The organism is Rhizobium leguminosarum bv. viciae, from assembly GCF_012276115.1.
Taxonomy (GTDB): Bacteria; Pseudomonadota; Alphaproteobacteria; order Rhizobiales; family Rhizobiaceae; genus Rhizobium; species Rhizobium leguminosarum_T.
Genome location: NZ_WIEU01000005.1, coordinates 56474 through 166731 on the forward strand (window position 1 = coordinate 56474; position 110258 = coordinate 166731).

General features: G+C 61.3%; 113 protein-coding genes, 1 tRNA gene and 1 pseudogene (2 of these 115 running past the window's edge). 42 read left to right on the plus strand and 73 right to left on the minus strand.

Annotation, left to right across the window (positions count from 1 at the left end):
* Positions 1–47 carry the beginning of a hypothetical protein gene (locus GFM02_RS11265; protein WP_003546879.1) on the minus strand. Its footprint begins 355 nt before the window's first position, so only the first 47 of its 402 coding nucleotides appear in the window; the start codon lies at positions 45–47; its stop codon lies beyond the left edge, outside the window.
* Positions 48–267: 220 nt separating this feature from the next.
* On the minus strand, positions 268–702 hold the full coding sequence (locus tag GFM02_RS11270; protein ID WP_246792208.1) for a DUF2177 family protein: 435 nt from the start codon (positions 700–702) through the stop codon (positions 268–270).
* Positions 703–828: 126 nt separating this feature from the next.
* Here GFM02_RS11270 and GFM02_RS11275 point away from each other — a divergent pair, with 126 nt between their 5' ends.
* Positions 829–1275, plus strand: a complete 447-nt coding sequence (locus GFM02_RS11275) for a host attachment protein (RefSeq protein ID WP_026265109.1) — start codon at positions 829–831, stop codon at positions 1273–1275.
* A 210-nt stretch (positions 1276–1485) separates the two neighbouring features.
* Here GFM02_RS11275 and GFM02_RS11280 read toward each other — a convergent pair whose 3' ends face one another.
* Positions 1486–2352, minus strand: coding sequence for a LysR family transcriptional regulator (locus tag GFM02_RS11280; protein WP_168305151.1), 867 nt, complete (start codon positions 2350–2352; stop codon positions 1486–1488).
* Between the two features lie 92 nt (positions 2353–2444).
* On the opposite strand from GFM02_RS11280, the gene GFM02_RS35080 reads away from it, so the two are divergent.
* Positions 2445–2696, plus strand: coding sequence for a hypothetical protein (locus tag GFM02_RS35080; RefSeq protein ID WP_168321723.1), 252 nt, complete (start codon positions 2445–2447; stop codon positions 2694–2696).
* Here GFM02_RS35080 and GFM02_RS11290 read toward each other — a convergent pair.
* Complete coding sequence (locus tag GFM02_RS11290; RefSeq protein WP_003558042.1) at positions 2647–2979, minus strand: hypothetical protein; 333 nt, start codon at positions 2977–2979, stop codon at positions 2647–2649. The two genes, GFM02_RS35080 and GFM02_RS11290, sit on opposite strands and share 50 nt — an antisense overlap.
* A 353-nt stretch (positions 2980–3332) precedes the next feature.
* Here GFM02_RS11290 and GFM02_RS11295 point away from each other — a divergent pair, with 353 nt between their 5' ends.
* Both GFM02_RS11295 and GFM02_RS11300 read left to right on the plus strand, forming a co-directional pair.
* Positions 3333–3773: a glyoxalase superfamily protein gene (locus tag GFM02_RS11295; RefSeq protein WP_131665982.1), complete on the plus strand. Its 441-nt coding sequence runs from the start codon at positions 3333–3335 to the stop codon at positions 3771–3773.
* Between the two features lie 84 nt (positions 3774–3857).
* A complete protein-coding gene (locus tag GFM02_RS11300) occupies positions 3858–5225 on the plus strand; it encodes an MATE family efflux transporter (RefSeq protein WP_168321724.1) in 1368 nt (455 codons plus the stop codon).
* Positions 5226–5268: 43 nt separating this feature from the next.
* Here the strand turns inward: GFM02_RS11300 and GFM02_RS11305 are convergent, their stop codons facing one another.
* From GFM02_RS11305 to GFM02_RS11340, 8 genes and pseudogenes are all read right to left on the minus strand, one after another.
* Positions 5269–5430, minus strand: a complete 162-nt coding sequence (locus GFM02_RS11305) for a hypothetical protein (protein ID WP_168269994.1) — start codon at positions 5428–5430, stop codon at positions 5269–5271.
* Between the two features lie 101 nt (positions 5431–5531).
* A pseudogene (locus tag GFM02_RS11310) lies at positions 5532–6367 on the minus strand (helix-turn-helix transcriptional regulator).
* Between the two features lie 66 nt (positions 6368–6433).
* A complete protein-coding gene (locus tag GFM02_RS11315; protein ID WP_105005537.1) occupies positions 6434–6643 on the minus strand; it encodes a DUF1127 domain-containing protein in 210 nt (69 codons plus the stop codon).
* Positions 6644–6732: 89 nt separating this feature from the next.
* On the minus strand, positions 6733–7530 hold the full coding sequence (gene iolB, locus GFM02_RS11320) for a 5-deoxy-glucuronate isomerase (RefSeq protein ID WP_168321725.1): 798 nt from the start codon (positions 7528–7530) through the stop codon (positions 6733–6735).
* A gap of 213 nt (positions 7531–7743) precedes the next feature.
* The gene (iolE, locus tag GFM02_RS11325; protein WP_168321726.1) at positions 7744–8664 is read right to left on the minus strand and encodes a myo-inosose-2 dehydratase; all 921 of its coding nucleotides are present in this window, start codon (positions 8662–8664) and stop codon (positions 7744–7746) included.
* A gap of 66 nt (positions 8665–8730) precedes the next feature.
* On the minus strand, positions 8731–10581 hold the full coding sequence (gene iolD, locus GFM02_RS11330) for a 3D-(3,5/4)-trihydroxycyclohexane-1,2-dione acylhydrolase (decyclizing) (RefSeq protein WP_168321727.1): 1851 nt from the start codon (positions 10579–10581) through the stop codon (positions 8731–8733).
* Between the two features lie 200 nt (positions 10582–10781).
* On the minus strand, positions 10782–12716 hold the full coding sequence (locus GFM02_RS11335) for a bifunctional 5-dehydro-2-deoxygluconokinase/5-dehydro-2-deoxyphosphogluconate aldolase (protein ID WP_168321728.1): 1935 nt from the start codon (positions 12714–12716) through the stop codon (positions 10782–10784).
* 92 nt (positions 12717–12808) lie between these two features.
* Entirely contained in the window at positions 12809–13684 is an 876-nt protein-coding gene (locus tag GFM02_RS11340; RefSeq protein WP_168321729.1) for a MurR/RpiR family transcriptional regulator, read from the minus strand.
* A gap of 207 nt (positions 13685–13891) precedes the next feature.
* On the opposite strand from GFM02_RS11340, the gene GFM02_RS11345 reads away from it, so the two are divergent.
* From GFM02_RS11345 to GFM02_RS11360, 4 genes are all read left to right on the plus strand, one after another.
* Entirely contained in the window at positions 13892–15007 is a 1116-nt protein-coding gene (locus tag GFM02_RS11345; RefSeq protein WP_168321730.1) for a Gfo/Idh/MocA family protein, read from the plus strand.
* 87 nt (positions 15008–15094) lie between these two features.
* On the plus strand, positions 15095–16312 hold the full coding sequence (locus tag GFM02_RS11350) for an FAD-dependent oxidoreductase (RefSeq protein ID WP_168321731.1): 1218 nt from the start codon (positions 15095–15097) through the stop codon (positions 16310–16312).
* A 169-nt stretch (positions 16313–16481) separates the two neighbouring features.
* A tRNA-Ser gene (locus GFM02_RS11355) sits at positions 16482–16572 on the plus strand.
* 559 nt (positions 16573–17131) lie between these two features.
* Entirely contained in the window at positions 17132–18193 is a 1062-nt protein-coding gene (locus GFM02_RS11360) for a porin (RefSeq protein WP_168270218.1), read from the plus strand.
* Between the two features lie 249 nt (positions 18194–18442).
* On the opposite strand, the gene GFM02_RS11365 is transcribed toward GFM02_RS11360, so the two are convergent.
* Positions 18443–19339 (minus strand): alpha/beta fold hydrolase, encoded by an 897-nt coding sequence (locus GFM02_RS11365; protein WP_168321732.1) that lies wholly within the window; start codon positions 19337–19339, stop codon positions 18443–18445.
* Positions 19340–19404: 65 nt separating this feature from the next.
* Entirely contained in the window at positions 19405–21480 is a 2076-nt protein-coding gene (locus tag GFM02_RS11370) for a lytic transglycosylase domain-containing protein (protein WP_168321733.1), read from the minus strand.
* 214 nt (positions 21481–21694) lie between these two features.
* Here GFM02_RS11370 and dapA point away from each other — a divergent pair, with 214 nt between their 5' ends.
* Complete coding sequence (gene dapA, locus GFM02_RS11375) at positions 21695–22579, plus strand: 4-hydroxy-tetrahydrodipicolinate synthase (protein ID WP_168321734.1); 885 nt, start codon at positions 21695–21697, stop codon at positions 22577–22579.
* Between the two features lie 100 nt (positions 22580–22679).
* Complete coding sequence (smpB, locus tag GFM02_RS11380) at positions 22680–23159, plus strand: SsrA-binding protein SmpB (RefSeq protein WP_003546925.1); 480 nt, start codon at positions 22680–22682, stop codon at positions 23157–23159.
* Between the two features lie 120 nt (positions 23160–23279).
* Here smpB and GFM02_RS11385 read toward each other — a convergent pair whose 3' ends face one another.
* A complete protein-coding gene (locus GFM02_RS11385; protein ID WP_003546927.1) occupies positions 23280–23861 on the minus strand; it encodes an NYN domain-containing protein in 582 nt (193 codons plus the stop codon).
* A 297-nt stretch (positions 23862–24158) separates the two neighbouring features.
* Here GFM02_RS11385 and rpoZ point away from each other — a divergent pair, with 297 nt between their 5' ends.
* The 12 genes from rpoZ (at position 24159) to GFM02_RS11445 (ending at position 34756) form a co-directional block, all read left to right on the plus strand.
* Positions 24159–24563, plus strand: coding sequence for a DNA-directed RNA polymerase subunit omega (rpoZ, locus tag GFM02_RS11390; RefSeq protein ID WP_017959757.1), 405 nt, complete (start codon positions 24159–24161; stop codon positions 24561–24563).
* Between the two features lie 183 nt (positions 24564–24746).
* Positions 24747–26981, plus strand: a complete 2235-nt coding sequence (locus tag GFM02_RS11395; protein WP_168306457.1) for a RelA/SpoT family protein — start codon at positions 24747–24749, stop codon at positions 26979–26981.
* 184 nt (positions 26982–27165) lie between these two features.
* Positions 27166–27315: a DUF3563 family protein gene (locus tag GFM02_RS11400; RefSeq protein WP_003558084.1), complete on the plus strand. Its 150-nt coding sequence runs from the start codon at positions 27166–27168 to the stop codon at positions 27313–27315.
* Between the two features lie 160 nt (positions 27316–27475).
* Positions 27476–28066, plus strand: a complete 591-nt coding sequence (locus tag GFM02_RS11405) for a DUF2062 domain-containing protein (protein ID WP_020049305.1) — start codon at positions 27476–27478, stop codon at positions 28064–28066.
* A 38-nt stretch (positions 28067–28104) separates the two neighbouring features.
* Complete coding sequence (acpS, locus tag GFM02_RS11410; protein WP_020049306.1) at positions 28105–28509, plus strand: holo-ACP synthase; 405 nt, start codon at positions 28105–28107, stop codon at positions 28507–28509.
* A gap of 294 nt (positions 28510–28803) precedes the next feature.
* On the plus strand, positions 28804–29547 hold the full coding sequence (lepB, locus tag GFM02_RS11415) for a signal peptidase I (RefSeq protein ID WP_017959761.1): 744 nt from the start codon (positions 28804–28806) through the stop codon (positions 29545–29547).
* Positions 29544–30263, plus strand: coding sequence for a ribonuclease III (gene rnc, locus GFM02_RS11420; RefSeq protein WP_168284154.1), 720 nt, complete (start codon positions 29544–29546; stop codon positions 30261–30263). Before lepB ends, rnc begins: the two co-directional genes overlap by 4 nt.
* 7 nt (positions 30264–30270) lie before the next feature.
* Positions 30271–31212: a GTPase Era gene (gene era, locus GFM02_RS11425; RefSeq protein ID WP_020049309.1), complete on the plus strand. Its 942-nt coding sequence runs from the start codon at positions 30271–30273 to the stop codon at positions 31210–31212.
* Between the two features lie 152 nt (positions 31213–31364).
* Complete coding sequence (locus tag GFM02_RS11430) at positions 31365–32117, plus strand: Crp/Fnr family transcriptional regulator (protein WP_168284152.1); 753 nt, start codon at positions 31365–31367, stop codon at positions 32115–32117.
* Positions 32118–32290: 173 nt separating this feature from the next.
* Complete coding sequence (locus tag GFM02_RS11435) at positions 32291–32776, plus strand: hypothetical protein (RefSeq protein ID WP_168321735.1); 486 nt, start codon at positions 32291–32293, stop codon at positions 32774–32776.
* Between the two features lie 114 nt (positions 32777–32890).
* Positions 32891–33658 (plus strand): DNA repair protein RecO, encoded by a 768-nt coding sequence (gene recO, locus GFM02_RS11440; RefSeq protein ID WP_168321736.1) that lies wholly within the window; start codon positions 32891–32893, stop codon positions 33656–33658.
* Between the two features lie 102 nt (positions 33659–33760).
* Entirely contained in the window at positions 33761–34756 is a 996-nt protein-coding gene (locus GFM02_RS11445) for an aldo/keto reductase (RefSeq protein ID WP_168321737.1), read from the plus strand.
* A gap of 68 nt (positions 34757–34824) precedes the next feature.
* Here the strand turns inward: GFM02_RS11445 and GFM02_RS11450 are convergent, their stop codons facing one another.
* The 3 genes from GFM02_RS11450 to GFM02_RS11460 all read right to left on the minus strand — a co-directional run bounded on the left by GFM02_RS11450 (position 34825) and on the right by GFM02_RS11460 (position 38500).
* The gene (locus tag GFM02_RS11450; RefSeq protein WP_168321738.1) at positions 34825–35682 is read right to left on the minus strand and encodes an MOSC domain-containing protein; all 858 of its coding nucleotides are present in this window, start codon (positions 35680–35682) and stop codon (positions 34825–34827) included.
* A gap of 9 nt (positions 35683–35691) precedes the next feature.
* Positions 35692–36336 (minus strand): HD domain-containing protein, encoded by a 645-nt coding sequence (locus GFM02_RS11455; protein ID WP_168270241.1) that lies wholly within the window; start codon positions 36334–36336, stop codon positions 35692–35694.
* Between the two features lie 265 nt (positions 36337–36601).
* Complete coding sequence (locus GFM02_RS11460) at positions 36602–38500, minus strand: putative bifunctional diguanylate cyclase/phosphodiesterase (protein ID WP_168321739.1); 1899 nt, start codon at positions 38498–38500, stop codon at positions 36602–36604.
* A 432-nt stretch (positions 38501–38932) separates the two neighbouring features.
* Between GFM02_RS11460 and GFM02_RS11465 the strand changes: the two genes are divergently transcribed.
* Together GFM02_RS11465 and GFM02_RS11470 are read left to right on the plus strand one after the other, a co-directional pair.
* A complete protein-coding gene (locus GFM02_RS11465) occupies positions 38933–39286 on the plus strand; it encodes a hypothetical protein (protein WP_205930276.1) in 354 nt (117 codons plus the stop codon).
* A gap of 131 nt (positions 39287–39417) precedes the next feature.
* On the plus strand, positions 39418–39933 hold the full coding sequence (locus GFM02_RS11470; RefSeq protein ID WP_131665961.1) for a superoxide dismutase family protein: 516 nt from the start codon (positions 39418–39420) through the stop codon (positions 39931–39933).
* A gap of 107 nt (positions 39934–40040) precedes the next feature.
* Here GFM02_RS11470 and GFM02_RS11475 read toward each other — a convergent pair whose 3' ends face one another.
* The 8 genes from GFM02_RS11475 to GFM02_RS11510 all read right to left on the minus strand — a co-directional run bounded on the left by GFM02_RS11475 (position 40041) and on the right by GFM02_RS11510 (position 45149).
* A complete protein-coding gene (locus GFM02_RS11475; protein WP_168270245.1) occupies positions 40041–40925 on the minus strand; it encodes a mechanosensitive ion channel family protein in 885 nt (294 codons plus the stop codon).
* Positions 40926–40983: 58 nt separating this feature from the next.
* Complete coding sequence (locus GFM02_RS11480; protein ID WP_168321740.1) at positions 40984–41514, minus strand: tyrosine phosphatase family protein; 531 nt, start codon at positions 41512–41514, stop codon at positions 40984–40986.
* Positions 41511–42119: a YfbR-like 5'-deoxynucleotidase gene (locus tag GFM02_RS11485; RefSeq protein WP_020049321.1), complete on the minus strand. Its 609-nt coding sequence runs from the start codon at positions 42117–42119 to the stop codon at positions 41511–41513. The genes GFM02_RS11480 and GFM02_RS11485 overlap by 4 nt, the downstream gene beginning before the upstream one ends.
* Entirely contained in the window at positions 42116–43024 is a 909-nt protein-coding gene (locus tag GFM02_RS11490; protein WP_168321741.1) for a YgfZ/GcvT domain-containing protein, read from the minus strand. Before GFM02_RS11490 ends, GFM02_RS11485 begins: the two co-directional genes overlap by 4 nt.
* A 98-nt stretch (positions 43025–43122) precedes the next feature.
* The gene (locus tag GFM02_RS11495) at positions 43123–43875 is read right to left on the minus strand and encodes a hypothetical protein (protein WP_168321742.1); all 753 of its coding nucleotides are present in this window, start codon (positions 43873–43875) and stop codon (positions 43123–43125) included.
* A gap of 18 nt (positions 43876–43893) precedes the next feature.
* A complete protein-coding gene (locus tag GFM02_RS11500; RefSeq protein ID WP_003546972.1) occupies positions 43894–44151 on the minus strand; it encodes a hypothetical protein in 258 nt (85 codons plus the stop codon).
* A gap of 103 nt (positions 44152–44254) precedes the next feature.
* Complete coding sequence (locus GFM02_RS11505) at positions 44255–44698, minus strand: TIGR02301 family protein (RefSeq protein ID WP_168321743.1); 444 nt, start codon at positions 44696–44698, stop codon at positions 44255–44257.
* 34 nt (positions 44699–44732) lie between these two features.
* Positions 44733–45149, minus strand: coding sequence for an NUDIX hydrolase (locus tag GFM02_RS11510; RefSeq protein WP_168321744.1), 417 nt, complete (start codon positions 45147–45149; stop codon positions 44733–44735).
* A 72-nt stretch (positions 45150–45221) separates the two neighbouring features.
* On the opposite strand from GFM02_RS11510, the gene GFM02_RS11515 reads away from it, so the two are divergent.
* Positions 45222–45542: a YnfA family protein gene (locus tag GFM02_RS11515; protein ID WP_065279458.1), complete on the plus strand. Its 321-nt coding sequence runs from the start codon at positions 45222–45224 to the stop codon at positions 45540–45542.
* A gap of 41 nt (positions 45543–45583) precedes the next feature.
* Complete coding sequence (locus tag GFM02_RS11520) at positions 45584–46348, plus strand: SOS response-associated peptidase (RefSeq protein ID WP_168321745.1); 765 nt, start codon at positions 45584–45586, stop codon at positions 46346–46348.
* Between the two features lie 224 nt (positions 46349–46572).
* Here GFM02_RS11520 and GFM02_RS11525 read toward each other — a convergent pair whose 3' ends face one another.
* The 5 genes from GFM02_RS11525 to GFM02_RS11545 form a co-directional block, all read right to left on the minus strand.
* Positions 46573–46719: a hypothetical protein gene (locus GFM02_RS11525; protein ID WP_017959783.1), complete on the minus strand. Its 147-nt coding sequence runs from the start codon at positions 46717–46719 to the stop codon at positions 46573–46575.
* Between the two features lie 428 nt (positions 46720–47147).
* On the minus strand, positions 47148–47993 hold the full coding sequence (gene pssA, locus GFM02_RS11530) for a CDP-diacylglycerol--serine O-phosphatidyltransferase (RefSeq protein ID WP_168284141.1): 846 nt from the start codon (positions 47991–47993) through the stop codon (positions 47148–47150).
* A gap of 74 nt (positions 47994–48067) precedes the next feature.
* Entirely contained in the window at positions 48068–49003 is a 936-nt protein-coding gene (locus tag GFM02_RS11535) for a phosphatidylserine decarboxylase (protein ID WP_348643962.1), read from the minus strand.
* Complete coding sequence (locus GFM02_RS11540; protein WP_168321746.1) at positions 48901–50778, minus strand: ABCB family ABC transporter ATP-binding protein/permease; 1878 nt, start codon at positions 50776–50778, stop codon at positions 48901–48903. Before GFM02_RS11540 ends, GFM02_RS11535 begins: the two co-directional genes overlap by 103 nt.
* A 212-nt stretch (positions 50779–50990) precedes the next feature.
* Positions 50991–53027: a LysM peptidoglycan-binding domain-containing protein gene (locus GFM02_RS11545; protein ID WP_168321747.1), complete on the minus strand. Its 2037-nt coding sequence runs from the start codon at positions 53025–53027 to the stop codon at positions 50991–50993.
* Between the two features lie 154 nt (positions 53028–53181).
* On the opposite strand from GFM02_RS11545, the gene GFM02_RS11550 reads away from it, so the two are divergent.
* Entirely contained in the window at positions 53182–53805 is a 624-nt protein-coding gene (locus tag GFM02_RS11550) for a TIGR00730 family Rossman fold protein (protein WP_020049334.1), read from the plus strand.
* Positions 53806–53816: 11 nt separating this feature from the next.
* Here GFM02_RS11550 and rarD read toward each other — a convergent pair whose 3' ends face one another.
* The 9 genes from rarD to GFM02_RS11595 all read right to left on the minus strand — a co-directional run bounded on the left by rarD (position 53817) and on the right by GFM02_RS11595 (position 61641).
* On the minus strand, positions 53817–54728 hold the full coding sequence (gene rarD / locus GFM02_RS11555) for an EamA family transporter RarD (protein ID WP_026265122.1): 912 nt from the start codon (positions 54726–54728) through the stop codon (positions 53817–53819).
* 211 nt (positions 54729–54939) lie between these two features.
* Complete coding sequence (gene cimA, locus GFM02_RS11560) at positions 54940–56553, minus strand: citramalate synthase (RefSeq protein WP_168321748.1); 1614 nt, start codon at positions 56551–56553, stop codon at positions 54940–54942.
* Positions 56554–56735: 182 nt separating this feature from the next.
* Positions 56736–57698, minus strand: a complete 963-nt coding sequence (gene pip, locus GFM02_RS11565; protein ID WP_168321749.1) for a prolyl aminopeptidase — start codon at positions 57696–57698, stop codon at positions 56736–56738.
* Complete coding sequence (locus GFM02_RS11570; RefSeq protein ID WP_020049338.1) at positions 57695–58171, minus strand: GFA family protein; 477 nt, start codon at positions 58169–58171, stop codon at positions 57695–57697. Before GFM02_RS11570 ends, pip begins: the two co-directional genes overlap by 4 nt.
* A complete protein-coding gene (locus GFM02_RS11575) occupies positions 58168–58656 on the minus strand; it encodes a GFA family protein (protein WP_168321750.1) in 489 nt (162 codons plus the stop codon). Before GFM02_RS11575 ends, GFM02_RS11570 begins: the two co-directional genes overlap by 4 nt.
* Entirely contained in the window at positions 58653–59129 is a 477-nt protein-coding gene (locus tag GFM02_RS11580; RefSeq protein WP_168321751.1) for a GFA family protein, read from the minus strand. Before GFM02_RS11580 ends, GFM02_RS11575 begins: the two co-directional genes overlap by 4 nt.
* Complete coding sequence (locus tag GFM02_RS11585) at positions 59126–59494, minus strand: endonuclease domain-containing protein (RefSeq protein WP_168321752.1); 369 nt, start codon at positions 59492–59494, stop codon at positions 59126–59128. The genes GFM02_RS11580 and GFM02_RS11585 overlap by 4 nt, the downstream gene beginning before the upstream one ends.
* A gap of 247 nt (positions 59495–59741) precedes the next feature.
* A complete protein-coding gene (gene cysS, locus GFM02_RS11590; RefSeq protein WP_168321753.1) occupies positions 59742–61190 on the minus strand; it encodes a cysteine--tRNA ligase in 1449 nt (482 codons plus the stop codon).
* A 67-nt stretch (positions 61191–61257) separates the two neighbouring features.
* Entirely contained in the window at positions 61258–61641 is a 384-nt protein-coding gene (locus tag GFM02_RS11595) for a hypothetical protein (protein WP_168321692.1), read from the minus strand.
* Here GFM02_RS11595 and GFM02_RS11600 point away from each other — a divergent pair.
* Positions 61544–62293: a glycoside hydrolase family 25 protein gene (locus GFM02_RS11600; RefSeq protein WP_168321754.1), complete on the plus strand. Its 750-nt coding sequence runs from the start codon at positions 61544–61546 to the stop codon at positions 62291–62293. The genes GFM02_RS11595 and GFM02_RS11600 overlap by 98 nt on opposite strands.
* Before the next feature lie 27 nt (positions 62294–62320).
* Here GFM02_RS11600 and GFM02_RS11605 read toward each other — a convergent pair whose 3' ends face one another.
* From GFM02_RS11605 to radA, 4 genes are all read right to left on the minus strand, one after another.
* Positions 62321–63061 (minus strand): SDR family NAD(P)-dependent oxidoreductase, encoded by a 741-nt coding sequence (locus tag GFM02_RS11605; protein ID WP_168321755.1) that lies wholly within the window; start codon positions 63059–63061, stop codon positions 62321–62323.
* A gap of 80 nt (positions 63062–63141) precedes the next feature.
* On the minus strand, positions 63142–64632 hold the full coding sequence (purF, locus tag GFM02_RS11610) for an amidophosphoribosyltransferase (RefSeq protein ID WP_017993519.1): 1491 nt from the start codon (positions 64630–64632) through the stop codon (positions 63142–63144).
* Between the two features lie 148 nt (positions 64633–64780).
* A complete protein-coding gene (locus GFM02_RS11615) occupies positions 64781–65407 on the minus strand; it encodes a CvpA family protein (protein ID WP_168282787.1) in 627 nt (208 codons plus the stop codon).
* Between the two features lie 89 nt (positions 65408–65496).
* Entirely contained in the window at positions 65497–66897 is a 1401-nt protein-coding gene (gene radA / locus GFM02_RS11620; protein ID WP_025393959.1) for a DNA repair protein RadA, read from the minus strand.
* A gap of 159 nt (positions 66898–67056) precedes the next feature.
* On the opposite strand from radA, the gene GFM02_RS11625 reads away from it, so the two are divergent.
* Positions 67057–67692, plus strand: coding sequence for a LysE family translocator (locus tag GFM02_RS11625; RefSeq protein ID WP_168321756.1), 636 nt, complete (start codon positions 67057–67059; stop codon positions 67690–67692).
* Between the two features lie 11 nt (positions 67693–67703).
* On the opposite strand, the gene alr is transcribed toward GFM02_RS11625, so the two are convergent.
* The 7 genes from alr to GFM02_RS11660 all read right to left on the minus strand — a co-directional run bounded on the left by alr (position 67704) and on the right by GFM02_RS11660 (position 74669).
* Positions 67704–68873 carry an alanine racemase gene (gene alr / locus GFM02_RS11630; RefSeq protein WP_205930278.1) on the minus strand — a complete coding sequence of 390 codons (1170 nt, stop codon included), beginning with the start codon at positions 68871–68873 and terminating at the stop codon, positions 67704–67706.
* Positions 68874–68961: 88 nt separating this feature from the next.
* Positions 68962–70458, minus strand: a complete 1497-nt coding sequence (locus GFM02_RS11635; RefSeq protein WP_003547022.1) for a replicative DNA helicase — start codon at positions 70456–70458, stop codon at positions 68962–68964.
* A 374-nt stretch (positions 70459–70832) separates the two neighbouring features.
* Entirely contained in the window at positions 70833–71411 is a 579-nt protein-coding gene (gene rplI, locus GFM02_RS11640; protein ID WP_011651241.1) for a 50S ribosomal protein L9, read from the minus strand.
* Between the two features lie 22 nt (positions 71412–71433).
* Positions 71434–72420 (minus strand): DUF2232 domain-containing protein, encoded by a 987-nt coding sequence (locus tag GFM02_RS11645; RefSeq protein WP_168321758.1) that lies wholly within the window; start codon positions 72418–72420, stop codon positions 71434–71436.
* A 159-nt stretch (positions 72421–72579) separates the two neighbouring features.
* Positions 72580–72828 (minus strand): 30S ribosomal protein S18, encoded by a 249-nt coding sequence (rpsR, locus tag GFM02_RS11650; protein ID WP_003547038.1) that lies wholly within the window; start codon positions 72826–72828, stop codon positions 72580–72582.
* Positions 72829–72842: 14 nt separating this feature from the next.
* The gene (gene rpsF / locus GFM02_RS11655) at positions 72843–73310 is read right to left on the minus strand and encodes a 30S ribosomal protein S6 (RefSeq protein WP_003547040.1); all 468 of its coding nucleotides are present in this window, start codon (positions 73308–73310) and stop codon (positions 72843–72845) included.
* A 315-nt stretch (positions 73311–73625) separates the two neighbouring features.
* The gene (locus GFM02_RS11660) at positions 73626–74669 is read right to left on the minus strand and encodes an aldo/keto reductase (RefSeq protein ID WP_168321759.1); all 1044 of its coding nucleotides are present in this window, start codon (positions 74667–74669) and stop codon (positions 73626–73628) included.
* Positions 74670–74870: 201 nt separating this feature from the next.
* Between GFM02_RS11660 and fabD the strand changes: the two genes are divergently transcribed.
* From fabD to gmk, 7 genes are all read left to right on the plus strand, one after another.
* Positions 74871–75815, plus strand: coding sequence for an ACP S-malonyltransferase (gene fabD, locus GFM02_RS11665; protein ID WP_168321760.1), 945 nt, complete (start codon positions 74871–74873; stop codon positions 75813–75815).
* A gap of 51 nt (positions 75816–75866) precedes the next feature.
* On the plus strand, positions 75867–76604 hold the full coding sequence (gene fabG, locus GFM02_RS11670) for a 3-oxoacyl-[acyl-carrier-protein] reductase (protein ID WP_077976145.1): 738 nt from the start codon (positions 75867–75869) through the stop codon (positions 76602–76604).
* Between the two features lie 286 nt (positions 76605–76890).
* Entirely contained in the window at positions 76891–77127 is a 237-nt protein-coding gene (locus tag GFM02_RS11675; protein ID WP_132610620.1) for an acyl carrier protein, read from the plus strand.
* A 93-nt stretch (positions 77128–77220) separates the two neighbouring features.
* Positions 77221–78483, plus strand: a complete 1263-nt coding sequence (gene fabF / locus GFM02_RS11680; RefSeq protein WP_020049355.1) for a beta-ketoacyl-ACP synthase II — start codon at positions 77221–77223, stop codon at positions 78481–78483.
* Between the two features lie 182 nt (positions 78484–78665).
* Positions 78666–79883: an endolytic transglycosylase MltG gene (mltG, locus tag GFM02_RS11685; RefSeq protein ID WP_168270288.1), complete on the plus strand. Its 1218-nt coding sequence runs from the start codon at positions 78666–78668 to the stop codon at positions 79881–79883.
* A gap of 18 nt (positions 79884–79901) precedes the next feature.
* Positions 79902–80789, plus strand: coding sequence for a YicC/YloC family endoribonuclease (locus GFM02_RS11690; RefSeq protein ID WP_168270290.1), 888 nt, complete (start codon positions 79902–79904; stop codon positions 80787–80789).
* 3 nt (positions 80790–80792) lie between these two features.
* Positions 80793–81455 carry a guanylate kinase gene (gene gmk, locus GFM02_RS11695; protein ID WP_020049358.1) on the plus strand — a complete coding sequence of 221 codons (663 nt, stop codon included), beginning with the start codon at positions 80793–80795 and terminating at the stop codon, positions 81453–81455.
* 67 nt (positions 81456–81522) lie between these two features.
* On the opposite strand, the gene rsmA is transcribed toward gmk, so the two are convergent.
* The 7 genes from rsmA to GFM02_RS11730 all read right to left on the minus strand — a co-directional run bounded on the left by rsmA (position 81523) and on the right by GFM02_RS11730 (position 89981).
* A complete protein-coding gene (rsmA, locus tag GFM02_RS11700) occupies positions 81523–82350 on the minus strand; it encodes a 16S rRNA (adenine(1518)-N(6)/adenine(1519)-N(6))-dimethyltransferase RsmA (RefSeq protein WP_168270294.1) in 828 nt (275 codons plus the stop codon).
* Positions 82350–83378: a 4-hydroxythreonine-4-phosphate dehydrogenase PdxA gene (pdxA, locus tag GFM02_RS11705; RefSeq protein ID WP_168270297.1), complete on the minus strand. Its 1029-nt coding sequence runs from the start codon at positions 83376–83378 to the stop codon at positions 82350–82352. The genes rsmA and pdxA overlap by 1 nt, the downstream gene beginning before the upstream one ends.
* Positions 83379–83384: 6 nt before the next feature.
* Positions 83385–84329, minus strand: a complete 945-nt coding sequence (locus GFM02_RS11710) for a peptidylprolyl isomerase (RefSeq protein WP_020049361.1) — start codon at positions 84327–84329, stop codon at positions 83385–83387.
* 184 nt (positions 84330–84513) lie between these two features.
* Complete coding sequence (locus GFM02_RS11715) at positions 84514–86841, minus strand: LPS-assembly protein LptD (protein ID WP_168270299.1); 2328 nt, start codon at positions 86839–86841, stop codon at positions 84514–84516.
* Positions 86841–87929, minus strand: a complete 1089-nt coding sequence (gene lptG / locus GFM02_RS11720) for an LPS export ABC transporter permease LptG (RefSeq protein WP_168270301.1) — start codon at positions 87927–87929, stop codon at positions 86841–86843. Before lptG ends, GFM02_RS11715 begins: the two co-directional genes overlap by 1 nt.
* On the minus strand, positions 87926–89107 hold the full coding sequence (lptF, locus tag GFM02_RS11725) for an LPS export ABC transporter permease LptF (RefSeq protein WP_168321761.1): 1182 nt from the start codon (positions 89105–89107) through the stop codon (positions 87926–87928). The genes lptG and lptF overlap by 4 nt, the downstream gene beginning before the upstream one ends.
* A gap of 100 nt (positions 89108–89207) precedes the next feature.
* A complete protein-coding gene (locus tag GFM02_RS11730; protein WP_168321762.1) occupies positions 89208–89981 on the minus strand; it encodes a phosphatase PAP2 family protein in 774 nt (257 codons plus the stop codon).
* 144 nt (positions 89982–90125) lie between these two features.
* Between GFM02_RS11730 and GFM02_RS11735 the strand changes: the two genes are divergently transcribed.
* Both GFM02_RS11735 and GFM02_RS11740 read left to right on the plus strand, forming a co-directional pair.
* On the plus strand, positions 90126–91613 hold the full coding sequence (locus GFM02_RS11735) for a leucyl aminopeptidase (protein WP_168321763.1): 1488 nt from the start codon (positions 90126–90128) through the stop codon (positions 91611–91613).
* Positions 91613–92062, plus strand: a complete 450-nt coding sequence (locus GFM02_RS11740; RefSeq protein WP_168321764.1) for a DNA polymerase III subunit chi — start codon at positions 91613–91615, stop codon at positions 92060–92062. Before GFM02_RS11735 ends, GFM02_RS11740 begins: the two co-directional genes overlap by 1 nt.
* A gap of 118 nt (positions 92063–92180) precedes the next feature.
* On the opposite strand, the gene GFM02_RS11745 is transcribed toward GFM02_RS11740, so the two are convergent.
* The 6 genes from GFM02_RS11745 to GFM02_RS11770 all read right to left on the minus strand — a co-directional run bounded on the left by GFM02_RS11745 (position 92181) and on the right by GFM02_RS11770 (position 99704).
* Positions 92181–92684 (minus strand): hypothetical protein, encoded by a 504-nt coding sequence (locus GFM02_RS11745; RefSeq protein WP_168321765.1) that lies wholly within the window; start codon positions 92682–92684, stop codon positions 92181–92183.
* A gap of 72 nt (positions 92685–92756) precedes the next feature.
* On the minus strand, positions 92757–93683 hold the full coding sequence (locus tag GFM02_RS11750) for a Gfo/Idh/MocA family protein (RefSeq protein WP_168321766.1): 927 nt from the start codon (positions 93681–93683) through the stop codon (positions 92757–92759).
* 89 nt (positions 93684–93772) lie between these two features.
* Positions 93773–95815 carry a prolyl oligopeptidase family serine peptidase gene (locus GFM02_RS11755; RefSeq protein ID WP_168321767.1) on the minus strand — a complete coding sequence of 681 codons (2043 nt, stop codon included), beginning with the start codon at positions 95813–95815 and terminating at the stop codon, positions 93773–93775.
* Between the two features lie 149 nt (positions 95816–95964).
* Positions 95965–97848, minus strand: coding sequence for an ABC-F family ATP-binding cassette domain-containing protein (locus GFM02_RS11760; RefSeq protein WP_168321768.1), 1884 nt, complete (start codon positions 97846–97848; stop codon positions 95965–95967).
* A 155-nt stretch (positions 97849–98003) separates the two neighbouring features.
* Positions 98004–99053: a GGDEF domain-containing protein gene (locus tag GFM02_RS11765; RefSeq protein ID WP_168321769.1), complete on the minus strand. Its 1050-nt coding sequence runs from the start codon at positions 99051–99053 to the stop codon at positions 98004–98006.
* A gap of 141 nt (positions 99054–99194) precedes the next feature.
* The gene (locus GFM02_RS11770) at positions 99195–99704 is read right to left on the minus strand and encodes a DinB family protein (RefSeq protein WP_168321770.1); all 510 of its coding nucleotides are present in this window, start codon (positions 99702–99704) and stop codon (positions 99195–99197) included.
* 139 nt (positions 99705–99843) lie between these two features.
* Between GFM02_RS11770 and GFM02_RS11775 the strand changes: the two genes are divergently transcribed.
* The gene (locus tag GFM02_RS11775; RefSeq protein WP_168321771.1) at positions 99844–100533 is read left to right on the plus strand and encodes a glutathione S-transferase family protein; all 690 of its coding nucleotides are present in this window, start codon (positions 99844–99846) and stop codon (positions 100531–100533) included.
* An 81-nt stretch (positions 100534–100614) separates the two neighbouring features.
* Positions 100615–101037: a nucleoside-diphosphate kinase gene (ndk, locus tag GFM02_RS11780; RefSeq protein ID WP_004680549.1), complete on the plus strand. Its 423-nt coding sequence runs from the start codon at positions 100615–100617 to the stop codon at positions 101035–101037.
* A gap of 84 nt (positions 101038–101121) precedes the next feature.
* On the opposite strand, the gene GFM02_RS11785 is transcribed toward ndk, so the two are convergent.
* Positions 101122–101625, minus strand: coding sequence for a hypothetical protein (locus tag GFM02_RS11785; protein WP_168321772.1), 504 nt, complete (start codon positions 101623–101625; stop codon positions 101122–101124).
* Positions 101622–102167, minus strand: coding sequence for a CGNR zinc finger domain-containing protein (locus GFM02_RS11790; RefSeq protein WP_168321773.1), 546 nt, complete (start codon positions 102165–102167; stop codon positions 101622–101624). The genes GFM02_RS11785 and GFM02_RS11790 overlap by 4 nt, the downstream gene beginning before the upstream one ends.
* Before the next feature lie 65 nt (positions 102168–102232).
* Here GFM02_RS11790 and GFM02_RS11795 point away from each other — a divergent pair, with 65 nt between their 5' ends.
* Positions 102233–103129, plus strand: coding sequence for a branched-chain amino acid ABC transporter permease (locus tag GFM02_RS11795; protein WP_168321774.1), 897 nt, complete (start codon positions 102233–102235; stop codon positions 103127–103129).
* Position 103130: 1 nt separating this feature from the next.
* Here GFM02_RS11795 and GFM02_RS11800 read toward each other — a convergent pair whose 3' ends face one another.
* From GFM02_RS11800 to GFM02_RS11820, 5 genes are all read right to left on the minus strand, one after another.
* Positions 103131–103592: a molybdenum cofactor biosynthesis protein MoaE gene (locus tag GFM02_RS11800; protein ID WP_168270329.1), complete on the minus strand. Its 462-nt coding sequence runs from the start codon at positions 103590–103592 to the stop codon at positions 103131–103133.
* A 261-nt stretch (positions 103593–103853) separates the two neighbouring features.
* Positions 103854–104108, minus strand: coding sequence for a molybdopterin converting factor subunit 1 (moaD, locus tag GFM02_RS11805; RefSeq protein WP_017959832.1), 255 nt, complete (start codon positions 104106–104108; stop codon positions 103854–103856).
* The gene (pgsA, locus tag GFM02_RS11810) at positions 104105–104695 is read right to left on the minus strand and encodes a CDP-diacylglycerol--glycerol-3-phosphate 3-phosphatidyltransferase (RefSeq protein WP_003547103.1); all 591 of its coding nucleotides are present in this window, start codon (positions 104693–104695) and stop codon (positions 104105–104107) included. Before pgsA ends, moaD begins: the two co-directional genes overlap by 4 nt.
* A gap of 192 nt (positions 104696–104887) precedes the next feature.
* Positions 104888–106930 (minus strand): excinuclease ABC subunit UvrC, encoded by a 2043-nt coding sequence (gene uvrC / locus GFM02_RS11815; RefSeq protein ID WP_020049379.1) that lies wholly within the window; start codon positions 106928–106930, stop codon positions 104888–104890.
* Positions 106927–107694 carry an SDR family oxidoreductase gene (locus GFM02_RS11820; RefSeq protein ID WP_020049380.1) on the minus strand — a complete coding sequence of 256 codons (768 nt, stop codon included), beginning with the start codon at positions 107692–107694 and terminating at the stop codon, positions 106927–106929. Before GFM02_RS11820 ends, uvrC begins: the two co-directional genes overlap by 4 nt.
* A 365-nt stretch (positions 107695–108059) precedes the next feature.
* Between GFM02_RS11820 and GFM02_RS11825 the strand changes: the two genes are divergently transcribed.
* Entirely contained in the window at positions 108060–108695 is a 636-nt protein-coding gene (locus GFM02_RS11825) for an outer membrane protein (RefSeq protein ID WP_020049381.1), read from the plus strand.
* A gap of 84 nt (positions 108696–108779) precedes the next feature.
* Here GFM02_RS11825 and GFM02_RS11830 read toward each other — a convergent pair whose 3' ends face one another.
* On the minus strand, positions 108780–109376 hold the full coding sequence (locus GFM02_RS11830) for a glutathione S-transferase (RefSeq protein WP_168321775.1): 597 nt from the start codon (positions 109374–109376) through the stop codon (positions 108780–108782).
* A 62-nt stretch (positions 109377–109438) separates the two neighbouring features.
* Positions 109439–110258 carry the 3' portion of a 23S rRNA (adenine(2030)-N(6))-methyltransferase RlmJ gene (locus GFM02_RS11835; protein WP_020049383.1) on the minus strand. It continues 50 nt past the right edge of the window, so 820 of the gene's 870 nt are visible here — the last part of the coding sequence; the start codon falls outside the window, past its right edge; the stop codon is at positions 109439–109441.

Consider the following 110258-nt stretch of genomic DNA (forward strand, 5'->3'; position numbering starts at 1 on the left):
ACGGCGGATTTGACCGTAGCAAGGTGTGTAGCGCGGAGCATAGTCATTCACATTCTCCGTCAGACAGTGCACATTTGGGGTCTTGATCACGAGCAAGCTGGTCTTGATCTCATTCAAGCCGGGGTCTTGCTCCAACCAAGGTCACATGAATGTTTTGCACATTCGTCAAATATAAAATTACAATTTTAACGAGTTTAAACTTTGTTCCCAAGCGGGACGCCCGATGTCCATTTTCGGGACGCGGGCTTTCATCTCCAGGCTCCCGTTTCAGCCAAAAAATCTGACAGCGAAATATCTACCGGCGGCAGTCAGCACCGTCAGAGCCGTGCCCCAGGCCATGTCGACCAGGCTCATGGCGAGCGGCCGGTTGCGAAGCGTGGCGAGATTGGTGATGTCATAAGTGCCATAGGCCGCCAGTCCCAGAATGGCACCGTGGAGAACGCCGTGGCGATAGAGCCCGCCGACAGCGCTGGCAGCACGGCAACACACCACTGCGGCGGCGAAGAACAGGTAGAACAGTGCGCCGACCGCCAGATTGGGCGAGGGCAGCATCAGCACTCCCAACTGGTCGCGGTAGAAGTTGCGGGCGATGAGGCCGAGCCATATCCCGTCGCAGATGAGAAGAGTGAGAAAGGTGCCGGCATAGGCAAACAGCGCTGTCTTCGTCGTCAATTTACCGAGCTTGGCCTTTCTGCGCAGCAAGGGTCGGCCGGATCGCCGCCCCGTTCGATTTCGGCGCAATTTTCCCGAACTCTTTCAATGGCCGAGCGTTGTGCCTTGATCGATGAAGCACGGCGCGCTTCGAATGACGACAGCGAGGAGTTGAAGATGACCGACGTCAAAATCCCTTGGAAATCATGGGTCGTGGTCTGCAACGGAGCCAAGGCTCTGATCATGCAGAATGCCGGCGATGCCCAGCTGATGAAGCTGAAGGTGCTGGAAACTCTAACGCAGCCGAGCGAGCCAGACCGCGAGATCGGCACCGACAAGCCTGGCCGCAGCCATGCCGCCGATGGCTTCAGCCGCAGTGCTGTCGAGGAGACCAACTGGCAGGATCAGGCCGAAGCCCAATTCTTGAAACAGGTCGCGGAAAGGCTGGATGAGCTGGCGCAGGAAAAGGATGTCCGCCGCATCGTCCTCGTTGCGCCGCCGAAAGCACTCGGCACGCTGCGGCCGGCGCTCAGCGCCGATACGCAAGCAGCGATCTCCGTGGAATTGGCGAAGGACTATACCAATATGCCTGTCGATGAGATCGAGCGGCATCTCGCTGCCTGAACCGTTAGAGCAATTCCAGGAAAAGTGTGAAGCGGTTTTCCGTCCGGAATTGCGAAGAACCAGTAGAGCAATTCCAGGAAAAGTGTGAAGCGGTTTTCTGTCCGGAATTGCGTAAAAACAGAAGGCTAGAGCGGTTATGCGCTTCCCGTGAAGCTGAACCGCTCTAGCCCAATCTGAGGGAACGCGGGTCGAAAGGCCCGCGTTTTCGCGTCATGCGGACGGTTTCTGCCCGGCAAACAGATCTTCATGATCGGCAAAGAGCGCCGCCAGGCGGTCGATGACGATCCTGACTTCCGGCCGTTGCCGCTCGTCGTCATGCGCAACGATCCACATGTCGTAGGTCAGTTCGTCGATGACAGGCCCGGCGCGGACGAGCCTGCGCTCCTGATCGCCGATGAAACAGGGGAGCACGCCGCGGCCGGCACCGCCGCGGATGAGGTAGAAGAGCATATGCGGCGTGTTCGTCCAGCTGGTGATCCAGGAATCCGGCTGTTCGAACGTCCATTTATCCGCCGGCGTGATGGCGGTATCTGTGCCGAGCGAGATCCAGTTGCAGTTTTTGTCGTCATAGCCGGCCGCCTGATAAGCCGCATGCGCCACCTTGACCGAACGGCGGATCGCGACGTTGCCGCTCTCCGGCCGGCTGTGGCGAATGGCGATATGCGCCTCGCGATAGGTGAAATCGACGCTCGCATCGCAGGTCTTGTAGCACATGCGGAAACTGTCCTTCGGCGTCCAGACGCTTGCCAGATGGTCGGCGACGAAGCGCGAGGTCCAGCTGTCGGCGGCCGTCGAGACGATCGGCAGTGTCAGCACCTCGCCGCGCCAGTCGGAGATCGCACGCGCCGCATCCTGCATCAGCCGGACGCGATCGAGCAGCTCCTGCCCGTCCTTGGCGAGCAGATAACCGGTGGGGCCGCGGCTGAAGAGCGAGCGGCCGGTCACCCGTTCGAGCGCCAGCATGCGCCGGCCGATCGTCGGTGCGCTGAGCCCCGTGCGCGTCGCCGCCGCCGAAAGCCCGCCGCCGGTCGCAACATAAAAGAAAAGCTGCAGGTCGTCCCAGCTCGCATCTTTCATGGATGAAAACCCCCTTTCCCCAGCGCCTCTACATCGGAAGGCCGCGAAAGCTTAGCTCAAATGCCTGAGCCAAATAGATGGAGAATGCAGCAATGGATCTCAACTGGGTTGTTCTCTTTAGGGAAATCGAAATCGGCAATCGCCGGATCTGCCATGATCCCTTGGCCGATCCACTCGAGCGTCCGGAATGGCGCGGATTTCTCTGGGCCGTTTCGATCATCGCGCGTCTTGTCGCAAGACGGGGTGCAGAAACAAGGGTGCCGTGCCGCGATGAATCGCGGATCGGGAAAAGCCTCAGGTTTCGAAGTTCAATCGCAACACGTGGTGCAGGAATTCCGGATTGATCAGCATGTTGAAGCTGATCGTCACCAATTCGCCTTCACGCTTGACCACGGTCGCACCGATCTCGTCATGGATGCCGAGGATTTCGAGGAAGAAATGGCTCGGCATTTCCAGGTTCGGGCTGACTTCGAGCAATGCGCCGGCAAGCGTGATCGTGCGGATCAGGCAGCGCACCTGCGTTCCGGTGCTGAGGTGATGGCCGACGAAGATGATGTTGCCGGGCCTGTCGAGGTTGAATTCCCTGTAAGCACGTTCCGGCTTGGGGTGTTCTGTGTCGAGGTGCATCTGAAAGGCCCTTTTAGCCTCCGCTTGTAATACGACAGGATATTAGCCGAAGAATGCTGACATTTGCTGAAGAACACCGTTAAGATTGAATGCTTATGTGAAAGCCGCGGGAAAATCGCACCGATTTCGTGCAGATTTGCTCCAAAGCTGCGCATTCCTGAAGCAGATGCGCCATTCTTGACATGTCGGTGGCGTTCGCGCATACAAAGGCCGGTTCGAGGCACCGGCCGCTCGCGGATGAAAATCCATGGTGAAGTCCTCGCGATCATGGTCACGGCCCTTTGTGCATGCTGACTGGCGGCAATGCGAGCTCCCATCCGCATCGAAGAGCATGCCTTGCGAAGGCTCACGCCATGACGACGACCTATCCTGCCATTGATGAATTGAAGGCTCAGGCCAAGCGCCTGCGTCAGGCTATGAACGATCGCGGTACCACGCTGACCCACAGTGCGGCGTTAGAAATGATTGCCCGCCAGCACGGCGCGCGCGATTGGAACACGCTCGCGGCCCTTGCGGCAAAGCCCAATGCTGCTCCCAAGACGCCGCTCTTCGTCGGCGCGCATATTCGCGGCCGCTATCTCAATCAGCCGTTCACCGGCGAAGTCCTGGCGCTTTCGGCCCTGCCCGGCGGCGACCTCCACAGGATCACCATCCATTTCGACGAGCCGGTGGACGTCGTCACCTTCGAGAGCTTTTCCGCCTTTCGCCAGCGTGTGAACGCGCAGATCGATGCCGACGGCGTCTCGCCGCGGAAGACCTCGAACGGCGTGCCGCATCTGGTGCTCGATCTCTAGATTGCTTTTGTCCTTTTGAGACCGTCCGGATCCGGATGACTTTTAAGCCGGATCGGGCCCTGCCTCATATCGCACGGATTTTCCATGACCGATCTTTCTCAAGGCAATGCCTTTCTTACCGGCTGGCTGCCGGGCGTCTTCATCAAAACGGCGGCGCCGATCGTCGCGATCACCACCATCAACGGCCTGTTCACCGTCGTCGACGCCTATTTTCTCGGCGCCTATGTCGGCCCGGACGCGCTCTCTGCCGTCAGCCTGATTTTCCCCGGGCTGATGCTGCTGATCGCCCTGCAATCGCTGGTCTCGAACGGCATGGCGAGCATCCTCGCCCGCCGGCTCGGCGCCGGCGATCGTCAAGGCGCGCGTCGGGTGTTTGCCGGCGCGCATGCGCTGACGTTCGCCGTTACCCTCATTTTCAATCTGGTCTATTGGACTGTCGGCCGGCAGATCATCGATGCCGGTGCTGCCGGTAATGCTGCCGTGGCCGATGGCGCCATGCTGTTCATGGGCGCGATGATCGCCTGTGCGCCAGTCGGCTTCTTCCTGTCGCTGCATCTCGACGGATTGCGCTGCGAAGGCAAGATCAGTTTCATGACGCTGGTGACGCTGTCGGCCTCGCTGCTCAACATCTTCGGCAACTGGCTGTTCATGGCGGTCATGCATTGGGGCGTGCTCGGTTCGGCAGTCGGCTCCATCGCATCGCAATTCGTCTGTCTCGCGGCTGTGCTCGCCTATCGCTGGCGCCGGCCGGCGGCACTGAGGCCTTTCCGAGGGTTGGCTCTTGCCGAATGGCGCGGCATCGTCGCCTTCGGCGCGCCGATGAGCCTCGGCTTCATCGGCATATCGCTGGCCTCAGCCGCCATTCTGATCAACGTTTCGCTCTGGAGCGCGCATGACTATGCCGCGACGGTGGCTGCCTATGGCATCATCACCCGGATCATGACCTTCACCTATCTGCCGCTGCTTGGCCTCAGCATTGCGCTGCAGACGGTCGCCGGCAACAATCACGGCGCCGGCCTCGGGCTCCGCGTCGGCCGCAGCCTGCAGATCGCCATGCTCGCAGCGCTCGTCTATTGCACCATGGTGGAAATCACCGTCGAATTGCTGGCCGGCCGCCTCGGCGCCGTCTTCGTTGCGGATCCGGCGATCATCGCCGAGGTCAGGCGCATTCTGCCCTGGACGATCGGCGCCTATTTTCTCTTCGGGCAGATGCTGATCCTGTCATCCTATTTCCAATCGATCGGCGATGCGCCGCGCGCGGCGATCTTCGGCCTGTCGCGGCCCTATCTGCTCACCCTGCCGCTCACCTTCCTGCTGCCCTTCGTCTTCGGCGAGCAGGGGATCTGGATGGTGCCGGTCTTTGCCGAGGCAGGCATGTTCATCCTTGCTTTCCTGGTCCTGTCGCAAAACGCCAAACGCCGCGGCTGGCGCTACGGGATTCTGCCCGCCTGAGACGGAAAAGCCGCGCACCCCGGCACGGCTTTTGTCTGTTGGCTTATTCTTTGCCGCTCGAAGCGGCCGTTGTCGCGGCTTCCGCCTCGTTCAGCGCCTCGGCGCATTCCTGGCAGCAGACCTCGACAGTCTTGCCGCCGAGCTTGACGGTGATGGTATCCGCGCCGAGTTCGCAGTCGCAGGCGGCGCATGTGGTCTTCTTCATCTGGTGATCCTCCGTTGATCGCCCCAGGATCGGGACAGGCTCATAAGATCATCGAAGAGGGCATCGGCGCTGTCGAAATCTTTAGCGATCGACCTGGGCTCTTACTTCCGCCGCAGCTGTGCCGAGCGCTGGAATTGGCCGGAGTCTGGCCGAAGGACTGCTTGAAGGAAGCGCTGAAATGGCTGTGGCTGGAAAAGCCGAGGTCGAGACCGAGCGCCGTCAGATCCTCGTATTGGCCAAGCAGATCGAGCGCGCGGGCAAGCCGCAGCCGAAGCTGGTAGCGATAGAGTGGCGTCGCCTCGACCTGTTGGAAGACCTGGGTGAGATAAACGGGCGAGACGCCCACTTCGGTGGCGATTTCCGATAGCGTCCAGCGCCGCGCGAGATCGGAGGAAAGCACCAGCTTTGCCCGGTCGACGAGCTTCTGCCGGCCGGCGCTGGCGCCCGCCGCATGCGATGTGCGCTCGCCGAGTGAGCGGCGCACCAGCGTCAGCGCCAATATTTCCGCTTCCAGCGTTTCGGCGACGTTGCGGCTGAGACCATGACGCAGGAGCGCAACCAGCGCCTGCGCGCGCGGATCGATCCGCCGGCGCTGGCGGCGAAAGGAAAAGGGCGGGCCGGGCTGCGCCTGCTCCTTCGGCGTAAGCTCTTCAAGCATGGATTCGTCGATCGCCAGATCGATGCAGGCGTCGCCACCCTCGATAGGGTGGCTGATTCGATATCCCTGGCCGGCATTGAAGAACAAGACTTGATTGGCTTCGGCTACCGTATCGTTGCGGCCGACATGCCGCATGAAGACGCCGCGATAGGGATAGACGAGGCTCGTTTTGTGAGCGCATTCCTCGTCGCTCTTGTGGCGGCATTCGCCATTGCAGACGATGTCACGAATGGTGACCGTCTTCGTTTTCAGGAGCGGCGCTGTTGAAAACTGCGACATTGCATCTTCCGGGTCAGACAGGCCGCCCGATGAGGCGACCTAGCGGCACAATATCACGCTTAAGTTTCAGTAGCGACTGTAGACATGGACGTCGCTTTCGGTCTGCCCCCTGGAAAGGCCGATATCCTTCAACTGCTCGTCGGACAGCTCCATCAGAGCATTGCAGTTGCGCCGTTCGTTCATTTTGCGCGCCAGCCACTGTGCTGCGGTGACTATAGCAAGGAACAGGCCGGGCCGCATATTGCGGGCCGAGATTGTGGAATTCGAGCTATGCATTGTGATCCTCCATCCGTGATTGGATGGAGGCAGTGAACCATCAGCGGCGGTTCCGCGCTGTCAGATTATTTAGCGATCGAACGCGACGCTTACGCTTTCAGCAGCCACTCGTGCTCGGTGGCATTATGGAATTTCCAGATCCGCTGCGGTCCAGCCATGACGTTGAGGTAATACAGATCGTAACCATGGCAGGCGGCGCAGGGGTGATAGCCTTTCGGCACCAGCGTCACATCGCCGTCCTCGAGCGCCATCGCTTCGTCGAGCGAGCGATCGTCGGTGTAGACGCGCTGGAAAGCGAAGCCCTGCGGCGGGTTGAGGCGATGATAATAGGTCTCTTCCAGGAAGCTCTCGTTCGGCAGGTCGTCCTGGTCGTGTTTGTGCGGCGGATAGGAGGAGGTGTGGCCGCCTGGCGTAATCACCTCGACGACGAGCAGTGAATGCGCCGAGCTGTCGTCTTCCGGCATGATATTGTTGACATAGCGCACATTCGTGCCCTTGCCGCGCGTCACCTGCGGATGCGTGCCTGGCGGGATTTCTTTCGCCTGATAGGTGCCGCCGCCGGGTGCGGAGCAGACGGCGAGCTCCAGATCGGTCTCCGCCGTCACCGACCACGTCGATTCCATCGGGATGTAAAGCGCATGCGGGGCGCCTTCGAACGGGTTCATCCGGCCGCCGAGCGTGCCGAAATCCTTGGTGCCGGCAGACGCCTTGCCCTTGCCGGTCACCCAGACGAGGCAGACTTCGCGATCGCCCGTCTCTCCCGAGACGGTTTCGCCCGGCTTCATCCGATGCAGATCGAAGCCGACATAGGTCCAGCCGGCATTTTCCGGGGTGACATGCGTGACGCGGCCATGCGTGCCTGATGGTTTCACCTTGAGATTTGGCATTGGTGTTTTCCTTGTAAATTGGCGTGTGCGGCCCCCTTGCTCATCCGGCTGCCGCCACCTTCTCCCCGAGGGGAGAAGGGACATGCCGCGCCGTTCCATTCCCCCTTCTCCCCACGGGGAGAAGGTGCCCGAAGGGCGGATGAGGGGGCTACTTGCTCCAGCAGTCCGGAAAGACCAACTCCTTGTGGGAGGAATCTCCGGGCAAACAGTTCTCTACGATCCCTTAGGAAAGCCTTCCGTTTCCACGGTATAGCCCGCAGCCGTCATGACGCGCATCAACTCGGCGTGGCCGATCTCGGCCATTTTCTGTGGCGGGGCCTTGCGCGGATCCTGTTCGGCCTCGACGACGAACCAGCCTTCATAACCGTGATCGGCCAGCCGCTGGACGATGGCGGCGAAATCGAGCGAGCCGTCGCCCGGCACCGTGAAGGCGCCAAGTGCCACCGCATCGAGGAAGGACTGTCGGCTGCGGTCCAGCCCATCCACGACAGGCTTGCGGATATCCTTGACGTGAACATGGTTGATGCGGGCGTGATGATTTCCGATGGCGCGGAGCACGTCGCCGCCGGCAAAGGCCAAATGCCCGGCATCGAGCAGCAGCGGGATGCCTTCGCCCGAGTGGCGCATGAAGGCATCGAGTTCCGGCTCGGTTTCGACCACGGCGGCCATGTGATGGTGGTAGGAGAGCGGCATGCCCTGCTCGGCGCACCATTCCCCGAACTGGGTGACGCGGCGCCCATAGGCCTTCATCTCGTCATCGGAAAGGCGCGGCTTGGTCGCGAGCGGCTTCGAGCGGTCGCCCTGGATCGAGCGGCCCACTTCGCCATAGACGATGCAGGGCGCAGCGACGGCCTTGAACAGTTCGATCATCGGAGCGATGCGGTCCTTATTGACGGCTAGCTCCTCGTCAACAAGCGTGCCCGAGAACCAACCGCCGCACAGCGTGACGTCGGCTGCACGGAGAATCGGCAGCATCACCTCGGGATCGTCGGGGAAGCGGCGGCCCTTTTCCATGCCGGTAAAGCCGGCACTGCGTGATTGCCGCAGGCATTCCTCGAGTGACACATCGTCGCTGAGCTCAGGAAGATCGTCGTTCCACCACGCGATGGGCGACATGCCGAGTTTGGCCTTCATCAACATTCTCCTTAAAAGCATTACGGAGGAGCGGTGCCGCTCCTCCAGAAAAATGACAGCAATCGATCAGCCGACGCGCTGGGCAGCGCGTGCTTTGACATAGGCCTCATGCGCCTTGTTGACCTCACCGCGCGAGCTGACCTCAGGCACCGCGACATCCCACCAGTGGCCGCCGGCTTCCGTGGTGATCAGCGGATCGGTGTCGATGACGAAGACCGAGGTGCGGTCGTTCTTCCTGGAATCGGCGATTGCCTGCTCGAGTTCCGCGATCGAGGCGACCTTGACGGCGATGGCGCCCATGCTTTCGGCATGCGCGCGGAAATCGATCTCCGGCATCACCTCGTGATAGGAGTCCTTCAGCAGATTGTTGAAGTTGGCGCCGCCGGTGCCCATCTGCAACCGGTTGATGCAGCCGTAACCGCGATTGTCGAGCACGACGATGTTGAGCTTGAGGCCGAGCATGACCGAGGTGGCAAGCTCGGAATTCATCATCATGTAGGAACCGTCGCCGACCATGACGACGACATCCCGTTCGGGACGCGCCATCTTGGCGCCCAGCCCGCCGGCAATCTCGTAGCCCATGCAGGAAAAGCCGTATTCCATGTGATAGCTGCCCGGCGCCGTCGCCGGCCAGAGCTTGTGCAATTCACCGGGAAGGCCGCCCGCAGCGCAAAGAACCGTCGTATTCTCGCCGCCGATCGTGCGCGCCACCGCGCCGATCACCTGCGCATCGGAGGGCAGGGCGGCATTGGTCGTCGCCATCGCCCTGGCCGCAGCCTCCATCCAGATCTTTTTCTCCGCCGCTGCCTTCTCGGCGAGTGCTGCCGGCGCCTTCCAGCCCGAAAGTCCGGCCGAAAGCGCCTTCAGCCCCTCGCGGGCGTCAGTCACCAGCGGATGGCTGTCGTGTTTCACCGCGTCATAGGCGGCGATATTGAGGCCGATCATCTTCAGGCTGTCGTTCTTGAACAGCGCCCAGGAGCCGGTGGTGAAATCCTGGCAGCGGGTGCCGACGGCGATGACGAGGTCCGTCTCTTCGGCGATCGCATTCGCCGCCGAGGTACCGGTGACGCCGACCGAACCAAGCGCTAGCGGATGGGTTTCGTTGATCGACGATTTGCCCGCCTGGCTGACGACGACGGGAATGCCGTGGGCCTCGGCAAAGGCGGCAAGCTCCTTCGTCGCCTGCGAATAAAGCACGCCGCCGCCGGCAACGATCACCGGCTTCTGCGATGCCTTGATCAGCGCGATGGCATTTGCCAGCTCGTCTGCATCCGGCTGCGGCCGGCGGGTCGTCCAGACTTTTTCCTCGAACAGGCTTTCCGGATAATCATAGGCTTCCGCCTGAACGTCCTGGCAGAGCGACAATGTCACCGGGCCGCAATCGAGTGGGTCGGTCAGGACCTGCATGGCGCGCTTCAGCGCCGTGATGATCTGCTCGGGCCGGGTGATGCGGTCGAAATAGCGCGAAACCGGACGGAAGGCGTCATTGGCCGAAACCGTGCCGTCCCCGAAATCCTCGATCTGCTGCAGCACCGGATCCGGCGCGCGGTTGGCGAAGACGTCGCCCGGCAGGAAGAGAACGGGGATACGATTGACATGCGCGACGCCCGCCGCTGTCACCATGTTCAGCGCGCCCGGACCGATCGAGCTCGTGCAGGCCATGAAGCGCGTGCGGAAATTCGCCTTGGCATAGGCGATCGCGGCATGCGCCATGCCCTGTTCGTTGTGGGCGCGATAGGTCGTCAATTCCGCGCGCACCTGATAGAGCGCTTCGCCGATGCCGGCGACGTTGCCGTGACCGAAGATCGCCCAGACGCCGCCGAAGATCGGCACTTTCTTGCCGTCGACGATCGTCATCTGTACTTTCAGGAAATGCGCGACGGCCTGCGCCATCGTCAACCGTATCGTCTTGCCCATCGAGGCCTCCCGCAATCTTTTCGCATTTTTCCCTCCCCAACTCCTCCCCACAAGGGGGAGGGGCTAACCTGCCGGGCTCTCTACATTCTCGCCGCAATGTCTCCTCCGAAGGGAGCTTGCTGATGGCGTGAGGCGGTGTGCTCCGGGTTAAGTCCCTCCCCCTTGTGGGGAGGGGTTGGGGAGGGGTTTTAATTCTAAGTCTACTGATGTCCGCGCGTCTTCAGCCACGCCTCTGTCAGTTGCCGGAAGCGGCCGGCCATATTGGCGATTGCTTCCTCGTCGTTCATTTCACCTGAAAGCCAGGCGCGCGCCGGATCGGAAAAGATCGTCCGGCCGACGGCGAAACCCTTCACGGAGGGAGCTGCCAGCGTCGCCTCGAAGCAGGAGATCAGCTCGTCGGCGGGCGCCTCGAGCCCCAGGAGCACGATACCGCGGCACCATGGATCATTTTTGGCGATCACCGCATCGATCTTCTTCCAGGCTTCACGGGATGCCTGCGGCTCCAGCTTCCACCAGTCCGGCTTGATGCCGAGCGCATAGAGCTCCTCCAGCGCGGTTGCGATCGTGTCGTCGGTGAGCGGCCCGTTCTTGCCGGCGATGATCTCCACCAGCAGCTCGCGGCCGACCTTGCGGGCGGCCTCGAACAGCGTCCGCAGCTTCTCCTGCTGTTCCGTCTTCAATTCAGCCGGATCATCAGGATGATAGAAGCACAGGCATTTGATGCAATGACCGAGCGGCCATTCGACGAGCTGCGAGCCGATATCCTGGCTGAATTCGAAGCGCAGCGGCTTCGAGCCCGGCAATTCCACCGGCCGGCCGATCCAGGAGAAACTCTTCGTCGCCGCATCGAAGAAAGCGTCGCGGCCGAAGCGTTCGTCGATCAGCATGCCGTAGCCGTCGCGGCCGTTCGAAACCCGCGCCGCTGCCGCCACCGCCAGCCGCTTGAAGGCGACGATCTTCTCATGGCCGACGCCGAGCTCATCGGCGACGCTGACGAGCTGCGAACGGTGGTCGATCGCCAGCGCCATCAAAAGCGGGATTTCGCCGCGCCGGGTCGATGCCCAATGGATATGGTTGAGCGCCTCGTCCTTGCGCAGTGCCCGGTGCTTGCTGCCTGTCGTCAGGAAGAAGTCGAGTTCCGCCCAGGTCGGATATTCCGGCGAGCAGAGCAGGCGGGAGACGGCGAAGGCGCCGCAGGCATTGGCCCAGGTGGCGCAGGTCTTCAGCGGCTCGTCGCGCAGGAAACCGCGCAGGAAGCCGGACATGAAGGCATCGCCGGCACCCAGCACGTTGAAGACCTCGATCGGGAAACCCTGGCCGATGATGCCGGCTTCGAGATCGTCGGCGATCGGCCCGTCATAGACGATGCAGCCCATGGCGCCGCGCTTGAGCACGATCGTCGCCGGCGACAGCCGACGGATCTCCTTCAGCGCGCCGAGCACGTCGTCGGCGCCGGAAGCGATCAGGATTTCCTCTTCGGTGCCGACGATGAGGTCGCAATCCGGCAGCGTCTCCTTCATCTTCGAGGAGACCCGGTCGGATTTCACGTAGCGTTCGAAGCCTTCCGCATGGCCGGCAAGGCCCCAGAGGTTCGGCCGGTAATCGATGTCGAAGATCACCTTGCGGCCGTTCGCCTTGGCGATGCGGATAGCTTTGCGCTGTGCGGCCTCGGTATTCGGCCGCGAGAAATGCGTGCCGGAAACGAGAACGGCGCGCGAGGATCTGATGAAATCTTCGTCGATATCGCCTTCATCGAGCGCCATGTCGGCGCAGTCCGACCGATAGAAGATCATCGGCGACACGCCCTCGGCCTCGACCGCCAGCAGCACCAGCGCCGTCAGCCGCTCCTTGTCGGTGACGATGCCGTCTGTCGCGACACCTTCGCGCGCCGACTGCTCGCGGATGAAACGTCCCATCTGCTCGTCGCCGACGCGAGTGATGAGGCCGGATTTGAGGCCGAGCCGCGCCGTGCCGATGGCGATATTGGCCGGGCAGCCACCGACGGACTTGGCGAAGGAGCCGATATCCTCCAGCCGCGAACCGATCTGCTGGCCGTAAAGATCGACCGAGGAACGGCCGATGGTGATCACATCAAGCGCCGGCTCCGGCTGTGAACCCGGATTCGATTGTACCATGATGTCCTCCCGCTAGATTTTGCGCGGCTTCCAGTGCCTGCGAATTTTCAATAATGAAACATCGGTTCCGATATTTTGTCAATTCGGAATGTTTATTCCATTTTGCCTTTTGCAGTTTTTGACTGCTGACTCTTGCGTCGCCGTTCGGCGATTGCAACCGGTAGTGCCATGGTGAGCGCCATCGAGGCCGAAAGCGAGCGGAAGCCGGCGAAATCGGCTTCCGCCACTTCGAACCAGTGCGTGGCGCAGGCGGCAAGCGGCGAGAAGGCCGAATCGGTGATCGCGATGACGGGGACGCCGCGGTCGGCAAGCTCCTGGCTCTGGCTGAGGCTGTCGGCGGCATAGGGCGAGAAGCTTGCCGCGATCGCTGCGTCTTTCGGTGTTGCGAACTGCACCATTTCAGGGTCGACGCCGTTTGGCGAGGCGACGATCTGGTGGCGGATATTGAGCTTGGAAAAAGCATAGGTCATATGCGCCGTCAGCGGGTAGGAGCGCCGTTTGGCGATCAGATAGATCGTCTCGGCGCTGGCAAGGATATTCACTGCTTTGGTGAAGGTATCGCTCTGCACCGTCGCCGCCAGCCGGTTGACGGACTGGTTTGCCGCGGCGATGAAGCCGGAGAGCAGATTGGCGTCCTCATCGTCGCCGCTCGATTGCTCGAGCGTGACCAGGCGCTCTTCGTAGCTTAGCGTCCGGTCCCGCAATCTTTCGCGAAAGATGCTCTGCAGGTCGGAAAACCCTCCGTAACCTAGATGATGCGCCAGGCGCACCAGCGTCGACGGCTGGACATCGGAGGCGGCCGCGATGCTCGCCGTCGTGCCGAAGGCGATCTCGTCGGGATTGCCGAGCGCGAAGGCGGCGACCTGCGCCAGCCGCTTCGGCATGCTCGCCTTGCGCTCGATGATGGTGCTGCGCAGGCTTTCGAAATCGCGCGGCACGCGCGCGTGCCTCTGAGGATCGTTATCCATGCTTGCGGCTCACGAGATGAAACAAATATTCCATATTCTCGAGCATAAACGATTTCAAACGACACCGCTAATTGTTTTTAATCCACTGTAATTGAAGGCTTTTGAACAGTCTCTTCGGGAAATATGCAGAAATGCTTGCGACTGAGTCCCTTGTCAAAATGATCCAAATATTCCAAAAATCCGCGCGCAGCTCTGGAGGAGACGGAAATGAAGCCACTCGGCATCGGTTTGATCGGCACCGGTTATATGGGCAAATGCCATGCATTGGCGTGGAATGCGGTAAAGGCGGTGTTCGGCGATGTCGAGCGTCCGCGTCTCGTGCATCTGGCCGAAGCCAATGCCGGGCTTGCTACGGCGCGTGCCGGTGAATTCGGTTTCGAGAAGGCGACGGCCGACTGGCGGGCGCTGATTGCCGACCCCGAGGTCGACGTCGTCTCCGTCACCACGCCCAATCAGTTCCACGCCGAGATGGCGATTGCAGCCCTCGATGCCGGCAAGCATGTCTGGTGCGAAAAACCGATGGCGCCGGCCTATGCCGATGCCGAGCGCATGCTGGAAACGGCGAAGAAATCAGGCAAGGTTGCCGCCCTCGGCTACAATTACATCCAGAATCCCGTCATGCGGCATATCAGGACGCTGATCGGCGAGGGCGCTATCGGCACGGTCAACCACATCCGCGTCGAGATGGACGAGGATTTCATGGCCGATCCCGATGTCTTCTTTTATTGGAAGAGCGAGCTTTCCGCTGGCTACGGCGCGCTCGACGATTTCGCCGTGCACCCGCTGTCGCTGCTCTGGTATCTCTTCGGTCATGTCGAGGCCGTCATAACGGATATGGTCAAACCCTATGCCGACCGCCCGCTGAGCGAGGGCGGTCGCCGTGCCGTCGAAAACCACGATGGCGCCAACGTGCTGATGCGGCTTGGCGGTGGCATCTCCGCCGTGTTGATGGCGAATCGCGCCGCCTGGGGTCGCAAGGGCCGCATCGCCCTGCAGATTTTCGGCTCGACAGGCTCGATCGTCTACGACCAGGAGCGGATGAACGAATTCGAACTCTATCAGGCCGACGGCCGTGGCTCCGAGCAGGGCTTCCGCAAGATACTGGCGGCCCCCGCCCATCAGCCTTATGATCGGTTTATCCCGGCACCAGGCCACGGCCTCGGCTTCAACGATCTGAAGATCATCGAATGCCGTGAGCTGATCCGGGCAATATCAGGCGAGCCGTCGTCGATCGTGACATTCGAAGACGGTCTCAGGATAGAGAAGTCGGTGCATGCCATGGCACAGTCCTTCCACGAGCGCCGCTGGATCGAGATCGGCTGAATGTAAGAGGCCGCTTTCCGTTGACGGGGCGTGGGGTAGGGAATAGGCCTTGGCGTGGGCGTCGGGCGCAGCTTCAGGAGTGAGATCGTGACGGATAGACTGGTGATCATCGGCGCGGGACAGGCCGGTTTCGCATTGGCAGCCAAGCTGCGTGCGTTGAAGGATACGCGCCCGATCACCCTCATCGGCGCAGAGGACGTCGCTCCCTATCAGCGCCCGCCGCTTTCGAAGAAATACCTGCTCGGCGAAATGTCTTTCGACCGCCTGCTGTTCCGCGCCGAGCACTGGTATGCGGACAATGACGTCGATCTTCGCCTTTCGACCTGGGCCGAGCAGATCAAGCCGGACAGCAAGCAGGTTCTGCTGCAGGACGGCTCCGTTCTTGATTACGGTACGCTGGCGCTCGCCACCGGCTCGACGCCGCGCCGGCTGCCGGCCGCAATCGGCGGCGATCTCGAAGGCGTCTATGTCGCCCGCGACAAGCGCGATGCCGATCTGCTTGCTGACGAGATGCGCCCCGGTCGCCGCGTCCTCATCATCGGTGGCGGTTATATCGGTCTCGAGGCGGCGGCCGTTGCCCGCCATCGCGGGCTGGAAGTCACCGTCATCGAGATGGCAGACCGCATCCTGCAGCGCGTCGCGGCGAAGGAGACCGCCGACATCATGCGCGTGATCCACGAGGCCCATGACGTGGTGATCCGCGAGAAGACAGGGCTCAAGAATCTGATCGGCAAGGATGGCCGCGTCACCGGCGCCGCACTTTCCGACGGATCGGTTATCGACATCGATTTCGCCGTCGTCGGCATCGGCGTCGCCCCGAACGATCAGCTTGCCAAGGAAGCTGGCCTCGAAGTCACCAACGGCATTGTCGTCGACGAATTCGCCCGCACCTCCGATCCGGCGATCTTTGCGGCTGGCGATTGCGCCGCACTTCCCTGGCAGGGCGGACGCATCAGGCTCGAATCGGTGCAGAACGCCGTCGACCAGGCGGAAGCGGCGGCAGCCGTCATCGCCGGCGGCAGCGAGCCCTATGATCCGAAGCCGTGGTTCTGGTCCGACCAGTACGACGTCAAGCTGCAGATCGCCGGCTTCAATCTTGGTTATGACGAGACGCTGCTGCGCCCCGGCGCCCGCGAAGGCGCCCATTCGGTCTGGTACTTCAGGGAGGGCCGGCTGATTGCCGTCGATGCGATCAACGACGCGAAGGCCTATGTGACCGGCAAAAAACTGCTGGAATCCGGGACCAATCCCGATAAATCGATTCTCACCGACCCTTCTGCTGACCTCAAGAGCCTGCTCGGCTGAGTTCGGCTTCTTCATCGAAGAGAACGAAGCGCGATCAAATTCAGCGGATTTCACCAGGAAATGCGTTTGTTTGCGCAACCGGCTGAATTGCCAGCTCGCTGCATTTCTTCTGGTGAAAACTCAAAAAACCCTTGCATTCACAGACCGGTCACCATAGTTAGGCCGCACCGGAGAGGTGGCCGAGTGGTCGAAGGCGCTCCCCTGCTAAGGGAGTATACGTCAAAAGCGTATCGTGGGTTCGAATCCCATCTTCTCCGCCATTCCCGATTTCCTGAGCGCGCGTCGATCGTTAGTTTCTGGCTGGGAACCATGTTCGCTTAGTCGGCTAGGCTAGGCGGCGAAAAAATCTCTCTACCTCAAGTGAGAGAATCGCCTGCGGGAATCACCTCCCGCGCTCAAGCCACCGACAGGTGGCAAAAGCGGATCGGTGCACGTCCGGTTACGCTTCCGGCAATCATGAATCCCTCGCAAGAGCCGCATTTTGTCAAAAAAGCGTCACGAATGTGTCGCAAAGCGCATGTCCAATTCTTTGTTGACCGGACCTAAGCCTCCGCAAAATCAGGGTTTCTTAACAAAACATAAAGGAAATCGAGGCTGGCTACCCGACTTGTGTCCTTTCAGCAACAGAATGTCGGGAAGGCTCCCTCAAATCCCCCATCCGAGCAAGTTGGTGATTGCGTGACGGCTTCCGTCTTGTATTTTCAACCTCGGAAGCAAGGGCGACTGATCGTCCACTTCTTGAAACACGGGGATGGGGCAGGGAACGCTGCTCAGCGAAAGATCCCAAACCCGATCGAAACTTTGAATTGGAGGTCATTTATGAACATCAAGAGCCTTCTTCTCGGCTCCGCTGCTGCTCTCGCAGTAGTTTCCGGTGCTCAGGCTGCTGACGCTATCGTTGCTGCCGAACCGGAACCGGTTGAATATGTTCGCGTCTGCGACGCTTACGGCACCGGCTACTTCTACATCCCGGGCACCGAAACCTGCCTCAAGATCAACGGCTACATCCGTTTCCAGGTCAACGTTGGCGACAACCCAGGTGGTGACAACGACTCTGATTGGGATGCAGTGACCCGCGGTCAGGTTCAGTTCACGGCCAAGAGCGACACCGAGTATGGTCCGCTGACCGGCGTCATCGTCATGCAGTTCAATGCTGACAATGCCACCGATCAGGCTTCCAAGCTCGACTCCGCTTACCTCGACATCGCCGGCTTCCGCGCTGGTCTGTTCTACAGCTGGTGGGACGATGGTCTCTCGGGCGAAACTGACGACATCGGTTCGGTCGTAACGCTGCATAACTCGATCCGTTATCAGTACGAAACCGACACTTTCTACGCTGGCCTCAGCGTCGACGAACTGGAAGACGGCGTTTATCAGGGTACCGTGGACCCCGTCACCGGCGACTTTACTGCGGACGATGGTCCGAACAATGTCGGCGTTGCCTTCGGTCTTGGCGGTAAGGCTGGTGCGTTCAGCTACCAGGTTACCGGCGGCTGGGACGTGGACAACGAAGACGGTGCTATCCGCGCAATGGGTACGGTTGAAATCGGTCCCGGCACGTTCGGCCTCGCCGGCGTATACTCTTCCGGCCCGAACTCGTACTACTCCTCGGCTGAATGGGCTGTCGCTGCCGAATACGCCATCAAGGCAACCGACAAGCTCAAGATCACCCCGGGCGTTCAGTACTACGGCAACTACTTCGGCGGTGGCAAGGAAGTTCCGGAAGACTTCGACGGTCTCGGCGATGCCTGGAAGGTCGGTCTGACGGTTGATTACCAGATCGTCGAAAACTTCTACGCCAAGGCTTCGGTTCAGTACCTCGATCCGCAAGATGGCGAAGACTCCACGTCGGGCTACTTCCGTCTGCAGCGTGCGTTCTAATCTGATCTGACTTCGGTCAGTCAGGAAAGCCCGGCTCTTGAGCCGGGCTTTTTGTATTGTGCGCCAGGCATGGCGCGTGGTGTGAGAACACCGTTTGGCCGGGTTGGTATCCGGCCGATGACTTGGAGGTGAGAGTCCTCTGCAGGCCCCGTTGATGGGAACCGTTAGCCGAACAGCAAGGGCGTCGTCGCGAGGCGGGGTCTGAAGGCAGCTGTAAGCAAAGTGCCGGCTCTGACCAATTTCGTGAGCTTATCGGCAGGCGTCGAGAAAAGCTCGAATTGTCATGGGGATATTGCCGAGATGCAGGAGTGGGGCGTGTCCTTGTCTTTCGGCAGCATGAAGGATCAGCCGCGAATGCCGCCGTGCCATTTCGCCGGCGGTTTCCTGTGAAAGCAGCGACGTGTTTTCACCGCGGATCAGCATGAGCGGCAACCGGCTCAGGCTTTCGAATTGCCCCCAGAGATCAGGCAACGGCTGGCTGAAATCGATCGATTTCAGTGCCTCCGCGATCGCCGGGTCGAAGTCGGCGACCGGCCGTCCACCGATATCGCGATAAAGGGCAAGCGCCATCTCGCGCCAATCTTCCTCTGCAAGCGCGGCAAACGACGCGCCATGATTTTCCTTCAATATATCGGCCGCCTCGTTCCAGTCCGCCGGCTTCCTGCCGCTGTTGAGGTAGTCGCGGATCCGCGCCAGCCCCTCAGCCTCGAGCACGGGCCCGATATCGTTGAGGATGACGGCTTCGAGAAGATCCGGCCGTGTCGCGGCGATCAGATGCAGGATCAGCCCGCCCCGCGACGTGCCGACGAAGATCGCCCGCTCGATGCCGAACGCCGTGCAGGCGGCAAGGACGTCGCCGGCCTCGATGGCGAGATTGTAGTTCGCCTTGTTCTCATCCCATGCCGAGTTTCCTCGTCCGCGCGAATCGAGCGCAATCACTCTGCGTGGCGCTGTTGTGTCCCGGGAGAGAAGCAACGCAAGCGGATGAAAATCCCGCGTATTGCGGGTCAGGCCGGGCAGGCAGATCACCGGCAGCCGTCCGGTTGTTGCCGCCTGGTCGGGTCGGTAGTCGCGGGCATAAAGCCTCAACCCATCAGAAGACGTGTAAAATCGTTCCTGGAAACCGCCTGCATCCGTATCCGGCATCGCATCCCTCGATATCTGTTTGATCCCGAAGATGTAGCTTGCTTTTCAAGCCGCGCCAAACGGCTTCAGGAGGCGCTGCGTCCGCCGATCAGGTCGCGCTCGATATCGGTGGGTTGGCCGAGACGGGCTTTATAAACTTCGTAATTCTCCATCACCCGCTGCACGTAGTTGCGCGTTTCGGGGAAGGGGATGCGCTCGATCCAGTCGACGATCTCGTCGATCGGCCTGCCGCGCGGATCGCCGTAGCGGCCGATCCATTCCGGCACCCGCTTCGGCCCGGCATTATAGGCAATGAAGGTGAGGATATAGGAGCCGCCGAAGGCGTCGATCTGCTCGCCGAGATAATGGGCGCCGAGTGTCGCGTTATAGCCGGCATCGGCCGTCAGCTTGTCCTTGGAAAAGGCGATGTTGTGGCGCTTGGCCACCGCCTGGGCTGTTCCCGGCAGAAGCTGCAGCAGGCCGCGCGCGTTCGCCGCCGATACGGCGGCCGGGTTGAAGGCGCTTTCCTGCCGGGCAATAGCATAGGCAAGCGCCTTGCCGGAGCCGGTTATATTGGCGTTCGCCGGGATCACGCCGACCGGAAAGGCAAGCGCTGCGACATCGATGCCGCGTCCATAGGCGATCTTGCCGATCTGCAGCGAGAGATGATGATCGCCGGATTGCTCGGCCCGTGCCGCAAGAACAGCCAATTCACCGGGGCTTTGCAGTTGATCGGCGAGCGCGAGATAGAGAATGGCGGCCCGCCATCCATGGCCGGCGGCCTCCAGCCGGCCGATCGCCTGCACGGCTTCGCGTGCCTGGAAGCGCTGCCGGTCGGCCGTGCTCGGTGCGGGATAGGTGACGTTAAGCGTCTTTCGCCCCAGTCTTTCGGCCGCGAGCTGTCCATAGAAGGTGCCCGGAAAATTCGCGGCCTTCGCATAGAATTCGCTGGATTTGCCGGGTCCTCCGGCCTCCGCTGCTCGTCCCAGCCAATACCAGGCGCGTGAAACCGAGATCGGTCCGTTTGATGTCTGGAGAATCTTGCGGAAATGTCTTTCCGCCGTTGCCGGGTCCTGCAGGCCGCGAAGCGCGTACCATCCGGCATGGAATTCAGCCTCGACGATATCCGTCGGGCTCGTTGCGGCGTAGTTTGCGACGATGCGATAGGCAGGCTTGAACTGTCCCTGGTCGACGAGACCACGGCTGACGATGCGCTGCTCGTTCCACCATTCGCCGGAATTGACGAGTTCGCTACGCTCGGGTGGCATCTGCTCCAGAAGCACAGCCGCTTCGGCATATTTGTCTTGCTTGCGCAGATATTCGATCCGCGCAAACAGCAGGCCGGCATCGCCGCGCCATTTCGCATCGACGGCGTTGAGCAGCGCGCCGGCATAGCCGGCTTTGGCGTCGACGGCAGCCCAGGCCGTGTAGAGCGACTGCGCCTGGCCCATGTCTCCGAAGCGCTTGGCCTGCGCCACCCGGCCGCGATACATCAGATAGTCCATCCGCGCCTTATGGTCGGCGGGCGTCAACAGCGCGGAAAACTCGATGAGGATCTTGTCCTCGGTCGCCTTGTCGAGAGCCTCTCCGCGCCAGACCTTGCGGATATATTTTGCCGCCTGCGCCTGTTTGCCTGACGCAACCAGCGCCCGGCCGAGGATGACGGCGCCCTGCGTCGTCTCGGGCGCGGTATCGCCGAAGGCGGCGAGCACGGCGGAAGGGGCGGGATTTTCATCATAGATCGCGCGTTCGGAATAGGCGCGCAACCGCGAAAGACCCGGCCAGCCCTTGAGCTCTTGCGCGGCGCTGGCGATTTCAAAAGAAGGAACACCCTTCAATCCGGAAACGGCGATCGCCCAGGTGAGGATATGGCGGTCGAGCGTCCCGTCGCGCATGCTGTCACGGATCGAAAGTGCCAACTGCGGGTCCTTGTCGGAAAGCGCATCGAGGCCGGCTTTCAGGTCGCCGTTGACAGGCGCGATTGCAGGGTTGCGCGGAATGGCGCCCGTTGTGATCGATTCCGGTATGGCTGTCTCGGGAATGAAGCCGAGCGGCTTGACCTCAGGCATGGAAGTGCTCTCGCCGGGAAGCGGCGACGCAACGCTGCCCCACGCAGCGGCAATGAAGCCGAAGGCGGACAGAATCAGGACAGCTTTCTTCATCCGGGATCTCGCAATGAAAACACGCCCTGCCATTAGGCTAGAGGCATCTTAACGAAACCTTACCGTACCAGGTAAAATTCATTCACATCTGCTATCGGAATTTGCCCTAAACCGAACTCTACGCGCTTGTCGCGATGATTTCGGCGCTCTATGGTGCGCAACTCTTATTCATGGAATGCGGCCGAAGCAAGGATTTGGTCGTGAGGAGCTTTGCATGTTCAATGGGTCCATTCCCGCCCTCGTCACCCCCTTCACCGATGCCGGACTGATCGACGAAGACAGCTTCGCCGCTCATGTCGACTGGCAGATCAAGGAAGGCAGCGGCGGTCTCGTTCCGGTCGGCACGACGGGCGAATCCCCGACGCTGTCGCATGCCGAACACAAGCGGGTGGTGGAACTCTGCATCGAAGTTGCCGCAAAACGCGTTCCCGTCATGGCCGGTGCCGGCTCGAACAATACGCGTGAGGCGATCGAGCTTGCCCAGCATGCCGAAAAGGTCGGTGCGAACGCCGTGCTGGTCGTCACGCCCTATTACAACAAGCCGACGCAGAAGGGTTTGATCGCGCATTTTTCGGCGATCGCCGAGGCCGTCGATCTGCCGATCTATATCTACAATATCCCCGGTCGCTCGGTGGTGGACATGACGCCCGAAACGATGGGTGCGCTCGCCAAGGCGCATAGGAATATCGTCGGCGTCAAGGATGCGACGGGCAAGATCGAGCGCGTCTCCGAACAGCGCATCAGCTGCGGCGCGGATTTCAGGCAATTGTCAGGCGAGGATGCGACGGCGCTCGGCTTCAACGCCCATGGCGGTGTCGGCTGTATTTCGGTGACGGCGAATGTCGCCCCGCGCCTTTGCGCCGACTTCCAGGCGGCGACGCTGGCCGGCGACTATGCCCGCGCTTTGGAATATCAGGACCGGCTGATGCCGCTGCACAAGGCGATCTTCCTCGAGCCTGGTCTTTGCGCCGCCAAATACGGGCTTTCCAGACTTGGCCGGATGAGCCGCAACGTCCGCTCGCCGCTGCTTTCGACGCTGGAGCCGGCAACGGAATCGGCGATCGACGCCGCGATGCGTCATGCGGGCCTGTTGAACTGACGAGGCCGGCCGTCTTCACAAGGCTGGGTCTCTCCCTTACATAAGGGCAAGGAATAAGGGCGCGGCTTTTCGCGCCCTAAAAAATAATTGGAATATCGTCATGGCCCCCAAAGGCAGCCAGCGTGTGGTGAACAAGGTCGTGGCCGAAAACCGCAAGGCCCGCTTCAACTACGAGATCATCGATACTTACGAGGCCGGCATCGTGCTGATGGGCACGGAGGTCAAGTCGCTGCGCGAAGGCAAGGCCAATATCGCCGAATCCTACGCCTCGGATGAGGGCGGAGAGATCTGGCTGATCAATTCCTACCTGCCGGAATATCTGCAAGCCAACCGCTTCAACCACGAGCCGCGCCGGCGCCGCAAGCTCCTGCTGTCGGGCCGTGAAATCCATCGCCTGCGCTCTGCCATCAACCGCGAAGGCATGACCCTGATTCCGCTGAAGATCTATTTCAACGATCGCGGTCGGGCGAAGATGGAACTGGCGCTCGCCAAGGGTAAGAAATTGCACGACAAGCGCGAATCCGAGAAGGAGCGCGATTGGAACCGGCAGAAGAGCCGCCTGCTGAAGGCTCATGGTTGACCGCGCTGGGTCCGATCACGCTGCAATCGGTCGCTGTCGCGTATCGTCCATGTAAAGGCGTGGCCACGCGAGGAGCTGGCCGCCGCGCCCCTGCATAATTCAAAGTGTTACAGCGAAAGATCAGTCCTCGAAATCGCTGGCCGGGGCGACTTCGGCCGGGCGTGGCGCCCGCTCGGAAGGATCGCGACCGATTTCGGCCTTCAGAGACAAGAGATCGATGAAATGATCGGCCTGACGGCGCAGGTCGTCGGCAATCATTGGTGGCTGGGTCGCCATGGTTGATATCACCGAGACCTTGCGGCCTCTGCGCTGCAATGCCTCGACCAGGTTCGTGAAATCGCCGTCGCCCGAGAAGATGACGAGATGATCGACCGTTTCGGACTGTTCCATGGCATCGATCGCAAGCTCGATGTCCATGTTGCCTTTGATCTTTCGGCGCCCCATGGAATCCGTGAATTCCTTGGCGGGCTTGGTGACGACTTTGTAGCCGTTGTAGTCGAGCCAGTCGATCAGCGGCCGGATCGACGAATATTCCTGATCTTCGATCAGAGCGGTATAATAATACGCGCGCAGCAGATATCCGCGTTTCTGGAATGCTTTCAGGAGCTTGCGGTAATCAATGTCAAAGCCGAGGCTCTTGGATGCAGCGTACAGATTGGCGCCGTCAATGAAGAGTGCAATTTTTTCGCGTGGGTCAAACATCGCTTACCAATCCAATGAGAGCAATCGAAATCCGTATGGGCCAAACTTCAATAAAAACAATAGCTTGTGTTTCGATTTCGATCTGATCCTTACTTTATGAATTATTCATATATGAAAGATTTAGGGCACGATTCGACATATTCCAAGCAACCTTCGGTGGAATTATGACATTCTCCATGGAAATCTAGCTCAGCCGCGGATAAAGACGAGGGGAGCCGGAATGAAAAACTTGTATTTGCCCGGTTTTAATTGTATCGGGCGTGTTAATCCCGAAATGACGACCGTAAAGGACAGGCAATGGCCCGTGTCACAGTTGAAGATTGCATCGACAAGGTGGAGAACCGCTTCGAGCTGGTTCTGCTCGCCAGCCACCGCGCCCGGCTGATTTCTCAGGGTGCCTCGATCACCATCGATCGCGACAACGACAAGAATCCTGTCGTGGCCCTGCGCGAAATTGCCGACGAGACGCTTTCGCCCGACGACCTCAAGGAAGATCTGATTCATTCGCTGCAGAAGCATGTCGAAGTCGATGAGCCCGAGCCCGATCCGGCAAGCATGATCGCCGCCGGCGGTGCCACTGCGGCCGACAGCGAAGAGCAGGACGACGTGCCGGAGACGATCACTTTCGACCAGATGTCGGAAGAAGAGCTGCTCGCCGGCATCGAAGGCCTCGTTCCGCCGGAAAAGAGCGACGACTACTAAGCGCGCAGGCGGGATCTCCGGTCGCATCGGTTAGATGCAGCCCGGAAAAAAGCTGCATGCGACGCAAAAGAGCGACGATTACCAATCGTCAATCTTGCACCTTTATTGCTTAGGCATATTATTGCCCATGTGTGCGCCAATCGTTGATTGGCGCGCTTTTATTTTTATCGGAGTGGCTTTGGAATGATGCGGCAGTACGAGCTCGTGGAGCGGGTTCAGCAATACAAGCCCGATGCCAATGAAGCACTGCTGAACAAAGCCTATGTTTACGCCATGCAGAAGCATGGCCAGCAAAAGCGCGCGAGCGGCGATCCCTATATTTCCCATCCGCTCGAGGTCGCCGCCATCCTCACCGACATGCACCTTGATGAATCGACGATCGCGGTCGCCCTTCTGCATGATACGATCGAGGATACGACGGCAACGCGCGCCGAGATCGACGAACTCTTCGGCGAGGATATCGGCCGCCTGGTCGAGGGTCTGACCAAGATCAAGAAGCTCGATCTCGTCACCAAGAAGGCCAAGCAGGCGGAAAACCTGCGCAAGCTGCTGCTCGCCATTTCCGACGATGTGCGCGTGCTGCTCGTCAAGCTTGCCGATCGCCTGCACAATATGCGCACACTCGATCACATGTCGGCCGACAAGCGTGCCCGCATTTCCGAGGAGACGATGGAAATCTATGCGCCGCTCGCCGGCCGCATGGGCATGCAGGACATGCGCGAGGAACTCGAGGAACTCTCCTTCCGCCATATGAACCCGGAAGCCTACGAGACCGTCACCAAAAGGCTGGAAGAGCTTTCGAAGCGCAACGAAGGCATCGTCAAGAAGATCGAGGCCGAACTGCGCGACCTTCTGGTCGCAAGCGGCCTGACGAGCGCCTATGTCAAGGGCCGGCAGAAGAAGCCCTATTCGGTCTTCCGCAAGATGCAATCGAAGTCGCTTTCCTTCGAACAGCTTTCCGATGTCTACGGCTTCCGCCTGATCGTCGAGGACATCCCGTCCTGTTACCGGGCGCTCGGCATCGTCCACACGCGCTGGCGCGTCGTGCCCGGCCGCTTCAAGGACTATATCTCGACGCCGAAGCAGAACGATTACCGTTCGCTGCACACCACCATCGTCGGTCCCTCGAGCCAGCGTATCGAACTGCAGATCCGCACCAAGCGCATGCACGAAATCGCCGAATTCGGCATCGCCGCCCACACGCTCTATAAGGACGGCGCCACCAATGCCGATGGCGACATCCTTTCTCGCGAATCCAATGCTTATTCCTGGCTGCGTCATACGATCGAGGCCCTGGCCGAAGGCGACAGCCCGGAAGAGTTCCTCGAGCACACCAAGCTCGAGCTCTTCCAGGACCAGGTCTTCTGCTTCACGCCGAAGGGCAAGCTGATTGCCCTGCCGCGTGGCGCCACCCCGATCGATTTCGCCTATGCGGTGCACACCAATATCGGCGATACCACGGTGGGCGCCAAGATCAACGGCCGGATCATGCCGCTGGTGACGCGGCTTGCAAATGGCGACGAGGTCGAGATCATCCGCTCCGGCGTGCAGGTTCCGCCCGCCGCCTGGGAGGAGATCGTCGTGACCGGCAAGGCGCGCGCCGCCATCCGCCGCGCCACCCGCATGGCGATCCGCAAGCAATATGCCGGCCTCGGCCACCGCATTCTTGAGCGCACCTTCAACAGGGCCGGCAAGATCTTTTCGCGCGAGGCGATGAAGCCGGCGCTGCACCGTCTCGGCCAGAAGGATGTCGAGGATGCGATCGCCGCCGTCGGCCGCGGCGAGATGTCCTCGCTCGACGTGCTGCGCGCCGTCTATCCCGATCATCAAGATGAGCGCGTCACCGTGAAGCCCTCCGGCGATGACGGCTGGTTCAACGTTCGCAGCGCCGCCGGCATGATCTTCAAGATCCCTGGCAAGACCAAGACAGGGCACGACGGCAGCCATTCGGAAATCGACGCCGATGCCGATATCGGGCCGATCCGCGGCCTGTCCGGCAATGTCGACGTCAAGTTCGCGCCGACCGGCGCCGTGCCCGGCGATCGCATCGTCGGCATCATGGACCAGGGCAACGGCATCACCATCTATCCGATCCAGTCGCCGAGCCTGCAGCGCTTCGACGATCAGCCCGACCGATGGATCGACGTGCGCTGGGACCTCGACGAAGCCAACAAGTCACGTTTCATGGCGCGCATCATGGTGAATGGGTTGAATGAGCCCGGCACGCTTGCCAAGGTCGCCCAGACGGTGGCAGGCCTCGACGTCAATATCCGCTTGCTGAATACGGTGCGGGTCGCGGCCGATTTCACCGAAATGATGCTCGAGGTCGAGGTCTGGGACCTGCGTCAGCTCAACCAACTGCTCGCCCAGATGAAGGAACTGGATTGCATCGCCACGGTCCGGCGCCTCTACGAGTAAGCTTTTGTTAAGCCGCCCCAGAGGGTTGGCCAAAAAATTGCACATTTTATAATCGGAGCGGAGCATCAAAGGAGCAAGCGATGCGTTGAGCGCATGGCTGTGTCCATGTTGCGGCGGTGGTAATTAACCTTTTTCGGGCCTATCTTCTGGTCATCGAAACGTAAACAGAAGATGAGACAAGATAATGTTTGACCCTATCAAGAAATTCGCTCGCGCCTTCCGCGCTCCGACCACGCAGGAACGTGAAATGGCCTATCTGAACGGCTCGCTCGATCGTATCGATCTCGAGTTTCGCCAGCGCCAGGTCGATCGCGGTCTGTTCCGCAACCGTTGATACTGGACTTATACTTGAGGCGAGTGAGGGACGTTATGCATAACGGACGCCCCTCGGCATGAAGAAGCTCCTCTTCGCAGCGAGAACCGAGGGGCGGTTTTTCGAGCGGTATCATTTGCCGCTCTTGTCATGGTGGTGTGCGCTGCACTAAATACCGGCCATGTTGTTTCGCCGTCGCAAGCCTGCGGGATTCAAGGAAAAGATGCGGGAGCTTTTATGGCCTCGCAAAGGTTTCCTTCGCCCGATCCGTTACCTGACAATGCGCGTCCTGCGCCTGAGTGCTTCGCCGCATGCGGTTGCCGCTGGCGTCGCTGCGGGTGTCTTCGTCTCGTGGACGCCGTTCATCGGCGTGCATTTCGTCATGGCTTTCGTCATCACCTATTTCCTCTCCGGCAGCATGGTGGCCGCGGCCCTCGGCTGCGCCGCCTTCGGCAATCCGCTGACCTATCCCTTCATCTGGGGCATCACCTGGGAAATCGGGCATCTGCTGTTGAGCCGCGAGGATCAACTGGCCGGTCAGACGGTGGATCTCGCCGACCTTTTCCACAAGCTGAACTTCACCGAATTATGGAAGCCGGTGCTGGAGCCGATGCTGGTCGGCGCTATCCCGCCGGCGATCGCCACTTCCGTTGCGCTCTATGCGCTGACATTCTACACCGTGAAGGGTTTTCAGACGCGCCGCCATATACGGCTGATGGAGCGGGCGCGCCTGCGTCTTGCCGTTCCAGCCGGCGACATGCCGAGCATATGAACCCGATCAAGAATTCTTAAGCGACGGAAGGGGCCGGCATGATCATCGGCATTGGCAGTGATTTGATCGACATTCGCCGTGTCGAGAAATCCATCGAGCGCTTCGGCGAGCGCTTCACCCATCGCTGCTTCACCGAGATCGAGCGCGCGCGTTCCGACAGGCGGGCAAACCGTGCGGCATCCTATGCCAAGCGTTTTGCCGCCAAGGAGGCCTGTTCCAAGGCGCTCGGCACCGGCATGGCACAGGGCGTCTTCTGGAAGGACATGGGCGTCGTCAACCTGCCGAGCGGCAAGCCGACCATGCTTTTATCGGGCGGCGCCGCCCTGATCCTCGAATCGCTGCTGCCCGCCGGCCACAGGCCCGCCATTCATTTGACAATAACCGATGATTATCCCTTGGCGCAGGCCTTCGTCATTATCGAGGCGTTGCCCGAGAGCCTCTGATCGCGCGACCTCGGGCGCTGTTGATCGCGACCTCGGGCGCTGTTGATCGCGACCTCGGGAGCTGTTGATCGCGACCTCTCGTCGCTTTTGATGTTGTCGCCATTGCCGCAACCGGCCGAAGCCGGTAGAACAGGATGATTTCAGGCCGACCGGCCTAAAATCTGAATCCTGTTCTAGATTAAAGAATTAGAGCATGATGTCGTCCGAAAACCGCTCACACTTTTCGGCATCATGCTCTAGAGAGAACGACAGAAAGAATTGCGCCGCCGCGGCGTCTTGAAGGAATAAGACTGCGTGTCCGAAAAAGTCGAAGCCAAGCCGAACGCCCTCTGGGAAAATATCAAAGTCATCATCCAGGCGCTGATTTTGGCGATGGTGATCCGAACGGTGCTGTTTCAGCCCTTTACCATTCCATCCGGTTCGATGATGCCGACCCTGCTTGTCGGCGACTACATCTTCGTCAACAAGTTCGCTTACGGCTATTCGAAATATTCGCTGCCCTTCTCGCCTGATGTCTTCAGCGGCCGCCTGTTCGGCGCCGATCCGAAGCGTGGCGACATTGTCGTCTTCCGTTTCCCGCCGAACCCCGACATCGATTACATCAAGCGCTGCATCGGCCTGCCGGGCGACCGTATCCAGGTTACCGATGGCGTGCTCTACGTCAACGGCAAGCCGGTTCCGAAGGTGGCGGACGGTGCGTTCACTTCCGATTATAAGCTCGATCCGGGCGAGGACGTGCCGGTGTTCCGCGAAACGCTCGACGACGGCAAGTCCTACGACACGCTCGATCAGTCTCCGGTGTCGCGTGGCGACAACACCCGCGAATTCATCGTGCCGGAAGGCCATTATTTCATGATGGGCGATAATCGCGACAACTCGCTCGACAGCCGCTTCGACGTCGGCTTCGTGCCTGCCGAAAATCTTGTCGGCCGTGCCAGCGTCATCTTCTTCTCGCTCGGCAACGACACCTCCTTCCGCGAAATCTGGAAGTGGCCGACGAACATGCGTTGGGACCGCCTCTTCAAGGTTGTTGAATGAGTAAGACGCAGACGCTTTCTGCGGCGGACCGCGCAAAGCTTGAAGGCCTGATCGGTCATGACTTCGCTGAAAAGGAGCGCCTGGATCGCGCGCTGACCCATGCCAGCGCCCGCACCGAAAAGGGCGGCAATTACGAACGGCTGGAATTCCTCGGCGACAGGGTCCTCGGGCTCTGTATCGCCGAGCTTCTGTTCCGCACCTTCGGCACGGCAGGAGAAGGCGAGCTCTCGGTTCGCCTCAACCAACTCGTCAGCGCCGAAACCTGTGCTGCGGTCGCCGACGAACTCAATCTTCACCTCTATATCCGCACCGGCGCCGATGTGAAGAAACTGACCGGCAAGCGCATGATGAATGTGCGCGCCGACGTCGTCGAAAGCCTGATCGCCGCGATCTATCTCGACGGCGGCCTGGAAGTCGCCCGCCGGTTCATTCTGCGTTACTGGCAGGGCAGGGCGGTGCGGGCCGATGGCGCCAAGCGCGACGCCAAGACCGAGCTGCAGGAATGGTCGCACGCGAAATTCGGCGTCACACCGATCTACCGGGTTGATGAACGCAGCGGACCGGATCATGATCCCCGCTTCAAGGTGACGGTGGAAGTTGCTGGCATTAAGCCCGAAACCGGCGTAGAGCGGTCGAAGCGTGCCGCCGAACAGGTGGCGGCAACGAAGATGCTCGAGCGCGAAGGCATTTGGCAGCAATCGCCTGCCGGGAACTGACGGGACAATGACACAAGAAGAAGAGATCGCGGCCGAAGCTGCCGCAGAAACCAATGGTCCGACGCATTCGGGCTTCGTCGCGCTGATCGGGCCGACCAATGCCGGCAAGTCGACGCTGGTGAACCGCCTCGTCGGCGCCAAGGTCTCGATCGTCAGCCATAAGGTGCAGACGACACGGGCCATCGTCCGCGGCATCGCGATCCACGACAATGCCCAGATCGTCTTCATGGATACGCCTGGTATCTTCAAGCCGCGCCGCCGGCTTGACCGCGCCATGGTGACCTCGGCGTGGGGCGGTGCGAGGGATGCCGATCTGATCGTGCTGCTGATCGACAGCGAGCGCGGCCTGCGCGGCGATGCCGAAGCCATCCTCGAAGGCCTCAAGGAAGTCCGGCAGCCGAAGATCCTGCTGCTCAACAAGATCGACCGCGTCAACCGGGAAGATCTGCTGGCGCTGGCCGCTGCCGCCAACGAGAAGATCGCTTTCGATCGCACCTTCATGATCTCCGCCGAAAACGGCTCCGGCTGCGACGACCTCATGGACTATCTGGCGAAAACGCTCCCGGAGGGGCCGTGGTACTATCCGGAAGACCAGATCTCCGATCTGCCGATGCGCCAACTCGCCGCCGAGATCACCCGCGAGAAACTGTTTCTGCGCCTGCACCAGGAGCTTCCTTACGCCTCGCATGTCGAAACGGAGAAGTGGGAAGAGCGCAAGGACGGCTCGGTGCGGATCGAGCAGGTGATCTATCTCGAGCGCGACAGCCAGAAGAAGATCGCGCTCGGCAAGGGTGGTGAAACCATCAAGGCGATCTCGACTGCTTCCCGCAAGGAATTGTCGGAGATCCTCGAACAGCCGGTCCATCTCTTCCTGTTCGTCAAGGTTCGCGAGAATTGGGGTGATGATCCCGAGCGGTTCCGCGAAATGGGTCTCGATTTCCCGAAATAAGCATGGCAAGGATTTCGTCGGGCTGGTGCCAGCCCTTTGTTTCCGCATAAAAAATCCGCCTCGCTCATGGAACATATCCGTGCCTTGCGCATTCCCTTCATGAACGGCGCGCCCAATGTTGGCGCGCCGATTTTGCGACGGCAAGGGCAAGTATGGCGACGTCGAGACCCATCAATTCTTTCAAGACCCCTTGCGAGCAATGTCCCTTGCGGCCTCTGCCGCATTTCAGGGAGTTCAGCCGTGACGAGCTGGAATTCGTCTCGAGCTTCAAGAGGGGTGAGCTTGCCGTCGATGCCGGCTCCACCATCCTCATCGAGGGCGCCCATAGCGCTCACCTCTTCACGGTGCTCGCCGGCTGGGGCTTCCGCTACAAGATGCTGGAGGACGGACGCCGCCAGATTTTGAATTATATCATGCCGGGCGACCTGATCGGCCTGCAGGGAACGATCGCCGGTGAGATGCAGCATTCCGTCGAAGCGCTTTCGCCAGTTTCCCTCTGTGTCTTCGAGCGTGACAGGCTGATGACGCTCTACAACAAGCACGCCTCGCTCGCCTTCGACATCACCTGGATCGCCGCGCGCGAGGAGCGCATCCTGGATGAGCATCTCCTGAGCATCGGCCGCCGCACGGCGCTGGAACGAGCAGCCTATCTGATCGCTTTCCTGTTCGAGCGCGGTCGGAAGCTCAATATCTTCAACGGTCGCAAATTCATCCCCATCACCCAGCAGCACATTGCCGACACGCTCGGACTTTCCATCGTCCACACCAACAAGACCTTGAAAAAGCTCAGCGAACGTGGGTTGATCCGCTGGCAGGAGCGCGGCTGCGAGGTGCTGAACGGCGAGGAATTGATGGCGATCGCCGGATGGGAAGGGCTTGGAGAGGGCAAACGCCCGTTCATCTAAAGCGCGTCGCGATCTTTCAGATTCGCTCCTCGCGCCTTAGGTCTTTGTTTTGCGGGACATGCTTTGGTCAAGCAGCCTGGTTATGTCTTTTTTAAATGCAGATTAGCAGCAAGGAAAATAAGGTCGGCCGTCATCTTTCCTCCGATTTTGATTCTTATCGACCGGGCAGAAAAATGGTTTATTCAGAAAAGGTGGCGGAATTCACCGATAGCGTGCCATGCGGGGCACCGGAGGGCAATGATGTTGGCGAAACGGCCGGGGCGCAGCGACAGGCGCCCGACGAGGGGCATCGAATCATGAGCGCAATCCGTGTTCTGGTTCTTGAAGACAGTCTGATCATCGCGATGGAGGCGGAGGATATTTTACGCCTGGCCGGCGTCGAGAGCATTGACATCGTCGGCAGCGTCGAACAGGCGAGGGCTGCCATTGCTGCGGAGAAATATGATTTCGCCCTTCTCGACGTCAATCTCGGCGAGGGCATGAGCTTCGGTTTTGCCCGCCATCTTCTCGATATCGGCATCCCCTTCGGCTTCGTCAGCGGCTATTCCGATACCGGCGATTTCCCGCCCGACCTGCAGCACATACCGCTTCTGGTGAAGCCTTTCGACGAAATGGCGATGCGGGAATTCCTGAAGAGGCTTTTCCCGGATGTCGCCTGACGCGGTCCATGACGGAAGCCAGGCCTTGATCGCGTCTTTTCAGACGCGCAAAGGACGCTGTAACGCGTTGAATTATGCAGTAGGATGATTCGGCAGCCGTAAGGACTTCTTTCGATGCAGTGGCAGGACCATGCGATCATCCTGGGCGTCAAGCGCCACGGCGAGACGAGCGTCATCGCCGAGGTAATGACGCGTGATCGCGGCCGCCATCTCGGCCTGGTGCGCTCCGGCCGCTCGCGCGCCATGCAGCCGGTGCTGCAGGCGGGCAATGCAGTGGAGGTTGTCTGGCGCGCCCGGCTTGACGAACATCTGGGCGAATTCCGCGTCGAGCCGGTGACGCTGCGCGCTGCCCGACTGATGGAAACGGCAACCGCCGTTTACGGTGTCCAGGCGATGGGCGCGCTGCTGCGGCTGCTGCCGGAGCGTGACCCGCATCCGCACCTCTTCGATGCGCTGGAGGTCATCCTCGATCACCTGCACAACCCGGCCGATGCCGGAGAACTCTTCGTGCGCTTCGAGCTTGCGGTGCTGAATGACCTCGGCTTCGGCCTCGATCTTGCCGAATGCGCCGCGACCGGCGCCCGTTCCGATCTCGCCTATGTCTCGCCGAAATCCGGCCGCGCCGTCAGCCGCGCCGCTGGTGCCCCCTGGGCGGACAAGATGCTGCTCCTGCCGCCGTTCCTCAGCATCGAAGGCAATCATGCGGCCGACTTCGATAGTCTCTCGGCCGCGTTTCGTCTGACAGGGTTCTTTCTGCATCGCCATGTCTACGAGCCGCGCGGCATCGAGGCCGTGGCGGCCCGCGACGGCTTCGTTCAGGCGGCACTCAAGGCGCTTAATCCAGCCTTGCGGACGCAGGGTGCGAATGGTGTTTCCACCTGACCTCCGTTTTTTACGGGTGCAAAACATCCTCCAGATTTGGCGGTTTACCCACTCGTGAGCGCCTCCTATGTCTTCACAGGACAGCCAATCAAGGAGGATCTCATGCTGACCAAGCCCGCATCATCGACAACGATCACGCTCTGGAACGGCCGCGAAATTCCACGCCTCGGCATGGGATGCTGGGCGATCGGCGGTCCTTTCTTCGCCGGCGACACGCCGCTCGGCTGGGGTGATGTCGACGACGATGAATCCGTGGAAGCGATCAACCGCGCCATCGAACTCGGCATCCGCTTCTTCGACACGGCCTCGAACTATGGCGCCGGCCACTCGGAGGAGGTGCTCGGCCGGGCGATCGGCAATCGCGACGATATCGTCATCGCCACCAAGTTCGGCTTCGCCACCGATCCGGAAACCAAGCAGGCAACCGGCGCCTTCGCCGATGAGGCCTTCATCCGCCGTTCGGTCGAGACCTCGCTGCGTCGCCTCAAGCGTGATCGCCTCGATCTCCTGCAGTTCCACCTCAATGATTTTCCGCTTGAACAGTCGGATGCCGTCTTCGATACGCTGGAGGCGCTGCGCGCCGAAGGCAAGATCGATGCGTTCGGCTGGAGCACCGATTTTCCCGATCGTGCCGCCCGTCATGTCGGCCGCCAGGGCTACGTCTCGATCCAGCATACGATGAACGTTTTCGAACCGGTGCCGGAGATGATCGCGGTGATCGAGGGGACGGGTCTGATGTCAATCAATCGCGGTCCGCTGGCGATGGGGCTGCTGACCGGCAAGTTCACCACCGACAAGGCGGTAGGCGCCAAGGATGTCCGTGGGGCGGCCCTTGACTGGATGGTCTATTTCAAGGACGGGCGCATGGCCCCGGAATTCGCCGCAAGGCTCGATGCCGTCCGCGATCTCCTGACATCAGGCGGCCGTACGCTGACGCAGGGCGCGCTTGCCTGGCTCTGGGCACGCTCGCCGCGTACCCTTCCCATTCCGGGTTTCCGTACTGTTGCCCAGGTGGAGGAAAATGCCGGCGCGCTGGAAAAGGGACCACTGCCGGCCGATGTCATGGCAGGCATCGATGCCGCACTCGCGCGCGCGTGACGTTTCTAACTCTTTGTTTTTACGCAATTCCGGACGGAAAACCGCTTCGCACTTTTCCTGAAATTGTTTTATGCTGCGGCGCGACGCTTGAGCGCCCAGCCTTCCGGCCTCTCTTCAACGATGCGGACGGTGTCACCGATCGTGATCCTGCCGCTGCCGCGCGGCGTGACGTTCCAACCGAAGAGCGGGCCCGGCACGCTCCGGTCTGCCGACATACGGATGCGGCCCATGGCCGGCATCGGGTTTGGTCCCTCGCGGGACCCGGTCAACTGGTCCTGCGTCGTCATGATGCAGCGGGAGCAGGGTTTGACGAGATCGAAGCGGATGCCGGCGATCTCGATCGCCGCCCAGCGGTCCTCCGCCCAGGCCTCGTCGGTATCGATGACGATGTTCGGACGGAAGCGTTCCATGCCGACACTGCCTTCGCCATGGGCGCGGAGATCGGCATTCAATGCCCTCAGCGAGCCGGTCGTCGTCACCAGGATCTGGTAGCCGTCGGTAAAGGTGACGGGCGTGGCTTCGCCGGCCCATTCGGCATTTGCCGTCCGCCGTGCCTTTCCGTCGAAGAAGACGAGGCGCACCTCGCGGCCAAGCCATTCCGAAAGCTGCCGGTTGCTCTCGGGATCGGCGACGGCGGCGTTGACGGCAGATTTCCACACGATCACATCCATGCGGGCTTCAGGCTGAGGCGGCTCTACCGATATGTCCGTTTTCCCCTGCATCAGCAGCCGAAAGGCACTCGCTTCCGGTCGTACCTCGATGCGTGCGAGGTCCGGCAACTCGCGCTGGGTGATGAAGTGCCCTTGCGCATCGGTGATCATCGCCCGACGATCGCCGGGAAGCCCATGGGCGTCGATGTCGGCGGCCGGCAGCGCAATGCCACGGGCGCTCTTGAGCGGATAGATGAAGAGGTCGCTGACAAGCATGCCGTTCTCCTAGATTTCGTCCATGAATTCCGAGAGAAAATCGCGCAAGCTCTTGTCACGCGCGGCCGCCAGCCTGCGGCCGGTCTCAGTCTGGAATCCTTCCGCCAGTTTGAACAGCTTCGTCTGGAAATGGTCAATGGCATAACGCTTGTCATCGAGCGGGCGGTCTGCAGCCGCCGGGTCGAACGGATCGTAGAGCCCGGATCCCAGTCGCCCGGCGATATAGAAACAGCGGGCGACGCCGATCATGCCGATCGCGTCCAGCCGGTCGGCATCCTGCAGGATCTTCGCCTCCAGCGTCTGCGGCGCCACCCCGGCCGAGAAACTATGCGCGGTGATTGCGTGGGCTGCGGCCTCGATATCTGCGCCGCTCCAGCCGAGTTTCGCCAGGATCGCCGATGCCTTCTCGGCCGCCAAAGCCGATGCTTTTGCTCGCAGCGGCGAATTCTTCTCGACGGCGACGCAGTCGTGCAGCAGCACGGACGCGGCAAGAACCCGCCCGTCGCCGCCTTCTCCCGCATGGATGCGCATGGCATTTCTGAAGACACGCAGGATATGGGCAAGGTCGTGCGAGCCGTCGTCGCCGTCGGCCGCATGCGCAATCAGCGCCGCGGCAAGCGTTTCGTGTGGGGAGAAGGCTTCAGCCGCGAACATTGCGCCACCTGTCATGAGGAAGATCGTTTCCGCCGATAGGGCATCGGCGCGGAAGTGGATGCGGGCGGGTAAAAGGACGCGACAACGAAGATCTCAGGAATCGCAGCCGATTTTCTAGAGCATGATGCCGAAAAGTGTGAGCGGTTTTCGGGCGACATCATGCTCTAACTATATATTGTAGAACAGGATTCAGATTTTAGGCCGGCCCGGCCTGAAATCGTCCTGTTCTAACGGCTTGCCGTGCGAGTCGCAATCGAGGGTGATCTCACCGCTTGGCTTTGGGAAGACGCGTCACGCCGCCGCTTTTCGGCGGCAGGGAGAGAAGATGAGGCACCTCACGCGCCGGTCTCGGCGGGCTGATGTGATAACCCTGGATCTCGTCGCATTCCTCGCACTCGAGCAACGCCAGTTGCTCGGCCGTCTCGACACCCTCGACGGTGACCCGCATGCCGAGCGCATCGCCGAGCAGGATGATCGCGTGCATGATCGCATGCGCTTCCTTGTTGTCGACGATGTCGTTGACGAAGGATTTGTCGATCTTGATCTTGTCGAAGGGGAAGCTCGAGAGGTAGCTCAGTGAGGAATAGCCGGTTCCGAAATCGTCCATCGAGATGCGGATGCCGCGCTCCTTCAGCGCATGCAGGATCGGCAAGACTTCGCTTAGATTTTCCATCAGCACGCTCTCGGTGATTTCGAGTTCGAGCCGCGACGGCGACAGCGCGGCGGCGGCAAGCGCCTCGCTGACATCGCGCGTCAGGTTGCTGCTGCTGAACTGGATTGCCGAAACGTTGACGGCGACCTTGATGCCTTCAGGCCATAACGCTGCATCGTTGCAGGCCCGGCGCAAAACCCAACGGCCGATATCGACTACGAGGCCGACCTCTTCGGCAAGCGGAATGAAATCCATCGGCGGAACGCGGCCTCGAACCGGGTGGTTCCAGCGGATCAAAGCTTCGAAGCCGCAGATGCGCCGCTGCGAGAGGTCATAAAGCGGTTGGTAATGCAGCTCGAATTCCTCGTTCTCAACGGCTGCTTTGAGGTCCGCCTCCAGCGCGTGGCGCAGCTGCATCTGCGCTTCCATCTCACTGGCGAAGAAGCGCTCGCGTTTGCGCCCGTCCGCCTTGGCATGCGACAGCGCCACGCCGGCATTTTTCAGCAGGATATCGGTTTCCTCGCCATCCTCAGGGGCGATTGCGATGCCCATGGAGACGCTGAGCTCCACCTGTTTCTCGCCGTGGAAGAATGGCTCGGAAAGCTCCCGGCGGATCTGCTCGGCAAGCGCCGTTACGTTCCACGGCTGCTGCTTGCCCGTCTGGAGGATGGCGAATTCGTCCGAGCCGAGGCGCGCCAGGGTGTTTTCCGAACCGGCCGAGGCTCGGACGCGCTCCGCGACCTGCTGCAGGATCTTGTCGCCGGCCGAAACGCCCATCGTGTTGTTGATCGATTTGAACCGGTCGAGATTGAGGTGAACGAGGGCGATCTGCTCATCCGGCTTGCGTTCCGCAAGCGTTGCATCGACCTGCTCGCGAAAGTGGATGCGGTTCGGAAGGCCGGTCAGCGGGTCGTGGTGGGCGAGATAGGTGATGCGCTCGGCCGCCCTTCGATCCTCGGTGATATCGGCATGAATGGAAATGTTGCTGCCGTCGGAAAGAATAGTCACCATGCTCTGGATGATGCGGCCATCATCCATCAACCATTCGCGCCGACGGAGACTACTGCTTCTTGCGGTTGCAGCGGAATGTCGCCCGGTCCGCCGGCCGGGTTTGGTGCTCTCCGTACCACGCATTTTGGCCGTGAGATCGGCGATTGTCGCGCCGGCAGAGAGATCTTTTTGCGTCAGGCCGAAGAGCTGACGGAAGCGGGTGTTGGAAAGCGTCAGTCGCTGGTCGGCGTCGAAGACGCTGAGACCGAGCGGCAGGTTGTTGAGAATGATTTCGAAGAGTTTTTTCTGTCCGTCGAATGCCTGGCTGAGCGCTGACATATTGCCTCTCAGCACATGGTTTTCCCTCAGCAGCGTTTCCACGCTTCTCTCGATTTCGTCATAGTTGCTTTCATGGACGCGATAGGTCGCGATCACGAGATCCATCAGACGCTGCGCATCGATCGATCCATCGTCCGTAACGGCCTGAGTGCATTGCTGCCAGAAAAGCGCTTCAGCTTTCATGTGGATGCGTCTTGCGCAGCTGTTGCCCCGGCCTCGGGGAAGGTGCCTTCGATTGACGTACGTGCATCATTACGCCGGACATGAAAACCTTTCTCAAATGAACACAGAAATTGCTTTTATAGTCGGACTGTCTGGTGGCAATGCGTGACGGCCATTTTCTATGGGCCGAATTAATATTCGGTTGCAGTGCAACAGCGACGGGCACTTGGTCAGACAATTGTTTGTATGTGAAAAATCGCTGAAATATGGGGGAAATCGGCCGGCTGGCGCAGGCGGCAGGTGACTTCGCGGCGTTCCGTTAACTCTTGTCAATCATCGTTAATGAGAAGTTAACAACTTATTGACGCACTGCGCAAATCAGTTTAACCACCGAGTCAGCACTGATTTTCCACGTTCGTATTGCGTACAAACACCACCGGCAAAAGGCGGTGAATGGAGGTTTGTATGACCAGCACCACATCCGTTTCAGACACCTCATATGCATATCTGGCGACGCTTTCGCGTCTCGATGCCAATGGCGATGGCGTCCTCAGCCGCGGCGAACGTGCCGCCGATGAGAAGCCCGGCATCATCAAGGAACTTCTGGAGGACGATACGAGCGGCGACACGCAGCCGAAATTCTCCGGCAGCCTGATCGCGCTGATGATGGACACGCGCGACAGTGGCACGGCAAGCAGCATCGCCGTTTCCTATCCGCTGCAGCAGACCGCGCCGGCGACCGGCGATCAGTCCGACGATCTTTACCGTAACACCTACGGCCAGTTCGACTTCAACGCTGTCGCCTGACGACCGGCGTCTCAATTCGGGCGATCTGCAAGCCGGCCGTTTGGCCGGCTTTTCCCGTTCGATCATCTCTAATCAGGAACACCTTCCAGGCTGATACGTTCAGAAAGACAACCGGACGGAAGGAGATCTCCATGAAAGCCATGCGCATTATCGCCGCCCTGAGCCTGCTTGCGGTTGCATTGCCGGCGGGCGCTCAGGACAAGCAGACGGCGGTCGCCAATTTCGTCGGCAAGGACGGCAAGGAAGACGGTCGCGCACAGCTGACAGCCGCCGCCAACGGCGGCGTCCTGATCGAAGTCGAGATATCGGGACTGCCGGCGAACAAATGGGTGGCCTTCCATGTTCATGAGACCGGTCGCTGCGACGCCGCAACCCATCATGAGTCGGCGGGCGGTCATTTCAATCCTGAGAAGGCGGAGCATGGCATTCTTGCCGCCAAAGGCCCGCACGCTGGCGACATGCCCAATCAATATGTCGGGCAGGATGGCGTGTTGCGGGCACAGATCTTCGACAGCATGGTCACGCTCGACGGTAAGACCGATCGTATTCGTGGGCGCGCATTGATGGTGCACGCCAATTCGGATGATTATCGCAGCCAGCCTTCGGGTGATGCCGGGGAAAGACTTGCCTGCGGCGTCATTCAATAGCTACGGCACAACTCCTTAAATCGGAATCGATTGAGGGACGAAGCCATGCAGCAATTCAAAGTGCGCACAGCGCCGCTGGTCTTAAAGATCCGCGGCGCTGCAATGTCTTACTGCCGCGTCTGCGTCGGCTTTTCGGCGGTTGCCTCGCCGTTGGACTTTTTTGACGGCGCGGCATCTGAAGCATCCGCCTCAGCGGCAGGATTCTTGTCGAAAGCGAGTTTCACGCGCTTCACCATGTCACGGGTGACCAGCCACCAATCGCCGGTCTTTGCCCAATAGCGCAGCGTTACAGAGATCGCACTGTCACCGAGGCTGTCGATGAAGACGCTGGGTGCCGGTGACTTCAGCACTCTGGAATCGGCTTTGGCAAGGCCCATCAGCCTCTCCATCGCCAGATCGATGTCATCGTCATGGGGGACGCTGATTTTCAACTCTTCCCGCCGCGTGGGCTCGCGGCTGAAATTGGTAATCGGCGTGTTCCAGAGCGTCGAATTCGGCGCCAACCGGTAGAGCCCGTCGCCGGTCCTGAGTTCGGTCGCAAACAATCCGATTTCGCGCACCGTGCCGGCCACGCTGCTGGTCTCGATATATTCGCCGACGCGGAACGGCCTGAGGATCAGCAGCATGATGCCGGCAGCGATATTCTGCAGCGTCCCTTGCAGCGCCAGTCCGATCGCCAGGCCTGCCGCGCCGAGGGCGGCGATGATCGAGGCGGTCTGGACGCCGAATTGACCGAGCACGGTGATGAACACCAGGATGAGCAGCGCATAGCGCAGCACATTGGTGAAGAATCGCGCCAGCGTCTCGTCGATACCATGAACGCGCGACAGGCCTTCATAAGCCCAGCGGCTGGCAAAACCGGCCAGCGTCCAGCCAAGGACGAGCAGGATCACCGCTCCGAGGACGGAGAAGGAATACTGCACGGCAAGTGCGCTTGCCTGGCTGAGTGCCGTTCGCGTGGCGAGGAGGACATCGGCTGCCTGTTGTTCCATGATCTGGCCCTGTCGGTTGTGCGTGGTCGGGGGCTAGATGGAGCGGCTGGCGGCAGCGTCAACCGCAGGCGGCGTCTCGGATGGTAAGCACGAAGGGCGCATTGCCGTCGGCATCGGCACCGCGTCCGATTGCCCGCACCGCCGCGACCAGCCGGCCGCTGCGGCCGAGCAGCGCGTCACCGATCTCGATCAGCCGGGCATTCGGCGTCGCGAAGGGCGAGGCGGCCCGCAGCCGGCGGGCAAGCGTTTCCTCGCTCTGGTCGGGTGCCAGCGACAGCGCGGCAATGAGCGCTGCGGCCGGCGATCGCGACACGCCCATCCAGCAATGGATGAGCAGCGGCGTCTCCTGCCGCCACGAAGCGGCAAAGTCGATAATCCCGCGCACATGCGTCTCGTCAGGCGCCACGAGATCGCCGGTGCCCTTGAAGACGATATCGTTCATAGCAAGCGTCAGATGGCGCTCGGCCGCGATCACGCCCGGCCGGTGAAAGGCCTGCTCCTTGGCGATCAGGCTGATCATGTCGCGCGCCTTGTGGCGCACCGCCATTTCCGCGATGCGCGACAGCGGCGAGACGACGATGAAGGTCACGATACCATCTCCCGCTCGACCTCGATCGCCGCGAAGCGCTCGCAGAACAACCGCTGCGCTTCGATCGCCGGCAGGGGCTCGATCATCAGCATGTCCTTGCTGATGCCGCGCGGCTGGCCGAAGAATTTCTGCGCCTCGGCGGGTGTGAAACCGGCCAGCACGGTCGCTTCGAAATAGGCGGCGATCGTGTCGGCTTTTTTAATCCGCTCCTTGAGATCGCGCGAGGGATGCGGCGGCAGGCCGAAGCGCAGGTGCACGGCGGCCTCCAGTCGCTTTTCCACCGTTTTATAGCCGCCGCCGACCACCGATTTGAACGGCGAGATCATGTCGCCGATGACATATTCGGGTGCATCGTGCAGCAGCGCCATCAGACACTCCTGCGGCCGCGCATCGTTGAAGCGGCGGAAGATATCCTCGACAACGAGACTGTGCTGGGCCACCGAAAAAGCATGATCGCCGGAGGTCTGGCCGTTCCAGCGGGCCACGCGCGCAAGCCCGTGAGCGATGTCGATGAGTTCGACGTCGAGCGGCGAGGGGTCGAGCAGGTCGAGCCTGCGCCCGGACAGCATGCGTTGCCAGGCACGCGGAGCTTTCGTCGTTGTCACGCGCTGGCCTCGTCGGCGCTGGCGGGAAAGACGAGACCGGACCATGCCGGTAGGACGAGGGAAACAGGCGTGTCGCCGGCGAGCAGCGGCGTGCCTGCTGCCATCGCGGCGCCGGCGCGGTCGATGCGCACGATCGCAAGTCCATTGCCGCCGTCAACCGAACCGAGGGTTCCCACAGGCTTGCCGGCGGCGGTAATCTCCGTCCCGGTTCCCGGCAGATCCGTTGCGGCGGACACCGTCACGACGCGCCGGCGCGCAGTGCCGCGATGCTGCATGCGTGAGACGACCTCCTGGCCGACATAGCAGCCTTTCCTGAAGGAGAGGCCGCCGTTGAAATCCATTAGCACATCATGCGGGAAAGCGTCCTGCAGGGCGAAGTCAGATCCTGATGTGACGATGCCGTGGCGGATGCGCAGCGCGTCGTAGAGCGCTTCTGCACCATCGCCCTGTCTTCCTGCCCGGCGGGTCAGCGTGACGCCCGCCTTGGCGAAGCGGCTGTCTCGGGCGCCCTGGCTGCCCCGGGCGCCCTGGCTGCCCCGGGCGCCTTGGCTGCCCCGGGCGCCTTGGCTGCCCCGGGCGCCCTCGGCATCTTCGCCCCAGGAAACCGTGACGCCTTCTTCGGTGCTTGGCGCAAGTGTGACGGCGGCGCGCAGCTTGTACATCGTCAGCCGTTTCAGCAGCCCATCGCGCTGGCCGGCATCGGTCTCGATCGTGTAACCGTCGCGGTCCTGCCAGATCATGAAGTCGAACAGGATCTTGCCCTGCGGCGTCAGCAATGCCCCGGGCCGCGCCTCGTCGGCGCCGAGCGCGGCGATATCGGTGGTGATCAGGTTCTGCAGGAAGGATTGGGCTTCCGCGCCGCTGACGAAGAGCAATGAGCGGTCTTTCAGGAATACGGCTGGCATGGCGGAACCTGTCGCGTTGGTCATCGCTCAGAGGTATGTCTTCATGAGGTGGATCGCAAGCGCCATGCGAAACGTGAAAAGTGCAGGCGAGACGGGCATCAATCGCCCGCTGTGAAGAATTTCCATTTACCCTCAGGCGTAATGCCGAGGCGATAGAAATTATATCCGCCGAATTCCTGCATGTCGGAGAGATCGCCGGCCGTGACGATGCGCAGCAGTTCGACGCGCTCCGGCGGTGTCAGCGACTTCAGGTCCTTCTCGGCAAAATAGGGCCAGACATACATGTCGTCGGGCGTGCCCTGGCCGAGATGCACGAAGCCGGTCGAGATGATGTCGAGCATGATGGCAAGGATCTCGTCGCCGTCAGGGTCGCCCGACAGATCCTTCAGCGTGCCGATCGGATCGTCGGTCGGTTCGCCCACAGTCACCTGCGTCTGGTCGGCGCCGGTGCCCATCAGCGGCCGCAGCCGCTCGAGATCGCCGGAGGCGGCCGCCTCGACGATCTGCTCGCGCATCTTGCGAACCGGCTCTGGCACCTTGCTGATGTCGTAGATCACCTCGGTGGACTCGGACTTGTCCTGAGCGCCCGGCGTCTTGTCGACGCCCTGATTGTTCTGGCTGTTGACCAGTGGATCGGCCATGGGAACACCGGGAGTGGCCCCGCCCTGCGGCTGGCTCTGTCCCTGAGCGCTCCCCTGTGCGGGCGTCTCGTTGGCCGCCTGGCCGGGGATCTTGTGCAGTTCGGAAAGCGCGTAGGCTGCCGGCGCAAGGACACTGCCGGCGGCGAGGCTGAACGCAAGCAGCACCGGCGCGAGCGAAATTCGCGAAACTTTCTCTTTACCGGTGTGCATCAAACTCTCTGATAACAATTATTGCAGGGTGCGGTTCGCCGAGAATTCGCCGGCAAGCATGCGCTCACGCAGCGAATCCAGCAGGGCTTCGGCGCTCTTTTCCCCATGCAATCTGATCGTCTCGCGCAGCGCATGTGCAATGGCAGCATCAGCGATGATTTCAGGCTCGATCCCGTCGGCCATGCCGTCGGCCCAAGCCTCGTTCTGGTACTCCAGAGCTGCCTGCATCTTTTCGTGGACGATCATGTCGTCGATGTCGTTGAGGCTTGCTTCCATTGTCTTTTCCTCAGAACTTCTCATGTCTTACTGCACAGTTAACAACACTAACAGCCTTTTCCCAAAACGACACGTCCGCTTGCGAAAACAGGTTAATTAAACGTCAATTTCCAAAGCGCGAGGTAATTTCTGTGGCAAGTGTTGCACCTTCGTTACGGTAGCGCTCTTCTGCCACGATGGCCGCCGGGGTGCAATCCGTATAGACCGAGGCGAAGGCGCGATAGCCGCGATTGAAAGCTGCTGTCAGCTTTTCCTTGCGCTGCGGCTCGTTGCCGGTCTCCGAATCGAGCAGCTGCTGCATGCCGTTTCGCCAATCGTCGCCGCCCGCCGCCTTGCAGAGCGTTCTCAGATAATGCACCGAGCCCAGCACCTCGGCGAACCGCGCCAGCTTGTCGTCATAGGGCACGCTCACGATCGGCGGTGCAATCTCCTCCTCCTGTGGAGGCGGCGTATTCTTGCCCTGCGCCATCGTGGGGCCGGCAAGAACGAGCAGGGACAGAAAAACGCGTCGAACGGGAATCATGCTCGCAGTTGATACGCTCAGCATGACGGCAACAAGGCGTGGTTCAAAGTTTCCACGTCTATTCGCCGCCCGCCAGCCGCTCCGCGCATTCGAGCACGCTCTGCGGCACGGGCAATTGCCGGATTTCCTCCACCGTGTACCAGCCGAGGGCTGCCGCATCGTCGGCGGCTTCCGCCACGGCATCCCGATCCGCATCGACGCGAAAGACCGACAGCAGGAAATGGCTCTTGACGCTGCCGTCGGCCGCATGCGTCTTCAGGTCGTGGGTCGAAAACAGCCGCGGATTACGTGCCGAAATGCCGGTCTCTTCATGGAGTTCGCGCAATGCCGTTTGCTCCGGCGTTTCGCCGAGCTCGGCCCGCCCGCCGGGAAAGGCATACATGTCAGCGGAAGGCGGATTGCGCCGCAACACGAGGAGGAATCGTCCGTCGCGTTCGAGAATGGCGGAGGAGGCGGCTTTGGCGGTGGAGATCATCCGAGGCTACTCTTGCTGTGATGACCCATCTTATCGGAGGAATAGTGCGACGGGGATTCGAAAGGTGCTTCCGTGACCTACATCATCTACGCCTTTGCCGCAGTCTTCGAGATCGCCGGCTGCTTCGCCTTCTGGGCATGGCTGAAGCTCGAAAAATCCATCTGGTGGCTGGCGCCGGGCATGATCTCCCTGGCGCTTTTCGCCTGGCTTCTGACGTTGGTGCCGAGCGAGGCCGCCGGCCGCACCTTCGCAGCCTATGGCGGCATCTACATCCTCGCTTCGCTGCTCTGGCTGTGGCTGGTCGAAGCCCGCGTGCCGGATCGTTACGATATCGGCGGTGCGCTGATCTGCCTTGTCGGCGCCAGCCTCATCCTCTTCGCGCCGAGAGGCTGAGGCGTCTTGACCGGATACGAGCCGGGTGTAAAGACAGGCCGATGTGTGGACGTTTCGCCCTGACAGTCTCCAGCGTCGACCTGAGCGACGTCTTCTCCGGTCTCGATCTCGACGATTTTCCGGCGCGCTACAACATCGCGCCGACGCAGCCGATCCTCGTCGTCATATCAGGCGAGGGCAGGGAGCAGGGCAGCAACTTGGCCGACCGGCGCGCCGTGCTCGTGCGCTGGGGCCTCACGCCGGGCTGGGTCAAGGATCCGAGAGATTTCCCGCTGCTGATCAACGCGCGCTCCGAAACCGCAATCGGCAAGGCCTCTTTTCGCGCCGCCATGCGTCATCGCCGCGTGCTCATTCCGGCCTCCGGTTTCTATGAATGGCATCGCCCGTCGAAAGAAAGCGGTGAGCGGCCGCAGGCCTACTGGATCAGGCCGCGCCAAGGCGGGGTCATTGCCTTTGCCGGGCTGATGGAGACATGGTCTTCTGCCGACGGTTCCGAGGTCGATACCGGCGCGATCCTGACAACATCGGCCAATTCAGCCATATCGGCGATCCACGATCGCATGCCCGTCGTCATCAAACCCGAGGATTTCACGCGCTGGCTCGATTGCAAGACGCAGGAACCGCGCGAGGTGGTCGACCTGATGCAGCCGGTTCAGGATGATTTCTTCGAAGCCGTACCGGTCTCCGACAAGGTCAACAAGGTTGCCAATATGGGTCCCGACCTGCAGGAGCCGGTCGTCATCGAAAAGCCGTTGAAGGCGCCGGAGAAGCAAAAGCCTGACGACGGCCAACTCAGCTTCTTCTGAACACCATCCGCCGCACCAGCAGGGCCGTCGGCGATCTATCAGCGCCGACGTGTCACATAGACGGCGGCGATGCATCGCTTCGTCCATCAGGTTTTTCGGGTTGTGCTTGTGCCGCCAGAGCGTTGTCAGGAGATTCCGGCGATCGCCTCGTCATTCACTTCGTCAGCGGTGCCTGACGGATGTAACCCGAGAGCATGCATGGCTCCAATTTGAAGCCTTCCGCTTCAAGCGGACTTTTTGACGCTGGTCGGCTTATGCTTCGCCATCAGCGATGCTGCGGCAACAGCCTTCAGGCCTACGGGGCGATAGTTGGCGGCGAGGTCTGGCTTGGCCGCTTGCTGTTCGCCGGTACTGCTCGTCTTCGAAGTCACGATACTCTCCCTACGTGGTTCTTCCCTGGGCATTTTATAGTCCGATGTTTCGTCACGAATAGCGACAAAATGGGGGCGTCGCTCATCAGGATTTGTAAACGCGCACCATAATTCGCGAGGCTTAACTGAAGCCTACGTTGGTTAATACTTACTGAAGAGAGCCGTTCCAATAAAAGTGCGAAAGCGGTCTTCTCGGGAAAATGCGGAACAGCCGGATAAGCGCACGCTTTTTCTCCGGGGAAAACGTATGCTTTTCCCGAGATCCCTCAGAACGAAGGGAGAGAAGCATTTCCGTCATTTAAAGCATGTCGCGCAAAAGTGTGCAGCAGTTTTGCGAAAACGACATGCGTAAAAACAAAGAGCTAAAGCGCGAGGGCGAATCTGAAAGATCGCGACGCGCTTTGGAGAAATCCGGAAATGCTCGGTGATCAGATGTGCCGGCCGATATCGTCATCGCCGACGCCCGGTTCCTCGATCGTCAGCGTCCCGTATTTCCGCCGCCATTTCCGCGCGCCGAAGGGAAGCGATATGAGGTAGGCGGCAACGGTGAAGACCATCACCTCCCATGTGTAGCTCATCAGCAGAGCCACATAGAGCACGACACCGAGCATCATCGGCAGCACGAGATCGCGCCGCAAGCGGTTGCCTTCCGATTTGCCCGACCAGACCGGCAGCCGGCTGATCAGCAGGAAGGCGATGAGCACGGTGTAGATCGACGAGAGATAGGCGAAGGTGCGGTCCGTCGCCAGCCCGAGGAAGCCGAGATAGACCGGCAGCAGCACCAGCATGGCGCCGGCCGGCGCCGGCACGCCGACGAAATATTCCGATTGCCAGCTCGCCTTGTTCTCGCGTTCGGCCATGACATTGAACCGGGCAAGGCGAAGCCCGGCGGCGATCGCATAGATCAGGGCGGCGATCCAGCCGAGCGAACGCGCCTGGTCGAGCGCGAAGACATAAACGACGAGGGCGGGTGCGACGCCGAAATTGACGATGTCGGCAAGCGAATCCATCTGCGCACCGAACTTCGAGGTCGCCTTCATCAGCCGCGCCACGCGCCCGTCGATACCGTCGAGGAAGGCGGCGAGCAGCACCATGGCGACGGCGAGCTCGTAACGATTCTCGAAAGCCAGCCGGATGCCGGTCAGCCCGGCGCAGATTGCCAGAATGGTGATGAGGTTCGGAAAGACGAGCCGGAGCGGGATTTCGCGCAGACGTGGGCCGCGGGCGGAATCATCCGGCCCATTGGGCTCGAAAGGCGGAAAAGGCGTTTCCATATCGCGTTCCAATCGTTCCTAAAGCAATTCCAGCAAAACTGCGCAGCGGTCACTTCCGCGAAAGCTGAACCGCTTTAACTGCGGCGGCTGATGACGGGACCCTTGGCGGAGGCGAATTCGGCGATGACGGTTTCTCCCGCAACCGCCGTCTGGCCGAGCGAGACGCGTGGCGCAGCACCGGCAGGCAGGAACACGTCGAGCCGCGAGCCGAAACGGATCAGTCCGAAGCGCTCGCCGGCATCCACCGGCTCGTTGGGGTTTGCCCAGCAGAGGATGCGCCGTGCGACGAGGCCGGCGATCTGCACGACGCCGATCTGGCCGTGGCCGGTTTCGATCACCAGCCCGTTGCGCTCATTGTCTTCGCTCGCCTTGTCGAGCTCGGCGTTGACGAAGCTGCCCGAGCGGTAGTTGATGCTGACGATGCGCCCGCGCATCGGCGCCCGGTTCACATGGCAATTGAAGACGTTCATGAAGACGGAGATGCGCAGCATCGGCTCGGAGCCAAGGTTGAGCTCGGCCGGCGGGGTCACCATCTGGATCGCCGAGACCTTGCCATCGGCGGGAGAGATCACCAGGTCGTCGTCCTGCGGGGTCACGCGCTCCGGATCACGGAAGAAATAAGCGCACCAGAGCGTGAAGATCATGCCGATCCAGAAGAGCGGCTTGAATATCCAGCCCAGGACCAGCGACGCGACGAAGAAGGCGGCAACGAAGGGATAACCCTCCTTGTGCACGGGGACGATCGTGTTGCGAACCGTGTTGAACAGGCTCATGGCTGCCGGTCTCCTTGCGTTTTCATTTTTGCTGGTTAGCGAAAAACCGTCTCTGGGGCAATGCTGTGGCCTCGGCCCTGGTTCCCGCGCCGCGGTTCTAAACAACAAAAGCCGGCCGGCGTCGGTTTCCCTTGTCAGCTTGCCGGAGCAAGCCGCGTAATCACGCCGAGGTCGTCGCTTTCGCGCACCTGCTTCAGATGTTCCTCCGCCTGTGTCGCCTCGCGCTGGCGGTTCCACATCGAAGCATAAAGGCCGTTCCTTTCGAGGAGGGCGGCATGTGTTCCGCGCTCGGCGATCTCGCCGCTTTTGAGCACGATGATTTCATCGGCGCTGATGACAGTCGAAAGCCGGTGGGCGATAACAAGCGTCGTGCGGTTCTTCGAAACCAGGTCGAGTGCCTCCTGGATTTCCCGCTCCGTTGTCGTGTCGAGCGCCGATGTCGCCTCGTCGAGGATCAGGATCGGTGGCGCCTTGAGGATGGTGCGGGCGATCGCCACCCGCTGCTTCTCGCCGCCCGAAAGCTTTAGCCCGCGCTCGCCGACCTTGGTTTCGAAGCCCTCGGGCAGCGTTTCGATGAAATGCGCGATCTGCGCCACCTCGGCGGCGGCAAAGACCTCGCCGTCGCTGGCCGATGTGCGGCCATAGCGGATGTTGTAGGCGACCGTGTCGTTGAAGAGCACGGTATCCTGCGGCACCATGCCGATCACCGAGCGCAGGCTCTTCTGCGTCACCGTGCGGATATCCTGACCGTCGACGGTGATTGCGCCGCTCTGGATATCGTAGAAACGATAGAGCAGGCGCGACAGCGTCGATTTGCCCGCACCCGACGGGCCGACGACGGCGACCGTCTTACCGGCCGGCACCTCGAAGGAAATACCCTTCAGGATCGGACGGGCCGCATCATAGGCGAAGTGAACGTCCTTGAAGGAGATCGCGCCGTGGCCGATCCGAAGTTCGGTCGCATCAGGCGCGTCTTTGACTTCGGTCTGCACCTCAAGCAAATCGAACATCTGCTCGATATCGGTCAGCCCCTGGCGGATTTCGCGGTAGACGAAGCCGATGAAGTTGAGCGGTACGGAAAGCTGCAGCAGCATCGAATTGACGAAGACGAAATCGCCGACCGTCTGCTCGCCGCGCTGCACGGCCAGCGCCGACAGCACCAGCATGATAGTCGTGCCGATGCCGAAGATGACGCCCTGGCCGAAGTTCAGCCAGCCGAGCGAGGTCCAGACATCGGTTGCCGCCTTCTCGTAGCGTTCCATCGATTTGTCGAAACGCTTTGCCTCCATCTCCTCATTGCCAAAATACTTGACGGTCTCGAAATTGAGGAGAGAGTCGATCGCTTTCGTGTTGGCGTCGGTATCGCTGTCGTTCATCGACCGGCGGATGGCGATGCGCCAGTCGGATGCGCGGATCGTGAACCAGATATAGGCCCAGACGGTAAAGGCGGTAACGGCGAGATAGGAGAAGCCGTAGCCCCACCAGAAGATCACCGCCGTCAGCACGAATTCGATGACGGTCGGGACCGAATTGAGGATCGTGAAGCGCACGATCGTCTCGATACCCTTGGTACCGCGCTCGATGATGCGCGACAGCCCGCCGGTCTTGCGCTCGAGATGGAAGCGCAGCGACAGCTCGTGCATGTGCACGAAGGTCCTGTAGGCGAGCTGGCGCACCGCATGTTGTCCGACGCTGGCAAAGAGCGCGTCGCGCAGCTGGTTGAGGCCGAGCTGGATCAGCCGGGTGATGTTATAGGCAATCACCAGCGCGATGGCGCCGGCCAGCAGCGGTGGCACTGAGCCGGCAAGATCCATCCTGCCGTTCAGCGCATCGGTCGACCATTTGAAGAAATAGGGAACGAGCAGCAGTACGAATTTGGAGATCAGCAGGTAGACCGAAGCCCAGACGACGCGCATTTTCAGGTCGGGCCGGCCGGCCGGCCACATATAGGGCCAAAGGTTGAGAAGCGTCTGCGGCAGGTTGGATTCCGAGACTGTCTTGCCGTTTGCCATGCTTGTCTCCAGCCCGGATGAGCTTGCCGCGATTGCGGCGATTCGATGGCGGCAGGAGCGCGGAACCGGGACCTACCTGAAAGCGCTTCCCATATCCCGCAGCCGCCACCGCCAGATAGGGTGCCGGGCGGACGAATACAACAATTGCTGGCGTAAGGAAACGACGAGGCCGGGCGCTTATCCCGCCCGGCCGCGTCGCGTTGTTTTGCAGCTTAGAGATGCTGGCCGGACATGCGCTTGCGGTGCAGCTCTTCGGCATTCGGCAGGACATCCTTCGGCAGGCCGAAAATCTGGCCAGGGCGGATGCGATCGGGATTGATGATCTTGTCCTCGTTGGCGATGTAGATCGTCGTGTAACGAACGCCGAGGCCATAGGTGCGGCGCGAGATCTGCCACAGCGTGTCGCCGCGGCGAATGATGACCGCCGCATTGTTTGCCGTCAGCGGCGCCTGTTCGATCGTCTTCGGCTGGTTGCTTCCGACATCGTTTGCAGATGGCGTTGCCGGCGCGGGTGCAGCGGTGAGTTCGGCGATCATCCCGCCCAGTTTTTCGAGTGCGGCGCCGACGGACTTCGCATCCCCAGGCAGGCCCTGCAGCAGCTTCAGCGCATTGCTGGCGACCTGCGACGCCGAGCCGGACGTTAGCCTGAAGGCATCGGGCGCATCGGCCGCCGGGCGGAAGTCGGCGACCGAGCGCAGCGCGAATTCCGTTGCCGAGCGCGCCGCCGCAAGCTGTTCGGCGCCGGGCAGCTTGCCATCGGCAAACAGCCCCTTCAGCAGGCCGAAGGCCTTGCCAACTTCGGCTTTGAGTTTGCCGAGTTCGCCTTCGTCGAGCGGCACCATCGAGGAAGCGCCGTTGGTGTCGGCGGGGACCGATTGCGCGGCGACCCTCACCTGATCGCCGGCCGGGCGATTGAAATTCACCGCCGCGCGCACGATGACCTTGCCTGTGGGATCAACGACATCGACGCGGATCTTATGGTCGCCGACCGAGAGCGCCACCACACCGTCGATGACGAAATGGCCGTCGGAGCCGGCTGTGTCCTGGCCGACGAGGCTGTCGTCGGCATAACCGATGACCTTGGCATTGGCGCGTGTCGTGCCGGCAATGAAGATCTTGTTGCCTTCGATCTCGACGGCGTTGACCATCACGTCGGGCACATTCGTCTTATCCGGTGCTGCGGTGCCGGGAATGGCCGGTGCCGTATCAGCGCTACCGGAGGGGGTATCGGTGAGGTTCGGCGTCTGCAGCGCCAGCTCGCCGGTTGGTGCAGGCGTAGCCGAGCTTTCGCCGGTTGCCGGCTTGTCCGCAGGCGGCGCCATCGGATTGGAGGCATCGGCAACTTCGGTTCCGGCCTTCGGCGCGGTGATGATGCGGCTCGCCGCGCCGGGTTTGGAAACCATGGCGAGCAGATTGGCACCATTGCCGTCCTTCGGCACGGAAATGGTCGCGACTTCTTCGGAAAGCGTGCTCTTGCCGTCCTTGCCCGTGAACTTGAGCACGAGCTGGTGGTCGCCGGCCGGAAGCGGATCGTCGAGAACGGCAGCAAAATCGCCGCTCGCATCGACATTGGCCGTCGTCACCACCTTCTCGCCGTCGAGCACCTCGAGCTTGCCGTTCGGTTCGGCGGAACCGGCAATCACCGTCGATCCGTCGGGCTCGACGCGCAATACGTCGAAGGCCGGAAGCTTCGGGCCGGTATTTTCCGCTGCCGTATTCGCCCCAGGGGCGGTCTCCGGCGCACCGGTCAGCGCAACCTCGGCCTTGGCGATCGCGGCAAGCGCATCGGCGATGTTCTCGGGCAGCGACCGGACGATGGCGAGTGCGTTCGCGCCACCGACCTTGGCCTTGGCGGCAAAGGTCTGGGTCGCGGGATCGAGGCCCTCGGGAATGGTGAAATCGGCAAGCGCGGTCAGCGCGTTCACGGCCTTGGTCTTGGCGGCAGTGAAGACATCGATGGCCGGACCTTTGCCGTCGGCAAACAGCGCCTTGAGCTCGCTGAGCGATACGCCGGCATCGGCCGAAAGGCGACCGACCTGGTCGGCGACCGCTGCCGCGTCGCCCACGGCGGAGCGCGATGTCTTTGCCGCCTCGTTAACCGTGTTCTTGACCTCCGTGCTCGCCTGGTTGATGGCATCGCCGACCTTGGTTGCATCGCCGCCGATGCGCGGCATGACGACAAACACCATCAGTAGGATTGCGATTGCGAGGACTGCAAGAGCCAGCAAGCCGGCACGGTTCTTCATCATTATGTCTCCCAGAGCGGCAATTTGCCGTAGTAACCAAAATTGCTAGCGATTCCCGTTGCTTTTCACAAGCATTCAAAGCAATTCGGCAAGCTAGGCACGCTGCTTTTCAGTCAATTTTCTTGACTGCATTGAAATGGAATAGTTGTTTGCCTCTATGACCGAACAATCTGTATCGATTCGATCCATCTGCGTTTACTGCGGCTCCAGGCCGGGAGGCGATCCTTCCCACATGGCGGCCGGGCGTGCTCTCGGAAGAGAGATCGCCGAATACGGCCTGCGCCTCGTCTATGGCGGGGGGACCAAAGGCATCATGGGCGCGGTTGCCAGCGGCGTGCTTTCAGGCGGCGGTCAGGTCACGGGCATTATCCCCGAATTCCTGATCGATATGGAAGCGACTCGCCACTCGCTCGGTCAGCTCAACGAACTCATTGTAACCCCTGACATGCATGCGCGCAAACACACCATGTTCGAGCGCTCCGATGCCTTCGTCGCGCTGCCCGGCGGCATCGGTACGCTGGAGGAGATCGTCGAGATCATGACCTGGGCGCAGCTCGGCCGCCACGAGAAGCCGATGGTCTTTGCCAACGTCAACGGTTTCTGGGATCCGATGATGGAACTGATGCGCCATATGACCGAAGAAGGCTTCCTGCACACCGCGCACCGGGTGCAACCACTCGTCGTCGACGAGATCTCCGGCATCATTCCGGCGATCATGGCCCAGGCAGCCCAGCTCGCCGCCGACCGTGACGGCGAGGACGAGGTGATTTCGAAGATGTAGGTCTGTTGCCTTTAGCGCCCCCGGCTTCCCTTCAGCATCGACCAGCTATAGAGGAACAGCCCCGCCCAGATCAGCGGGAAGGCGATCATGCGCGCCGTGCCGAATGGCTCGTGGAAGACGAAGACCGCGATCAGGAAGATCATCGTCGGCGCGATATACTGCATGATGCCGATCGTTGAGAGTTTCAAGAGCTTGGCGCCGTTTGCATAGATCATCAGCGGCACGGCGGTGATGACGCCGCAACCGAGCAGCAGGGTCGTATCTGCAAGACCGGTGCGGTAGAGGTGACCCTGGCCGCCGAATTCGAGATAGAGGATGTAGAGGAGGGCCGGCCCGCTGAGGATCAGCACTTCGAGGAAGAATCCCTGGTTCGGCCCGAGCGGCAGCGTCTTGCGCAACAGGGCGTAAAAACCCCAGCTGACCGCCAGCGTCAGCGCCACCCACGGGATGCCGCCGCTGTCCAGTGCGAGAATGGCGACGGCAAGCGCCGCAAGCGCGATCGCCGCGATCTGCAGCGGCTGCAGCTTTTCCTTCAGGAACACCGCGCCGAGGAAGATGCTGAACAGCGGATTGATGAAATAACCGAGTGCTGCATCGAGCGAATGGCCGGCGCCGATCGCCCAGACATAGGTGCCCCAGTTGACGGTGATCAGCGACGCGGTCAGCGCCGCCATCGCCAGCATGCGCGGCGACCTGAGTGCTGCGCGGATGTCCTGCGTGCGCCCGAGCACGATTAGCACGATTCCCGCCAGCGGCAGCGACCAGACGATGCGATGGGCGATCACCTCGGCCGGCGAGATATGCGCCACCGCCTTCATATAGATCGGGAGGAAGCCCCAGAGCAGATAGGCCGTCAGCGCGAAGGCGAACCCGCGCGGACTGTCTTCGTTCTTGGCCAACGGAACGGATGCATCGGTCGACATCGGTGTTTCCATCTTTGTTCTTCTTCTGATCCGGCCTAGCTTAAGCGCCGTGAATAGGCCAATTCATTTCGTTGAATGAAGGGTGAGAGGATTTGAAGCGGGAGACGACGCGATGATCCGGCTCCCTGCGCTGGAAGCCGGAGTCCGAAGGAAGCGAATAATATTCGGGCGAGGGCTGGGACCGACCCCGTCGCCGAGCCGCGGAACAGGTTTATTCCGCCGCGATCTTGCCCGCCAGCTGCCGGTTCTTCATCAGCTTGTAGATGACCGAATCCATCAGCGCCTGGAACGAAGCGTCGATGATGTTCTCCGAGACGCCGACCGTCCACCAGCGTACACCGTCGCTGTCGGTGGATTCGATCAGCACGCGGGTGATTGCCTCCGTGCCGCCATTGAGGATACGGACCTTGAAATCGGCGAGCACCAGATCGTCGATCTCGTGCTGGTACTTGCCGAAATCCTTGCGCAGCGCGAGGTCGAGTGCGTTGACCGGGCCTTCGGCATCGGCAACCGACATCAGCGTCTGGCCGTCGATGGTGATCTTGACCACCGCCTCCGAGACGATCTTCACACGGCCAAGACTGTCGAAGCGGCGCTCTATCATCACGCGGAAGCCTTCGATGGTGAAGAATTCCGGGATCGTGCCGAGCGTGCGGCGCGCCAGCAGCTCGAAGCTCGCATCCGCGCCCTCATAAGCATAGCCGATGGATTCACGTTCCTTGACGATCGAGATCAGCAGGTCGAGCTTCGGATCGTCCTTGGCGACCTCGATGCCGCGCCGTTTCAGCGCATTGATGAAGTTCGCCTTGCCGCCCTGGTCGGAGACCATGACCTTGCGGAAGTTGCCGACGGTTTCCGGCGGCACGTGTTCATAGGTCCGCGGATCCTTGAGCAGCGCCGATGCATGAATGCCGGCCTTGGTGGCAAAGGCGGAAGCGCCGACATAGGGCATCTGGTGGTCGGGCGAGCGGTTGAGCAGCTCGTCGAAGGCATGCGAGAGCCGGGTGAGGTTGAGCAGCCGCTCCTCGTCGATCGTCGTTTCGAAACGTGTGTTGTAGGCGTTCTTCAGCGCCAGCGTCGGGATCAGTGTCACCAGATTGGCATTGCCGCAGCGCTCGCCGATACCGTTGAGCGTGCCCTGGATCTGCCGGACGCCGGCGTCGACCGCGGCAAGCGAATTGGCGACCGCCTGGCCGGTGTCGTTATGCGCATGGATGCCAAGACAGTGGCCGGGAACGCCTGAGGCGATCACCGCCTCGACGATGGCGCGCACCTCGGGCGGCTGCGTGCCGCCATTGGTGTCGCAGAGCACGACCCAGCGGGCGCCGCTCTCATAGGCCGTCTTGGCGCAGGCGAGCGCATAGGCCGGATTGGCCTTGAAGCCGTCGAAGAAATGCTCGCAATCGACGATCGCCTCCTTGCCCGCGCCAACCGCCGCCTTGACGCTTTCGGCGATGCATTCGAGGTTTTCCTCGTTGGTGCAGCCGAGCGCCACCGCGACGTGATAATCCCAGCTCTTGGCGACGAAACAGATGGCGTCGGATTTTGCCTGCAGCAGCCCGGCAATGCCGGGATCGTTGGAGACCGAAACGCCCGCCCGCTTCGTCATCCCAAAGGCGACGAAACTGGCCTGGCTGGTGCGCTTCTCGCTGAAAAAAGCGGTATCCGTCGGGTTGGCGCCGGGATATCCGCCCTCGACGTAATCGATGCCGAATTCGTCCAGCATGGCGGCGATCGCAATCTTGTCCTCGACGGAAAAATCGATGCCGGGCGTCTGCTGCCCGTCCCGGAGCGTCGTGTCGAAGAGATAGATGCGTTCTTTCATGTCGTTTCCTCCCGCTAGGCGGGTTGTTATGAAGTGCGGATGCTGCCCCTCATCCGGCTGCCGCCACCTTCTCCCCGTTATGACGGGGAGAAGGAACATGCCGCACCGTATCGCGGAGCACGTCCCCTCTCCCCGCAGGCGGGGAGAGGGTTAGCGTGAGGGGCTGCCCCCAATGCCAACGATCAGTCTTGCTTCCCGGCAAACTTATCCGTCGCCCGGATCAGCTGATCGAGAATCCCCGGCTCGGAATAGGCATGGCCCGCGCCCTCTATCAGGTGGAACTCTGCCTTCGGCCAGGCCTTGTGCAGCAGCCAGGCATATTTGGCCGGGCAGGGCATGTCGTAGCGTCCATGTACGATGACGCCCGGAATATCCCTGAGCCTGCCGGCATCGCGGATCAACTGTCCCTCGTCCATCCAGCCGGCATGGACGAAGAAATGGTTTTCGATGCGCGCAAATGCATAAGCGAATTCCGGCTCCTCGAACTTGCCGCTCGTCGACGGTTCCGGCAGCAGCGTAATCGTTTCGCCTTCCCAGATGCTCCAGGCCTGCGCGGCCGCGAGGCGCACGTTCCTGTCCTCATGCGTCAGGCGACGATGATAGGCATGCATCATCTCATGCCGCTCTTCCCTAGGAATGGGAGCGATGAACCGCTCCCACTTGTCAGGGAACATTTCCGAGACGCCGAATTGGTAGTACCAGTCGAGCTCGGCCTTGGTCAGCGTATAGATGCCGCGCAGGATAAGCTCGGACACGTGCTCCGGATGCGTCTCGGCATAGGCGAGCGCCAGCGTCGAGCCCCAGGAGCCGCCGAACACCTGCCAGCTGTCGACGCCAACCATCTTGCGCAGCCGCTCGATATCGGCGACGAGGTGCCAGGTCGTGTTGGCATGGAGTTCGGCATGCGGCGTCGATCTGCCGCAACCGCGCTGGTCGAACAGCATGACGTCGTAGAGAGTGGGATCGAAAAGCCGGCGGTGGGCGGGCGAGATGCCGCCGCCCGGACCGCCATGCAGGAAGACGGCAGGCTTGGCGCCGGGCGTTCCAGAGCGCTCCCAATAGATCACATGGCCGTCGCCGACATCGAGATGGCCGGAAGCGTAGGGTTCGATTTCGGGATAGAGGGTGCGCAACATCTCGGTCATATCTTCACGCCTTTTGCGGGCCACACTTCGGTGTCGTGGTCGGGATGCTGGAAGGAGATGATCGCCTCCTGCCGTGCGTAGAAATCCTGATCCTTCAGCACCGGCGCCTCGAAAATCGTCTCCACCCAGGGCAGGCGGGCCTCGTAATTGACCTGGATCAGCGGAGCGAGATCGCTGCGGTCGTCGAAAGTGCCAATCGCAAGTTCCAGCCCGCCGGGATGACGATAGGTCATCGGCGTGCCGCAATTGCTGCAGAAGCCGCGTTCGATATTGACCGAGGACTGAAAATAGCTCGGCTCGCCGCGCGTCCATTCCATTCCTTCCTCAGGCGCGGTAACGAGCGCCGAGAAGAAACCGCCGAACTGCTTCTGACACATGCGGCAATGGCAGATCGAGGGTCGCCCCAATCTGCCTGATATGCGGAAGCGCACAGCGCCGCACTGGCATCCGCCTGTTTTTATCGTGTCCGTCATGAGCTTTCTCCGAAGGGCCAGCTTTTCGTGTCGTGGTCGGGGTGCTGATGGTTGCTTGCCGCGATCGCATTCTCGCGGTCGGATGTTTCAGGTTCTGGTTCCTGCGGCAGGCCGTCAAGCGCGTGAAACCAGGACATCCTGCGGCCGGTGTTCGATTGCATCACCGGCTTGACCGCATCGGGATCGTCGAGCGAGCCGAGCGTGAGGTTGATCGAGTCCGCTTCGGGAATGTCGTAGAACAGCGGCGTGCCGCAATCGCCGCAGAAACCGCGCCGCACCAGATCCGAGGACTGAAACCATTTCGGGGCGCCGCGAGTGAAGGTAAAATCGCTGCGCATCACGCCTGCAAGCGGCATGAAATAATTGCCCGCCGCCTTCTGGCACATGCGGCAATGGCAAAGATGGGGATAGCCGAGTTCGCCTTTGGCGTGGTAACGCACCGCCCCGCACTGGCACCCGCCGCTTCTGTCTGATTCCGCCGTCATCCGAGCTCCTTCGGTGGCCATGCCTGCGTCTCATGATCGGGATGCTGGTAGGAGACGAGCTCGAGCAGGAAGGGGGCAGCCTGCGCGTCCTCCTCCGTCCGGTGCCCCGGCAATTCGTGCAGATGATCGACGAAACCGATCTTGCCTTCGATACCGAATTGCACCACCGGCGGAAACGCCGAAGGATCGTCAAACGCGCCCGCGGCAATCGCCATTCCATCCGGCGCCTCATAGGTGAGCGGCGTGCCGCAATCGCCGCAGAAGCCGCGCTCGACGAAATTGGAAGAGCGGAATTTTTTTCGCTTGCCGCGTGTCCATTCGAAATCGGCGCCGCGCACCGAGACCAGCGGCGCATAATAAGCACCGAACGCCTTCTGGCACATACGGCAATGACAGATCGACGAATCCTTGATGTCGCCGCTGACCCGGAAACGGATCGCTCCGCATTGGCAGCCGCCGGTATAGGTGGTCATGGCAGGTCCTTTCCGATGATGCGGATGATGTGGCTGCACACGTTGTCGATATCTCGGAGGATATCATCGTTCCAGAAGCGCAGAACGGTCCAGCCGTCCGCGTGGAGACGTTGAGTCCTGAAGTCATCGTAGGAGACGTTCGGGGCCAGGGCCTGCTGCGAGCCGTCTATCTCGACGATAAGGCGATGGGTGGGGCATGCGAAATCAACGATATAACCGGCGATCGGCATTTGTCGGCGGAAGCTCAGGCCCATCAGGCGATGGGCGCGGAGCTCGTTCCAAAGTTTCAATTCCGCATCGGTCAGAGCTTTGCGCATGCGCCGGGCGTTCGCTCGCCGTTGGGGCGGAACTGGTGTATGCGGCATGGCTTGCCTCTCGCTATGACGTGACGGGGCTGCGGCGGCACCCCCCTCTGCCCTGCCGGGCATCTCCCCCACAAGGGGGGAGATCGGATGGGAGCGGCCTCTCGCCCAAGTCAAACACCTCAGATGGCCGAAGCCAATTAGCGCGCGGTCGATATCTTGGGAAGCCGGCGCGTCTTGCCGATCTCCCCCCTTGTGGGGGAGATGCCCGGCAGGGCAGAGGGGGGTATCTCTTGCCGCCCAACCCATCCTACCGCTTCAGCTCCCACGTCGTTAACCGTTCGCCGGTTTCCGGATCCTTTCCGTCCTTCAGCTGAATGCCTTCGGCCAGCAGCGTATCGCGGATCTTGTCTGCTTCGGCAAATTTCTTCGCCTTTAACAATTCCAGTCGCGCCTTCACTCGCACATCGATCTCGATTGCAACGGCTTCGTCAACTTCATCGGCCTGTACCTTTAAACCCAAGAGACGCAGCGACTGTCGAAATTGCGCGAGTCTTTCATTATGGCTGGGCTCTTGTTGTCTCGATCTGTCGGAGAGGATTGCAACCTGTTCGTGGAGTGAACTTATTGCCCGATGGGTATTAAGATCGTCCAGAAGTGCTTCCAGGATATCTGGGTGCGGTGCGAATCGGTCGTAGTCAGGTTGGAAGCCGACTTCGTCAGCAGCAAACGCCCATCTTGAAAACTTAATTAACGAGTGTCTAGCTTCCAAAAGTTTGTCCACGGTGAAGTCGATCGGCTGCCGATAGTGCGTCATCAGCATGGCAAGGCGCAGCACCTGGCCCGGCCAGCTGCGGCCGCCGAAGATGTCCGTGTGCAGCAACTCGTGGATGGTGACGAAATTGCCTTCGGATTTCGACATCTTGCGCCCTTCGACCTGCAGGAAGCCGTTGTGCATCCAGACGTTCGCCATCACCTCCGTGCCGTGGGCGCAGCGCGACTGGGCGATCTCGTTTTCATGATGCGGGAAGATCAGGTCCAGCCCGCCGCCATGAATGTCGAAGACGTCGCCGAGATAACGCTTGCTCATCGCCGAGCATTCGATGTGCCAACCGGGCCGGCCGCGGCCCCATGGGCTCTCCCAGCCGGGTTCGTTGTGGCTCGACAGCTTCCAGAGCACGAAATCACCCGGGTTCTTCTTGTGCGCGTCGACGGCAATGCGGGCGCCGGCCTGCTGCTCGTCGAGCGGGCGCTTCGAAAGCTGACCGTAATCCGCCATGGATTTGGTGTCGAACAGCACTTCCCCTGATGCGACATAGGCGTGACCGTTGCCGATCAGCTTCTCGATGATCTCTGTCATCTCAACGATATTGTCGGTGGCGCGCGGCTCGAAGCTCGGCTCCAGGCAGCCGAGTTCGGCGACATCGGCGTGATATTGCATCTCTGTCTTTTCGGTGACCGCGCGGATCGCCTCATTGAGCGGCAGGCCCGGATGGTCTCGAAGCGCCCGCGCATTGATCTTGTCGTCGACGTCGGTGATGTTGCGGGCATAAGTGACGTGGTCTTCGCCATAGACATGGCGCAGCAGCCGGAACAGCATATCGAAGACGATGGCTGGCCGGGCATTGCCGATATGAGCGAAGTCATAGACGGTCGGGCCGCAGACATACATGCGGACATTGTTGGGATCGATCGGCGAAAAGACCGATTTTTCCCGTGTCAGCGTGTTGTACAGCTTCAGTTCCGGCGTCGCGTCCATTTCACTCTCCCAAATGCACGATCAGAAAAATATCACGACCGGCGGACCGGGGCGTTTCGCATCTTGACTATTTGGGAGACGAAAACGGCCGGGCCAGCGCTCGCGCTAGCGAATAATCTTCCGGCAGATAATGCAGATAACCGTTTTCATGGCGGGTTTTATGGCCCGGTTCGCGCTTCCGGTCAAGGGGGCGAAGAGCGATCCAGCGGCAACGGGATCCATCTATCTGGTGAATCGATTGCAGCAACCAACGTCTTTGAAACCCATTAGCACGCTCTTCAAATTCGTCCGCCATTTTCGGAGCACAAATCTCGCATAGCCAGTTGAGAAGCTGTTGAAAATAAGGGGAAGGGATGCGGAGACTTGCGCGATCGACGATCGGAGCGACTGCGGTTCTGGTGGTCGCATTCGCTGCATATTTCGCATACGATTTCGGGATGCTTCGCTTCAACAATCCCTCTCTCAGCAACTATCCAATCCAAGGCATCGATGTCAGCCATCACCAGGGCGATATCGATTGGAAGGTCGTTGCCGCGCAGCCGAATGTCCGTTTCGCCTTCATGAAGGCGACCGAAGGCGGAGACCATCGGGATTCCAAGTTCGCCGACAACTGGCAGCGCGCCGGAGATGCGGGAATGGTCAGGGGCGCTTATCATTTCTTCACCTTCTGTCGCCCGGGCAAGGATCAGGCGCAGAATGTCCTGGCGACCGTGCCGAAGGAGCAGGGAACTCTGCCGATCGCCGTCGATCTGGAGTTTGTCGGCAATTGCAACAAGATCCCGACGCTCGAGGAAATAGCTGCCGAAGTGAACGCCTTTTTCACCGAGCTGAACGACACTTTTCCGGAGAAGCCTATTTTCTACGTCACGCAGGAGTTCTTCGATCAATATCTGAAAGGCAATGAATCACGCTTCCCCGACCACTATCTGTGGCTGCGCAGCGTGTTCAGAGAGCCGAGGCAGGAAGAGTGCAGCCGTTGGTCGATCTGGCAATTTGCCGATAACGGCACCTTGGACGGCATCCAGGGTCCGGTTGACCTGAATGCGCTATGCCCGTCGGAAGCAGGCCTGGCGCATCTGTTCCCCGCCGTTGCAGCGAATTGAAACGTCCGGCCAATCTGAAACGCCGGCCTATTCGGGCAGCCGGTAATCGACGAGCTTGTTCTCCCGTACCACGAACAGCTTGCCCGTCTCCGTCACACCAGGCCCGAGCAACGGCAGGATCGCCTTTGCGACCTCGGAGGGATGCGGCAGCGTCTGCGGATCTTCGCCGGGCACCGCCTGCGCCCGCATCGCCGTGCGTGTCGCCCCCGGATCGACGCTGGTGACCCGCAGCGGGGTGCTTTGGCTCTCGCCGGCCCATGTGCGCGCCAGCGCTTCGACCGCAGCCTTGGAAGCGGAATAGGCGCCCCAGAAGGGGCGGCACTTGTGGGCAGCACCCGATGACAGGATCACCGCGCGGCCGGCATCCGAGCGGGCAAGCAGCGGGTCGACCGAGCGGATCAGCCGCCATGTCGCGGTGACGTTGATGGTCATCACCTTCTCGAACACTTTCGCTTCGATATGGCCGATCGGCGAAATGACGCCGAGCACGCCGGCATTGGCGACGAGGATGTCGAGCTTGCCCCAGCGCTCGAAGATCGAGCCGCCGAGCGCATCGATCGCATTCATGTCGGCGAGGTCGAAAGGCACGAGTGTTGCCGTGCCGCCTACGGCCTTGATCGCATCGTCGAGATCCTCAAGCCCGCCGACCGTGCGTGCGCAGGCAATCACATGGGCGCCGGCTTTGGCAAGCTCCAGCGCCGTGAAATAGCCGATGCCACGCGACGCACCGGTGACGAGTGCGATCTTGCCGTCAAGATTGATATTCATGATGTCGTGTTCCCTCACGAAGGGAGAGGGGTGCGATTGAACCCCTCGGGATGGGACAATGGAAAAGCCGGCGCGCCGTGTCAGCCGTTGCTGGCAAGCATGGAAATCTTGTTGCCCATGGACTCGCCGTTCTTGTCGAGCAGGCGGGTCGGATAGTCGCCGGTAAAATAGTGGTCGGTGAACTGCGGCCGGGCCGGGTTGCGATCCTCACCGCCGACAGCGCGATAGAGGCCGTTGATCGACAGGAAGGCGAGCGAATCCGCGCCGATATATTTGGCCATGGCTTCGACATCGGCATACTGGTTTGCCAGCAGCTTTTCGGCATCGGGCGTGTCGATGCCGTAGAAATCCGGGAAGAAGATCATCGGGCTTGCGACGCGGACATGGACTTCGCGCGCCCCGGCTTCACGGATCATCTGGACGATCTTGAGAGACGTCGTACCGCGCACGATGGAATCATCGACCAGCACCACGCGCTTGCCTTCGATCATCGCCCGGTTGGCCGAATGCTTCAGCTTTACGCCGAAGGCGCGGATCTGCTGCGTCGGCTCGATGAAGGTGCGCCCGACATAGTGGTTGCGGATGATGCCGTATTCGAAGGGAATGCCGCTCTGCTGCGCATAGCCGAGCGCTGCCGGCGTGCCGCCGTCCGGCACCGGCACGATGACGTCGCCATCGACGGGCGATTCCTTGGCGAGGTTCATGCCCATGCTCTTGCGCGTCGTATAGACGTTGCGGCCACCGACCACCGAGTCCGGGCGAGCGAAATAGACATATTCGAACAGGCAGAGGCGTTCCGGCTGCGGCTTGCTGGGCTTGCGCGCATCGATGCTGATCGAGCCGTCGGGCTGGATTTCACAGATGATAACCTCGCCGTTCTCAACGTCACGGATGAACTTGGCGCCGATAATGTCGAGCGCGCAGGTCTCCGAGCAGAAGATCGGCTTGCCGTCGAATTCTCCCATGACGAGTGGGCGGATGCCGGTCGGGTCGCGCGCGGCAATCAGCTTGGTGCGCGTCATGGCGAGCATCGAATAGCCGCCTTCCATCTGGCGAATGGCGTCGATGAAGCGGTCGGACGTGGAAGCATGGCGGGAACGGGCGATGAGGTGGAGGACGACCTCGGTGTCGGAGGTCGACTGACAGATGGCGCCGGTCGCGATGATCTGGCGGCGCAGAGTCAGGCCGTTGGTGAAATTGCCGTTATGGGCAATGGCGATGCCGCCTTCTTCCAGTTCGGCAAAGAGCGGCTGCACGTTGCGCATAGCCACTTCGCCGGTTGTCGAGTAGCGGGTATGACCGATGGTAATGCTGCCGGGCAGGCGGGCAAGCGTCATCGGATTGGTATAGTGGTCGCCGACAAGGCCCATGTGGCGCTCTTGATAGAAGCGCTTGCCGTCGAAGGAGACGATGCCGGCCGCTTCCTGTCCGCGATGTTGAAGCGCATGCAGGCCGAGAGCCGTGAGCGCGGCGGCATCGGGATGTCCCAAAATACCGAAAACCCCGCATTCTTCATGCAGCGTATCTCCGTCGAGCGGATCGTCGGTCGGGAAGGAATGGGACTGGTTCATTTCTGCGGGCCTCTGCTCTCACAAGAATGGATCGGCATTTCCAGAAATAGCTGAGCCCGGCGGAGCTGGAATGCTCGGCCGGACCCTCATTTCACATCCCGCTCAAATGGCGATTGCCGGATCGCGGGTCAAGCTCTTGAACACTGTGTCAATTCGCCGGCTGCTGTGCGCCGTCTGCAGGCGCGGTCGGTGCGTCTTCCGCCGGAGCCTGGTCGCCCGTCGGCGGAGTGGTGCCTCCCGCGCCCTGTGCCGGCGGCTGCAGCTTATCACGGATGCTTTCCGGTATCATCTGGGCAAATTGCTCCGGCAGAACCGATTTCAGCTTCACGACCATCGAATCCAGGAAGGGCTTCGACTTCGCTTCGTTGACCCAGGCCGGACGGTGGTCGGCATCGACGAGCCAGTTCCAGAAGGCGACGGCGACGACCAGCAGCAGCACGCCGCGCGCCGCCCCGAACAGGAAGCCGAGCGTGCGGTCGAGCGCGCCGACACGGCTGTCGATGATGAAATCGGCGATCTTCATCGTGATGAAGGAGATGACGATGAGCGCGATCAGGAAGACGACCGCTGCCGAACCGACGATCGCGATACGGTCGTCATCGGTATATTTCTTCGCATAGGGCAGCAGGTACGGATAGAGATAATAGGCAGCCGCGGCCGAACCGCCCCAGCTCGCGATCGAAAGAATCTCGCGCGAAAAGCCGCGGACCATCGCCAGCACGGCGGAGAAGAGCACGACGCCGATGACAATACCGTCGAAAATCGTAATGGGCATGTAAATTCAACTCCAGGACTGCCGCTTGGCGGCCGTGTCGTGCCTTATCGTGTGCTCCTATATCATCACCACTCTTGGCAATGAAAGGATCAAACCTCGTCTTCCACACGCAGCGCTCCCTTCGATCCGGCGATGCGCGCGACCAGATCCGGCAGGCTTGCGACTTCGCTCCAGCGCCCGCCGGAGCCTTTCGGCAATTCGGCGGAGGCGGACGGAAGCAGCGCTGCGGAAAAGCCCAGCTTCTCGGCTTCCTTGAGGCGCTGGGCGGTGTGCGCAACCGGCCGGATGGCACCCGACAGGCTGACTTCGCCGAAATAGACGCAATCGGCAGGAAGGGCAATACCGGCAAGCGAGGAAACGAGCGCCGAGGCGACGGCAAGATCGGCCGCCGGTTCGGAGATGCGGTAACCGCCGGCGACGTTGAGATAGACGTCGTGCTGGCCGAGCCTGACGCCGCAATGGGCTTCCAGCACCGCAAGGATCATCGACAGCCGCGCCGAATCCCAGCCGACCACGGCGCGCCGCGGCGTGCCGAGCGAGGTTGGGGCCACCAGCGCCTGCACTTCGACGAGAATGGGGCGGGTGCCCTCCATGCCGGCAAAGACGGCAGCACCCGGCGATTTTTCGTTGCGCTCACCAAGGAAGAGCTCGGAAGGATTGGCGACTTCGCGCAAGCCTCTGTCGGACATTTCGAAGACGCCGATCTCGTCGGTCGGGCCGAAGCGGTTCTTGACTGTGCGCAGGATACGGTAGTGATGGCCGCGGTCGCCTTCGAAATAGAGCACGGCGTCGACCATGTGCTCGACGACGCGCGGCCCGGCAATCTGCCCGTCCTTGGTTACGTGGCCGACGAGCACCATGGCGGCCCCCGTCTGCTTGGCGAAACGGATCATTGCCTGCACCCCGGTGCGCACCTGAGTCACCGTTCCCGGAGCGGATTCGGCAAGTTCGCTCCACAGCGTCTGGATGGAATCGATGATGACGAGGTCCGGCCGCTTGCCCTCGGCGAGCGTCGCCAGAATATCCTCGACATTGGTTTCGGCCGCCAGCATCACGTCGGTATCGGCCGCCGCAAGGCGTTGCGCCCGCAGCCGCACCTGCGCCACGGCTTCTTCGCCGGAGACGTAGATGATCTTGTGGCCGCGCCGTGCAAGGGCGGCGGCGGCCTGCATCAGCAGGGTCGATTTGCCGATGCCGGGATCGCCGCCGATCAGCACCGCCGAACCGCGCACGAAACCGCCGCCGAGCGCCCGGTCGAGCTCCGACATGGCGGTATGGATGCGTGGCGCCTCCTCGATCTCGCCGGAGAGTGCCGTCAGCGCCACCGGTCGGCCCTTCTTCGGCGTCTTGCCCGGACCGGAGCCGATCCCGCCCATCGGGTCTTCCTCGACGATGGTGTTCCACTCGCCGCAGTTCTCGCATTTGCCGGCCCAGCGGTTATGAACCGTGCCGCAACTCTGGCAGATGAATTGTGTCCTGGCCTTCGCCATCCATTACTCTTTCAGTCCGGGTTCCCGAGCGAAGCGACGCGCCGCTTCGCCGAATCATTGTCGTGCTTGAGATAATGGCTATCGCGACGGATCAAAACTAATGATTTCCCCATCAGCGCACCCATGCCTATCCTCAGCGCCTCATCGGAATGGTGGAAGATGTTCGATTATTCGTTTGCGCACTGGCTTGCATTTCTGTCGACGGCGGTTCTGCTCAATCTCTCGCCTGGACCCGATATCGCCTTCATCCTCGGTCACACGATGAGAAGCGGAAAACGTGCCGGTTTTTCCGCGCTGTTCGGCGTCTGGTCCGGCGCCTGCCTGCATGTGCTGATGGCAGCACTCGGCCTCTCAACCATACTCGCCGCTTCCGCCGTCGCCTTCTCCACGGTCAAATGGATCGGCGCCGCCTATCTCGTCTGGCTCGGCATTCAGGCTTTGCGCTCCGGCGGCGGCAACGGCCTGATAAAGGCCGCCGGTGAAAGTTTGCCGGTCGCAAGAATCTACCGGCAGGGGATTCTGGTGTCGCTGCTCAATCCGAAAGTGGCGATATTCTTCCTGGCCTTCCTGCCGCAATTCGTCGTCGAAGGGGCAGGGCCGGCATGGGCGCAGCTCATGCTGCATGGCGGGCTCATCATCGTCGTCGCCGCCTTCATCGAACCGCCGCTCGTTCTTCTCGGCGGGCGCCTTGCGGATGCAGTCAGGCATAATCAAAAAGTCGGCCTCTGGCTCGATCGCGGCCTCGGTGCGCTTTTCCTCGCGCTTGGTGTCCGTCTCGCCCTCAGCAGCCGCTGAATAAAAAGCCGCTATTCCTCGGCCACGTAGCGCCGCTCGTGGCGCAGCCCCATGCCGGTCAGGATCTCGTATCCGATCGTGCCGGATGCCCGCGCCACATCGTCCACCGGCATGTTCTTTCCGAACAGCTCGACATAATCCCCAGCGCGCACGGCGTTGTCAGGCAGGTCGGTGATATCGAAGATCGTCAGGTCCATGGTGATCCGGCCGGCAACCGGGACCTTGCATCCGGCGATGAAGCCATGCCCGCCTTGCGGCACTACCTGGCGCAACGGCACACCGCCGCTCGACTGGCTGCGCATGTAGCCGTCGGCATAGCCGGCCGAGGCGACCGCCAACCGGCTTTCACGGCGAAGCTGCAGCGCCCGCCCATAGCTGACGGTCTCGCCGGCTTCGACGCTGCGCACCTGGATGATGCGCGCTTCCGCCGTCGCGACCGGCCGCATCGGGTTCGCCATGCCGCTGACCGCTTCGCCGCCATAGAGCGCGATGCCGGGGCGGGTCAGGTCGAAGTGATAATCCTCACCGAGAAAGATGCCGGCCGAGGCGGCAAGGCTTGAATCGATGCCTTCATAAGCGGCGCTAACCCTGTGGAATGATTCGAGCTGCTGCCGGTTCATCGCATGGGTGGGATCGTCGGCGCAGGCGAGGTGGCTCATGACAAGCACGGGCGCGAAGCTCGCCGGCCGTGAGACGTCGTCGGCGAGCGCGATCGCATCGTCGATATGCAGTCCGAGCCGATTGAAGCCGGTATCGACATGCAGCGCGCAGGGGTAGTCGCCGTAATCGGCAAGCACCGCCATCCAGAAGGCGAGCTGTTCGTCGGAGGAAATCACCGGCACCAGATCGTTTTCGAAGAAGCGCCGCTCGGTGCCCGGCCAGATGCCTGAGAGCACGAAGATGCGTGCCTCGGGCGCATAGAGGCGAAGCGTCACGCCCTCGTCGACGGTCGCGACGAAGAAGTCGCGCGCGCCGGCCATATACAGCGCTTCGCCGGCATCCTCGATGCCCATGCCGTAGGCATCCGCCTTGACGACCGCCGAGGCGCGCGCCGCCCCCGAGCGCCGCGCCATGTCGCGCCAGTTCTCCGTCAGAGCGGTCAGGTCGACGGTCAGCCGCAGGCCCGCCGAGGCAAAATTATCATCTTCGGGGGCGTCGAAAATTTCGCTCATGATCCACATCGAAAAGAGGCCGGAGAAGATTCCCCGGCCAGTTTAAAGGTCAACTATGTCAAGGAAAAGCCCGGCCCTGCATGCAGCATCCGCGCGATCAGTGCTCTTCATATTGGGTGAAGGAGGGATCGGCGAGATCGGCAAAGCGCGTGAATTCCGACTGGAAGGCGAGCTTCACCGTGCCGGTCGGCCCGTGGCGCTGCTTGGCGATGATGACGTCGGCCGTGCCCTTCACCTTGTCGAACAGCGCTTCCCATTCCGGATATTTGGGATCGTGGATGTCGCGCGGCTCAGAATTCTTGACGTAATATTCCTCGCGGAACACGAAGAGCACGACGTCGGCGTCCTGCTCGATCGAGCCGGATTCGCGAAGGTCGGACAGCTGCGGCCGCTTGTCGTCTCGGCTTTCGACCTGACGCGAGAGCTGCGACAGCGCGATGATCGGAACGTTGAGTTCCTTGCCGAGCGCCTTCAGGCCGGTGGTGATCTGGGTGATTTCCTGCACGCGGTTGTCGCTGGATTTGCCCGAGCCGGTCATCAGCTGAATGTAGTCGACCACCAGCACGTCGAGGCCGCGCTGACGCTTGAGACGGCGCGCGCGTGCCGAAAGCTGGGCGATCGAAATGCCGCCGGTCTGGTCGATAAAGAGCGGCACCTTCTGCATCATCATCGAGCAGGCGACGAGCTTTTCGAAATCGGCATCGTTGATGTCGCCGCGGCGGATCTTCGAGGAGGAGACTTCGGTCTGCTCGGAGATGATACGGGTGGCGAGCTGTTCCGACGACATTTCGAGCGAATAGAAGCCGACGACGCCGCCGTTCTTTGCCTTCATGCTGCCGTCCGACTGGACTTCGCCTTCGTAGGCGGCGGCGATATTGTAGGCGATGTTGGTGGCAAGCGAGGTCTTGCCCATGCCGGGGCGTCCGGCAAGCACGATCAAGTCCGACCGCTGCAGGCCGCCCATCTTGGAATCGAGCGAATGGATGCCGGTGGAAATGCCGGAAAGCCCGCCGTCACGCTCCTTGGCCACGGCCGCCATGTCGATCGCCAGCGCAACCGCATCGTTGAAGGCCTGGAAGCCGCCGTCGTAGCGGCCGTTTTCCGCAAGTTCGAAGAGGCGGCGTTCGGTATCCTCGATCTGCGACTGCGGCGGCATGTCGAGCGGAGCGTCATAGGCGATGTTGACGACGTCCTCGCCGATGGTGATCAGCGCCCGGCGCAGCGCCAGGTCGTAGATCGCCCGGCCGTAATCCTCGGCATTGATGACGGTGACGGCATTGCTGACGAGGCTCGCCAGATATTGCGAAACCGTCATGTCGCCGACCTTCTCGTCGGCTTTCAGGAAGGTCTTGATCGTCACCGGATTGGCGATCTTGCCCATGCGGATGATATCGCCGGCAACCTCGAAGATCTTCCGGTGCAGCGGTTCATAGAGATGGATCGGCTTCAGGAAGTCCGACACCCGGTAATAGGCGTCGTTGTTCATCAGGATCGCACCCAGAAGCGCTTGCTCGGCTTCGATATTGTTGGGTGCTTCGCGATAATGCTGCTCCGACGGGGCAACAGCTGCAATCTTTCGAGCGGCGTCGTTCATCATCATCCGTTCTGTCTTTTTCCAGCTCCGGATTTGCAATTCCGGACGCGAAAATCAAGAGGCTACGAAAGGAGCGGGGCTCGCTTCGCCTAAATCCTGAACGCTGTGCACGTTGTTCGACTTCTCCACAGTCTCGGGCGGCAGAAAGGAGAAATACTGGCAGTGTCACCCGCACGACACGGTATGGCGGCGACTCAGCCTATCCGTTTCGGAGAATGTTATTTTAGCGTGATGCGATAAGGCACGCAGCAAAAACATCCGGAAAATCCCCTAAAAAAAGCGAACCGATCGGCAGCTCACATCGAAGGGGTGGCAACGAAAAAAGCCCGGCGCGGTGGCCGGGCTTTCCCTCACGCGGATCGCTCCGACGAGAATTATGCTTCGTCTTCGTCGACGCCGTCAGCTTCCGGATCGAAGAAGTCTTCCGGACGCAGCGCGTCTTCGTCGACGCCGTAGATCGCGTCGACCGAGGTGAGTTCTTCGCCCTTCGACTGACGCTCTGCCTCTTCGGCAGAACGGGCAACGTTCAGCTCGACGTGGATTTCGACTTCGGCATGCAGCTGCAGCTCGACCTTGTGCAGGCCAATCGACTTGATCGGCGTGTTGAGGTGAACCTGGTTGCGGCCGATGTTGAAGCCTTCGGCGCCGAGAATATCGACGACGTCACGGGCAGCAACCGAACCGTAGAGCTGGCCGGTTTCGCCGGCGGAGCGCACGACGATGAAGGACTTGCCGTCGAGAACGTCGGCGACCGTCTGGGCTTCCGACTTGCGCTCGAGGTTGCGGGCTTCGAGCGTCGCGCGCTCGGCTTCGAAGCGGGTCTTGTTGGCGGCGTTGGCGCGCAGCGCCTTGCCGAGCGGCAGCAGGTAGTTGCGGGCAAAGCCGTCGCGAACCTTTACGGTTTCGCCCATCTGGCCGAGCTTGGAGATGCGTTCGAGAAGGATGACTTGCATTTTCTTTTTCCTTTCTTGTGTCTCAGATTTTCGTATCGGATTGTTTGGGGGCATCGGCATCTTTCGTCGGGGTCAGTGCGATCGCCTTGCGCGTATCGCTGAGACCGAGGACGAGGATGAGGAGAGCTGGCAGCAGCATGAGCGTCGAGGCCAGATAGCAGAGGATGAGGGCCGGTATGCGCCAGTCCTTGCCGCGCGTGCGGAAATGCAGCGAGGCGAAACCGGAAAGCATGAAACCAGCGCCGAAGCTGCCGATCACGGTCGCACCGACCAGTGCCGGAACGCCGCCGAAAAAGCAGGCGGCAAGCCCGGCCAGGAAGATGAAGATCGAGTTGCGGTTCATCCGCAGCGACGAGGGAATATCCTCGCGCGGACGAAGGCCGCGGCCGGAGGCTGCAACGATGCGCACGGCAAAATAATAGGCGGCAAACAGCATGCTGACCCACATGCCGCCCTGCAAAGCCGGAAGCATCAGCAGGATCAGCGACTTGGTCTGAGCGGTCGCTGCCGGATCGGGCATGAATTCCGGCTGCTGTTGCTTGAGCGAGGTGATCAGCAGATCGACGATCGGATCGGTAATCTCAGGCCCGTAGCCGATGATCACACCGATGACGATGACGGCGAGCGTCACCAGACCGCAGAGATGCAACAGGATATCGGAGAGCGGGTACCAGGCAAGCAGATGGTCGGGTCCGCCGAGTTCGGCGGCGGGGCGCGCCAGATTAGCGAGATGGCTCAGCCAACCGGCCGGCAGCAGCGTCACCATCGTCATGATCAGCGCGAAGGAAGGCGAGATCAAGATCGCGCCGAGTGCCGCGGCGCTGACGACGGCCGAGATCGCGGCGGTATTGCCCCAGCCGAGCCCGACGATGAGGATCGGCAGAGCCGAGGCCGTGTAGAGAAGCGCGCTGAAAAACGACGGCTGCATGCTCGCGCCCAGCACCAGCAGGGCGGCGGTCAATCCGGCGAGTGCGCCGATCAGCAGCGTTTTAATGTTCGGTCGTTTCAAGGTCGCTGTCCTGCTTCATCAAGCAGTTAGAGGATGTTGCTGAATCAGATTCAGAAACGTCTCAACATGGGTTTTAAGAGTTCCGATCCGCGCCCATCGCGGAAGGGAGAAGGGAAGGCACGAATGCCTTCCCTCAAGGGTGTGTCCGTCGGCCGATGATCAGGCGACGACGTAGGGCAGCAGGCCGAGGAAACGGGCGCGCTTGATCGCCTGGGCGAGTTCGCGCTGCTTCTTCTGGGAAACGGCCGTGATGCGGGACGGAACGATCTTGCCGCGCTCGGAAATGTAGCGCTGCAGCAGGCGTACGTCCTTGTAGTCGATCCGCGGCGCATTGGCGCCGGAGAACGGGCAGGTCTTGCGGCGGCGATGGAACGGGCGGCGGACCGGAGCGGAGGAAGTTTCAGACATATCTCAGATCTCCCTTATACACGGTCTTCGCGCGGACGGCGCGGACGGTCGTCGCGGTCGCCGAAGCCACCTTCACGCGGCGGACGCGGGCCGCGGTCGCGATCGCCGAAGCCGCCTTCACGCGGGCCACGGCCGCCTTCGCGCGGACGGTCGTCACGGTCGCGCTTCTGCATCATGGCAGACGGGCCTTCTTCATGCTTCTCGACGGCAATCGTCATGTAGCGAAGAACGTCTTCGCTGATGCGCATCTGACGTTCCATTTCCTGGACGGCAGCAGCCGGTGCATCGATGTCCATCAGGGCGTAGTGCGCCTTGCGGTTCTTCTTGATGCGGTAGGTGAGGGACTTGAGGCCCCAGTTCTCGATACGCCCGACCTTACCGCCATTCGCTTCGATCACACCCTTGTACTGTTCTACGAGGGCATCGACCTGCTGAGCGGAAATATCCTGCCGGGCAAGGAATACATGTTCATAAAGAGCCATGACAGCTTTGCCTTTCTTGCGTTTGGTTCAACCCGATATTCGGCGGCTAAGCCTCAACGACTGCTCCTGATTGGGCGGACCCAGGCAAGAAAGCGTTTCCGAGACGGTCGAGAGCGGAGACACGGGAGGCTGGAACGCTTCCGTTCCGAACGATTTCCAAGAGGAAACCGGCCCTCCGTTCAGCCACCAGCCAGAAGACCGGGTTAACGAACACGGCGGCTTATACGGATTTTTTGGACAAAGGCAAGCGCAATCGGATACCCGAACCCGACGCCGGCCAATGGTCGGCATCGGGCAGGCGCCAAACAAATAGGATCAAAGCGTCAGCGGATACTGCCGGTGCACCTTGGCGATTTCCGCCAGGATCTCGTTCGAAAGCGTAATATCTGTCGCGCCGATATCGATTTTCAACTGCTCCATCGACGTCGCGCCGATGATGACCGAGGCCATGAAGGGACGTGACAGGCAAAAGGCGAGCGCCATCGCTGCCGGGTCGAGGCCATATGTTGCGGCGATCGCCAGATAGGCTCTGGTCGCCGGCTCCTGCAGCGGCTGCAGCCGGCCGCCGATATCGGGGTTGATCGAACCGCGGGAACCTTTCGGCCTGCCGCCGTCGATATATTTGCCGGACAGGATACCGCCGGCGAGCGGCGAATAGGCGAGCAGCCCGACATCCTCGTGATGCGAGAGTTCGGCGAGATCGAGATCGAAATGGCGGTAGAGCAGGTTGTATTCGTTCTGGACGCTGGCGACGCGCGGCAGGCTCTTCTGTTCGGCGAGCGTCAGGTATTTCTGTATGCCCCAGGTGGTTTCGTTGGAAAGGCCGATCGCGCGGATCTTGCCCTCCTTCACCAGCGCACCGAGCGTTTCCAGGATGTCGAGCATATTGGCGACCGCCTTGTCGCGATCCTGGGTGAACGGATTGTAGCTCCAGTTCTGGCGGAAATGGAAATGGCCGCGGTTCGGCCAGTGGATCTGGTAGAGGTCGACGTAATCGGTCTTCAGCCGCATCAGGCTGGCCTCGAGCGCCATGCGGATATTCTTTGCATCGGCACCTTCGCCGCCGCGCAGATAATCGCGGCCACGGCCGGCGACCTTGGTGGCGAGCACGATATCTCCGCGCTTGCCGGTCTTCTCGAACCAGCTGCCGATGTAATTTTCCGTCCAGCCCTGCGTCGCCGCCGAAACCGGGGTGGTCGGATAAAGCTCGGCCGTATCGAAGAAATTGACGCCCTTTTCGACGGCGTAATCCATCTGCGCATGCGCATCGGCTTCGCTGTTCTGCGAGCCCCAGGTCATGGTGCCAAGGCAAATCTCTGAAACGGAAATATCGGTGCGGCCTAGTGAATTGTACTTCATGGAAAAACCTTGGGAGAGAGGTGAAAGCCTTGGGAAGGTCCGGGCAAATCTAGGCTGGATTTGGCGGAGCGCAAGAGCAAAGGCCGGGCTTTTGCGCGCGCGCGAAAGGCTTTGCGGACAATGAGCCGCCACTTGACTCTGCCGGAAAGAATGTCAATTGGAGGCAAAACAGCCTCAAGGGGCTCAATCAGGGACATGAAAATGACCATTGCTTTCACTTTTCCCGGTCAGGGCAGCCAGGCCGTCGGCATGGGCAAGGATCTCGCCGAGAATTTCGCGGAAGCCCGCGCCGTTTTCGAAGAGGTCGATGAGGCACTCGGTGAAAAGCTTTCGGACGTCATGTTCAACGGTCCCGAGGATACGCTGACCTTGACGGCGAACGCCCAGCCGGCGCTGATGGCCGTCTCGATCGCCGTTGTCCGCGTTCTCGAAGCCAAGGGGCTGGATCTGAAGTCCAAGGTCGCCTACGTCGCCGGCCACTCGCTCGGCGAATATTCGGCACTTTGCGCCGCCGGCAGCTTTTCGCTCGCCGACACTGCTCGGCTGTTGCGCATCCGCGGCAATGCCATGCAGGCCGCCGTCCCCGTCGGCGTCGGCGCCATGGCCGCGATCATCGGCCTCGAACATGCCGACGTCGTTGCCGTCTGTGAGGCAGCGGCCGCTATCGGCGCCTGCCAGATCGCCAACGACAATGGCGGCGGCCAGATCGTCATCTCGGGCGAGAAGGCAGCCGTCGAAGAGGCGGCCGCCCTTGCGACCGACAAGGGCGCCAAGCGCGCCATCCTGCTGCCGGTCTCTGCTCCGTTCCATTCGACGCTGATGGCGCCCGCCGCCGACGCCATGCGCGAAGCGCTGGCAAAAGTCGCCAAGTCCGACCCCGTCGTGCCCGTCATCGCCAATGTCCGTGCCGCCCCGGTGACCGGCGCCGACGAGATCGCCGGCCTGCTGGTCGAGCAGGTGACCGGTCAGGTCCGCTGGCGCGAGACGGTGGAATGGTTCGCCGGAAATGGCGTGACGACGCTTTATGAACTCGGTTCCGGCAAAGTGCTGACCGGCCTTGCCCGCCGCATCGACAAGACGATCAACGGCATCTCCGTCAACGGTCCGGCGGATATCGACGCGGCAGTCGCCGCCCTCATGGCCTGATTGGTATTTCCGGACACCGGATTTGGTGTCCCTGTTATAAGGAACGTTTCCATGCTCGATCTTTCCGGCCGCAAGGCTCTCGTCACAGGCGCATCGGGTGGTATCGGCGAGGAAATCGCCCGCCTTCTTCATAAGCAGGGCGCCATCGTCGGCCTGCATGGCACCCGCGTCGAGAAGCTGGAAGCGCTGGCCGCCGATCTCGGCGAGCGCGTCAAGATCTTCCCGGCGAACCTCTCCGACCGCGATGAGGTCAAGGCGCTCGGCCAGAAAGCCGAGGCCGACCTTGAAGGCGTCGACATCCTCGTCAACAATGCCGGCATCACCCGCGACGGCCTGTTCGTGCGCATGAGCGACGAGGACTGGGACAGCGTCCTCGAAGTGAACCTGACGGCGACCTTCCGCCTGACGCGCGAATTGACGCATCCGATGATGCGCCGCCGCTATGGCCGCATCATCAACATCACCTCCATCGTCGGCGTCACCGGCAATCCGGGCCAGGCCAATTACTGCGCCTCCAAGGCCGGCATGATCGGCTTCACCAAGTCCCTGGCGCAGGAAATTGCCACCCGCAACGTGACGGTCAACTGCGTCGCACCGGGTTTCATCGAAAGCGCCATGACCGGCAAGCTGAACGACAAGCAGAAGGAAGCGATCATGGGGGCGATCCCGATGAAGCGCATGGGCACGGGCGGTGAGGTCGCTTCGGCGGTCGCTTACCTTGCGTCCTCCGAGGCTGCCTATATGACGGGCCAGACGCTGCACGTAAACGGCGGCATGGCGATGATCTGAAACGACAAACCGCTGGCATGGGAATAATTCCGCCAATAGCATGTTGAGCAATCACGAACCGTTGATTTTCTGGCTTTGCGGCAGACATAAAGCATGTTAAGCGGGCCATGACTGTGAACAGTCGTCCCGAGAAAGCAGACGGACCGGCGGGCTTTTTGCAAGCCTGGGACATCTCTGAAGCCGGGTAAACGAGTTTGCCGAGGATGTCTGAAAACATCGCAGGCTGAAACAGGGTAGGGGTGCCGCGATGGCATTCCGATCAGGACATAAGGTCGAGGAAACCGACATGAGCGATATCGCAGACCGCGTAAAGAAAATTGTTATTGATCATCTTGGCGTTGATGCCGACAAGGTTGTCGAGAGCGCCAGCTTTATCGACGATCTGGGCGCTGACTCGCTCGACACGGTCGAACTTGTCATGGCTTTCGAAGAAGAATTCGGCGTTGAAATTCCTGACGACGCTGCCGACTCGATCCTGACGGTCGGCGATGCAGTGAAGTTTATTGAGAAGGCCCAGGCCTGATCCTGTGAATTTGAGAAAGGGCGGGCCTGGAGTCCGCCCTTTTCTTTTCGGCATATTTCTCCATAGAACATAAGAGACGGGGGAAAGCACGCGATGAGACGTGTCGTCATCACCGGTACCGGCATGGTATCACCCTTGGGATGCGGAACCGAGGTGACGTGGTCCCGGCTGCTTGCCGGTCAGAACGGCGCCCGCCTCGTCACCGAATTCGAGGTCGATGATCTTCCCGCCAAGATCGCCTGCCGTATTCCTATCGGTGACGGCACCGACGGCACCTTCAATGTCGATCAGTGGATGGAGCCGAAGGAGCAGCGCAAGGTCGATCCCTTCATCATCTACGGCATGGCCGCCGCCGACATGGCGCTTGCCGATGCCGGTTGGCATCCTGAAACCGATGAGGACCAGATCGCCACCGGCGTGCTGATCGGCTCCGGCATCGGCGGCATCGAAGGCATTGTCGAGGCGGGTTACACCCTGCGCGACAAGGGCCCGCGCCGCATCTCCCCCTTCTTCATTCCCGGCCGCCTGATCAACCTCGTCTCCGGCCAGGTGTCGATCCGCCACAAGCTGCGCGGACCCAATCATTCGGTCGTCACCGCCTGCTCGACGGGCGCGCATGCGATCGGCGATGCCGCGCGGCTGATCGCGCTTGGTGATGCCGACGTCATGGTCGCTGGCGGCACGGAATCCCCCGTCAGCCGCATTTCGCTTGCAGGCTTTGCCGCCTGCAAGGCGCTGTCGACCCAGCACAACGACGATCCGCAGAAGGCGTCGCGTCCCTATGATCGCGACCGCGACGGCTTCGTCATGGGCGAAGGTGCCGGCATCGTCGTGCTTGAGGAACTGGAACACGCCAAGGCGCGCGGCGCCAAGATCCACGCCGAAATCGTCGGCTACGGCCTGTCGGGCGACGCCTATCACATCACCGCGCCGTCCGAAGACGGCGAGGGCGCCGGCCGCTGCATGGCGATGGCGCTGAAACGCGCCGGGCTGACGCCGGCCGATATCGACTACATCAATGCCCACGGTACCTCGACCATGGCCGACACGATCGAACTCGGCGCCGTCGAGCGGCTGGTCGGCAATGCGGCGTCGAAGATCTCCATGTCCTCGACCAAGTCGGCGACAGGACACCTTCTCGGTGCTGCCGGTGCCATCGAGGCGATCTTCGCCACGCTCGCCATTCGCGACAATATCGCGCCGCCGACACTCAATCTCGACAATCCCGAACGGGAGACGGCGATCGATCTTGTTCCGCACAAGGCGCGTGAGCGAGACATCAATGTGGCGCTGTCCAACTCGTTCGGATTCGGCGGCACGAACGCGTCGCTCGTACTGCGCCGTTACGCGCAATAAGAGTCTTGCAAGCGGTGTGACGGGTCTCCCTTGCACCGCAAACCGGCCGTCCTCTACGTTGCGTAAGGGGCGTGCGAAAGCATAACAACCGGCAGCGGCGTCGTTGAACGGCGGCAGAACCTGCTTTTGCCGCATTGCTTCGCGAAATAGCGAAGTGAGGGTCAAGTTTTAGAGGATTGCCGGTGAGCGATACGACGAACCAGAGCAACGATAGCCAGGCGCAAAAGGGACCGATTATCCCGAAATCGCCCAGCGAAGCCCTGCGTCCGGAGCGCGTTCCGGAGCCGCCGAAGCGGTCCAAGAAAGCCCGCGGCCAGGTCGTTCTTTTCCTGAACTTCATCATGACGATGGCGGTTCTGGTCTGTGTCGTCGCCGTCATCGGCTTCTACTACGCCACATCGACCTATCGGAACCCGGGTCCGCTGCAGACCAACACCAATTTCATCGTCCGCAACGGCGCTGGTCTGACCGAAATCGCCTCGAACCTCGAGCGCAACGCGATCATCAGCGATGCCCGCATCTTCCGCTATCTCACGGCAACGCATCTTTCTGCCGGTGAGAGCCTGAAGGCGGGTGAGTACGAGATCAAGGCGAGGGCCTCCATGAGGGATATCATGGAGCTGCTGAAATCGGGCAAGTCCATTCTTTATTCCGTTTCCTTCCCCGAGGGCCTGACGGTCCGCCAGATGTTCGACCGCATGCTGCAGGATACGGTGCTGGAAGGCGACTTGCCGGCGGCACTGCCGACCGAGGGCAGCCTGCGTCCGGATACCTACAAATTCTCGCGCGGCACGAAGCGCTCGGAAATCATCGAACAGATGGCGGCTGCGCAGCAGAAGCTCGTCGATCAGATCTGGGACAAGCGTGACTCGTCGCTGCCGCTGCGATCCAAGGAGGAGTTCGTGACACTCGCCTCGATCGTCGAAAAGGAAACCGGCGTTCCCGACGAGCGTGCTCATGTCGCCTCCGTTTTCCTGAACCGGCTCGGCAAGGGCATGCGCCTGCAGTCCGACCCGACGATCATCTACGGCCTCTTCGGCGGCGAGGGTAAACCGGCCGACCGGCCGATCTACCAGTCGGACCTGAAGCGGGACACACCTTACAACACCTATGTCATCAAGGGTCTGCCGCCGACGCCGATCGCCAATCCCGGCAAGGATGCTCTGGAAGCCGTCGCCAATCCCTGGAAAACGCAGGATCTCTATTTCGTCGCTGACGGCTCCGGTGGCCATGTTTTCTCTGCGACGCTCGAGGAGCACAATGCCAACGTCAAGCGCTGGCGCAAGCTCGAAGCCGACAAGGGTTCGGACCCGAACATCGCAGTCGACGGCCAGCCGGAAGAGCAGCCGGCAGATAATGGCGCGACCGTCGCGCCGCCGAAGAAAAAGAAGATCAACTGAGACTTTCGGGAGGCTCGCATGGCTTTGCAGTCGATGACCGGTTTTGCGCGGCGCGAGGGAACGAGCGGCCGCTGGCGCTGGGCATGGGAACTGCGCTCGGTCAACGGCAAGGGCCTCGACCTGCGCCTGCGTCTGCCGCCCGGTCTCGAACGCATGGAGGCAGAGGTCCGCCGCCTCGCCGGAGAAAGCTTCAGCCGCGGTAACCTGCAGGCATCGCTATCCGTCACCGCCGACGAGAACCGTTTCGAGGCGGTGCTGAACAGGCAAGCGCTTGCCGCCGTGCTGGCCATGCGCGAGCATCTGGACGGCGTCATCGATCCGGCGCCGCTGAAGCTCGATACGCTGCTTCTGGTGCGCGGCATCGTCGAATTCCGCGAAAGCGAGGATGGCGAGGAGGCTCTTGCTGCCCGTGACGCCGATATCGTTGCCGGCCTGCTGGCCACGCTTGCCGATCTGAGAGCGATGCGCGAACAGGAAGGGGCGGCGCTGGCCCGCATTCTTCACGATCACGTCACGACGATCGAAGGCCTGACGCGGACGATCGAGGCCGATCCATCGCGCTCCCCGCAGGAGATCGCTGCGCGGCTTGCCGCGCAGGTCGCCTTGTTGATGGACGGCATGGCCGCGCTCGACCGCGACAGGCTGCATGCCGAAGCCGCGCTACTGGCGACCAAGGCGGATCTGCGCGAGGAAATCGATCGTCTGAAGGCTCATATCGCCGCAGCGCGCGATCTCCTGGTGAAAGGTGGCCCCGCCGGGCGCCGGCTGGACTTCCTTGCACAGGAATTTAACCGCGAATCGAATACCATCTGCTCGAAGTCGAATGCCTCGGCGGTCACCGCCGCCGGCATCGAGCTGAAAGTCGTGATCGACCAGTTCCGCGAGCAGGTCCAGAATTTGGAGTAAGACATGAAACCGGCGAAATCCTCGCCCGTGCAGATCGCCCGCCGCGGTCTGATGCTTGTCATCTCGTCGCCGTCAGGCGCCGGCAAGTCCACCATCGCGCGCACGCTGCTGGAGACCGACAGGCAAATCGGCCTTTCCGTCAGCGTCACCACGCGCCAGCGCCGCCCGAGTGAAGTCGAGGATGTGCATTACCACTTCAAGAGTGTGCGCGAGTTCGAACGGCTGCGCGATAGCGACGCGCTGCTCGAATGGGCCGAGGTGCATGGCAATTTCTACGGCACGCCGCGCGAGCCGGTCGAGCAGGCCATGGGCGAAGGCCGCGACATGCTCTTCGACATCGACTGGCAGGGCGCCCAGCAATTGCAGGAGAAGATGTCGGCCGACGTCGTCTCGATCTTCGTGCTGCCGCCGACCATGACCGAGCTCCAGTCGCGGCTGCACCGCCGTGCCGAGGATTCCGAGGAGGTCATCCAGACGCGCCTCGCCAACAGCCGCGCCGAGATCGCCCACTGGCGCGAATACGACTATGTCATCGTCAATGACGATCTCAACGCCGCTCTCGACGCCGTCCAATCGATCGTCAAGGCCGAACGCCTGCGCCGCGACCGCCGCCATGGCATGTTCGACTTCGTCCGCGAGTTGCTGGAAGAGACGCCGTCGATTTAAAACGTGATGCCGAAAAGTCTGCGCGATTTCGCGATGAGACACCAAATCTGAAAGATTGCGGCGCGCCTTAGAGGCTGTTCGCCAACAGGCAAAACTCCTCGACGGACAGGGTTTCTGCCCGACGCGCCGGATCGATCCCGGCCTTGACGAGCAGGCTCTCGCCGCCGAGCGGTTTCAGGCTTTGGCGCAGCATCTTGCGGCGCTGGCCGAAGGCCGCCTGTGTCACTTTTTCCAGATTGCCGACAGCGCAGGGGATCGGGTTTTCGCGGGGGGTCAGTTGCACGACCGTCGACGTCACCTTTGGTGGCGGCGTGAAGGCTTGCGGCGGCACGTCGAAGGCCATGCGTGCCTCCGTCCGCCAGCCGCAGAGCACGCCGAGACGGCCGTAATGGTCGTCGTCTTCGTTGGCGACGATACGCTCGCCGACTTCCTTCTGAAACATCAGCGTCAGCGACTGCCAGAACGGCGGCCAGGCTTTCGGCAACAGCCAGTTGACCAGCAACTGCGTGCCGACATTGTAGGGCAGGTTGGCAATGATCTTGATCGGGCCTTCCGGCGCCAATGTTTCGAAATCCGTCTTCAGCGCATCGCCTTCGATCACCTCCAGCCGGCCGGGATAATGATCGGCGACCTCGGCAAGCGCCGGCAGGCAGCGTGTATCCCGCTCGATGGCGATAACCTTCCTGGCGCCGAGCGCCAGGATCGCGCGCGTCAGTCCGCCGGGGCCGGGGCCGACCTCGAAAACGGTCGCATCTTCGAGCGCCCCCGCCGTGCGGGCGATCTTCTGCGTGAGGTTGAGGTCGAGCAGGAAGTTCTGCCCGAGCGCCTTGCGTGCGTCGAGGCCGTGACGCTGGATGACGTCGCGAAGCGGCGGCAGGCCATCGAGTGCTGCCATCAGCGGCGGCTCTCGGCGCTGCGGCCGAGCTGGGCGGCGAGCTTCAGCGCCGCAACGAGGCTGTGCTCGCGCGCCAGTCCCTTGCCGGCAATGCCGAAAGCGGTGCCGTGATCCGGCGAGGCGCGCACGAAGGGAAGCCCGAGCGTCACGTTGACGCTGTCGTCAAAACCAAGTGCCTTGGCCGGGATCAGCGCCTGATCGTGATACATGCAGATGGCAACGTCGTATCGCGCCCGCGCCTCGTCATGGAACATCGTATCGGCGGGCAGGGGGCCGATCGCATCGATGCCCTCGTCGCGCAGGCGCTCGATCGCCGGACGGATGACGTCCTCGTCCTCCGTGCCGATCGCCCCGCCTTCGCCCGCATGCGGGTTGAGGCCGGCAACGGCGAGCCGCGGCGCCTCGATGCCGAAGCGCTGCCTCAGATCTTCATGGGCGATCCTGCAGGTTTCCAAGATCAGTTCGCCCGTCAGCGCCTGCGGCACGTCGCGGACCGGAATATGGATGGTGACGGGAATGGCCCGGAGCTTCGGCCCGGACAGCATCATTACCGGTGTTACCGGCCGGCCGGTCGCCCTGGCGGCGAGATCGGCGAGAAATTCGGTATGGCCGGGAAACCGGAAACCCGCCTCGTAAAGCACGGCCTTGGCGATCGGATTGGTAACGACTGCGAGCGCCTCGCCGTCAATGACAAGCGACACGGCTTTCTCGATCGACGCGATCGTGCCTTTCGCCGTTGCCGCATGCGGTTCGCCGGCCACGACCTCGATACCGGCCGATATGGTCATGACGGGCAGCGCATCGGCAAACATGCCGGCGGCCTTGCTGGCTTCATCGGTCTCGCGGATCGAGACCGCCAGATTGAGCTGGCGGGCTCTCAACGCCAGAACGTCGGGGTCGCCGATCAGGAAGAAAGGCGGCAGCCCGAGTTCTCGCCGCCGGAGCCAAGCCATCAGAGTAATATCCGGCCCGATGCCGGCGGGGTCGCCCTGGCTCAGCGCAAGCGGTCGCGAAAACGGTATCGCCATTGTCGGTCAGCGATAGGCGATCTGCGCCTTTTTGCGCAGTTCATCCAGGTATTTCTTGCTGTTTTCGTTTTCCGGGCTGGCATCCTTGCCGGCCTTGGACTTGTCGAGATCTTCCTGGCGGAAGACCATTTCGGCGGCCTGGTCGTCCGAGACCTGCCGCTGGCTGCAGATTGCCAGATATTCGACGCCCTTGTCGGTGACGCGGGTCCCCGTCGTGTTGCCCTTGGCCTGCTCGACCAGCGGCTTCCAATCCGGCGGGATCTCGGGGGCGAGCAGGCGGCCGAGATCGCGCACGGAAACGTCGCGCATCGTCGCAGCAAACACCTTTGCCTGATCGCAGCCCGGAAATTTGGAGCGCGACGCCTCGGCCTCGCCCTTGCGCTTGCCGGTGATGGCGCCGCGCTTGGCTTGCGGAATGACGAAGATGATCTGCTGCAGCATATATTCCGTCGTCACCGGCTTCTGCTTGTTGTTCTGCATCATGCGCGAGACGAGATCATAGTTCGACAGCCGCGAGGTCGAGCCGTAGCGGGCGTTGACGACACGCGGCCAGCTCATCTGCACGGCGATGAAACCTTTGAAATGATCGACGCCGACGCCGGCGCGATCGAGGATCTGCGACATCTGCTCTGGGGATAGCTTGTTGCCGCTCGAAAAGCGCGCGAAAGACGCATCGACGTCCTGCTGCGAAACCGACATACGGACGCGGGCGACTTCCTGCCGCTTGAGCGCCTCGTCGACCAATTGCTCCTGGGCAGTCTTGGCGTCGGCCTTCGTACGCTGCAGGCGCAGGAAGGCCTGGCGCTTGGCGACATCGCCGCTTGTGATAGCGGTGCCGTTCACCACGGCTTTGACTTCACTGGCCGCAAGCGCTGGAGCGGCAAAGCCTGTCAGCAATGCAAGCGCTGCTCCGGCGAGGAACTTGGTTATGGCTTTTTTCGCGTCAATCATCTGTTGACCTCCCGATAGCGCCGCGAGACGTTGTTCGCGGCGTTCTTACCACAGTGCGAGACACGCTGAAATCGCTTCCATCACGGCGCGAAACCCCTATGCCTCAGATACCGACTGGCGGCAATGTCCTGCACAGGCTTACGGCGAAAGAATGGCTTCAGGCCATGTTTGCGCCGATCGCCCGTCATTCGAGGGTGTCGGTACCGATCTTGATGTCGCCGAGCGTGCGGAAGGTCAGCCGTGCGCCGATCGTCCAGTCGCTTCCCGACTCGTCGTCGGAATCTCTGCTGTCCGTATAGGCGATTGTGAAGATCGTGCATTCGTCGTCATAAGAGAGGCCGATCGTCCGCCGGCTGATCACATCATTGTTCAGATCCCAGGCAATGCCGCCGAAAATCGACCAGTAATCCTTGAACCTGACGCTGCTGTTGGTCTGGATCTCGTCATTGTCCTCGGCAAAGCCATATGCCGGCTGGGCGCTGAGATGAGTGTAGGTCAGCTGCGTTGCGAAGGTATCGGTCTGGTAGGCCGTCGTCAGGTCGCCGCGGCGGAATTCGAAATCTTTTTCGTCGAGCCGGTAGGAGGCTGCGACGGAAACGCCGTACGGTGTTTCGACGCCGCCAAGGCCGACATAATCGGAGCGGTCGGTTTCAAGGCCTGAATCCGCGCCGACATTGACGAGGTCATCGGTCGCAAACGAGTTCTGGCCGGCAATCTGATAGGACTGGCCGAAGATGCCGTGCAGCTTGTAACCGCTGTCGAATGTACCGGTGTACTGAACGCCGATATTGGCGCGGGTGCCGCCTTCGACCCGGTCGTAGCCTGAGAACTTGTCGCGGTCGAACAGCGAGGTGGCGTCGAAGACGAAGCTTTGCGCATCCTCGTTCGGCAGGCGGCCTGCCAACTGCTCGTCGGGGCGGGCATAGATCTGTGCGATCGGCTCGAGGATATGGGTGCTATTGTCAGTCGTCATCAGGATCGGATAACGCATCTCCAGCCCGGCTGTGAACATCGAGCGGGTAGCGGAATTGCCATCGTCGTAGTTGCCGGCGTAACCTGTGGGGTCGTCCATGTTCAGCGCGAAGGCATCGCCGCGCGCGGCCAGTAACGGCGTGATCACCAAGCCGGTCGGCGTGACATAAGTGCGCTTCCACTGCAGCTCGGCAGTCAGCCGCGAGGTTTGTCCCTTCAAGCCGGCGAAGCGCTCGAAGCCATCGACGGTATAGAAGTCGTCATGGGTGCGCGAAATATTCGTCAGGTTGACATCAGCCGAAAGCTCGCCGCCTGCAAGGGGTTGCGGCGCCACGTAATGATAGTCAAGCGACGGATAGACGATCGGCTGCTGTTTTTCGGCGGTGTTGGTCCGGTCGGCATCCTGGACGTCGAAATAGAACGCCCGCATGTCGAAATAATTGCGTTTCCCAAGTCCCGTCAGATAGATCTGGTTGGTCCGATCCGTGCTGGCCAGGCCGCGGAGTTTGTACGTTTTCGAGAAATTGTTGTCGCTCTGCATCATGACGTCCCAGCCGAACGTCCAGCGTGGATTGATGCGGAATTCGGCCTTGGAAGCCACCATGCCACGCTGGTCGGCTTCGGCATCGCTGGTGCCGGAGCTGAAGTTGCCCGGGTTTGCCTGGTCGATGCCAGCGACGCGCAGAATATGCGTGCCATTTTCGAAGCGTTGACGAAATTCGCCCTCAATGAGGAAGCCCTGGGCTGTGTAGCCCGTGGCGGTGACCGTCGCGTCCATGCTTGGCGAGATCACATAGTAATAAGGAACGGAAAGACCGAAGCCGAGATTCTGCGACAGGCTCATCGTCGGAAACAGAAAGCCGGACTTGCGTTTCACCGTATTGTCGGGAACTTCGATGAACGGCAGGAAGGCGATCGGATGGCCGAGCAGCTCGAAGCGTGCTCTCTCCAGACGGATCGTATGCGTCTCGCCGTTCTGGATCACCCGCTGGGCCTTGACCTGCCAGAAAGGGGCGCGCTTCGGATCTTCGGCGCAGGGAAGGCAGGCCGTGTAGACGCCCTTGTTGAGAATCATCTTCGTGCCGCCGACGCGCTCGCCGCTTTCGGCGACGATGCGGGTATTGTCGGCGGTCTCGATGCGCAACGAGTTCAGGAACCCGTCGGCAAAATTGTCGGTCACGTCGAGGTTGTCGGCATAGATACGGTTGCCGTCCGGGCTGACCAGCTCGACATTGCCAAGCGCCATCATCCGGCCGGTCTTCTGATTGTACTCGACCTTCTGCGCGACCATTTTATAGCCGCCATAGTTGATCTGCACGCCGCCGACCGCCGACACCAGATCGGCGTCACGATTATAGACCAGTTCATTGGCCGAAAGCAGAAGCTTGGCCCCTTCGGGAATATTCTTCTCTATATTTTGTTCGGGCGCGCTGGCCTGGCCGAAAGAGGCCGGGGCGCTGCCGAAATAGGAACATAAAGCCGCACCGACAAGCAGGGCAACCAACTGTTTACTAAAATACTTGCGGTCGCCTGCCGCCACTAGCCGTCCTCCTGATGAAGCAGAATAGTCGCACCCAAGGCCAGCGCGACGACCACCGGTATCCACGTCGCCACGAAGGGGGGCACGACTCCACTGCTTCCGAATGCCTTTACAAGCACGGTGACGACATAAAGCATGAAGCCCGAGAGGATGCCACCCAGAATCACGGAGCGGGATTGGTTGAACCGGCTAAATTTTAGGGACACTGTTGCGGCTATGAAAGTCATGGCCACCAGCAGCAGTGGTTGGGACAACAGGGAGTTGAATTGCGTCTCCAGCGCCTTGGTCGAAATGCCGAAGGATTTGGCTGCCGCAATTCGGTTGGAAAGGTCAAAGAAACCAATTGTTTCCGGCGCTGTCAGCCGCTCCTGGACGAAGTCCTGTTTCAGATTGGTGCGAAGTTGAACCGAAGCTTTACGCACGGGGATTTCGCCAGGCTTGCGCTCCACTACGGTGTTAAGTTGCCAGTAACCATCTTCCAATTTTGCCGTGGCGGCGTCCTGTCTCAGAATGACCTGACCGCTTGAATCGAAATGGATCAGCGCCGCGTCGATCAGCTTGGTTCCGTTCTCCTGGACCGTCTGGGCGCCGATGATGACATCGTCCCGGCCACTGATCTGGCGCAGCCACGGAATCTGCGGCGCCTTGCGCAGAACCGCGTTCTCGCCGCGCCAGTCGGATTCGACCAGCAGTGCCTGGCGCTGTCCCCAGGCGGCAAGCGGGTTCAGCGCCGCCATCGTCAGCAGGCCGAGCGCCAGCGAGCCGGCGATGAAGGGGAACATGAACTGCCAGACCGAAATGCCGGCGGCGCGCGTGACGACGAGTTCATATTTGCGGTTGAGGCCGATCAGCACCGTCATGCCGACGAACAGCGCGATGAACGGCACCGTCTGCTGCAGGATGAGCGGCAGGCGCACCGCGGTCATCAGGACGCCGCCGCCGATCGTGTAGCCGGGAAGGCCGGACATGCGGCCCGCCGTCTCGCTGAAATCGAGGAGGAAAGAAATCGCCGAGACGCCGATCAGGAACCAGCCCGTCGTCACCAGATAGCGGCGAAAGAAATAACGCGACAATGTCCCGAACATCATTGGGCAGTGCCCCCGCCGATCCTGCCGGTTGCGGCAAGCAGCCTTTCCTGCATCCGCCTCCAGAAAGACGAAATCCGGTCCCGGATGAACGAAGGCATGACCAGTCGTTTGTGAAGGCCGAGGAAGACGATTGAGACGATGCTGCTGACGATCGGGATGGCGTAGAGGACGGCGATATATTCAGGGTCGGTATCGATCTGATTGGCCGCGTAGAAGGCCGCCCATCGCATCGCGAAGGCATAAGCGAGAGCGCTCACCATCGGATGCAGCCGCGCTTCGCGGTGCGAGCGCGCATCGCCGGCGATCGCCAGTGAAAACAGTGCAAAGACGACAGGCAGGATCCAGTCGGTCAGCCGCCGATGCAGTTCGGCGCGGTAGCTTTGCGGCCGGATCGTAAAGTCCTTGTCGGCCGGATCCGGATTGAACAGGAACCACAGGTCACGGTCGCTGGCGCGCAGCGTCGCCTGACCGCGATTCTCCGTCATGTCCGAGAGGTCGAAGGAATAGGAATCGAAATTAATGACCGAGACGTTGCCGTCGGGCGTTTTGCGGTGCACTTCGCCTTCATGCATGATCAGCGTCGTGCCGGTGTCGTCGACGGCGCCTTCCTTCGCATAATAGATCAGTTCGTAGGCCGGGTCGCGCTCGTCGGCGACGAACAGGCCCTTCAGCATGCGGCCCGCCATCCGCTGCGAGATCTGTACGTAGAGGCCTTCATCGAGCTTGCGGAAGGTCTTTTCCTCGATCACCGAAGAGAGGAGGTCAGCATAGGTCTCGGCGATCATCTGGCGCACGACGGTCTTTGCGCGCGGCTCGACGACGTTGTCGACGAAGAAGGAAAAGGCGCTGATGACGGCGGCAAGCAGCAGGATCGGGCGGATCAGCACGCTGCGCCGCGCCCCGGCCGCGTCGATGACGGTGAGCTCGGAATCATTGTTCATCGTCGTCAGCGTCTGGGTGATCGCGATAACGAGAGCGAAGGGCAACACGACGGGAATGATCGACGGCAGAATCATCGTCGCCAGCTTGGCGAACGAGCCGATCGACTGGCCGCTGTCGGTGACCAGATTGATGCGCTGCAGAACCTGAGTCGTCCAAATGATCGCCAGAACCGGCAGGAGCGCCACGAGAAACATCTGGCCGACGCGCCGCAATATGTATGTCTCGAGTAGTTTCATGCCTGCCCTTGAAAGCACCTGCACGCCCAAACGGCTTTGCAGGAGAATCCCTCTACGCTCTTTGTCGCGCTTTTGCGACAAGCTGGTGTCAAAAATTCATTCAAATTTCAGAATTTTTTTGATGCTGTTGCGACTCAGTTAACGCCAGCAATGCGGCGAAGACGACAAGCGACGAAAGCCATCCAAGAACGACGTCGGAAAGATAGTGTGCGCCGAAGGATAGCCGCATCGCCGGGGTGAGGATCGAGATCGCCGCCAGGGGTGCCGCCACCGCATAACGCAGGGATTTCGGCACGAAGAGCAGGAGGCAGAAGAGCCAGCCGGCACTCGCCGCCTCGCCGGAGACGAACGAGCAGTTCGAAACGCATTTTCCGGCAAGCGAACCTGCCTCGACGAAATGCAGCGCACCGCCGAAAATGTCCGTCTGTATCGGCCGCGGCCGGCCCCAATGGTCCTTCAGGACGACATTGACGAGCAGCACCGGCCCGATCAGCAGCGTTCCGAGCGCGACTTTGAGCCTTTGCGCGCGCTGGGCGTTGAAGGTCGCACCATGCTGCTGGTAGCATTCGACGAGTTTCCACAGCATCACGATCGCCACCACATAGGGTAGCCGGAAGAAGAGAGTGCGCAGCAGGTCGAAGGCCGCGACGTCGCGATAGGGAAAGCCGCCGCAGATGCTCCCGGCAGCAGCAGTCGCGTCGCAATCTGCGCCCACGAAAAAAAGCTGGGAAAAATAGATGTCTATTCCGGGAAAAGCGCGGAAGACGGCAAGCAGTGCCCACCACATCCAAAATAGCAGCATGAACGCGCCGAAAGTTGTTTTCGGCAGGCGGATTGCCAAGCCCCGCCATCGATTTTTCGAAAAAACTGTCAACGCGAATATCTACAAAACCGACGAAAACTAGAGAGCCCTGATGGCTGCGGGCGACCATAACAATTGTCGCAAGCCATTGACAGACCCGCCAAACGCGAAATTATCCGCAAGGGACGGATTTCAAAGAATCCCAGCGGAGAAGACATGTCAGTAAAGTTGGAAATTTCATTCTCGAAGTCGGCAAAGCTCAATGGCGGCCTGGCGATCCTGTTGAAGACTGCAGAGGCCGACAGCGCTGCCGGCGCCGACACGGTCGATCCCGCAGGCGTGATCGCCAAGGCTGCCAGGATCGCCCGATTCTCCGCAAAATCCATGAGCGGGCTCGATATTGTCGCCCCTGAAGGCGCGCCCGTCGAGCGCATCGTCGTTATCGGGCTTGGCAAGGCCGCCGAACTCACCGCCCATGACTGGCTGAAGGCCGGCGGTGCTGCGGCATCGAGAATCAAGAATACCGACAAGGCCGCCGTCTTCATCGATGTGCCCGGGCTCGAGACGAGCGCGCCGGCAGCTGCCGATTTCGCGCTCGGCATGCTGCTGCGCACCTATAGCTTCGATACCTATAAGACGAAGAGCGACGAGGAGGAGAAGCCGGCGAAATCCGTCAAGGTGACGATCGTCACTGCCGATCCGGGCGGTGCCAAGAAGGCGTTTTCCGATTCCGAAGCGATTGCCGGTGGTGTCAACCTTGCCCGCGACCTCGTCAACGAACCGCCGAACGTGCTCGGCCCCGTCGAGTTCGCCGCCAAGGCGAAGGAGCTGGAAAAGCTCGGCGTCGAAGTGGAAATCCTGACGGAGCGCGAAATGCGCCGCCTCGGCATGGGCGCCCTTCTCGGCGTCGCCCAGGGCTCCGTGCGCCCGCCGCGCCTGGCGGTCATGCAGTGGAAGGGCGGCAAGGGCAAGGATCGTCCCGTCGCCTTCATCGGCAAGGGTGTCGTCTTCGATACCGGCGGCATTTCGATCAAGCCGGCCGCCGGCATGGAGGACATGAAGGGCGATATGGGCGGTGCGGCAGCCGTCACCGGCCTCATGCATGTGCTCGCCTCCCGCAAGGCCGCCGTCAATGCCGTCGGCATCATCGGCCTGGTCGAGAACATGCCTGACGGTAACGCCCAGCGTCCGGGCGATATCGTCACCTCGATGTCCGGCCAGACGATCGAGGTGATCAACACCGATGCCGAAGGCCGCCTCGTGCTCTGCGATGCGCTCTGGTACTGCAACGACCGCTTCAAGCCGCAGTTCATGATCAATCTTGCGACACTCACCGGCGCGATCGTCGTGGCGCTCGGCAATGTGCATGCCGGCCTGTTCTCCAATGACGACCAGCTTTCCGCCCAACTGACGGCAGCCGGTCTTTCGAGCAACGAAAAACTCTGGCGCATGCCGCTCGGCAGGGATTACGACAAGCTGATCGACAGCAAGTTCGCCGATATGAAGAACACCGGCGGCCGACAGGCCGGCTCGATCACGGCCGCGCATTTCCTCAAGCGCTTCGTGCAGGACACGCCTTGGGCGCATCTCGATATTGCCGGCACGGCGATGGGCTCGCCGCAGGATGAGATCAACCAGTCCTGGGGCTCCGGGTTCGGCGTGCGCCTGCTCGATGAACTCGTTCGCGCCCATTATGAATCCTGATGACGGAAATTCTCTTCTATCATCTGACCGAATCCAGGCTGGAGGACGCGCTTCCGCCGCTCATCGACAAAAGCGTCGAGCGCGGCTGGCGCGTTGCCGTCCAGACGCGCGAGCCGGCGCGGCGTGATGCTCTCGATCAGCATCTTTGGACTTTCCGCGAGGAGAGCTTCCTGCCGCACGGCACCGACGAGGCGGATTTCGCCGAAAGCCAGCCGGTGCTTTTGACCGTGACGCCGGACAATGCCAATGCGGCGACCGTGCGTTTCATCGTCGACGGCGCCGAGCCGCCGCCGGTCGATGCCTATGAGCGCGTCGTCTTCATGTTCGACGGTCACGACCAGGAGCAACTGGAAGCCGCGCGTGCGCAGTGGAAGAAGCTGAAAGGCGAGGGGCACAACCTCACCTATTGGCAGCAGACGGCTCATGGGCGGTGGGAGAAGAAGGCCTGAGCGTTTCGCCACGACGCTACAGCGCCGCGCGTCTTTTCGAGAGCCGCAAAGGACGCTGTAACACTTTGAATTGCTGCATGAAGCCGTCCAATTTCGCTCTCCCGGCCAGCGAACGCCGCTACCGTTTCGAGCCTTTATCCTCGTCGAGGTTTGTCAGGATATTGAGGGGTACGATCCCGCCAGCACTTTCCGACGCGTCGAGCGCCTCGACTGCCAAAACATGCTTTCCATTCGGACTGACGAAAGCGAAGGCCCACGCCTTGTCGGCAAAGGTGCTGACCGGCATTTCCGCCCAGCCGGCTTGATGGACAAGGCGTTCGGCATAATAAGCCTTGATGGTCTGGGGCTCGGTGGTGCTGGCAAGATTGCGCGCCAGGATACGCATGGACTTCTCTCCGAACCGCCCTTCCAGTTGGCCCAGCACCTTGCGGGTGGCCTGCCAATCCTGGTCCTGGGTCGCCGATCCGAAGGAATATTCCTCGGATCGGGAAATGCCCGGTGGATCAGGCGGCATGACGACCTCTTCGCCCGAACATGTCGCAAGGCCGAGAAGCGGCACCACAAGGATGCCAATCTTCAACACGCGGAAAAATCGGCCCTTGCGGCCAATTTTGTTGCTCATGAGCGGCTGCCCCCGAACACTATTGCCATAGGCCGGCAGATCTTGCCGGTTTCTATGACGTTATTGCGACGCTCAGTCGTGGAACGCGTCGACGAATTTTCGCTTGCCGAGCATGAAGGCATCGGCGACGTGGCGCAGCGGCGCGAGATCGACATCCGATTTGCCGGCCTTGATGATTTCGGCAAAGCGACGGTAGAGCGAGGGATATTCCTGCTCCGGCTCGGTGAATCTCAGCGTGCCGTCGATCAAAAGCTTGGCGCCGCCCTCGGCGAGCACCATCTGGCCGGCTGCTGTCTCCGCGACGATGTCCCAGCTCTGCTTGCCGGTCTGGCGCCAGTCGAATTCGGCGTGAACCGGCAGGCCGTCAGCATTGCGGAAGTGAATGGCGGCCGCGATCGGCGCATCGCGATTCTCGGGAAATTCGAGCACGGCCTCGGTGATGAAGATCGGCCGCGGCAGGATATGGGTGACGATCGACAGCGCGTTGATGCCGGGATCGAAAACGCCTAGGCCGCCGGCCTGCCAGATCCAGTCCTGGTTCGGATGCCAGTGGCGAACATCCTCCTTCCAGATCACATGCACGCTTTTGATCGTCGTCGCGGCAAGAAACGCCTTGGCCGCCTCGACGCCCGGTGCATAGCGCGAATGCCAGCTGGCAAAGAGCGACGCACCCTGCTTGTTCGCCAGCGCTTCGAGATCGGCCACTTCGCTGAGCGTCGCGCCGGGCGGCTTTTCCAGGAAGACATGCTTGCCGGCGACCAGCGCCTTATAGGCTGCCTCATAGCGATATTGCGGCGGCATGCAGAGCGAGACGGCATCGATCGAGGGCTCGGCGTCGAGCATCGCTTCGATCGTCGTATAACTCTTGACGCCTTCGACCGTGCCGTGGCGGCTTGCCGTGGCGACGAGTTCGAAATCCGGGTTCTTGGCGATGGAGGGAAGGTGCTGGTCGCGGACGATCTTGCCGACGCCGACGATGGCGAGGTTGATAGGAGACATGGTGTTTCGCTCGAGCCTGTATGAAAAGTATGATTTATTGATCTGTTTGTATCAGAAAGAGGCGCGCCGACAAGCGCTCCTCCTCCATTCTATCGCATGATGGTTTGGCGAAGGAAGCTGTAACCCATCGCCGCGCGGGCGGCGCGCTCTTCGGAATTGCCGTCGCCGCCATGCCCGCCGGAGCCGAATTCATGGAAGAGCGGCCGGTGTCCTTCTTCCTCCAGCCGCGCGGCAAAGCGGCGCGCATGCGAGGGATGCACGCGGTCGTCATTGGCGGAGCTTTCGATGTAGATCGGCGGATAGCTGACCTTGGTCGCCGCCCCGACATTGTGAAGCGGCGAATAACCGAGCATGAAGTCCCGGTCCACCGGCGTCTCCGGATCGCCATACTCGTCCATCCAGGCTTGCCCTGCGGTAAACAGGTGGAAGCGTGTCATGTCGAGGACCGGCACCTGGCACCAGACGGCGCCGAAATCTTGCGGGTAGCGCGTCAGCATCACGCCGGTCAGCAGACCGCCATTGCTGCCGCCCTGGCAGGCAATCCGCGACGGCACGGTATAGCCGCGGGCGACGAGATCGCGCGCGATGGCGACGAAATCGGCAAACGCCCGGTCTCGCCCCTGCCGCTTGGCGCTGCGATACCAGTCGGGCCCGAATTCGCCGCCGCCGCGAATATAGGCCTGCACATAGGCGCCGCCTTGTTCCAGCCAGCGTCCTGTCACGCCGGAATAGCTTGGCGACAACGGGACATCGAAGCCGCCATAGCCGTAAAGCAGCACCGGCAGCGCGCCCTTGGTCCATTGCTTCGGCAGAACCAACCGGTAGGTAACCCTCGTTCCGTCCTCCGAAACAGCCTCCAGCAGTTCGGATGACATATCGGTCGTATCGAAATAGCTCGGCGCCGCGGCGACGAAAACCGGCTCGGCCTCTCTGCTGCGATCCGACAGCTCGAGACGGTAACAGACGGGCGGCTGCAGGAAGCCCTGGCCGATGACGAGGAGCGTATCGTCGCCAAGATGCAGATCCGCATGGAGTGGCCTGAAGTGAGCCGTTTGCATATCCGCCGGCAGTGCGATCTCGCGCTGCTCGCCGTCAGGCCTTGTCAGGTCCAGCACCATGAGACGCGGACGCAGCCGATCGGAGATGATGAAGACGCACCACTCCTGCATCAGCATCATCTGCGCGATGGACTGGCCCTCGCCAGGCTGAAACAGGATCCGCTCCGGCCCGAGCAGGGCCGTCTCCGAGGCGGGGTCGAAGCGTTGCAGCACGAGGCTGCCGGTCGCAACGCGTTCATCGGTCTTTGCCCGCCAAAGGCAATGATCATGATTGAACTGGAAATCGGCTTCCTTAGGCAGATCGATGCGCCGCTGCGTGCCGTCGCTGGCGATCAGGAAAGCGCTCGCGACGCCGATCTCGTGGGCGGCGACGAAAATATCGATCAATCCGCGATCCGCCCAAGCGCCTGATAGGACAGGGTCGATGACGAGATTGAAGCCGTAGACATCTTCGTCCGCGGCTTCGAACATGACGGCGGCATCTTCCGGGCGTTGCCCGCGCTTCAATCGCCGTCCGACACGCGGCCATCCGGAGCGGGTCGCCGAAAATCTGTCGATGGAACCGAAATAGCAGATTTCGTCGCGGCTCAGCCAGGTGGCATGCGATCGTGCGGCCGGTGTATCGAAGCCGCCCTCGACGACCTGTTTCCGCTCGGCGTCGAATTCGAGCAGCCGGAGAAGGTCGGAGCCGCCGTCTGAAAGCGTGAGCAGCACCCGCGTCGGCTCCCATGGGCAGGTGACGGCGCCGCGCCAGTTCCAGCGCTTGCCTTCCCTGACGCAGAAGGCGTCGAGATCGAAGACCGGCTCCCAGGCGGCGTCCGGCAGCGGCTCCTGATCTGCCGGCAGGCGCAGCCAGATGCCGAGAGGATTGTCCTTGCTCTGGCGGAAATCGAACAGCCACTCTCCTCGGCGCATCGGAACGATCAGCCTGTCCTGCCGCTCGATCAGCGCTTTGATCGCGTCGCGATCCCTGTCGAATTCAGGTGTTCTCAGTGCCGCGCCGGAAACCCGGTTGTGCTCGTCGATGAACTGGCGGGTGCGTGGATCGTCGTCCGTTTCGAGATGAAGGTTCATTCTAACCTGCCGGTTTCCGTTGACGTCGGACAGATCTAGGCAGACGGTCCCGACTTGGCAACCTGCTTCACCGGATCGTCACGAAATCGGCCGAGGCAACGACGGTGTTGGGCACCTCGGTCTTCTTGAATTTCAGCGTCACCCTGTGGCTATCCCGCCATCGCTTCTTCGTATTCGGCCGACAGCATCAGCCAGTCTTCCTCGGCGGCAGCCAGTTTTGCCGCGGCTTCGCCGCGCTGCTTTGCCTTCTCGGCGGCTTTAGCGGGCGTCTTCTCGTAAAGGGCCGGATCCGCAAGTTCCGCGTCAAGCGCCTGAATCTGTTTCTCCAGCTTCGCCGTCAAGGATTCGATTTCGTTGATCTTTTTCCTGAGCGGCGTCAGCGAGGCGCGACGTTCGGCATTGAGCTTGCGCTGGTCGGCCTTCGACGTCGCGTCTTCAGTTAGCTGCGGCTTTTCTTCTTTTTTTTTACCTGAAGTGACGATGAGGTCGCGGTACTCGTCCATATCGCCTTCGAAACTCGTCACGGTGCCGCCATTGACCAGCCACAGCCGGTCGACCGTCGCCTCGATCAGATGGCGATCATGCGAGATCAGGATGACGGCGCCTTCATAGTCGTTCAGCGCCTCGATCAGCGCGCGGCGGCTGTCGATGTCGAGGTGGTTGGTCGGCTCGTCGAGGATCAGCAAATTGGGCGCATTGAAGGCGGCAAGCCCCATCAGCAATCGGGCTTTTTCGCCGCCGGAAAGATCCTTGGCGGCCGTCGCCATCTTCTCGGTCGCAAGCCCCATCTGGGCGACGCGGGCGCGCACCTTGGCTTCCGGCGCGCCCGGCATCAGGCGGCGCACATGCTCCACCGCCGATTGCTCGGGAATGAGGTCGTCGAGCTGGTGCTGCGCGAAGAAACCGATCTTCAGGCTCGGCGCGATCTTCACTTCACCGCTCTCCGGCGCGAGACGGCCGGAGATGAATTTGGCGAAGGTCGATTTGCCGTTGCCGTTCGAGCCGAGCAGGGCGATGCGGTCGTCATTGTCGATGCGCAGATTGAGGTTCTTCAGGATCGGATTGCCGGGCTCGTAGCCGACGGCGCCGCTCTGGATCGCGACGATAGGCGAAGCCGGCTGCTTTTCCGGCTCAGGAAACGTGATCGGCTGGACGTGGTCCTCGATGACGGCGGCGACCGTTCCCATGCGCTCCAGCGCCTTGACACGCGATTGTGCCTGGCGGGCCTTGGAAGCCTTGGCCTTGAAGCGATCGATGAAGCCCTGCAGATGTTTGCGTGCCGCGTCGTTCTTGGCCTTGGCCTTGGTCTGCAACTCGTCAGCTTCCGCCTTTTGCCGCTCGAACTGGTCGTATCCGCCGCGATAAAAGGTGAGCTTCTTCTGGTCGAGGTGGACGATTGCATTGACCGCGTTGTTCAACAGGTCGCGATCGTGGCTGATGATGATGACGGTATGCGGATAGCGCCTGACATAATCTTCAAGCCACAGCGTGCCTTCGAGGTCGAGATAGTTGGTCGGCTCGTCGAGCAGGAGCAGGTCCGGCTCGGAAAACAGCACGGCGGCAAGGGCGACGCGCATGCGCCAGCCGCCGGAAAAGGAGGAGGCGGGACGGGCCTGCGCGTCCTTGTCGAAGCCGAGGCCGGCAAGAATGCTCGCCGCGCGCGCTTCGGCCGAATGCGCGTCGATATCGACAAGACGCATCTGGATTTCGGCGATGCGATGCGGATCGGTCGCCGTTTCCGCCTCGGCAACGAGAGCGGTGCGTTCCTTGTCCGCGGCAAGCACGATCTCGATCAGAGCATCCTCGGTCGCCGGCGCTTCCTGCGCCACCTGGCCGATGCGTGCGGCCTTGGGGATCGACACCGTTCCGCTCTCCGAGCCGAGATCGCCGGTGATGACGCGAAAAAGCGTGGACTTGCCGGCGCCGTTGCGCCCGACGAGCCCAGCCTTCGTGCCTGAAGGCAGCGAAACGCTGGCATTGTCGAGAAGCAGGCGCCCGGCGATGCGGGCGGAAATGTCAGTGAGCGTGATCATGGCCGGCGTTTTGGCCGAAAGCGCTCGCTAAGGCAAGAGCGCTTATCCCCGCGCCAAGCTTGCTTGTGCGCTGACAAGCTTGCTTATCCCCGCGGCAAGCTCGCTTGTCCGCCCCAAGCTTGCTTGTCTCGCGACCAGAACAATTGTCCGCCGCCTCAGCGGCCGAAAGCCTGCACCGGTTGTCGGGGGTTCGACTGCGCGGCGAGAAGCGCCACGCGGGCATTGGCCTGCAACTGTCCCGGCGTTGCCGCGTCGGTGCTGAGCGCCACGCCGATCGAGATGGTGAGCCTGCCGGGATCGGCCTTGTCGGATGTGGCGAAGACCAGATTGTCTTCGACGGAGGCGCGCAGGCGTTCGGCAATAGCAATCGCATCCTGCATGCCGACATTGGAAAACAACAGGGCGAATTCGTCAGCCTCGGTGCGGGCAATGAAATCGTTTTTCTTGATCGACTTCTGGAGGAGGCCGGCGAGCTTCTTCAGGAGCTTGTTGCCGGCTTGGGTGCCGTATTTGTCGTTGAGTTCGGTGAAATTGTCGATATCGACCATGATCAGCGCGCTGCCGGCCGCACCTTCCTCGCGCTTGTAGAGATCGGCGATCGTCCGGTTCAGCGCGATGCGGTTCGGAAGTCCGGTGATCCTGTCGGCGATCGCGGCCGATTGCATCGCCGAAATGCCGCGCTCCAGCGTTTCCAGCGTCTTGATATCGTCCTGCAGCTTCGCGCCGATGTCCATCTCGGCTGCAAGAACGGTCGAAAGCGAGGCAGTGAGGTAGTCGACCTCGCTGAGGAAAGCGGCAAGGCTCTGGTCGTCATGGCCGGACACGGATTTCAGGATCGTGCCGCAGGCGCGCGCAAAGGCGTTCCTGTGCTTCAGCCCCTCGGCAAGCCTTTCCGCCACGTCGCGCAGTATCCGGCTCGCCTCGTTTCGTGATGTCTCGCCTGCCAGCCCGCAATGGCCGACGAGGCGGTATTTCAGGCCGAGTTCGTCAAGCATCGGCTGCTGCGGCTGGGACCCGAGTGCGGCGATATCCTGCGCAAGCCCGGCATTGAGCCCGATGATCGCCTCGTGAAAGAGTTCGTAATTGCGTGGCAGTGCCGCGACGTTCAGACGCACCATGTGCTGGGCGATCTTCTGAATATCCGCCATCGGCGCGGCGCGCGCAGCCTCGCGCGGCACCAGTGCGTTTGCGCTTGCATTCTGCATGACGATCCCTCGCGGCAGCCTCTTTTCCTATGTTCCGCTATGCCCGCAAGCTTTTAAGAGAGGTTGAACTTTCAATCGGAAGCCCTGGATTCGCGGGCGGAACCCGTAAAGGCGGTTAACGCGGCCTTGATGGCGAAGACCTCACATCCATTCGCGGCCCTCGACCCGCAGGAAATAGATGAGATCCAGCACGAGGCTCGGCTTGCCGAGCGCCGTCAGCGTCATGTGGCACTGGCCGCGATGATGGGTCTGGTGGTTGAAGAAATGGGCCAGCGCTGCCGACAGAGGCTGGGTGATCTCGACCGGCTGTACCACTGTTACATAGGTGAAGTTGGCGGCAAGCGCCGCCTCGTCCAGCATGCCTGTCCAGGCAATGATCCGCTCGTCCTCTGCTTTGCGTGCGGCGGCAAGCGCATCCCGATCTTCGAAGAGCACGGCATCGAGTGTCGTCGGCGCTTCGCCGGTGCCGGTGAAGCGCTTCATCCATATCCGGTCGGCGACGAGCAGATGATTGAGCGTGCGATGCAGCGAGCCGAAAAAAGCGCCGCAATCATTGCGGAACTCTGAATCGCTGAGTTCGGCCGCAGCCGCATAAACTTGCGTGTTGGCCCAGCGATTATAGGCGGCGAACATCCTGTAATGTCTGAGCATCCTGTCCCCTCCCGCGTCGTATCGGCAGTCTAGCCCTTTTCCCTAGAAAGCCGAGTGATGACGCCATGAAATTTCCTGATTTGATCGCAGGCGCTTTCTGTCGTCGAATGCATGGAGCTGCGATCTCGAAAGGACTGTCATGACCAGAGCCCTCTATTCCCTCTGCGGTGCCGACGAGCGGCGCTTCTTTTCGCCCCATTGCTGGAAGGCGGTGATGGCGCTGGCGCATAAAGGGCTCGATTTCGAAGAGATTCCGACGACCTATGCCCGCATCCGCGCGATCGGCGGCGGCGTCTCGTCGATCGTGCCCGTTCTCGACGACAACGGCCGGTTGATCCCCGACAGTTTCGATATCGCCCTCTATCTCGAGGAGGCCTATCCCGAGCGGCCGTCGCTATTCAACGGCGAGGGCGGCAAGGCGCTGTCGCGCATGGTGGAAGGCTATTCGCAGATGATCATCCATCCCGCGATCATGCGCATCGCCCTTCTCGACATCCATGCGAACCTCGATGAGGCAGACAAGGCCTATTTCCGTCAAAACCGGGAGGCTCGGCTCGGCAAGCCGCTGGAAGTGGTTGCCGCCGATAGCGAGGCGGAGAAGGCCGCCTTCGGCGCCAAGCTGGAGCCGCTCCGGCACATGCTGAAGTTCCAACCCTTCATCGGCGGGCAGACACCGCTCTTTGCCGACTATATCGTCTTCGGCGCGCTGCAATGGCTGCGTGTCTCCGCCGGTCTCGCCATGCTAGCCGCCGACGATCCCGTCATGGCCTGGTTCGAACGCTGCCTCGATCTTCATGAAAGCCGCGGCAGGACTGTGACAGCGGCGTGAAATTGCCGCCTACCTCTTGTTTTCGGGCGTTGGGGCGGGTAAAGACCGCCCACTTTTCCCGAGAAAACAGAGGATTTGACTATGGCGATTGAACGCACCTTCTCGATGATCAAGCCTGATGCAACCAAGCGCAACCTGACGGGCGCCATCACCAAGATGCTCGAAGATGCCGGCTTGCGTGTCGTCGCTTCCAAGCGCGTCTGGATGAGCCGTCGCGAAGCCGAAGGCTTCTACGCCGTTCACAAGGATCGTCCCTTCTTCGGCGAACTGGTCGAAGGCATGACCTCCGGCCCGACCGTCGTTCAGGTGCTGGAAGGCGAAGGCGCGATCCTCAAGAACCGCGAGATCATGGGCGCGACCAACCCGGCTAACGCTGACGAAGGCACGATCCGCAAGGTTCACGCTCTGTCGATCGGCGAAAATTCCGTTCACGGCTCGGACGCTCCTGAAACGGCTGCCCAGGAAATCAAGTACTGGTTCTCCGATACCGAAATCGTCGGCTGAGGCCTCGCGTCGGCATTCGCCAGCAAAACCTTGAATTGACTCTCGAAAGCCGGGGCCTTGCTCCGGCTTTTTCCATGCATGTCTCTATGCCGGGCATTTGTCGGTATTCGAGAAATCGACGCTGCCGTCAGGCTTGAAGACCTCCGGGTTCTTGTCATAAAGCGCGCCGACGACGAGCGGCTTGCTCGGCAGGACGGTCTGGTCGAGGTCGGACCGGAACTGCGTCTTCAATTCCTGCAGCACCTTGCCGTCCTTATCGACCAGCCGGACACTCACGGAATAGGGGCGGTCCTTGCGCACGCAATGCAGGTTTTCGCTCTGCAGCGCGATCTTGTCGTCAATCGGATAGATCTTCTGGTTCAGCGCCAGCGGATCGCCTCCTTGCGGATTTTCGAATTCGGCGATGATGACCGAACCGTCGGGGATAGGCCCCGTCTTCTTCAGCGTCAGCAGATAGGTGGCGCTCGCCACCCGATAGTTGAAGACGAAGAGATGGCCGGTGACCTCGACCAGGTTTTCAGCCTGGCGCTGGCAGGCGGACAGTAGAAGACCGGCTGCTGCCACCGTTACGATGATATATTTCCTCATGGCGTCTCCTCCTTCTTGCGGCGATAGTGCCGGTTCGCCTTGGCGCGGTTGCCGCAAACCGCCATGTCGCACCAGGCCCGGCTTCTGTTCTTGCTGCGGTCGATGAACAGCCAGCCGCAATTGCCGCAGATCTTCATGCGCTGGGGATCAGGCATGGTGATCAGCCGCAGGACCGAATGGGCGGTCGCCACGGCCAGGCTGTCTGGGCCTGCGTCGCGCAATGTCTTCGCCAGCGCTTCCAGCAACCGGGCCAGCAATTGGTCGTCGCCGCCATTCAGTATACGCTCGCGGAAATAGAGGTCGATCGCTTCCCGCAGCGCGATGAAATCCGCCTCGTTTTCCGCCGCCACCGGCGCGATGTCGCCGAAGAGGGCGCGCTCGGCGCAGAATTCGGCGGCGGCGCGCGGAAAGCTCCGCATCTGGTCCCTGACCGCGAAGCGGTCGATCCGCCGCGATGCATCGTGGCGCAGAACGACGCTGTTGACGACATCGAGCGCCAGTGCGCCGCCGGTAAAGCGGTGAGGGGTCCAGGAAAAACTCATGATGAAATTATAACTGGTGAAATAGGTTTCACCAGTTATAATTTTGGTGACGCGGAGTGTCTGGAATGGCTTATCTTCTGCAGCAGCTGGCGAATGCGGTTCCGCTTGCCGCCCTCTATGCCGCGCTCGCCTTCGGTTATGCCGTCGCCTTCGGCGTGACGAAGCGGGCCGATATCACCTATGGGGCGATCTTTGCCTTCGCGGGCCAGATCCTGCTGCTCTTCACCGAACTCGCCTTCAACCGCTTCTGGCTGGTGCTGCCGGCCGCCCTTGCCGTCGGCGCCTGCGCTTCGATCGTCTATTCGCTGGCGGCAGGCCTATGGATCGGCCGCTCGATCATGCTGCCGCTGGTCAGCAAATCGCCGAATACGGTCATCGTCGCTGCCCTCGGCATCATGATCGTGCTGATGGAGACCGCCCGGCTCGCCGCCAATACCCGCGCGATCTGGCTGCCGCCGTTCCTGAACGATACGGTCGTCTTCTGGAGCGACGGCCCGTTCAAGGTGACGCTCACCCATATCCAGTTGATCGACACCGCACTGATGTGCGCCATCGTCGTCGTGGGTACGCTGATCCTCAGGCGCACGGCCTGGGGCCGCGTCTGGCGCGCCGTTACCGATGATCCGCTGGCCGCCGAACTCTGCGGCACCAGCGCCAACCGCGTCTTTCTTGTCGCCTATGGGGCCGCAGCCCTCGTCGCCACCATCTGCGGCATTCTCGCGACTTTCTATTACGGCTCGATGGATTTCGGCGCCGGCCTGATGTTCGGGTTGAAGGTGCTGCTGATCGCGGCCGTCGGCGGCCATTCCGATCCGCTGCGCTCGGCAGGCGGCGCTGCCGGGCTTGCCGTTGTCGAAACCATGTGGGGCGCCTACGGCCCCTTCGTCTGGCGGGATCTGGTCGTCTTCTCGCTGCTCGTCCTGCTCTTGGTGATGAGCCGCAGGGAGCGCGTGGTGCTCTAACTTATTTCCACTTGTCGCGCGCCGCGTCGTCGGCGTCTTTCGCCGAGACCCAGTCGCCGGTGGCGCCATCCCTGGCGTGCTCCTTCTTCCAGAAGGGGGCTGCGGTCTTGAGGAAGTCCATGACGAAATTGGCGCCGTCGAATGCCGCCTGCCGGTGCGGCGCGGCTGCGACGACGAGCACGATATTCTCGCCGGCAGCGATCTTCCCGTAGCGGTGGATGGCGGTCAGCCCGAGCAACCCGAAACGCCCGATGGCAAGATCGCCGATGCGCCGCATCTCCGCCTCCGCCATGCCGGGATAATGCTCGAGCTCGAGTGCCGCAAGCGTCCCGCCTTCATCGCGGCAGAGGCCGGAAAAGGTGACGACGGCGCCGATGCCGGGTTTGCCCTTGGAGAGGCGATCGACCTCGGTTTGCAGGTCGAAATCCTCATGCTGGACGCGAATGGTGGGGGTGATGGTCATGATAACATCCCCAACTGCTTTGATGTGGTAGCGGAGGCTATGGAGAGGGCGTGCCGTGCCAACCCCTCTCTGCCCTGCCGGGCATCTCCCCCACAAGGAGGGAGATTACGGGCGGCTTGACCATCCTGCCGATCTACAGTTTTGCCGGGCTGCGACGTTGATTGCTTGGGGAAGTTCGTGCGCCCAGCCAATCTCCCTCCTTGTGGAGGAGATGTCCGGCAGGACAGAGGGGGGTAGCGACACGGCACCACCATCACAGCCTCATCCCCCCGTCATCGGCGGAAATATCCCGATTTCCCGCGCGCCTGATATCGGTTCGTCATGCTCGACATGCTCCATGTCGAGCGCCACGCGGATCACGTCCGGATATTGAAGTGCGGTCTCATATTCTTCGCCCAGCGTCTTCAGATGATTCAAGAGATCGGCGACGGTGACGACGGAGGAGGGGAGGTCGATCTCCTCCTCGCCCTTGCCGATGCGCTCGCGCACCCAGGCGAAATAGACAAGTCGCGTCATTCTTCGTCATCCACGATATGTTTTACCCCGGCGCGGAAATAGTCGTAGCCGGTATAGATCGTCAGCAGCGCCGCGATCCACAGCAGCGCAATGCCGGTCTGCGTCGTATAGGGGAAAATCTCGTCGCCGGCAGGGCCGGCGAGCAGGAAGGCGATGGCGACAAGCTGCAGCGTCGTCTTCCACTTGGCGATCCGCGTCACCGGCACGCTGACCTTCAGCGCCGCCAGATATTCGCGTAGGCCCGACACCAGGATCTCGCGGCAGAGAATGGTGATCGCCGCCCAGATCGACCAGCCGGCGATGGTCTGGTCGGCCGCGACCAGGAGGAGGATCGAGGCGACCAGCAGCTTGTCGGCGATCGGATCGAGCATGCGGCCGATATTCGACGTCTGGTTCCAGATGCGCGCGAGATAACCGTCGAGGAAATCGGTGAGCGAGGCGATGACGAAGATCCACAGCGCCACCCAACGCGCCGTATTGCTGATCGACAGCCTGCCCTCGATGAAGAAGCAGAGAACGATCAGCGGTACCGCGAGGATACGGCCGTAGGTCAGGAGATTGGGAATGCTGTACGCACGCGATGCCATGGGATCGTTTCTCTGAATTAATGCACCGCTACAGCGCCGCGCGCCTTTTCAGACGAGCCAAGGACGCTGTAACACTTTAGAACCTCCGCATCATGCTCGGGCCGACGCGGTAGATGACGGCTTTGGCCGCGGACCGTCAACATTCTTTCTGTCTTTTCACCGCCTTTGCGTGGAATTTGCGACGGACGCCGGTTATTTCGCGGCGTCGTCGTGGAAATGGTTATAGACCTGCTTGGCGACGGCCTCCGATATGCCTTCCACCGCCATCAAGTCGGACAGGGCGGCGCGCGAAACCGCCTTTGCCGTGCCGAAATGCTGGAGTAGCGCGCGTTTGCGCGATGGGCCGATGCCGCCGATCTCGTCGAGCGGGTTCTTGATCATTTCCTTCTTGCGACGTGCCCGATGCGAGCCGATCGCGAAACGGTGCGCCTCGTCGCGCATACGCTGGATGAAGTAGAGCACCGGATCGCGCGGCGGCAACGTGAAACTCTCGCGCCCCGGCGGGAAGAAGCGTTCGCGCCCGGCATCGCGATCGACGCCCTTGGCGATGCCGATCGCCGTCACGCTGTCGGTGATGCCGAGTTCGGCAAGGATCGCGCGCACCGCCGTCATCTGCCCCTGGCCGCCGTCGATGAGGATCACATCGGGCCAGGTCGGGAAGGGCATGTCGGCGGCATCGGGCGTGGCCACCTGCACCGCCCGGTCAGGAATGCCTTCCTCCTTGATCAGCCGCGAGAACCGCCGCGTCATCACCTCCTTCATCATGCCGAAGTCGTCGCCGGGCGTGATGTCGGTCGATTTGATGTTGAACTTGCGGTACTGGTTTTTGACGAAACCTTCCGGCCCCGCGACCACCATGCCGCCGACCGCATTGGTGCCCATAATATGCGAGTTGTCGTAGATCTCGATGCGCTGCGGTGCATAGGCAAGCCCGAACGTCTCCTTGAAACCTTCGAGCAGCCGCGACTGCGACGCCGTCTCGGCAAGCTTTCGCCCATGCGCCTCGCGTGCATTGCCGACGACATGGTCGACCAGATCGCGCTTCTCGCCGCGTTGCGGCACCAGAATGGAAACCTTGTGGCCGGCTTTTTCGCTGAGTGCGGCGGCAAGCAGCTCCAGCTCCTCCACCGTCTGCGACAGCATGATCTGCTTCGGCACCGGCTTGTCGTCGTAGAACTGCGCGAGGAACGAGTTCAGCACTTCGGCGCTCGAAAGCTGCGGATCGGCCTTCGGGAAATAGGCGCGGTTGCCCCAGTTTTGGCCGGTGCGGAAGAAGAACACCTGGATGCAGGAGATGCCGCCCTCATGGTGGATGGCGAAGACGTCAGCCTCCTCGACGCCGGCCGGATTGATGCCCTGGTGGCTCTGCACATGCGACAATGCCGCCAGGCGATCGCGATAGATTGCCGCCCGCTCGAAGTCGAGATCCTCGGCCGCCTGGTTCATCGCCTCGGCCATATGCGACTTCACCTTCTGGCTCTTGCCGGACAGGAAGTCCTTCGCCTCCTGCACCAGTTCGCCGTAACCCTGATCGCTGATCTCGTGGGTGCACGGCCCGGAACAGCGCTTGATCTGGTAGAGCAGGCAGGGTCGCGTGCGCGTTTCGAAGACGCTGTCGGTGCAGGTGCGGATCAGGAAGGCGCGCTGCAGCGAGTTGATCGTCCGTCCGACCGCGCCGGCCGAAGCAAAAGGTCCGAAATAGTCGCCCTTTCGCGCTCTCGCACCACGATGTTTGAAGATTGCTGGCGCCCGGTGGTCGCCGGTGATGAGGATATAGGGAAAGGACTTGTCGTCGCGCAAAAGCACATTAAAGCGCGGCCGCAAGCGCTTGATCAGATTCGCTTCCAAGAGCAGCGCTTCGGTTTCCGTGCGCGTCGTCACGAATTCCATGTTCGCCGTCTGGCGCACCATCTGGGCGATGCGGTTGGAATGCACGCGGCCGACGGCGTAGTTGTTGACGCGCTTCTTCAGGCTGCGCGCCTTGCCGACATAAAGCACGTCGCCCTCGGCATTGAACATGCGGTAGACGCCGGGGCTGTTCGGCAGCCGCTTGACGAATTCGCCGATCAGTTCCGCGCCGAGGAGCCCGGTTTCATTGAGGCTGCCCGCATTCCAATCGACCGTCGCCGCAAGCGGCGCGGCGACGGAAGCGTCGCCTTCCACCTCGATATCGTCTTCGCTCTCGTCCGTGTCGTCGTAGAGAACGCCGCCATCCGGCAGCTTTCGTCCGTTCATTCCGTAATCTCCGCCACATCGGGCGTCTGCCACGCAAGGTGCTGGCCGCCGTCGAGGGCAATCATCTGGCCGGTGATCGAGGGCGTGTCGTAAAGGAAGCGAATCGTTTGTCCGAATTCCTCCAGCGCCGGCCCTCGCTGCAAGATAAGGGCTGAGACCTGCGCTTGGAAGTCCTCCATCTTCTGTCGTTCGCTCGGCATCGAGGGGCCGGGGCCGATGGCATTGACGCGGATGCGCGGCGCCAAAGCCTGTGCAAGCGTCTGCGTCGCCGTCCACAGCGCGGATTTGGAGAGGGTATAGGAATAGAAGCTGGGCCTCAGCGCCCAAACCCGCTGATCGATAATATTGACGATCAGCCCCGCTGCCTCAGCGGGCATCTGCTGTGCGAAGGCCGCCGCAAGGATAGAGGGCGCACGGACATGCAGGTCGAAGTGCAATGCCCATGTGGCGGCATTGAAACTACGCGCTGAATCATACTGGAAGACCGACGCATTATTGACGAGCAGATCGAGCGGCCCGAGCGCTTCCGACGCCTTCGCGACCAACGCGCCCGTTTCGCCGAGATCGCTAAGATCGGCCTGCAGCGCGACCGCCCTTTGTCCCTTTCGCCGCAATTCCGCCACCAGCTCTTCGGCCTCACCGATGGAGCCGTTCGCGTGGATCGCAACGGAAAAGCCATTTGCAGCAAGGTCTTCGGCGATTGCCCGGCCTATTCTTTTAGCGGCCCCTGTTATAAGGGCCGAGCGAAGTCTTTTGTGGTTCAAAATCTTGCCTTCTGATCCCGCGAGTCTGTCCGCAGACTATATAGGGGCCGACGGAGATTATATAAATAGGCCGTTGCGGTTGCGTCCGAGAGCCGGATATTCTATGTATTATTTAAGAATGCGATTTCCTAAAATAGGTATTTTAAGTTTAACTCTTCGGTAGGGTTAACAAAGTGTATGTTGCGCCAAAGCAACATCGAATTTCAGCCATGGCGCAGCCACAATGATATCACAATTTGGCTCTTTCAAATCCGCATTTCAGTTCCAATTTCAATCTCGATCCGGAAGGGACATCTGGCAATATCCCGCCAATGCTTCACTGATAGACAGATGGTAAGCGGCGCGGGACTGAAAGGAGACTAAGTATGCGTGTACTCATTGCTGGCCTCATGGCCTCCGTTTTTGCAATTGCGGGCGTCTCGGCAGCTCAGGCGGCCGATGCCGTCGACCAGGTTCCGGAAGCACCGGTCGCCCAGGAAGCTCCGGTCAAGCCGGCCGGCAGCTGGGAAGGCTTCTACCTCGGCGGCGCCGGCACCTATAACATGGGTGACTTCGGTTCCGATCGCCACACCTACGGTTTCGGCGGCCAGGTCTTCACCGGCTACAACTGGCAGCAGGGCCAGATCGTTTACGGCGTTGAATCCGATCTCGGCTACAGCGGCGACGACGTCTCCTCGGGCGGTGTCGAGAACAAGTATGGCTGGAACGGCTCCGTCCGTGGCCGCGTCGGCTACGACATGAACCCCTTCCTGCTCTACGGCACGGCCGGTCTTGCCATCGGCGACGTCAAGGTTTCCGACGACACTTCGGACGAAAGCAAGACGAACTTCGGCTATACGGTCGGCGCCGGCGTCGAAGCCTTCGTGACCAACAACATCACGACGCGCTTGGAATATCGCTACACCGACTACCAGAGCAAGGATTACGACCTCGACTCCGGCAGCTTCTCGCGCGGTTACGACGAGAACAGCGTCAAGCTCGGTATCGGCGTCAAGTTCTAAGCCGACTGAACATTCCAAATAAAGAAGCCGGGCACGTCGCCCGGCTTTTTGCTGTCCGCTCGTTGCTCCAGACGCTGAGCCCGCTCAGCCCTCAGACTTGAGCTCGCTGTGGGCAGGGAATTTCTTGTCGAACTGGGCAAGCCAGTCGATCAGCGGCGCATGATCGGCTTCCCACTGGTCCTTGAAGCGCAGCTCGAGATAATCGAGCGTGGCGGCCAGCGCGAAATGTCCGCCATTGAGCTTCTTGCCTGTTTTCGGCGGATTGGCGCTGAGATGAGCGAGCCCGCTCGTCGCCTTCTTCCACTGCCGGTCGATCCACGGCTGGTGAATTTTTTCCTCGTCGCGGAAGCGCCGCTCGTAGACGATCGCCAGCAGGCAGTCGCAGATGCCGTCGCACAGCGCCTCGAGGATTTCCGCATCCGTGCGCTTACCCTTCTTGGAAGGGTAGAGCCCGCCCTTCGTCAGCCGGTCGAAATAATGCATTATCGCCACGCTGTCGTATATCGAGATCCCGTCATCGGTCAGCAGCGTTGGGATCTTGCCGAGCGGATTGTTGTCCACCAGGATAGCCGGTCCGGTATTGGTGTCGACCCGGATGGCGTTTACCTCCAGCCCCAGAAAATGTGCGGCCATCCGCACCTTGTTGGAATAGGGCGAGGCGGGCGAACAAAGGAGCTTCATGGGACACCTGATGAGGTTGTGGACTGCGGCGGCGCGGACTATTCCTGAAGGCGATTAGCTGGTCAATCGTCCTTGACCGCCTTGTTTTCGCCGCGCAGCCAGAAGGCGCGGTGCGAGGCGAAACGATCTTGCGCCAGATGGTCCTTCAATGCGGGCAGCAATTGGTGCAACTCGTCCTTCAGCGTGAAGGGCGGGTTGACGATGACGAGGCCTGAGCCCGTCAGTCCCGTAATGCCGCGATCGCTGCGAACGGCAAGTTCGGCGCAGAGCATTTTCGGGATGTCGAGCGCCTGCAGCCTCTCATGGAATTCCTTGATCGGCGCGCCCTTCTTTAGCGGATACCACAGGCAATAGGTACCGCCGGGAAAGCGCCGATAGGCCTTTTCCAGCCCTTCGGCCAGCCGCTGATATTCGTCCTCTTCCTCGAAGGGCGGATCGACGAGCACGATGCCGCGCTTCTCCTTCGGCGGCAGATGCGCGCCGAGCGCCAGCCAGCCGTCAAGCTCGGTGATGCGGGCATGGTGATCACCCTCGAACAGCCGGTGCAGCCTGACGTAGTCCTCGGGATGCAGTTCCATCGCCGACAGACGGTCTTGCGGCCGGAACAGCATGCGCGCAAGTTTCGGCGAGCCGGGATAGAAACGGATGCCGCCCTCAGGATTGAGTTCGCGGATCGCCGAGAGGTAGGGCTCCAGCAGTTCGGAAACCTGAGGGCCGAGTTCTGCCTCCATCAGCTTGCCGATGCCATCGAGCCATTCGCCGGTTTTCTGCGCTTCTTCCAAGGAGAGGTCGTAGAGTCCGATGCCGGCATGCGTGTCGAGTACGCGGAACCCGCCATCCTTTTTCTGCATGTAACGGATCAGCCGCGTCAGCACGACATGT

What these genes read in the sequence shown, in the direction of transcription:
- rpsF (WP_003547040.1), bottom strand. Translation starts at nt 73,310, where the DNA reads ATGGCTCTTTATGAACATGTATTCCTTGCCCGGCAGGATATTTCCGCT.
- pdxA (WP_168270297.1), bottom strand. Translation starts at nt 83,378, where the DNA reads ATGGCGATACCGTTTTCGCGACCGCTTGCGCTGAGCCAGGGCGACCCC.
- lptF (WP_168321761.1), bottom strand. Translation starts at nt 89,107, where the DNA reads ATGAAACTACTCGAGACATACATATTGCGGCGCGTCGGCCAGATGTTT.
- dapA (WP_168321734.1), top strand. Translation starts at nt 21,695, where the DNA reads ATGTTCAATGGGTCCATTCCCGCCCTCGTCACCCCCTTCACCGATGCC.
- GFM02_RS11510 (WP_168321744.1), bottom strand. Translation starts at nt 45,149, where the DNA reads ATGATCTCCACCGCCAAAGCCGCCTCCTCCGCCATTCTCGAACGCGAC.
- fabF (WP_020049355.1), top strand. Translation starts at nt 77,221, where the DNA reads ATGAGACGTGTCGTCATCACCGGTACCGGCATGGTATCACCCTTGGGA.
- iolE (WP_168321726.1), bottom strand. Translation starts at nt 8,664, where the DNA reads ATGAAGGCCAAACTCGGCATGTCGCCCATCGCGTGGTGGAACGACGAT.
- GFM02_RS11580 (WP_168321751.1), bottom strand. Translation starts at nt 59,129, where the DNA reads ATGACCACCTATACCGGCGGCTGCCAATGCGGAGCGATCCGTTTCCGG.
- GFM02_RS11275 (WP_026265109.1), top strand. Translation starts at nt 829, where the DNA reads ATGACCGACGTCAAAATCCCTTGGAAATCATGGGTCGTGGTCTGCAAC.
- GFM02_RS11495 (WP_168321742.1), bottom strand. Translation starts at nt 43,875, where the DNA reads ATGCACACCGGTAAAGAGAAAGTTTCGCGAATTTCGCTCGCGCCGGTG.
- GFM02_RS11475 (WP_168270245.1), bottom strand. Translation starts at nt 40,925, where the DNA reads ATGGAACAACAGGCAGCCGATGTCCTCCTCGCCACGCGAACGGCACTC.
- GFM02_RS11830 (WP_168321775.1), bottom strand. Translation starts at nt 109,376, where the DNA reads ATGAAGCTCCTTTGTTCGCCCGCCTCGCCCTATTCCAACAAGGTGCGG.
- GFM02_RS11365 (WP_168321732.1), bottom strand. Translation starts at nt 19,339, where the DNA reads ATGCCGGATACGGATGCAGGCGGTTTCCAGGAACGATTTTACACGTCT.
- iolB (WP_168321725.1), bottom strand. Translation starts at nt 7,530, where the DNA reads ATGCCAAATCTCAAGGTGAAACCATCAGGCACGCATGGCCGCGTCACG.
- moaD (WP_017959832.1), bottom strand. Translation starts at nt 104,108, where the DNA reads ATGACGCGACTTGTCTATTTCGCCTGGGTGCGCGAGCGCATCGGCAAG.
- GFM02_RS11545 (WP_168321747.1), bottom strand. Translation starts at nt 53,027, where the DNA reads ATGATGAAGAACCGTGCCGGCTTGCTGGCTCTTGCAGTCCTCGCAATC.
- acpS (WP_020049306.1), top strand. Translation starts at nt 28,105, where the DNA reads ATGATCATCGGCATTGGCAGTGATTTGATCGACATTCGCCGTGTCGAG.
- GFM02_RS11455 (WP_168270241.1), bottom strand. Translation starts at nt 36,336, where the DNA reads ATGTTCGCGGCTGAAGCCTTCTCCCCACACGAAACGCTTGCCGCGGCG.
- GFM02_RS11540 (WP_168321746.1), bottom strand. Translation starts at nt 50,778, where the DNA reads ATGGCAAACGGCAAGACAGTCTCGGAATCCAACCTGCCGCAGACGCTT.
- GFM02_RS11675 (WP_132610620.1), top strand. Translation starts at nt 76,891, where the DNA reads ATGAGCGATATCGCAGACCGCGTAAAGAAAATTGTTATTGATCATCTT.
- GFM02_RS11335 (WP_168321728.1), bottom strand. Translation starts at nt 12,716, where the DNA reads ATGGTACAATCGAATCCGGGTTCACAGCCGGAGCCGGCGCTTGATGTG.
- GFM02_RS11575 (WP_168321750.1), bottom strand. Translation starts at nt 58,656, where the DNA reads ATGACGGCGGAATCAGACAGAAGCGGCGGGTGCCAGTGCGGGGCGGTG.
- GFM02_RS11710 (WP_020049361.1), bottom strand. Translation starts at nt 84,329, where the DNA reads ATGATTGACGCGAAAAAAGCCATAACCAAGTTCCTCGCCGGAGCAGCG.
- GFM02_RS11465 (WP_205930276.1), top strand. Translation starts at nt 38,933, where the DNA reads ATGGAGGTTTGTATGACCAGCACCACATCCGTTTCAGACACCTCATAT.
- GFM02_RS11765 (WP_168321769.1), bottom strand. Translation starts at nt 99,053, where the DNA reads ATGCAGAATGCAAGCGCAAACGCACTGGTGCCGCGCGAGGCTGCGCGC.
- GFM02_RS11660 (WP_168321759.1), bottom strand. Translation starts at nt 74,669, where the DNA reads ATGAAGTACAATTCACTAGGCCGCACCGATATTTCCGTTTCAGAGATT.
- cysS (WP_168321753.1), bottom strand. Translation starts at nt 61,190, where the DNA reads ATGGACGCGACGCCGGAACTGAAGCTGTACAACACGCTGACACGGGAA.
- GFM02_RS11500 (WP_003546972.1), bottom strand. Translation starts at nt 44,151, where the DNA reads ATGGAAGCAAGCCTCAACGACATCGACGACATGATCGTCCACGAAAAG.
- gmk (WP_020049358.1), top strand. Translation starts at nt 80,793, where the DNA reads ATGAAACCGGCGAAATCCTCGCCCGTGCAGATCGCCCGCCGCGGTCTG.
- rpoZ (WP_017959757.1), top strand. Translation starts at nt 24,159, where the DNA reads ATGGCCCGTGTCACAGTTGAAGATTGCATCGACAAGGTGGAGAACCGC.
- rarD (WP_026265122.1), bottom strand. Translation starts at nt 54,728, where the DNA reads ATGTCGACCGATGCATCCGTTCCGTTGGCCAAGAACGAAGACAGTCCG.
- GFM02_RS11600 (WP_168321754.1), top strand. Translation starts at nt 61,544, where the DNA reads ATGCGGAGACTTGCGCGATCGACGATCGGAGCGACTGCGGTTCTGGTG.
- purF (WP_017993519.1), bottom strand. Translation starts at nt 64,632, where the DNA reads ATGAACCAGTCCCATTCCTTCCCGACCGACGATCCGCTCGACGGAGAT.
- GFM02_RS11450 (WP_168321738.1), bottom strand. Translation starts at nt 35,682, where the DNA reads ATGCTTGTCAGCGACCTCTTCATCTATCCGCTCAAGAGCGCCCGTGGC.
- ndk (WP_004680549.1), top strand. Translation starts at nt 100,615, where the DNA reads ATGGCGATTGAACGCACCTTCTCGATGATCAAGCCTGATGCAACCAAG.
- pgsA (WP_003547103.1), bottom strand. Translation starts at nt 104,695, where the DNA reads ATGGCATCGCGTGCGTACAGCATTCCCAATCTCCTGACCTACGGCCGT.
- rpsR (WP_003547038.1), bottom strand. Translation starts at nt 72,828, where the DNA reads ATGTCTGAAACTTCCTCCGCTCCGGTCCGCCGCCCGTTCCATCGCCGC.
- GFM02_RS11435 (WP_168321735.1), top strand. Translation starts at nt 32,291, where the DNA reads ATGGTTTATTCAGAAAAGGTGGCGGAATTCACCGATAGCGTGCCATGC.
- GFM02_RS11345 (WP_168321730.1), top strand. Translation starts at nt 13,892, where the DNA reads ATGAAGCCACTCGGCATCGGTTTGATCGGCACCGGTTATATGGGCAAA.
- fabD (WP_168321760.1), top strand. Translation starts at nt 74,871, where the DNA reads ATGACCATTGCTTTCACTTTTCCCGGTCAGGGCAGCCAGGCCGTCGGC.
- radA (WP_025393959.1), bottom strand. Translation starts at nt 66,897, where the DNA reads ATGGCGAAGGCCAGGACACAATTCATCTGCCAGAGTTGCGGCACGGTT.
- GFM02_RS11290 (WP_003558042.1), bottom strand. Translation starts at nt 2,979, where the DNA reads ATGCACCTCGACACAGAACACCCCAAGCCGGAACGTGCTTACAGGGAA.
- GFM02_RS11340 (WP_168321729.1), bottom strand. Translation starts at nt 13,684, where the DNA reads ATGGATAACGATCCTCAGAGGCACGCGCGCGTGCCGCGCGATTTCGAA.
- rsmA (WP_168270294.1), bottom strand. Translation starts at nt 82,350, where the DNA reads ATGGCAGCACTCGATGGCCTGCCGCCGCTTCGCGACGTCATCCAGCGT.
- GFM02_RS11460 (WP_168321739.1), bottom strand. Translation starts at nt 38,500, where the DNA reads ATGAAAGCTGAAGCGCTTTTCTGGCAGCAATGCACTCAGGCCGTTACG.
- GFM02_RS11775 (WP_168321771.1), top strand. Translation starts at nt 99,844, where the DNA reads ATGACCAGAGCCCTCTATTCCCTCTGCGGTGCCGACGAGCGGCGCTTC.
- GFM02_RS35080 (WP_168321723.1), top strand. Translation starts at nt 2,445, where the DNA reads ATGGATCTCAACTGGGTTGTTCTCTTTAGGGAAATCGAAATCGGCAAT.
- rplI (WP_011651241.1), bottom strand. Translation starts at nt 71,411, where the DNA reads ATGCAAGTCATCCTTCTCGAACGCATCTCCAAGCTCGGCCAGATGGGC.
- GFM02_RS11370 (WP_168321733.1), bottom strand. Translation starts at nt 21,480, where the DNA reads ATGAAGAAAGCTGTCCTGATTCTGTCCGCCTTCGGCTTCATTGCCGCT.
- GFM02_RS11795 (WP_168321774.1), top strand. Translation starts at nt 102,233, where the DNA reads ATGGCTTATCTTCTGCAGCAGCTGGCGAATGCGGTTCCGCTTGCCGCC.
- GFM02_RS11625 (WP_168321756.1), top strand. Translation starts at nt 67,057, where the DNA reads ATGTTCGATTATTCGTTTGCGCACTGGCTTGCATTTCTGTCGACGGCG.
- GFM02_RS11395 (WP_168306457.1), top strand. Translation starts at nt 24,747, where the DNA reads ATGATGCGGCAGTACGAGCTCGTGGAGCGGGTTCAGCAATACAAGCCC.
- GFM02_RS11360 (WP_168270218.1), top strand. Translation starts at nt 17,132, where the DNA reads ATGAACATCAAGAGCCTTCTTCTCGGCTCCGCTGCTGCTCTCGCAGTA.
- GFM02_RS11550 (WP_020049334.1), top strand. Translation starts at nt 53,182, where the DNA reads ATGACCGAACAATCTGTATCGATTCGATCCATCTGCGTTTACTGCGGC.
- GFM02_RS11430 (WP_168284152.1), top strand. Translation starts at nt 31,365, where the DNA reads ATGGCGACGTCGAGACCCATCAATTCTTTCAAGACCCCTTGCGAGCAA.
- GFM02_RS11400 (WP_003558084.1), top strand. Translation starts at nt 27,166, where the DNA reads ATGTTTGACCCTATCAAGAAATTCGCTCGCGCCTTCCGCGCTCCGACC.
- GFM02_RS11295 (WP_131665982.1), top strand. Translation starts at nt 3,333, where the DNA reads ATGACGACGACCTATCCTGCCATTGATGAATTGAAGGCTCAGGCCAAG.
- pssA (WP_168284141.1), bottom strand. Translation starts at nt 47,993, where the DNA reads ATGGAAACGCCTTTTCCGCCTTTCGAGCCCAATGGGCCGGATGATTCC.
- GFM02_RS11790 (WP_168321773.1), bottom strand. Translation starts at nt 102,167, where the DNA reads ATGAGTTTTTCCTGGACCCCTCACCGCTTTACCGGCGGCGCACTGGCG.
- GFM02_RS11825 (WP_020049381.1), top strand. Translation starts at nt 108,060, where the DNA reads ATGCGTGTACTCATTGCTGGCCTCATGGCCTCCGTTTTTGCAATTGCG.
- iolD (WP_168321727.1), bottom strand. Translation starts at nt 10,581, where the DNA reads ATGGGCAAGACGATACGGTTGACGATGGCGCAGGCCGTCGCGCATTTC.
- GFM02_RS11770 (WP_168321770.1), bottom strand. Translation starts at nt 99,704, where the DNA reads ATGCTCAGACATTACAGGATGTTCGCCGCCTATAATCGCTGGGCCAAC.
- GFM02_RS11520 (WP_168321745.1), top strand. Translation starts at nt 45,584, where the DNA reads ATGTGTGGACGTTTCGCCCTGACAGTCTCCAGCGTCGACCTGAGCGAC.
- GFM02_RS11570 (WP_020049338.1), bottom strand. Translation starts at nt 58,171, where the DNA reads ATGACGGACACGATAAAAACAGGCGGATGCCAGTGCGGCGCTGTGCGC.
- GFM02_RS11740 (WP_168321764.1), top strand. Translation starts at nt 91,613, where the DNA reads ATGACGGAAATTCTCTTCTATCATCTGACCGAATCCAGGCTGGAGGAC.
- GFM02_RS11280 (WP_168305151.1), bottom strand. Translation starts at nt 2,352, where the DNA reads ATGAAAGATGCGAGCTGGGACGACCTGCAGCTTTTCTTTTATGTTGCG.
- pip (WP_168321749.1), bottom strand. Translation starts at nt 57,698, where the DNA reads ATGACCGAGATGTTGCGCACCCTCTATCCCGAAATCGAACCCTACGCT.
- GFM02_RS11300 (WP_168321724.1), top strand. Translation starts at nt 3,858, where the DNA reads ATGACCGATCTTTCTCAAGGCAATGCCTTTCTTACCGGCTGGCTGCCG.
- alr (WP_205930278.1), bottom strand. Translation starts at nt 68,873, where the DNA reads ATGTGGATCATGAGCGAAATTTTCGACGCCCCCGAAGATGATAATTTT.
- lptG (WP_168270301.1), bottom strand. Translation starts at nt 87,929, where the DNA reads ATGATGTTCGGGACATTGTCGCGTTATTTCTTTCGCCGCTATCTGGTG.
- GFM02_RS11635 (WP_003547022.1), bottom strand. Translation starts at nt 70,458, where the DNA reads ATGAACGACGCCGCTCGAAAGATTGCAGCTGTTGCCCCGTCGGAGCAG.
- GFM02_RS11585 (WP_168321752.1), bottom strand. Translation starts at nt 59,494, where the DNA reads ATGCCGCATACACCAGTTCCGCCCCAACGGCGAGCGAACGCCCGGCGC.
- smpB (WP_003546925.1), top strand. Translation starts at nt 22,680, where the DNA reads ATGGCCCCCAAAGGCAGCCAGCGTGTGGTGAACAAGGTCGTGGCCGAA.
- GFM02_RS11315 (WP_105005537.1), bottom strand. Translation starts at nt 6,643, where the DNA reads ATGCATAGCTCGAATTCCACAATCTCGGCCCGCAATATGCGGCCCGGC.
- GFM02_RS11800 (WP_168270329.1), bottom strand. Translation starts at nt 103,592, where the DNA reads ATGACCATCACCCCCACCATTCGCGTCCAGCATGAGGATTTCGACCTG.
- GFM02_RS11735 (WP_168321763.1), top strand. Translation starts at nt 90,126, where the DNA reads ATGTCAGTAAAGTTGGAAATTTCATTCTCGAAGTCGGCAAAGCTCAAT.
- GFM02_RS11490 (WP_168321741.1), bottom strand. Translation starts at nt 43,024, where the DNA reads ATGCCAGCCGTATTCCTGAAAGACCGCTCATTGCTCTTCGTCAGCGGC.
- fabG (WP_077976145.1), top strand. Translation starts at nt 75,867, where the DNA reads ATGCTCGATCTTTCCGGCCGCAAGGCTCTCGTCACAGGCGCATCGGGT.
- GFM02_RS11750 (WP_168321766.1), bottom strand. Translation starts at nt 93,683, where the DNA reads ATGTCTCCTATCAACCTCGCCATCGTCGGCGTCGGCAAGATCGTCCGC.
- GFM02_RS11605 (WP_168321755.1), bottom strand. Translation starts at nt 63,061, where the DNA reads ATGAATATCAATCTTGACGGCAAGATCGCACTCGTCACCGGTGCGTCG.
- GFM02_RS11615 (WP_168282787.1), bottom strand. Translation starts at nt 65,407, where the DNA reads ATGCCCATTACGATTTTCGACGGTATTGTCATCGGCGTCGTGCTCTTC.
- GFM02_RS11755 (WP_168321767.1), bottom strand. Translation starts at nt 95,815, where the DNA reads ATGAACCTTCATCTCGAAACGGACGACGATCCACGCACCCGCCAGTTC.
- GFM02_RS11445 (WP_168321737.1), top strand. Translation starts at nt 33,761, where the DNA reads ATGCTGACCAAGCCCGCATCATCGACAACGATCACGCTCTGGAACGGC.
- GFM02_RS11505 (WP_168321743.1), bottom strand. Translation starts at nt 44,698, where the DNA reads ATGCTGAGCGTATCAACTGCGAGCATGATTCCCGTTCGACGCGTTTTT.
- GFM02_RS11745 (WP_168321765.1), bottom strand. Translation starts at nt 92,684, where the DNA reads ATGAGCAACAAAATTGGCCGCAAGGGCCGATTTTTCCGCGTGTTGAAG.
- GFM02_RS11305 (WP_168269994.1), bottom strand. Translation starts at nt 5,430, where the DNA reads ATGAAGAAGACCACATGCGCCGCCTGCGACTGCGAACTCGGCGCGGAT.
- recO (WP_168321736.1), top strand. Translation starts at nt 32,891, where the DNA reads ATGCAGTGGCAGGACCATGCGATCATCCTGGGCGTCAAGCGCCACGGC.
- GFM02_RS11760 (WP_168321768.1), bottom strand. Translation starts at nt 97,848, where the DNA reads ATGATCACGCTCACTGACATTTCCGCCCGCATCGCCGGGCGCCTGCTT.
- GFM02_RS11405 (WP_020049305.1), top strand. Translation starts at nt 27,476, where the DNA reads ATGTTGTTTCGCCGTCGCAAGCCTGCGGGATTCAAGGAAAAGATGCGG.
- GFM02_RS11385 (WP_003546927.1), bottom strand. Translation starts at nt 23,861, where the DNA reads ATGTTTGACCCACGCGAAAAAATTGCACTCTTCATTGACGGCGCCAAT.
- rnc (WP_168284154.1), top strand. Translation starts at nt 29,544, where the DNA reads ATGAGTAAGACGCAGACGCTTTCTGCGGCGGACCGCGCAAAGCTTGAA.
- GFM02_RS11785 (WP_168321772.1), bottom strand. Translation starts at nt 101,625, where the DNA reads ATGAGGAAATATATCATCGTAACGGTGGCAGCAGCCGGTCTTCTACTG.
- uvrC (WP_020049379.1), bottom strand. Translation starts at nt 106,930, where the DNA reads ATGAACGGACGAAAGCTGCCGGATGGCGGCGTTCTCTACGACGACACG.
- cimA (WP_168321748.1), bottom strand. Translation starts at nt 56,553, where the DNA reads ATGAAAGAACGCATCTATCTCTTCGACACGACGCTCCGGGACGGGCAG.
- GFM02_RS11470 (WP_131665961.1), top strand. Translation starts at nt 39,418, where the DNA reads ATGAAAGCCATGCGCATTATCGCCGCCCTGAGCCTGCTTGCGGTTGCA.
- era (WP_020049309.1), top strand. Translation starts at nt 30,271, where the DNA reads ATGACACAAGAAGAAGAGATCGCGGCCGAAGCTGCCGCAGAAACCAAT.
- GFM02_RS11690 (WP_168270290.1), top strand. Translation starts at nt 79,902, where the DNA reads ATGGCTTTGCAGTCGATGACCGGTTTTGCGCGGCGCGAGGGAACGAGC.